The sequence below is a fragment of the Litorilituus sediminis genome (assembly GCF_004295665.1).
Classification (GTDB): domain Bacteria; phylum Pseudomonadota; class Gammaproteobacteria; order Enterobacterales; family Alteromonadaceae; genus Colwellia; species Colwellia sediminis.
Genome location: NZ_CP034759.1, coordinates 1,326,446 through 1,441,788, shown reverse-complemented (window position 1 = coordinate 1,441,788; position 115,343 = coordinate 1,326,446). Strand labels below are relative to the sequence as shown.

Here is a 115,343-nt window from a genome sequence, read left to right as displayed (position 1 = left end):
CGAAAAACTGTGTTGAGCAGGTCAATAAAACCGGGGAGTCGTTGTCACGCATTACAGCTGAAATATCTGAGCTAGCCAATATTAATATTCAAATTGCAACCGCAGTAGAGCAGCAATCGGTTGTTGCTGAACAAGTGAATCAGAATATTGTCTCAATTAGCGATATGTCGGCTGAAAGCGAGGAACATGGCAAACATGCCGTGGAGCTTAGTCACAGTTTACTGGATAGGTTAAATCAGCAGCATAGCCTAGTTGAGCAGTTTAAAGGTAATTAATAGCACTCATGCTATAAAAAAATCAGCGCCTTAATGGTTTACCCCGTTAAGGCGTTTTTCTTTTATCTAGTTATGTTTATTCGAGTAAGCGTTCGACAATTAACTTAAGTAGGTATGTTTCACGTTCAATGGACATACCCTTTTTTTCGCTTGTTGCTATGGTTTCTTCATTGTGTTTAATGGCTTTGTGAATATTTATCCACATTGGCTTCATGCCATTATCTAATTCATGTAACTCAAATTGCGGCTGGTCTAGCTCTTCGTCAATAGTACAGGTATAGCAGTATGACAGCATGTGCACTATATCGTATCCTGGTTTGTACCAAGGCCTGAACTCTTCATATAGGCCAAAGGCTTTTATGTTCTGTATATTGCGAGCTCCGGTTTCTTCTTTTAGCTCTCTTACTAGGCCATCAATATGACTTTCACCGTCATCAATGCCACCACCGGGCAAGCTATAGTCGTGATAACGCTTGGTATAAAGGAGTAAGATATCATCGCCATTAAGCACTATAGCCCGACTGGCTTTGCGGGTAAAACTCGGTGCTGATTGATCCAAAATATCGGCATGTAAACTTGATTTTAATAACTGCATAGACAAGGATTATTACAGAGAAGATTGTTAGGTTTATAAGTTTAACATTGCTTATTGAGGCAAGTCGCTGTTTTATTCGATTATGTTTAATACTGTGAGTAAAGTGAGCTAAATTGACAGCTGGTCTGACAAATAATTTACTTTTTTTAAATAATAATTCATAAATAAAATATCTTTTCAAACTAGTGATTTAGCCAGATTTATGATGTTTTTTTAACAAAATATTAATAATAGTAAAGCCGTACTTTACTTATTTTTATTGGATATATCGTATACCATTTGTTATCTTTTAGATAATGATAGTAACAACTTTTAGCATAAAACGTGTTACTTTTAGCGAGAAAAGAGGGAATTTTTACGCTCTTAATGATTAATCTAGCAATGAGCAACATTATTGCGTTATTGCTACTTTTTTAGGTGTTTTATGAGTATAAAAAATTCGGTAACCTCTAAGCTTGTCGTGGCAACATCGGTTGGCATATTTATGGTGTTATTCCTTACCGCCATATTCACAGTTCGCTTTGTTAGCGAGCAAACTTCACAGCAACTAGCGAAAGAAATTGAAGGCTCACTTCGCCTTAATGCCGCAGGTATTGAAAACTACTTTGCTGAGCATATGACCCGTGCTGATACCATTTTTAGAAATACAGCGTTAATTAAATGGTTTGAGCAGCATAAAGATCGTGGTCAAAACCTAGATACCGACAGCTTTAAAGAAGTTCAAGCGGTATTACAACGTGAAGTAGACTTACGGGAAGATATTACCTCAGTGTTTTTTGGCTCAGCCTTTACCGGTGAGTATTTTGATCATGATGGTGTTTCTGTCCTTGAAGGTTATAACGTGCTTGAACGCCCGTGGTGGAATGAAGTCAAGGACAGCCAAAAATGGAATGTTAGCCGCGTTATTTTTGAACCCAAGTATGATGCTTTTTACTTATCGATAAACTTTCCCATTAATAACTTTAATAATCAGTTTATTGGTGTTGGTGGCTCAGATATTTACTTACACTCAATTGATGCCATTGTCTCAAAAATAAAGCACGAGGGGCAGGGGCAAGCATTCTTAATTGATAATAATAGCGACATGATAGTGTTTCCAGAAGAAAAGCTGGCGCATGTTAACGTTGCCAAAAGAGAAACCACTAACATTAAGCTGGATGAGTTAGATAAACAAGCATCGCACGATGGCTTTGCCCACCTAGCGCAGCAAATGAATCAGAATGAGTCGGGTCATAGTCGAGTAACTTGGCAAGATAAGCAATATTATGTGCAATTTAAGGCGGTGGCTTTACCTGAACTACAGCTTTCTTGGAAGTTGGCTATTATGGTGCCAGTTTCTTTTGTTGATGAGCCTGTTAATACCGCCATTACTTATTCAGCTTTGATCATTTTTGGCATATTACTGGTTAGTTTATTAGTGCTTTATTTAACTACGGCAAAATTACTCAATCCGTTATACCAAGTTAAATCGGCCTTAGTTGAAATATCAGGTGGAGCTGGTGACTTATCGCAACGTATTCCGGTAAAAAGCCAAGATGAAATTGGTCAATTGTCGATGGCTTTTAATGATTTTGTCAGTCAAATTCAAAAAATAGTTCGTAAGGTACAAGAAACCAGTGAATCGCTAAAAGATACCACAGCGCAAGTTGCTAACGTAAGTGAAGTGACGGTGGAAAAAACCAGTTCTTCGCAACATGAAGTACACAGAGCAACAGATACTGTCGCTCAAATGGCGGAAACGGCACATGTGATTAAAGAGCAGATTATCAGTGCTTCTGAATCGGCGCAAACGGCAAGTGAAACCTCTAAAAAGGGTCAAGGGGTGTTAAGTAATGCGATGTCTGGTTTAAGTAGCTTAAATAATAACTTTGATACTGCGGTACATACTATTGAAGAGCTAAGAGAAAGTAGCCACTCTATTGGTGAAGTAATGGATGTTATTCGCAATATTGCCGAACAAACTAACTTGTTAGCTTTAAATGCGGCAATTGAGTCGGCAAGGGCGGGAGAGCATGGTCGAGGCTTTGCTGTTGTTGCGGATGAAGTTCGACAACTTGCTAAGCGTACGCAAGAGTCAACGCAAAGTATTCAAGACAATATTACTGATTTACAAGCGAAAGCCAAAGCCGCTGAAGACAGCATGCAGCTTACTCGAGGCCAAGTAAATCAGTATATGGATGACACCAATGTTGTCCATGAGCAACTGTCAGAAATCACAGAGGTGGTTAATGAAAATCAGCAAAACATGAAAGAGATTGTTGATATTACCCAAGAGCAAGATAATGTATCGCAAACCATTAAAAATGTGATGCAACATGTTGATGATATTGGCGATCAAACCAGCTTGGAAGCACAAAGGCTAATGACTATATGTGGTGAGTTAGAAGAGAAAACTAACCGCTTACAAGAGCTAGTAGAGCGTTTTAAGATTTAACTTTTGAAGAGATTTTTACTGTGAGTCGTTGGCCTAGTATCTTTTAAGTTAGGGTCAATACTCACAGGGTCAGCACTATTGTGGTGTGCTTTTATTTGACCTGGCAAGTTCAATAACGGCCACTTTCCCGTTAGCGCCGGCTGCCAAAAACTGATGGTTATCACTGGTTAAGGTAAAAAAGCCCCAAGGGCTGTTAAATTGCTTGGCATCACTGGCTATTTTTTGCCAAGAATTACCATGATCGTTAGATATATCGATACCAGTTTTGCCTAAACTAATGCAGGTATTCTGTTGGCAAGACATTGCGGTTCTTAAGCCATTGTTACTGCCAGCAATGCTTTGTATTTCACCTTGATGTAATTTAACCATATTGGTGTAGTGAGCGCTGCGCTGTAAATAATCGCCACCTATAACAAAAACCTGCTGTCGCGAATTTAACGCTAGCGCATAGCCGCCCGCTGTTTTGCTTTCTTGATATAAAGGTATTGCTTGACGCTGCCAAGTTTCGCCAAAATCGTTACTAAAATAAAGTGAGGCCGATAAACCGCCGGTAGTAAACCAAGCCTGACCATTTGTTCCGACAATTATGGTATTGCCACTGGCAGCAAAGCCAACTTCATTTGCTTTTATCGTCGGTAATTTATGCTGAGCTATGCGTCGCCATGTTTTGCCGCCATCAATGGTTTTTTTGATCACAAAGTAGCCATCAATAGGGTCGGCCATTAATAAGCCTGTAGTATCATCCCAAAAGGCAATAGAATTAAAAAAGCCTTGCGGGTGTTGGTTTTGATAAAGCAGTTGCCAGCTCGTGCCGCCATCTTGAGTTTTATATAACACTGACTGCTCGCCACTACCGGCTCCCATAACAATGGCGGTATCTTTATCAAATACTTGGATATCGCGAAAATCTGTACTGATATTGCTTGCAACTGATTTATCTTGCCATGTTTTACCCGCATCTTGGCTGGTAAATACGTGATTGTTTTGCCCGGTTAGCCAAAAGGTATTTTGCTTAATGGCACTGCCACGAAAAGCAACCTTGGCAGGTAACTGATAGTAATGCCATTGTAAGTTTGCTTGAGTTTTATCTGTTGCACAGGCAGTTTGGCAAACAAATAATGTCAGGCAAACTAGCGCCGACGATACTAAAGTGCTTAGCGAAGGTGTCAAAATAAAGCCTCTTGGTCATGAGTAAAAGTAAAGTGTTGATCGGATACTTTATACGTTTTGCAGGATGTTTTCGCAATAAATTTATTTAGCTTAACCTCTGGTTAGCTTAGTTGCTCTTTTAGGTAATCAAGTAATAGTCGCACTTTAGGGGAGAGTTGTCGGTTATACGGATGAATTGCCCAGACCACTTCATCGGGCTCTTGGTAGTTATCTAAGATAGAGATGAGCTGAGCAGATTCAAGATAGTCGATCACGTAGTAATCGGGTAGTTGTACTATGCCAAGCCCTTTTAAAGCAGCATCAACTAAGGCTTTGCCATTGTTATACCTGAGTGAGCCATTGATCCGCATGGTCACTTCTTTACCATTTTGATGAAAGCGCCAGTAATCACGACTTGCTAATAAACAGTTATGTTGCCTTAGTTCATTTAAGCTATGCGGTGTACCATAAGTTTGTAAATATTGTGCTGAGGCGCATAGGAATACTTTGCGCTGGGTGAGTTTTGTTGCCATTAAGCTGGAGTCTTTAAGCTTACCTATGCGAATGGCAAGATCAAAGCCTTCATCTACCAAATTTAGCCTTTGATTACTTAAATGTGCGTCAATGCTTATCTCAGGGTAACTTAGCGCAAAATCATTAATGAGCGGCAGAATTTTTTGTTCGCCATAGGTGACAGGAGCGGTGAGCTTTATTTTACCTTGTGGCTTTTTTTGTAAGTCAGCCAGAGCATTTTCGGCATCTTTTAGGTTATCAAGCACTTGGCGACAGTGTTGAAAAAAAATATCGCCTTCATAAGTTAACGATACCTTACGAGTAGTGCGATAAAAAAGTTTTACATTGAGCCTTTGCTCTAGCTCATTCACTTGCCTGCTTACTTGCGCTGTTGAAATAGCCAAGGCTTTGGCGGCCAGAGTAAAGCTGGCATGCTCTGCTACCGCAACAAACTCACTAATACCTTGCCAGTCCATATTATTACCTATATGTAAAAGTAAATTGTTAAATAACTATATTATCACTTGTGTGTAAATAAATATAATGTACAGCATAGTTTGTTTAGTTAGTTATGAGAGCTGGGTTTACATCCAAGCGCTTTGTTTTGAACTAAGCTTATAAATATTTTTGTTGAACCTGATGTTGGGTTCGCTAATGAAAGGAAAAAATAATGTCAGAGCAATTTATAAAATCTAAAGCGGCAGTGGCTTGGCAAGCTGGTCAGCCACTTTCAATTGAAGAAGTGGATGTTATGCTGCCCAAAAAAGGGGAAGTATTAGTTAAAATCGTTGCTTCTGGTGTCTGTCATACCGATGCCTTCACACTATCTGGTGAAGATCCAGAAGGCATTTTCCCGTGTATTTTAGGTCACGAGGGGGGCGGTATAGTTGAGCAAGTAGGCGAAGGAGTGACCAGTGTTAGCGTTGGCGATCACGTTATTCCACTGTATACGCCTGAGTGCGGTGAATGTAAGTTCTGTTTATCGGGTAAAACCAACTTATGTCAGAAAATACGTGAAACGCAAGGTAAAGGCCTAATGCCTGATGGCACAACACGTTTTTATAAAGATGGTGAGCCAATTTATCATTACATGGGCTGCTCAACTTTTTCTGAATACACAGTTTTACCTGAAATTTCACTAGCTAAAGTAAGTAAAGATGCACCACTTGAAGAAGTGTGTTTGCTAGGTTGTGGGGTAACCACAGGTATGGGCGCGGTGATGAATACGGCAAAAGTTGAAGAAGGGGCAAGTGTTGCTATTTTTGGCTTAGGCGGTATTGGTTTATCCGCTGTGATTGGCGCGACTATGGCAAAAGCTTCTAGAATTATTGTCATTGATATTAATGAGTCAAAGTTTGAGCTGGCTAAAAAACTTGGGGCAACTGATTGCATTAACCCGAAAGATTATGACAAGCCAATTCAAGACGTGATTGTTGAATTAACTGACGGCGGTGTTGACTATTCATTTGAATGTATCGGTAATGTTGATGTAATGCGCTCAGCACTTGAGTGTTGCCATAAGGGTTGGGGCGAGTCAGTTATTATTGGTGTAGCCGGCGCAGGCCAAGAAATATCAACCAGACCTTTTCAGTTAGTAACGGGTAGAGTATGGCGTGGCACTGCCTTTGGCGGCGTTAAAGGGCGTTCAGAGCTACCAGATTATGTTCAGCGTTATTTAGATGGTGAGTTTCGTTTAGATGACTTTATTACCCACACTATGGCACTTAGTGGTGTTAATGAAGCGTTTGACCTAATGCATGAAGGTAAGAGTATTCGTAGCGTTATCCACTTTGATAAATAACCATGGATTTGCCACCTTTTACAAGGTGGCTAAAGGGCATAATGATGTTAGAAAATATTAGTGTAAATAAAAGCTTTGCTGGCTGGCATAAACAATATAGCCATGCATCTAAAGTATTAAACTGTACTATGCGCTTTGCTATTTATTTGCCGCCTCTGGCAAGTGAGCAAAATAAAGTGCCGGTACTTTACTGGTTATCAGGTCTTACTTGTACTGATGAGAACTTTATGCAAAAAGCTGGCGCGCAAAAGTTGGCCTCTGAGTTGGGTATAGCCATTGTTTGTCCAGATACAAGCCCTCGTGGTCAAGAGGTTGCTGATGATGATGGTTATGACTTAGGCCAAGGGGCAGGCTTTTACGTTAATGCCACACAAGCGCCGTGGCAAATACATTATCAAATGTATGACTATGTCGTAAAAGAGTTACCTGAATTAATTCAAGCTAACTTTCCTGTCAGTGAGCTAAAAAGTATTTCAGGTCACTCTATGGGCGGGCATGGCGCGTTAATGATAGCGTTAAAGAATCCTAGTGCTTATCAGTCTGTATCGGCATTTAGTCCGATCAGCAATCCGATAAATTGTCCTTGGGGCAAGAAAGCCTTTACGGCCTATTTAGGGGAAGATAAAAGCCTTTGGCAGCACTATGATACTTGTGAGCTGATGAAAAAAGCGCAAAGCTTTATGCCTGCACTTATCGAGCAAGGAGCAGATGATCAGTTTTTAACTGAGCAGCTTAAGATAGAAGCATTACAGGCTGTAGTTGATGCCAAGGACTTTGATGTCGAGATTAACTACCAAGCAGGCTATGATCACAGCTACTACTTTATTGCCAGCTTTATTGACAAGCACTTAGACTTTCATGCCAAGCATTTAACTTGAGAATAAGTAATTTACTAAAAGGCTGTCTTTGTCTGGTGAACGGCTCATTCTTGTCTATAATTTTTAGATGTCTCTTTTAATCAAAAGGATTTGGGCTGATGAAAATACTTGTAGTAGATGATATGTTGTCAATGCGTGGAGTTATGCTGCATATGTTAGCTAGCCTAGGTTATAGAGATGCCGATGAAGCCGATAACGGTTTAGTCGCATTAAAAATGCTTAGAGATAAGCATTATGATTTACTTATCACTGATTTACATATGCCTAATCTTGATGGCAAGCAATTACTGACTAAGATTAGACAAGATGAAAAGTTAAAGCACCTACCTGTTTTGATGGCCTCATGTGAAGATGATAGAAAAATAGTAATGTCGCTTATTGCTGAGCAGGTAAGCGGCTTTATGGTAAAACCTTTCAATATTGAGACGCTAAAGAAGCAACTGTTTTTACTCGCTAAAGCTAAACAATCATTAGCTAGCTAACGAGCTAGTTTCTACTCACTGCTATTTTGAAATTGTCTTTTTTTCAGGGCTTTACGGATATTGGCTAAATCATTCTTTAACCATAAGGTTAGGTTATCGGCGGTCATAGGTTTGGCAAAGTAATAGCCTTGCACGAGATCACCTCCTAGCTCTGAAACCAATTTAAAGTCGTCATAATTTTCTACGCCCTCGGCAACGGTTGTTAAGCCAATATCTTTGGCTAAATTAACCGTGCTTTTTAAAATGGTAAGCTGCTGTGGGCGAGTGGCAACGTTATCAACTAAAATCCTATCGAGCTTCAGCTCTGTTGCTGGTACGCGAGATAATTGCTGAGCATTGGCAAACCCAGTGCCATAGTCATCAATGGCTAGTTTAAAGCCTTTTAACCTAAGTTTTGCTAAGGTTTCAATAGCGGTTGATAGTTCTCCACAGATAGCATGTTCAGTCACTTCTAAGACAATATCTTTTGGATCAATGTTGTAATGGTTTACTTGCTTGGCGATATTGTTGGCAAGATCGCTATCAGCGAGAGAAAGCGGAGAAAGATTAAAGGCTAAGTGAAAATTAACACCGTGTTCTCGCCAAGCAACTTTTTGCTTTAGTGCGATATCAAATAGATAGTGAGTCAGCTCTGAAATGATATTGAATTCTTCTGCTGCTGTTATAAATTCAACAGGAGAGACAAAGCCTAATTTTGGGTGAGTCCATCTTGCTAGTGCTTCAACACCTTTTAACAGTAAGCCCTTACAGGTTAACTTGGGTTGATAATATAAAGTAATTTGCTGCTCATTTATTCCTGAAACTAAATCATCTTTACATAATCGGTTATAGAGCGCTTTACTTTCTTTTTGGCTGACCTGTGAAGAAAGCCTTTTAAGGCTTGCTTTGAGATCTACTTCTTTTATTGGTTTTTGAAAGGTTCCAAGTACTTGTAAGCCATCTGACTCTGCCATAGTGCCAATACTTGAAATAAGCGAAGGATCTTTAGAGCTTAATATAATGACAGCATTGACGAGCTTTTCTTTAGCAATTTTTCTTGCAAGCTCAACACCGTCCATAACCGGCATCTCAAGATCAATGAAAACTAAATCAAAATGTTCCTGAGTTAGCTTCTCGACGGCATCTTCACCATTTATGGCGCCAGTTACTTGCGATAAGCCTTGTGCTTTACACATGTTCATGACATGGCTACGTTGCACATTGCTATCATCAACGACTAAGATCTTTAAAGATTCCATACAGTATTCCGTATTACACTACTTAAAATTTATTTTATTAATGCTGCAATTTCACTTAGGTCTACTATGTTATCAGCAGCCCCTAGTTTGATTGCTTCTTTGGGCATGCCAAAAACTACACTGGAGCTTTCGTTTTGCGCCAAGGTTTTACTACCCGCTTTTTTCATGGCTAATAGCCCTTGAGCACCATCATTGCCCATACCTGTCATTATTACGCCAATAGCATTTTGATTAGCGTGTTTGGCGACAGAGTAAAATAGAACATCTACCGATGGCCGATGCCTATTTACCGTTGGTCCTTCAGATACTACCGCTATATATTGCGCACCAGAGCGCTTAATTTGCAAGTGCTTTCCTCCAGGAGCGATTAAAGCCCTGCCTGGTATAATTCGATCGCCAGAGCTTGCTTCTAAAACCTCTAATTCACATATAGAGTTTAGCCTATCCGCAAACGCTTTAGTAAATTTCTCCGGCATGTGCTGAACAATGGCTAAACCCGGACAGGTTCTAGGTAAGGCGGTAAGTACTTTTTCAAGCGCAATAGTGCCGCCAGTAGAGCAGCCAATGGCAATGACACGATCTGTGGTGTGCGATATTTCAGTCAAGTCTATAAGCTCACTTGCCTTAATTTTTTGCTCAATAGCTAGTGTTTGCTCAGAAGATCTTGCTAATGGCATATTAACGACTTTAGCTGCTGCTCTAACGACCGATTTAATGTCATTGCCGGCCTCTTCTAGAAAACCTTTTAACCCTATTTGTGGCTTAGTGATAATATCAAAAGCGCCTGCTGCTAATGCGTTAAGTGATAATTGTGCCCCTTTTTCGGCTAACGATGAGCATATGATAATGGGGGTGGGGCGTTCTTGCATTATACGTTTAAGAAAGGTTATACCGTCCATTCGAGGCATTTCAATATCGAGAATGATGACGTCAGGCCATTGTTTTTGCATTTTGCTGTAGGCAAAAACGGGATCATTGGCTACCTCGTAGACAGTCATATCATCAGAGGAGTTGATGATTTGAGTCAGTACTTGTCTAACAACGGCCGAATCATCGACAACCATAACATTAATGGTCATGATGATGGCCTTGCTGATATTGTTGTAAGCATACGTTACCTGTGCTTAAGTCAAAAAAAAGAGAGCGAGATTGTTTGCCTAAAATATCTTGCTGAGTAAAGTTTAAATTATGCTGTTTAGCCCAATGTTTCGCGTAGGCAACATTGTTTTCTCCAACGGTGGGAGAAGTATTGCTGGCATACATGTTTGCACCACCGAACAGGCGTAATTCATACTCATGGACAGGGGCATGGTCAGACATTTTCATATATAAAAAGTGTAGCGCATCTTCTCCGTAGCGATAATTCGTTGTTTTTGTATCAGTTGTTTTGTGTTTGTTGGCAATAAGGAAATGACATAAGCCGCCAAATTTATTTGGATGCCAGATAGTAATGGCAACGCAAGAGCCTAAAATAGTCTTAACCTGCAGCGCTTTATCAGAAAAGATCACCTCACCAGGCGATAGTAAAATCGTACTACTGTGAGTTTTTGCCAGTATGTTTTTGCTCATAGACACCTAGCTTGTAGTCGATAGATGGCAGGCTGAATTAACTCAAATTTATGCTCTAGCCCGTGTAAGGTTTCTGAGTGACTGATAAATAAGTAGCCATTGACTGACAGACGTTTGCTTATGGCGTTTATAATGGCTTGTCTGGTTTCGTCCTCAAAGTAAATCATAACATTGCGAATAAAAATAACGTCAAATTGTCCCAGGCCTTCCATGGGGTCGAGCAGGTTAAAGCAGAAAAAGTTAATACGTTGTCGCAAGGCAGGTTTAACTCGAATGTAACCTTGGTATTCATCAATGCCTTTACAACAAAAAGACTCTTTATAATGTTGTGGTAATAATTTTGCTCGCTCGTTTTGATAAATGCCTTTTTTAGCATGGTTTATCACCGATTTATTGACATCAGAAGCACACAAAGACCAAGGGGCTTGGTAGTGCTGACTAAGTAACATGGCAATACTATAGGCTTCTTCGCCAGTTGAGCTGGCGGCACTCCACACTTTGAACGCTTTATTTGGGTTAAGTTGTGGCAGGATATGCTTTTCTAAAAAATCAAAATGCTGTGGCTCTCTGAAAAAAAAGGTTTCATTGGTGGTAATAAGCTCTAGTGCTAATTCAAGCTCAGCACTGTTTTCTGGCGAATTGATGTAACGGTAATAATGACTAAAACTTGCTATATTGGTTTTGGCAAGGCGCTTGGCTAGTCTATGCCCTAGCATAAGCCTTTTTTGTTTGCTCAGATAAATACCTAGCTTTTTTTGTACCAAGCGCTGAAATAAGATAAATACTTCTTCGCTTGGCATGGCTTGAAAACTTTCTGAGACAATATTTCCTGACATATTTTTCGCCATAGTTACCTAATTAAAGTCAACAAACTTATCGTCATCACTATCTCTGCCAGCACCATTGGGCGTGCGCTGAATATTCTGCGCCGTTTCTTGGCTGTTACTGTTTTGCACTTCGTTGCGATTACTCATCCTAGTAGCAGCGCTATTGGGCTCAGAAGCTGTTACGGTATCAAATTGAAAGTAATTAACAGACTCTTGTAATTGAACTGCTTGAAAATTCATTTCTTCTGAGGTGGCACTTAGCTCTTCTGATGCAGCAGCATTGTGCTGCATCGTTTGGTTAACTTGAGCTATCGCTTCATTTATTTGGTGCACCCCAGTAGCTTGCTCTGAAGAGGCGGCCGCGATTTCTTGTACTAAATCGGCAGTTTTGTTAATTGATGGCACCATTTCTTGTAGTGAGCGGCCGGCCTTATCAGCTCGTTTGACACTGTCTTTTGCTAATTCGCCAATTTCTTGGGCGGCAACTTGACTGCGCTCTGCTAGTTTTCTTACTTCTGAGGCAACCACAGCAAAGCCTTTGCCGTGATCGCCTGCTCTACCAGCTTCAATCGCAGCGTTAAGCGCTAGCAGATTGGTTTGATAGGCAATATCATCAATGACGCCAATTTTTTCGGCTATTTTTTGCATGGCATCTACGGTTTCTGATACCGCAATGCCGCCTAAGGTAGCTTCTTTTGCAGCTTGTTGCGCCATACCGTCAGTAATACCAGCATTTTCATTGTTTTGGGAGATTGAAGCTGACATTTGCTCCATAGACGCGGATGTTTCTTCAACACTGGCTGCTTGCACTGAGGCGCCTTTGGCTATGGTTTGCGCGGTAGAGTTGACTTGTGTTGAAGCTGAGGCTAGCGCTTGGGATGAGGCTCTGACTTCTTGAATAATTGCTGCTAACTGATTCTTCATATTGCTAATACTAAATAAAAGTGAGCGCTTATCATTTGCTGCTAAATTAATATCTATACTGAGATTACCATTAGCGACTTGATTACAAACCTGTGCGGCATAACGAGGATCACCACCGAGGGTTTTAAATAGATCGTTAAATATGAATATCATTAGGGCGAGAATAATAACGCCTTGAATAACTGAAAAACTAATCAGCGTCGTTTTATTTTTAACGTATTCTATCTGCATCGTTTGACGAGCGTTTATAAGAATTTGCTTAAAGGCTTCTTCGGCGTGAAGCGCGAGTGCTGTCATCGCTTTGCTCGCAGGACGGTCGATACCGCTGACATTTTTATCGACCATTTTGCCTGTTAATTGATTATTGGCGTCAAAGTTGGCAATGGCACTGAGATAGCTTTTTCTTAGGGCTTGATGCAAGTCTTTTACTTGTTTGAGCTCATCAGTATTATGATTGAGTTGTTGAGATTGTTTGATAGCGCTTGATAGTAGTTGCTGTACTGTATCGGAAGATTGTTTAAAGCGGTTTAAGTACTTTTCAAACTGCTTGGCATCATTACCGCGAATAAGGACATTCTTCCATTCTTGTACTTGTATTTTAAAGTGAACATGGGCATTACTGACATCGGTTAAGATGTTTACATTTTGCTCAACTAGCTGGAAATTGTTGTTGGTATTTCGGTGAAAGTTAGATAATTCATTAAGAGACTCAAGGCTTAATAATATCAGTGCCAAGGTGACCAGCAGCCCTAGAAATAAAACCTTTGCTTTTAAGCTTATTTTATCAAGCATTATCCTTTCCTCGTTAGATGTATTTAGAAAATCAAGTTATTGTGCATCATTTTGTTCTAGCTCAGCTTCAACTAAGTGAGCTAACTCTATTGGCGATAGCGTTTTTTCTGCATCGAGTAAGACAATGAAGTCTTCAGCGCTTTTGGCTATACCTAAAATAAATTCTGAGCGTATTTTCGCGCCAAAAGCCGGTGCGTCTTCGATATCGCTTGCAGGAAGTTCAATCACTTCATTAACGGAATCAGCAAGCAGACCTAATATGCAATGTTGTTCAAAGGAGTGTAACTCGACAACAATGACACAAGTGCGTTTATGAATGGTGATAGGCTCTCTGCCAAGGCGAACACTTAAGTCGATAACGGGAACAACTTCGCCACGAAGGTTAATTACGCCACAGAGAAATTGCGGCATTAACGGCACTTGGGTAATACCTGCATACTCAATTATCTCGCGAGTTTGGTGTAACTCCATACCAAAGTGCTCATCAGCTATTGTGAAGGTGAGAAACTGCCGGATAACTTCCTTTGAGTGCTCAGTTAAACCTTGTTCGTTATCTTGTGTCATTAGCTTACCTTAGTAGTTTTTACTCATGTTATTTTGCCCATCACGCTTTATGGCTAACTCAATTAGTTGTGGCACATCTAAAATAAATGCGATTTCACCATTACCGAGCAAGCTTGAACCGCCAATGCCTTTAAGTGAATGAAAAATAGGGCCTAATGGTTTTACTACGGTTTGTATTTCGCCGTTTAGTTTTTCAACGGCAATACCTGCGATGTCATTGCCAAATTGCACTATCACTAATTCAGTTCTTATTTTTTTATCTGCTTGCTGTCCGTTACTGATAGTTTTTGTTGGTTTGAGATTAAATATTTCACTGATATTTAAGTAAGGGATCATTTCACCACGCAGGTTAATGCAATGTTTACTATCAATGTCTTGGTGAGAAGTTAAGTCAATGCACTCTATGATGGTTGCTTGAGGGATAATAAAATGGGTATGGTGTGACTCAACATGAAAGCCATCAATAATGGCTAAGGTCAGTGGTAAGCGAATAATAAATTGCGTGCCCAGCCCTTGATTAGATTGAATTTCAATATTGCCCTGCAAGGCTTCAACATTACGTTTAACCACATCCATGCCAACCCCTCTGCCAGAAAGGTTAGTGATTTGTTGTGCTGTGGAAAACCCAGGATGAAAGATTAAATGAAATAGCTCTTGATCTGAAAGTTTGCCATCTGATGCTACTATGCCTTTTGCTATCGCTTTTTCTAATACCTTGTCTTTGTTAATGCCTTTACCATCGTCACTGATGGAAATAACCACATGGCCGGCATCGTGATAAGCGGATAAGGTTAATTGGCCTTTGGTAGTTTTGTTGGTTGCAGCGCGTTCTTCAATTGATTCTAGGCCGTGATCCATAGCATTTCGCACTATGTGGGTAAGTGGATCGGCTAGTTTTTCCACCATGACACGATCTAATTCAGTTTCTGAGCCTGTAATGGTTAGTTCTATATTTTTATTTAACTCTTGTGCTGTGTCGCGCACTAAGCGTTTAAAGCGCTGGAATGTTGCGCCAATAGGGATCATACGTAGTTTTAGCGCAGCATCTCTGATTTGCTCAGTGAAATCTTCAAAGTCATCAACGGCTTCAATAAGCGGTGAACTTTTGGTTTTGCCTGCAAGTAAGTCAATTCGTTGCTGGTTAATAACCAGCTCACCAATTAAATTAATCAGATGATCAAGGCGATTAGAGTCAATGCGAATTTGTTTTCCGGCATTTGCATTTGTCTGAGTTTGTTTTTGCTTTGTTAACGCGGCAGCAATTACTTTCTCTGGCACGAGATTGTTTTGGCTAAGTACTTCGCCAAGCTTACTACTTGGCGCATTGTTTGAACTTATGTCCTGGTTAGTTTGTTGCTGCTCATTTAAAGCCTGTTCTAAAGAGTGTCGGGTTAACGAGCCGCATTTGACTAGAATATCACCTAGTTGTTGGTTTTCTTCCGGTAGCGAGTCAATTAAAGCAAGGTAATCATCAATTTTTGCATCGGGTGGCAATATGGTGATGTCAGAGTCGTCCTTAACAAACATAAAGGTGTTTTCAATGGCTTCTAGGTCAGCATTTGATTGCAAGGCGATTTCATAAGCAAAATATAAGGTTTCACTATCGAAGTCTTCTGCATTAGGAAAGTTCTCTGTAATAGTTTCTATGTGTTTGATTTCACCTAATGTTTCTAGAAACTTAATAAAAGATAATGGATCCATACCATTTCTTAGACAATCCTCAGAAAGTCTTAATGAAATGTGCCAACAGTTATTATCGTTTGAGCTCTCTTGTATGCTTTGACTTGTTTCATCTTGCTCTGAAGTTTGCTCTGTGGGTAATTCGCTGGTGTTGGTATCAGTCCAAGGCGCTAGTTTTGTGATTAACTCTTGGCTTTGCGCCTGTAATTCTGGGTTTTGCTGAAAGTCATCAAGGCTAGTGTTGACTAAGGTTTTTATATGATCTTGACAGAGAAATAGCACATTGAGCAGGTCATTATCAAAAACAATATTATTGTCTCTAGCCTTATCTAAAATGTTTTCAACAACATGGGTAAAATTAACAATATGCTCTAGTGCAAAAATGCCTGCTGAGCCTTTTATGGTATGCGCTGAACGAAAAATGTCATTTAATAACTCTGGCGATGGTTCAGCTTCTTCTATTTGCAGCAGAATATTTTCCATCGCTTCGAGATGTTCGTGCGCTTCAATATAAAAGGTTTCAATGGCTGCATCTAAGCTCATTTCGCCTCCTCAAGCGGAGTTGGATCAAAATAACGTTCTAATTGAAAGGTTTTACTGTACTGAGCTAAGGCTGAGCTGATGGAGTCTATTTGATAGGGGCTTTGTTGTTGTTTTGCCGCTTTAATTAACATGATGAGTATTTGCACCCCAGCAGTATCAATGTCGGATAATTTAGCGAGTTTTAAGGTTAATGATTGTTGTATTTTTAGTGGCTTTATATGTTGTTGGTAAAACTCCATTGCACAGTAAATATCAAGTTCACCCGCTATGGTGACTTCAGTCACTTTATTTCGTTTTTGCACTACTTTACAGCTTGCCATATATCACCTTAACCCCAAGCTAAGTTAGCATTTGTACGGCTTGTAGCATTTGCTCGGGCTTAAAGGGTTTAACCATCCAAGCTTTTGCGCCAACGGCTTTACCTTGCTGTTTCATATCGTCGGAGGCTTCTGTAGTTAGCATGATAATGGGTGTGAATTTATAATTAGGCATTTGCTTTATTGCTTTAACCATATCGATACCGCCCATATTGGGCATATTTACGTCTGAAACAATTAAATGCACTTTAGTGCCATCGAGTTTACTTAAGCCATCTTTACCATCGACCGCCTCGATGACTTGATAGCCAGCGCCTTTTAGCGTGATAGCGACAACTTGCCTAATGCTGGCGGAATCGTCGACAATTAATATTGTTTTACTCATGAATTAGCATCCATTGATTCAAGTTAGAAAAAAGTAATGTCATTATCGGTTTTAGCTTTTGCATTTTCATCACCCTCGTGACGAGCAACTTGCTCTAGGGTGGTATATGTTTGTTTTATATTATCTAGCCACTGCTGAGTATCAATTGGTGCGATGTTTTCACCTTGTATTGATGCTTGATAACTCGCTTGATAGCTGGGTGCTAATTTATTGATATCATCACTAATATGCCCCAATATTTGGCTGACTCTGTCTTGAAACTGTAGTGACACTAAAATATCGTCGATGGCTAATTGTACTGCGGCGTTTTCTTGTTCTAGTTGATTTGCCCCTTCAATAATTTTTTCGCCAGAGTCTGAATAGTGCGCAACCACTTGTTTGATGGTGTCTTCTGCTGAAGCAATCAAGGCGCTGTCTTGCTCGGTAAACTCTTGCGTTTTAGTTAAGGTGCTTTGTAAGCTGGCGTTAACTTGCTCAATGGTTTGCGTAATGCGAGCGCCTGTTTCACCCGAGCGACTTGATAAGGTTCTCACTTCATCAGCGACTACGGCAAAGCCTCGGCCTGCTTCACCTGCTCGTGCTGCTTCAATAGCCGCATTGAGTGCTAATAAATTGGTTTGTGACGCTATGCCTGCCACTTCATCACCCATTTGCGACAATTCTTCAGCAATGCTAGAAAGCTTGTTAATTTCAGATAATATTTGATCTCGACCTTGCATGGCATTGTGTAGCGACTGAATAATTTGATTGAGTTCTCGCTCTGATTCAGAAATCACTTGGGTTAAGCCGGTATTGCCACTCATATCACCTGAGGTTTCTTTCGATGTTTGTATGGCTAGGGCGAGCTGTTCTTTTATTTGGGCAAAGTCATTGGCGAGTTGATTGACGTTTTCGTTACCTTGACTGCGAGCAAGCTCTGTTTGTCCGGCCCACACGGCAAAGACTTGATGAGCAAGATTTAAGTACTCTTGAATCACTGCTTGGTTATCTGATGGCTTAAGCTGGTGTACCTGTTGGTTTTGCTCTTGATAAAGGTGTTGTAATTGTTGATTAAAGTGGTAGCACGCATAGCCTGACATGAGAAAAATAAGGCCAATGCTTGAGGTGATGGCAAGATTATTAGCGTTATCAAAAAGCGCGATTACTGCTGAGGTAATTAACGCGCTAAAGCTGACAACAAGGTGTTTTCTTGTTTTTACAAGCATTGTCATTCTCGTATTTTTGTTATCAATGATAGGTATGAGGTGTGAGAAACAGCTCTATTTGAGCGTAGACAATGAATTGAAATTAAACAAGAATAGCGGAGTATTTCTCTTTAAAAAATACAAAGCCAATGCGTAATTGCATTGGCTTTTGTATAGAGAGTTGGGTGTTGGTTAAAACTTATAGTCTAAGGTAACGCTGTAACCTCTTTCTGCGCCTGGGTATTCTTTTGCTTGTTGGTAATTTTTATCTGTGACGTTTGTGATTTTAGCTAAGATAAAAATATTGTCGTTTAAGCGGTAATTTACCCCTAAATCAAGCAAGGTATAGGCCTTTAACGCTTTTGTTTGGGCACTAGGTTTGTCATAGCGACTGCCTTGGTGATTGATATCAAAGGTAAAGTCAAGTTGTCCAAGCGTATAAACAAAGTTGTAGTTGGCAGAGAAGTGTGGACGTCTTGCTAACTGTTTACCTGACTTTTTATCTTCAGCATCTATATGACTCAGGGTGAGTCGATTACTGGTATTAAAAATATCCGCAGTAAATGTTGCTTCTGCGCCAAGAATTTCTGCTTGATCAACATTTGTCGGCTGCCACGGGCTGTATGGATCATCTGGATCAATTGGCGCCCATTCAATCAGGTTATCAATATTGCTTTGATAGATAGCGATTTCAGCAGAAAATACATCGTGCTGGTAACGAGTAAGCAACTCAGTGGTGTCTGAGGTTTCTGCAACAAGATTCGGGTTACCTTGCCACGGGTAGTATAAATCGTTAAAGCTAGGGGCTTTAAATGCGCTACCATGACTTAAAGAAAATAGCAGCTGGTCATTTACTGTATAGCCTGCCGCCAATTGGTAGGTTATTTCGCTGTCAATGTCACCGACTTTGTCATAGCGTACAGAGCCTTCTAATTTCAGGTTATCGATACCGTGACGAGCCGTTGCAAAAAATGCACTGGCATTGCGTTCATCTTCATCGTAGTTATTCGTACTATCAATTGATTCATTGTACCACTCTGCGCCTAATGTCAGTTCAGACGATTGTGCCAAGGGTAGCTGTGCTAATGCGCTAATTTGATTTCTGTCAGTAGTAAATAAGATATCAGGGGCGATAATGCCGTTGTCATCGTTGTATTTGCTGTAGTTATCTTCTCTGCTGTCTTGCGATGTGCTTAGGCCAAGTTGTAAGTAAACTTGATTTAGCTGAACATGATTACGCAATAACAAATGATAGTTCTCATAGTCAACTTCATCACCGCTATATTGAGTGTTAGCATCAATTTCTGTGCTACCTTGATCAAACTGACCATTGAGCTCCAACTCATAGACTTCACCAAAGTTACTGCTACCGTTTAATGCGATAGATTGTCTATCATAGCCATCATCATCAGGTTGATTGACGGCATAAATATTCCCGACATCAGGTACGATAACATCATAGCCATCAGACTGCTCAACCAGAGCACTGACAGTGTAACTATGCTGCTCATTGCCAAAGCCAAATGCACCATAACCTTGGTATAAACTATTGTTTCCTGCTTTAAAGCCAAGTTGACCTTCACCTGCGCTAAGTTCTCGGGTAAAAATTTGTACTACGCCGCCTACGGCATCAGAGCCCCACAGCGCTGCGCGTGGACCACGGATCACTTCAACACGCTCAACTAGTTGCACTGGGATATCAGCAATACTTTTTACCCCTAAGGTGGCAGAGCCAACACGCACGCCATTGACTAAAACCAGTATATGATCTGAGTTAGTACCGCGAACAAAGACTGACGATTGATGTGCGGAAGTGCCTTGTGTAGTCACGTTGATACCGGCAACACGTGTTAATAAATCACTCACAGAAAGCGGTTGAATTTGTTCAATATTATCGCGAGTAAAAATATCAACGGCGGCAAGTGTGTCAAACTTTTCTTGAACACTTCTATTGGCCGTAACTAGGATGGTTTCATCCGCTTTTTTAATATTGGTCGAATTTTTAACTGGCGCGGATAAGGCAACAGCAGGGTAAAGTAAGCTTGCAACTTGCAAGGCAATAACAGTTTTTTTCATGGTTTCCTCAACTATAAGCACCCACCGTACTTACAATGAATCTATTATTTTAGGCCGGTCTCCGGACTTAAGTCATTCCTTCTTGAATCACTCACACCGTTGCGGGGGCAGTATTGGCTTACCAATTTCCCGTTTCACCTAATTATTAAAATATAATTAGACACCTAAAAAAGTTAATAAATGCTAAAGGTGGTTATACCAATTGATTTCACTTGGTATTAGTTCCTTTGGCGGTTTTTGGCAAAGTGATACGAATACTATCAATCTCTGCACATAATTCTTTTAATGCCGTTAAACTACGTGTCGTCATACGGTGTAGCGCATCGGCATTTGGCTGTAGTATGCGCTTATTTTTAACCGCGGGAATAACTGGCCAGTCTTGCCAATTAAATCCTTCTCGCTCCGTTTGATTCACGGATAATGGTTGAATAATTAGTTGCACTGACATAGCAAGCACTTGCTCAACGCTGATTTGTGGATATGGCGTTGCGACTTGTTCAAATGGATTATAAGCCGCGCAAGTGGTTAAAAACTCTTGCGGCCAGCTGTTTTTGGCAACAGTCGTTAGCGGTCTAGACCATAACTCATAAAAGGTCGTTATTTTTTCTTTGCCTTTATAAGTGCTTTCTATGTGTGCTAATTGTTGTTCAAAGGCTTTTGCAACTTGCTCACCTTGCTGTTCATTGCCAGTCACTTTGCCAAAATAGCGTAGCTCTTTTGCTATATCGTTAAAGGTGTTTGGTTGTGAATAAATAATGGTAAAACCAAGTTGCGCTAATCGCTGTAAATCATCACTCGGGTTACCACTTTTCCAAGCGATGATAATATCTGGCTGTAGTTCGATAACGCGTTCAATTTGTAAGCGTACATAATTGCCAATACGTGGAATTTTTTTGGCAGCTTCTGGGTAATCAGCATGCTCAGTTGTACCGATTATTTGTTCGCCAGCACCGACATCATAGAGCATTTCTACGATATGTGGTGCTAATGCAAGTATGCTCGGTTTAGTGCTTGATTGCTCACTAGCATGACTGAATGTGCTCGCTAGGAGCAACACGGCATAGGCGAAAAGGTGCTTGGCTTTAATCATGTTACCAGTCAATTCCTTGTTGAGCTTTAATGCCGCTGTCAAAGGCGTGCTTCACTGATTGTACTTCACTTACTGTGTCAGCCAAATCAATAATGGCGCGATGACAGCCGCGACCGGTAATGATGACATGTTGATTTTTAGGGCGGCTGTTAAGGGCTGTTATCACTTCGTCTAAATCTAGGTACTTGTAAGCTATCATATAAGTAATTTCATCAAGCAAAACCACATCAATATTATTATCTTGCAGCATTAGTAAGCACTGCTGCCAAACCTTTTGCGCAGCTTTGGTATCTTTTTCTTTATCTTGGGTTTCCCAAGTAAAGCCTGTTGCCATGACGGAAAATTTAACGCCAGCATTTTCAAGCAGACTGCGTTCACCGCATGCCCAATTACCTTTGATAAATTGTGCTACTGCAGCATTTAAACCATGACCAACCGCGCGGGCAACTGTGCCAAAACCTGAAGTGGTTTTGCCTTTACCGTTACCTGTGATCACGATAAGAATTCCACGCTCTTCTTGGGCGTTATCTATACGTTTATCGACATTCTCTTTTACTTGCTGCATCCTCTTTTGATGCCCTTGTTTTTTTTGCTCTGTCATAGTATTTCGCTTTATTAAAAGTATTAAATTATTGGCTTATTCGGCTTTTATACATAATAAAAAGGAAGAACAAGCTACCTAGTGCTGAGGTGATTATTCCGATTGGGATTTCTGCGTGCATTAAGCTAGAGCGCGCGACCACGTCTACCCAAATTAAAAAACTGCCACCAATTAAGGCACTGCCAAAAATGAGTTTTAATGTAGTGACGCCCACTACTTGCCTGACAATATGTGGGATCATTAAACCGACAAAGCCTATACCGCCACAATAGGCGACAATAGTGGCGGTGAGTGCGGCGCATAATGCCAGCATAAGTAATCTTAATTTATCAACATTTACCCCTAAACTTGTTGCACTGTCATCACCTAACAGTAGTGCATCAATTTGTCGGTGTAATGCGAAAATAGCGATAAGTGAGGCAAGTAAAATGGCTGCAATTACGTAGAAATTATTCATTTCGACTCTCGCTAAGCTACCCATTAACCAGAAAATGACGCGGTTGGTTGCGAAGGGCTCGCCAAAATACAAAATAAACTGTGTTAGTGCCGCAAGCATAAAGGATACAGCAACACCTGCTAGCAGCATTTGCTCCATGCTTTGCAGTACTTTAGCAATAAACATAACTATGATGACTGATAATAACGCACCAAGAAATGCCGCTAAAGGTAGGGCTATCGTCATTTCGTTAGCTAAGGAGATACTAGCAACGGTAGCACCTAAACCAGCACCTGAGACAATACCAAAAAGATAAGGATCAGCGAGTGGGTTACGTGTGGTGTTTTGCAATATAGCTCCGGCTACTGCTAGGCCCATACCTGCTACTAATGCCACTAAAACACGCGGAATACGCACTTGCCAAATGACTGTATGGCTAATCGCGTTATTGCATTGAGAAAATAAGCAATGCATAAGCTCTGAAGTGCTAATATTTGCCGGGCCAAAGGTGATTGAAGCGGCTAGCGAAAACACTGTTAGGGCAATAAGGGCAATAAAAGTGAGTTTAAGCTTAGTCATTGCTATGATTCCTTAAGGCGTTACTTTCACTCACTTTAGGTAGGTAAAAAGAGACTCGTGTTGCCTGAGTGACTGGGTCTATATCTTGTTGGCAAGGTAAACCAAATACCTCAGGTATCACACTTTGACTGAGCATATTTTCAGGTGTGTTATCAGCCACTAGTTTACCTTGATTAAGTAGCAATAAGCGCTGACAGTATTGGCTGGCAAGATTTAAATCATGCACTGTCATAATCACGGTAATGGGCAGCTGAGATACTAGCTGTAGTATTTGATGTTGATAGTAAACATCAAGGTGATTGGTTGGTTCATCCAAAATAAGGATATCACTTGATTGCACCAGCGCTCTGGCAATAAGTACCCGTTGCTGCTCGCCACCGGAAAGCTCATGATAAGCGCTATGCAGTTTATACCTTAAACCTACTTTATTAAGCGCTAATTCAATTTGGTGAAAATCATGGTCAGTATCGAAAGAGAATAACTTTTTATAGGGTAAAAGCCCCATTTTCATGATCTCTAGTACAGATAAAGCAAAGCTTGCCTCATTATTTTGCATGACCATAGCAAAATGTTGTGCTAGTTCTTTTGCTTTGTATTGGGTAATTTTTTTATTTTTTAGATGAATACTGCCACTGACACCTGAGCGAAAATGTGACTTTAACTGTTGGGTAATACACTTAAGTAAGCTTGTTTTTCCTGAGCCATTTGGCCCAATAATGCCCAGCACTTCGCCTTTGCTGACATTAAAACTAATGTTTTGCAAAATAGGCTTGCCAGCAGCGTGCCAGCTTAAGTTTTGAACGTTAAGCAAAGTTGACATGTAATTCTCTCGTGTATTCCCGCACGGTTAAGTATGGAGCGATTTACTAGCTAGCTATCTGACTTTGTGCCTTAGATGAGGCCCTTCACAGTTGCGGGTACAGTGGTGGAATTTCGCCACCTTCGTTAGCATAGTAACTCATTTAATTTGCGCTAAGTTTACCTAGGTCATACTGATTTATCAAGTTTTAGATGTTTAGATGGCTATTTGTTGCTGAGTTTTCTGTTTGAATGCTGCAAATGATAATGATTTTTAATTGTATGTATATGATTTAGTTACATTTTATCGGAAAATAAATTAGAGCTTTGGCTTTTTATCAACTAAGCTTTTACTCGGTGATATTACATTTATTTAATTTTGAGGTGTGTGATGAAAGGTAGCGATAAAGTAATTGCCAGTTTAAATGGCTTACTTCATAACGAGTTAGCGGCTGTAGATCAGTATTTTATTCATTCGCGGATGTATGATGATTGGGGCTTACATGAGCTATACGAAAGACTTAATCATGAAATGGAAGAAGAAATTACTCATGCTGATGCGCTGATCAAGCGTATTTTATTTCTTGAAGGCACGCCAAACATGAAAGATCGCCGCGATCTTATTATTGGCGATGATGTACCTTCAATGTTAGCGAATGATTTAGTGCTGGAAATGGAAGTAGTTGCAGCATTAAAAGCAAGTATTGCTTTGTGTGAGCAGGAAGGGGATTATCAAACCCGAGAAATGTTAGAAACCTTGCTTGAAGATACCGAAGAAGATCATGTTTATTGGCTTGAGAAGCAATTAGGTTTAATTAATATGATTGGCTTAGCAAATTATTTACAAACTAAAATGGGCAAAGAAGCAAGTTAGGAGGATTTATGAAAGGCAGTAAAAAAGTTATCGCTTTACTAAATAAGGCGCTTGGCAATGAGCTGGTCGCTATAAACCAATATTTTCTTCATGCTCGTATGTACAGGAATTGGGGATTAGAAGAATTAGATGAAGCTGACTATAAAGTTTCTATTAAGAAAATGAAGACGGCAGATGACTTAATTAATCGCATTCTATTTTTAGAAGGCTTACCAAATTTACAAGATTTAGGTCGATTAAAAATTGGTGAGAATACTGTTGAAATGATGCAAGCCAATATGGATTTAGAGTATCAATCAAGAGCGGTACTGCAAGAGCTTATTGCTTGTTGTGAAGCTGAACAAGACTACATAAGTCGAGAATGCGCAGAAAAATTACTTGAAAAGGTTGAAGAACAAATTGATTGGATTGAAAGCCAGCAATATTTAATTAATCATGCTGGCATCGAAAATTATTTAGAATCTATGATGAGTTAAGAATTGAATGTAGAGGCAGTAGTATTAATTAAGCGACTGCTGCTTCTGCTTCAGAAATTTGCATTAATCTGCTATTAAGTACTTTTTTAGTACATTGGCAGCATTTACCACATTGTGAGCCTACGTTTAGCTCTTGAGAAAGTTTTTTCATTGAATGAGCGCCAGCATCAATGGCTGATTCTATTTCACTGTCGGTGACACCATGACATAAACAAACGTACATACTATTCTCTAACGGGTAATCATATAACTTCGAATGTACGTATAGTAAACGTAATGATAATAATTATCAACAAGATTATTGCTGTTAATTTGATCTGGTCGGTATTTTATTATCTTTATAATGATTTAGTTCTTAAAACATGAATTATTTTTGATGGCTAGCTGGGCTGTTACTTAAAAATAATTCTATGGCACAATCGCACATTTCATTTAAATGGCTGGCATCGGCGTAGATACCATCTATTACAAGTTGCGCTAAACCATGTAATGTAGCCCAGGTAACTTGCGCTAGCCTTAGTGCTGATTGTGACTTTGGCATTAAGGCTTTTTCTTGCAGTGTTTTGACTATATTTACTTGATATTGAAAACTTGGGTAAGCAGTGTTTTTTAACTCGTTAGAGCTATTGTTATTTTTCCATAAGGTATTACCAAACATCAGCTGGTAAATCGCTGGATTTTGATAGGCGAATTGTACATAGTTATGGACAAATTCTTGGTACATTTCTTTTACAGAAAGTGCAGGATTATTAAATGTTTGCTCTGCTTGTTGTTGCCATTGCATAAACCCTTGGGCGGCAATGGCGCTAAGTAAATCATTTTTATCTTTAAAGTGATGATAAGCCGCAGTTCTTGATACACCAACGCGCTCAGCTAGTTTTCTTAAAGAGAGGGAGTCTATGCCTGACTCTTGTAACATCAGCGTCGCACTGGTAATTAAACTCGTTCTTAAATCGCCATGGTGATATTGCTTGTTAGGACTTTTCATTGATGTATATGGCAACCCTTAAAGCGTTTTTCTGTGCGGTAAAGCGACATTAGAAAAAATAATACCCGCGACAAGCGACATAAAAATCAAAAACGTTTGTGAGCCTAAATCGGCAACATCGAGCATTTGCTGGCCTGATACTAGGCTGTTCAAGCCGATATAAACTTTACTACCAGGTACGAGTACAACCAGACCAAGTAAGCGCACTATACTCGAAGGTAAGTTCATTATTCGAGAGAATAAATTACTATATAAGCCAAGAGCAAAAGCGCCAACAAAAGCGCCTAATGCGATACCTAAGTAGTTACTTGCCCAAACACTGGCACCAAAGGCGATATAGCCGGAAATAATTCCCCATGGCGCATCTTTAAGGCGGGCTCTAAAAAGAATAACTAAGCTGATGGATAATATGGTGACGGCTACCCATGAAGTCCATGTCGGCATAGCTTCAGGTGGAACAAAGCTGACCTCTCCCCACATTAATTTACCGAGCGCCATACCTAAGACACCACCAAAATACAGCTTAAATAGCACCATGACGCTATCCATTATTCGCGCGGTTCCTGACATTAAGTGACGAGCAGCTAATTCAGAAAGACCCACCGTTAAGGACAAGCCAGGAATAAACACTATGATGGTAGATAGTATTACCATCGGGATGTTAATACTTGGATCTATTAAAGAAATAGCTGAGGCTAGTAAAGATGCTGTTAATGCTGATAGCGGCTCAAGTAATTCTGTAACACGTCTTGAACGCTCAGCCCAAGCAACAAACATAAAGGTAACAAAGCCAAGCAAAGTTGCCCAAAAAACGTCATTCCAACTGGTGTGCATTAACATAGCAAAAGCACCACTTGAGGCGCCAAAGGCTAAGAAAGTTAAAAACACGCCATAGGGTGGTGGCTTTTTATTCACCTCTTTTAAACGTTCTATCGCTTCTTCTAAGGTGCGCTCGCCATTGATTAATTCATCAACAAGTTCATCAATACGGGCGAGTGAGCCTAAATCTATCTCGCCGGGGGTAACACGAACTAGGTGATTGTACTGCTGATCATCTTCATCGTCAGATAGAATAAAGGTTAAAGCGGTTGGCGTAATAATAAAAGATGCGCGTATATCAAGAAACTTCGCGATAGAAAGTAAATTATCTTCTAATCGGTATGCCGTTGAACCTAGTTTGTGCAGTGCTTTTCCCAAGCGAATAATAAATTTACGTTTTTGATAAAAATTATCTGTTTGAGGCATGTTAAATATTGGCGATAGCGGTTACTAAGGCTAATGTTAATAGATTTTGATAATTAAGTGAATTTTCTTCAAAAAATAACTGCTTGCTAATGTGTCCTTAAATATAGACTTAAGATATGCAAATTTGATTTAACTAATGCATTAGCAACTCACTTACTATATTGTTTTAGCAAAGCTAACTGTTTTGTTTAGGAATATTATATGGCGTTATTAGCTATTTTGGCTGGCGTGTTCGTTGCTGTTTTTATCATGGTGTTTTTAGGAGAGCGTTTTGGTAAGCCGATGACGGCTAAACAACAAGCAAGTTACAGTAAAATTGCGGTGGTGTTAGTGTTTGTTATTTTTATCACTGCCATCATAAAAGGTATGCTGTAGTAGTATTATCAGCAATAAAAATGATTTATCACACGATAACTTAACTAAAAATAACTTAACCAAAAGATAACTAAAGAGTGAATATGTATCAGTTACCTCAGGTAGATTTAAAAAATAAGGTGTCAGCACAAGAGTGGCAGGTGAGAGTTGATTTAGCCGCTTGTTATCGATTATTACAAATGCATGGTTGGGATGACCTAATTCATACCCATATTTCAGCACGTATTCCTGGTACTGAGCACATACTTATTAATGCATTTGGTTTAGCGTTTGAAGAAATAACCGCGTCAAATCTCGTTAAAATTGATATTGATGGCAATATTATTGACCCAGATTGCCCGTTTGAGATAAACCCAGCTGGCTTTACTATTCACAGTGCTGTGCATGAAGCAAGGCATGAAGATATGTGCGCACTGCATGTGCACACCAATGAGACCATAGCCGTTGCCAGTACACAAGAAGGCTTATTGCGTTTAAGTCAATACTCAATGTTTGCATTAGCGTCGATGAGTTACCATGATTATGAAGGCTTAGCGGTTAACGCAGATGAAAAACTGCGCCTACAAAATGACTTGGGTAATGCCAATTTTATGTTGCTGAGAAATCATGGCGCATTAACTATGGGCAAAACCATAGGTGATGCTTTTATGCATATGTATGACTTAACTCGTGCGTGCCAGGTGCAATTACAAGTGATGGCAACAGGTATGGATCCTGTTTATGCTCCGCAAAGTATTATTGATGGTATTAAGGCGCAAGCCGCTATCGTTCACAGTGGTGAAACCGGCGGACAAAAAGCTTGGCCAGCTATGGTTCGTCGCGTATTTCGAAATGATCCAACCTTTGCCCAATAATGTACCTATTTTACTAGTTTCAGAGAGAAAAAATGAAAGTAACTCATGTAGAAATTTTTGATATTCATTGCCCAGAGCGTCCACCGTGGAACCCTGTTTTTGTTCGTGTGTACACCGATGAGGGCATTACTGGGGTTGGTGAAGCTGGCTTAGCTTATGACTGGGGACACAGCGCAGCCGCGGCAATGATTAAAGAAATCAGTGAAGCGGTATTGATTGGCTTTAACCCGTTTAATACTGAGCTGCTTTGGTCACGTATGCTACGAGAAAGTTTTTGGGGCTTAGGTGGCGGCCCTGTGCTATATGCCGCGATGAGTGCTATTGATACAGCGCTTTGGGATATTAAAGCAAAAGCATTAGGTGTGCCTGTTTATCAATTACTTGGCGGTAAAGTTAACGACAAATTAAGAACCTATGCCAGTCAGCTTCAGTTTGATTGGGATAAGGAGTGCAAAAAGCTGATTGAGCCGCAAGAATATGCTGAAGCTGCGCTAAAAGCGGTCGCTGAAGGGTATGACGCGGTGAAAGTTGATCCGATTGTTTATAACAAAGATGGTAGCTCATCCTTTGATCGAACTAAATTGTTTACCAAGCCACAAATGCGCCTATTTGGCGATAGATTAAGAGCTATTCGTGATGCGGTTGGTGAAGATGTCGATATTATTTTTGAATCGCACTCATTGATGGGCGCCGCTTCTGCTATTCAAATGGGTAAGGTTATCGAAGAAGTTGGCTGCATGATGTATGAAGAGCCGGTTAATTACTTAAACTCTGCGGTACATAAGAAAGTTTCTGATAACGTTAATGTACCTATTGCTGGCGGTGAACGCCTTTATCATCGCTGGGATGTTCGTCCTTATTTTGAATCGCAAAGCATTGACGTATTGCAGCCTGATGTTGGTTTATGTGGCGGCTTTACTGAAGCTAAAAAGGTGTGTGATTACGCTGATGTGTATGATATTCGGGTACAAGCGCATGTTTGTGGTGGCCCTGTGGCGACAGCTGCTTCATTACATTTAGAAACAGCGATTCCAAACTTTTTAATTCATGAGCATCACACTTATGCGATTAAGTCGTGGAATAGAGAGTTATGTATTCAAGATCCTCAACCTGTGAATGGCTTTTTTGAAGTAACAGAAGTGCCAGGCTTAGGCATTGAGCTAAATGATGAAGTCGTTAAAAAGTCACCTTTCGTAGTGGTTAAATAGCCCGCTAATTATTTTCCGTTATTGCTATTTGATAATTAGAAAGCGCATTGTCATAAGATAATGCGCTTTTTTCATTTATCGATAAAGCTTGTATTGCTTTAGAGCCGATGAGTTCTTGCCAGTAACTTTGATAGCTTTGCTGACTAAATAAACACAAAGGAAAATTACTCGCTAACATAACACGCTTTGTTGTAAACGCTTCTAGACAAGTATTGAGGCATTGCTCCACCCAATGAGATGAATAGTTACGATTAATCATTTCCCAGCCTGAGCACTTAATCGCGATATTAGGCAAGCAGGCTAACTGGGTTAGATTTTTATGCCAGTGTTGCCAAGCAGAGCTTTTGCTATTTAGCGCAGGAAAGCCCATATGGTTAATAATAAACAAGGTATCTACTTGCTTACTTATTAATTGAAAAAGTAGCTCACAAGCTGGTGTGTCGGCAATATTTAGCTGGCTTTCAAAAATGAGCTTATTCTGGCGACTGTAATTGTTTAATTGAGTAAAGTTAGCTTGTGCTAAGTCATTTTTAAGTATCGATAGCGCTTGCTCATCTAGAATATGACGAACACCAATAAAGCTCGATTGCGTGCTTAATTTTTCTAATGATTGCGCAAACTCGACTTGGCTATCAAGCAAGTTAATGCCTGCAATGCTGCGAAATGCTAATTGACAGCTTGATTCAAGATAACTTAATTCTCGCCAAGGCTTTTCGTTATCAAAGCCTGCTTCAATGTGAACAAAACCTTGCAACGATAAATCCTGACTTAGGGTTATATCTGTTTCGTCAAAACTGCGATTAATTTTGTCTTTATCAGGCCAAAACGGCGGGTTTTCATCTTTTAGCCAATGATATTTACCCTGGCTTAAAGCAAACAGGTGCAGATGTGGGTCGATAATCTTCATAATAAAAACTCGGTTATTGCGCTGTATAACCGCCATCAATAACTTGCAAACTACCGGTAATAAAGCGTGCTTTGTCTGATGCTAAGAAAAGTACCAATTCAGCGACTTCTTCTGGCTGCCCCAAACGATTCAGTGGTTGTAGCTTTTCTTCTTCACTATGAACTTGAGCTTTGTCGGCGCCTGATTTAGCACAGTAAGCGTCAATGGCTTTATGATAAAGCGGAGTTTCAATTGTACCTGGGCATACGGCATTGGCGGTGATATTAAAACTGGCGTAATCAAGGGCTGTGGTTTTTGCCATGGAAGCCAAGGCCGCTTTACTTAGGTTGTAAGCAAAAGAGTTTTGTTTGCCTATAATGGCTTGATCTGACGACATAAGTATTATTGCACCTTTGTTCTGGGCTTTCATACTTGGTAATACGGCCTTAACTGCAGCGTATGCACCTTTTACGTTGATATTAAAAACTTTATCAAAATCAGCTTCGCTAGTATCTTCAATTGTTGCCGAGAAGTGAATGCCTGCGTTTGAAACCAGTACATCAATAGGACCTTGTTTGGCAATCGTATTAATAACTTGGCTAACTTGTTGAGTATCAGTGATATCACATGAGCAAAATTTACCAACATCAGAAGGCGATATATCTAAGTTGTATACTTGATAGCCTTGTTGCACAAATAATGTCGCTACGCTTAAGCCGATGCCTGAGCTACCGCCAGTGATCACACATACTTTTGTCATAAGTTTTAATTTTTATCATTTTGTCATAGGTTATGCTCGTTATCATACCTAGGTGACAGCGTAACTTCCATTTACTTTACAAGAGTATTTGCGTGTATAATGGCGGTAATTTAATAATTGAGGTTTTTTCATGAAAGTATGTGGTGTTGAATTAAAAGGCAATGATGCAATTATTTGTATTATGTCGCGTGAAAATGGTTTGTATGATATTCCTCGTACACGAGTACAAAAAATATCGCTAGCGGATGCGGCGGATGCTGAGCAAGTGAGAAAGTTTCAATTTACTTTTGCTAAATTGATGGAAGATTACCAAGTGACACATGTTGTGATTAAGGGCAGAGCGCTGAAAGGAAAATTTGCAGGTGGCCCTGTGAGTTTTAAGCTTGAAGCGGCAATTCAATTAATTCCTAACTTGGCAGTTGAAATTTTATCAGCAAGCTTTATTAAAAAAGAGCTAAACCGTACGGAAATTGATATCGACTTTCGTGATACTGGCTTAAAACAATATCAAGAGCAGGCATTTAATAGTGTCTTTGCTTATTTAGAAAGTTTGCACTAACTCCATAAGTATTCATGCTGGTTTGCTAACTATTCATTTCTTTTTTCTTTTATTGAGCTTGAGAGTCTATTTTTCTTAAGCTCTTTACTGTTTTATCCATCCTTTATCTTGTTAGCTACTCGTTAACAAAATCGTTTCAATTATGAAAATTTGACTGTATTCAAACCTACATTTATGCGTTCTGCATGGTTTTTGTTGTAATTTTAAATTTTGTATCTTTTTGATTTTATTTGAATTAATTGTTTTTGCAACATTATATTTACACTGTGCCATATGCATTGATGTAAAAAATCTGTAAAAAAGCTGTTTATTACTTGTTTTGTCATGGCTTTTTGGTATAGGCTGAATGCTTGGTTAATATCATTAAAATAATAAGACAGATGTAAGTCTGCATAAATATTGAAGTTATAACTATAAAGAGGAATCTCCATGAAAATGAAAAGAACAATGGTTGCCAATTTTGTTGGTGCAGCCCTGTCTGTTACAGCACTAGGAAGTGTCGCTGCCAACTTTAATCAAGCATACGGTTTAGATGCTCCAGCAAAAGTAAAAATGCCTGTTAATACTTTTGCTAAAAAGCAAAATCAACAGCCAACCATTAATGGGATGAGAAATCAATATGATGCTCAATTAGGTACAAATACTTTTCAGTGGGCTAGTAAAGGGACATCTGCACCCAATGTAAGGGCGCTTTCTGTACAGCATCAAAATGAATACGCTGCCGACTATTACATGAAACAGTTAACGGGTCTTAAAGATGCTGATACAAGTCTGGCTAAGCCTGTACTTGCTCAAATTCACGATTTAGGTCGTGGTGCTAAAATTGCTAAATATAAGCAAGAAATAGCAGGCGTTGAAGTATTTAACCGTGAATACAATATTATGATGGATCGCAACTTTAATTTAGTTGCTTCTTCTGGTTACTTTGTAAATAGTCATGTTGCTAAGTCAGCCGCGAGTTCATTAAAAAACGCTCAAGCTGAATTTGGTAGCTCTATTACCTCAATTAATGCTGTATTTGCTGATATGGGCGGTGATAGCAACTCAGTTACTTTAACAGCAAAGTCTGACATTAAAGGCGATAAATACGAAAGATTTTCGGTAACTAATACAGCTAAAGATAAAATCATTCTTGGCGAACCTCGTGCGAAAAAAGTATTTTTTGAACACAAAAATAAGTTAGTTTCTGCGCACTATGTAGAAGTTGAAACTGGTGATATTGATAGTCGCGACTCTGAAATGTACGGTTATGTTGTTTCAGCAGCAACGGGTGAAGTTTTATTTAAGAAGAATTTATCAAGTCATGCTGCAGACTTTAGCTACCGTGTTTATGCCGAAGAAAATGGTAAACCTTGGGATGGTCCTCACGGTAACGTTATGCCAGCACCAGCTGGCAGTGATCCAGCAGCTTTCTTAACGGCTGATTACATGGATGCACCTATGGTATCTCTTGCCCATGGCCCAATTAGTACAATGGATCCTTGGTTGGCAGATGATGCAACAATGACTAAAGGTAACAATGTGACCGCCTATGTTGATGCAATCGCTCCACAAGGTTTTACTAATGGCGACTATATGGCTGAAATCACCAGTGCCAATACCTTTGATTATAAATATAACGAAGATGAAGCGGAATATTCACTGAATAACCGTAAAGCCGCAATTGTTAACTTATTCTACTTAGCCAACTATTTACATGATGATTATTATGATCATGGTTTTGATGAAGCAGCTGGTAACGCGCAAGAGTTAAACTATGATCGTGGTGGTGTCGAAGGTGATGCACTAAATGTTGAAGTACAAGATAACTCAGGCTTTAATAATGCTAATATGTCAACGCCTGCAGATGGTGGCTCACCACGTATGCAAATGTACCTGTGGGAAACTACGCAAGCGGTTAATGGTGTTGATTATGGCGTGACAGTATCATCACATGCAGAGCTTGGCTCTTTAGCGCATGTAGGTTTTGCTGGATTTGGACCTGCTGTTTTCGACATTACTGGGACTTTGGTGCGATTAGATGATGGTACTGAGACTGTAAATGATGGCTGTGAGCCGGCAATCAACGGCGCAGATATCGCTGGTAAGATCGCGGTTATTGATCGTGGTTCATGTGCTTTCGTTGATAAAGTGATGCATGCCCAAGAAGTGGGTGCCATTGGTGTGATCATTGCCAATAACAAAGATGGTGATGATGTCATTACTATGGGAGGTGAGAACCCTGATATTACCATTCCAAGTATGATGGTTTCTCAAAATGCTGGTGCAGATATCTATGCTTTACTTGATGCTGATGAAACAGTATCTGTGAAGTTGTTTAAAAACGATTTATCTCGTGTATTTAAAGATAGTTCATGGGATAACGCAATTGTTGCTCACGAATGGGGTCACTATATTAGTAACCGTTTAGTAGGTAATGGTGCTGGTTTAAGTAGCGTACAAGCCCGTTCAATGGGTGAAGGTTTCGGTGACTTCCATGCATTATTACTTGCTTCTGATGAAGCTGATAATCAAGTTGCAGGCAATGAGAACTACGCAGGTGGCTACGGCGCGATTACTTATGTATCTAGCTTTGTAAATGGTATTCGTCCATACCCTTACTCAACAGATATGGAAATTAACCCGTCAACATTTGAAGACATCGGCTTATACCCTGAAGAGGTACATGCGCCAGGTTCAATTTGGGGTAACATGTTATGGGAATCATTTGTAGCAATGGCAAATGATGAACGTCATACTTTTGCAGAAGCTAAGAGCTTAATGAAAGATTACTTAGTAGCTGGCTATAAGATGATGCCAATGGCACCAACGTTCACCGAAGGTCGTGATGCTATTTTAGCAGCAGCTTATGCAAATGATCCTGAAGATTACAAGTTAATGTTAGCAGCATTTGCTAAGCGTGGTATGGGCTTAGGTGCTGAATCTCCAGCTCGTAATGCTGTGGATCATGCAGGTGCTATCGAATCTTATAAAACTGAGCTAGATACCTATGCTGTAACTAGTCATATGCTTGATACAAATTATGAAGGTTTAACTTCTGGTTACTGTACAAACGATAATATTTTAGATAAAGGTGAAACGGGTACTGTTAGCTTTAGTGTGAAAAATGCTGGTAGCTCAGCACTTACTGGCTTAACTGGTACTGTAGTTGTTGAAAGTGGCCACGATGTGACTTTTGCTAACGAAGGTAAAGTGACAATTGGTGATGTAGCTATGTTTGATACTGCTACGAGTGCGCCAATTGAGTTTACTTTAAATGAATCAGGCACTGGTGATCAGTTAGTACTTAAGTTTGTACCAGATCTTGAAGATGGCATGGTTGCAGAAGAGTACATGCTAGCTACAGTAACTAATATTGACTTTGAAGAGCGTGAATTAGTTGGTACTTCGCAAACTGATGACTTTAACTCATATTCTCGTCTGAACGACTATGCCGAAAACATTATCATTGGCGGCGATATGGCTAAAGGTACATGGGGCTTAGATCAATGGGATGCTACTGATGGTATGATTGCAGCAACAGGTAACAGCTTCACCTCAGATGTTGCTTATCAAACGCGTCCTATGTCTGTTGGCTATGACGGTGAATATACCATTAGTTTCTGGCACTTATATAACATTGAAAGTGGTTATGACGGCGCTGTAGTAGAAGTACGTGTTAATGGTGGTGACTGGGCTGACGTAACCGAAATGGGTGGTCAATTCCTAGGCGATGGCTATACAGAGACAGGTCTAGAGGAGACAGAAGCGGCTATTGCTGATCGTGCTATGTTCTCTGGTGTTAACTATGGCTGGGAAACTATCAACTTTGGTGAGTCATTAAATGGTAACCAAGTAGAGTTCCGTTTCCGTATTGCCACAGATTCAGCGTATGTACCTGAGCCAGTATTTGGTTTTGCTTCAGGTTGGTACATTGATGATATGACATTTACCAATATTCAAACCAGTATTTTATCAGATGTTATTGCTGGTGATAGCGTCGCTTGTGATAACCGTTTACCATATGTTGATGTCGCGGTAAGTGAACAAACTGTTACTGAAGGTAGTAGTGTTACTTTATCTGTAGAAGCATCAGATCCAAACGGTGATGAATTAACCTATACTTGGGCTGAAACATCAACAAGTGGTGTGGCTTTAACTGGTTCAGATACTGCTGAATTAAGCTTTACAGCGCCGCAAGTATCTGCAGCGACAACATTGGAGTTTAGTGTTACTGTTTCTGATGGTACTGATTCTGTAGTGAAAACTGCTACGGTAACAGTAAATGATGTACCAGCTCCAGTAGAACCTGCCAAGAAATCTTCTGGTGGTTCAACAGGTTGGTTAGCATTATTGTTATTACCATTGGCTGCACTTCGCCGCCGTAAGTAATACATTAAGCTTATGTAATGTAAAAGCCAGCTAATTTAGCTGGCTTTTTAATTTTTTATTTGGTGAATTATGGAGAATGTATGTTTGGGCTTTTATCTACATATAAAGCGCTTCAGTACGCATTAGCGCTTAGCTTAGTTACTTCGTTAATTGCTTGTATGCCAACGGAAAAGGCTAGCAGCACAGTTGAAGCTAATAAGGAACAAGCACAAGATAGTAAGGATAATAAAGAGTCACAAGAAATACCTGATGTTGTCGTAAGAGATAGCGCGATGAAAGCTAATAAGGTGGCAAAGCCTATTGTTGGCAAGAAAACAATCTCATTTAATGGTGAAAAGTTTGAGTATAACGGTGGCTTAGTAACGAAAGGAACTAAGCTGTTTAATTTTTTAATGGCGGAACATGGCATGGTCAAAGGTAGTTTTGTTGTTGTCACTAAAGCCAATACCAAGTTAAATACTCTGCCTGTGGAGTTAAAAGCTAAGGCAAAGCTCGCTAAAGATACCTATAGAATAATTCCTCTAAAGGGAGGTAATCTACAAGCTACTTATAAACAGCTTAAAGCAAATAAGCAGTTGTTACAGGTAGAATTAGAAATAGATTATAGCCCTAAACCTACAGTGGCAGAGTTTTAAAAGATTAGTAGCTAGCATTAAATGCACTTGCTTAAAGCAAGGCCAGAGCATGAAAAAGGAGCAATTTAGTGCTCCTTTTTTAATGTAAAGGCTTTTAAAATTATCGATAACATGCTTTAATCAAACAAGCGTTTGAAATTAGACCTCATACCAGTCAAGGGTGGTGTACTCGCAACTGGTAACTTTTTGGAGAAAGAACTCATGCCAGAATATAAAGCACCGATCAGAGATGTAAAGTTTGTCATGCAAGAATTACTTGATTGTGACAGCCATTATCAAAAGTTAGGCTATGAAGATGCAAGTTTGGATATGGTTGATGCCATAGTATCAGAGGCAGCAAAGTTTACTGAGCAGGTAATTGCGCCAATAAACCAAATTGGTGATGAGCAAGGTTGTACTTGGCATGATGGTGAAGTGACAACACCTGATGGTTTTAAAGAAGCTTATCAGCAGTTTGTTGAAGGTGGCTGGCCAACGCTAGCGCAAAAAGTCGACTTTGGTGGTCAAGGCCTTCCTCATTCATTAAATACCGCAATTACTGAGTTTTTCTCTAGTGCTAACCACAGTTTTGCCATGTATCCTGGATTAAGTCATGGCGCGTTAGCTACTTTGGAAGCGCACGGTACTGAAAAGCAGCAACAAATGTTTATGCCTAAGCTAGTTGAAGGTCAGTGGACAGGTACTATGTGTTTAACTGAGCCACACTGTGGTACTGATTTAGGTATGTTGCGCACCAAAGCTGAGCTTAATGAAGATGGTAGTTATTCCTTAACGGGTACTAAGATTTTCATCTCTGCTGGTGAGCATGATTTATCAGATAATATCGTTCATATTGTGATTGCTCGCATTCCGGGTTCGCCTGAAGGTAGTAAAGGTATTTCATTGTTTATAGTGCCTAAATTTAATGTTACTGATGATGGTGAGAAGGCTGAACGCAATGCGGTATCTTGTGGCTCAATTGAGCACAAGATGGGTATAAATGCTAATGCAACTTGTGTTATTAATTTTGATGGTGCTAAAGGTTACCTAATTGGTGAGATTAATCGCGGATTAAATTGTATGTTTACCTTTATGAATGCCGCGCGTTTAGGGGTTGCTACCGAAGGTGTTGCAGCAGCTGAAGCTTCTTTTCAAGGAGCATTAGCCTATGCACAAGATCGTTTGCAAATGCGCTCGCTTTCAGGCGTTAAAAATCCTGATGGTCCAGCAGATCCAATTATTGTTCATCCTGATGTTCGTCGCATGTTATTAACACAAAAATCAATTGCTGAAGGTGGTAGAGCGCTTGTTGCTTACCTTGCACAGCTGGTTGATATAGTTCATGCCAGTGATGATGCAGAAGAAAAGGCAAAAACAGAAACTAAACTTGCGCTATTAACGCCTATTGCTAAAGCGTTTTTAACTGAGCTTGGTTTAGAATGTACTAGCCATGGCGTACAGGTATTTGGTGGTCATGGCTTCATTAAAGAGTGGGGTATGGAGCAATTAATGCGAGATACCAAAATTAGTTGCCTTTATGAAGGTACAACAGGCATCCAGGCACTCGATTTATTAGCACGTAAGATCTTAGGTTCTAAAGGCGAGATTCTGAAACCGTTTGGTAGTGAAGTGACTAAATTCTGTTTAGAAAATGCTGAAAATGATGCTATGCAGGAGTTTATTCAACCTATTATGAGCTTTGGTGGTGACTGGCAAAAAATGACACAAACCATAGGGGCTAAAGCGATGCAAAACCCTGATGAAATTGGCGCCGCCTCAGTTGACTATCTAATGTACTCTGGTTACTTAACCTTAGCTTATTTTTGGGCGAGAATGGCTAAAGTAGCGCAAGATAAGTTAGCGCAAGGTAATGATGATAAAGCATTTTATCAGGCAAAAATTAAAACAGCGCGCTTTTATTTTCAGCGTATTTTACCAAGAGCCAGTGGGCATGCAGCTTGTGTTGAAAATGGCGCTGAAGCGATGATGTCGCTTGATGCTGAAGAGTTTTCATTTTAAATAAAGGCGTTACAGTTTAAAGATAAGGCTATGCCCTAATGTTAAACAGGATCGCTTGAGCTAGTTAAGCTTGTATGCAAAATCCGTAATCAAGTAATTGATTACGGATTTTTTATGAATATAGAACAAGGATTGCATAAAATATCTAAAGCAAGCATTTATATTAAGTGAAATAATGATTTGAACAGTTTAGAGCTGTGTCAGGGTGATGAGAATAAAGCAATGCTAACTAAAGCACTTGAATGGACTTATGAAATAGATGAGCGCAAGCAATACAAATATAAACTTTATAGCTTATATTAGTTAATTAACGCTTAGCAGCTTGTAAAATATCATCCGCTGTTTTTGCTGCAATCATGATTGTTGGTGCGTTGGTATTACCGCTGATTAACGTCGGCATGATTGAGGCATCGATAACACGTAGGTTTTGTAAACCATGGACTTTTAGCTGGGCATCAACAACAGCCATATCATCATTGCCCATTTTACAGGTGCCAACGGGATGGTATATGGTATTAGCCTTTTCTTTAAGAAACGCTAAAATTTCATCATCTTCTTTGATGTTACTTCCGGGGAATATTTCAATTTTGTTATGTTTGCCAAGAGGAGATTGCCTAAGAATATTTCTGGCTATTTTTACTGCAGAAATCATTGTTTTTTGATCGTCTACTTCACTGAGCATATTTAAGTGAATTTTTGGCTCACTACTTGGGCTGTTATCATATAGTGTGACAGAGCCTCTGCTTTTTGGCCTTAACAAGCACACATGCAAAGAAACACCGTAATTTAATAGCATAGCGTGATTTCTGCCATGATTGTCCATAGCTGCCGGAATAAAGTGAAGTTGGAGATCTGGTCGGCAGAGCTCAGACGTTGATTTAATAAAGCCGCCTGAATCAGCGACCACTGAGCTAAGTATGCCTTTTCTTTTTTTATTGCCACCAAATAAATTAGGAAAATAGTCTTTACAACTTTTTAAAAAGTGCCAAGCAGCTTTAGGTCGATAAGCAAGTAACTTACTATTATCGTGCTTTGTTACTACGAGTGCATCGACATGGTCTTGCAAGTTTTTGCCAACGCCGCAAAGTTCGTGTATCAGTGGGATATTGTGTTTAGCAAGTTCGGTTTTATCACCAATGCCTGATAGCATGAGTAGTTGCGGAGAATTAAATGCGCCAGCACTTAAGATGACTTCTTTAGCCGCTTTGAGCTCATGTAACCTGCCATTTTTACTGTAACTAATGCCTGTCGCGACTTTATTGGTTATCAGGATTTTATTTACTTGTGCCTGAGTGATTACCGTTAAATTTTTGCGGGATAAATTTGGGGTTAAGAATGCTTTTGCTGCGCTACAACGTTTGCCATTTTTTTGCGTTACTTGATAATAGCCTATGCCTTCTTGTTGCTCACCATTAAAATCGTCATTCAGTTGATAGCCGGCCTTGTGGGCGGCTGCAATAAAGTCGTTATGAATATCAGACTTGGCTGAACTGTCAGCAACATTGAGCGGGCCATGAGTTCCATGATAAGCAGACTCGCCACGCTCTTGATGTTGGCTTTCTTTAAAATAAGGGAGCACATCATCAAAAGCCCAACCTTGATTGCCAAGCGCTGCCCAGTGATCGTAGTCTTGTTTTTGACCCCTAACATAGAGCATAGCGTTAATTGCGCTACTACCACCTAGGGTTTTTCCACGAGGGTTAAATATTTTTCGGTTATTTTGGCTTGTTTCTGGGGCTGAATTAAATTGCCAGTTAAGTACCTTATTTCTCATTAACTCAACAACACCTAGCGGTACATGTATGCTCCAGTGGTTATCTTTTTTGCCCGCTTCAATTAAACAGACTTGATATTTTCCACAAGCAGAGAGTTTATCTGCTAGCACGCAACCTGCGGAGCCTGCACCAACAATGATATAGTCAAATTGAGCCATAATGAGTTTTTATTATATTATAAGGTCTGACCACTATGAGGTAAGTGGTCAGGATTTTCAATAGCCTAGTGAGTAAATGTGGTTATTATTTGCTGTCAAATTGCACAATAAGACTATGTAGCACAGTCAATTCGTGTAATAAGTTCTCACTTAAATGTTTGGCTTCATGGCCGTGGCTAACCCCTCGATTGGCAATCGTTTGAATGCTATTAGCATTGCTACTTACTTGCTGCGCGACAACGGATTGCTCTTCTACTGAGCTGGCAATTTGATGATTAAGTGAAGCGATATTATCCACTTCAGTGTTGATATTTCCCAAACTTGCACCTGTATTCTCGGCAAAATTAATGCAATTTGTCACTAGGTTTACACCTTCATCGATAGCCGCTACCGCTTGACTCGATTCTTGGTTGAGTAGGTTTAAGGTAGTTTTTATTTCTTCAGTTGATTGCTGTGTTCTTAAGGCAAGCGCTCGAACTTCTTCGGCAACAACAGCAAAACCTCTACCTTGCTCGCCAGCACGCGCTGCCTCAATTGCAGCATTAAGTGCTAATAAATTGGTTTGATCGGCAATTGAGCTTATTTCATCTGATATGGTGGCAATAGCATGTCTACCGTCAGCTAGTTTATTGATAACACTTTCAACGCTACCAAGCTGTATAGAGAGGGTTTTGATTGCACTCATGGTTTCATCAACGGCGGCAACACCTTGCTCGCTGATTTCTCTCCCCTGATTAGAGGCTTGTGCAGCGCCAGTTACTGATGAGGCGACTTCTTGTATTGCTATGGTCATTTGCTCCATTGCTGTAGCAACATGTTCAATTTCAATGTTTTGCTCGGCCAACATAGTGGCAACATGATTGCCATTGTTTGCTGTTTCTTGAGCAATATCATTAACATTGCCGCTTAGATCTTTTACTCGACCTATGATGGCATTTAATTCCGCTTTTCTCATATCTAGGGCAAGATCAATGTGGCCGATTTTATCAATAGTGCCGCTATACAAGTAGCTCATTAATGAATTATCAAAAACTTGTTCGGCTTTATTGAGAAGTTTTTTATAGTGTTTGCGCCAATAAAAAAATAGTGCGCTACAAAGTGAGCTGAGTGTTAACAAAGGTAGGCTAACATAGTGTGGTGTTTCGGTGTACAAGCTCGCAATGATTATAAATAGGGTTATGAATATGAGTAAATTTTGTATATAGCGCGTGATATCGACATTGGTGAGTTTTTGCCAAAATGGAACTTGCTGAGAGTTAATTTGTTGGTAGCTTTTTTCAGCTCGATTAACTACCTCTCTGTTAGGTTTAGTTCGTATTGACTGGTATTCAAATATATTGCCTTGTCCATCTTTTATTGGGGTTACATAAGCGTTTACCCAGTAATGGTCGCCATTTTTGCAGTGATTTTTTACCGGCCCCATCCAAGATTTACCTTGTTTAATAGTTTGCCATAAGTTTTCAAAAGCAGCTTTAGGCATATCAGTATGCCTAACAATATTGTGGCCGTGACCTAGAAGTTCGTCTTTGCTAAAGCCTGCAATTTGACAAAAGTCATCATTAGCATAAGTTACACGACCTTTAAGGTCTGTGGTTGACAGTAAAATAGAGTTATCTGAAAAGGTTCTTTCAATATGAGTTTCGGGAGATCTTTTAGCCATAGTAAAGTCTATCTTTTTACAAGGTTAGTTTGAAATAAACTATGCTCACTTCCCTATGGCACCGCTGATGTATGCTTAATACCAATTTGATTAAATATTTAGTCACTTAGAGTTACAAGAATAGCATTAGAACAAGCAAGATTTATGAAGATATAGTCGTTCTACATCAAATAAATATTGTGCAGTTATCATGTTATTCTTGAACTCCCAAAGGGCGAGTTTAAAAGGCTTATACCCAGCGTTGCTAATTTTAACAAGGGAATAACCATTCTTTGCAATTAGCGCCTTGCTTATAAGCCTTTTAATTCTCGCTAAATGATCAAATACTTAATTAACTTGGTATAACTTATGTTTTTATCGCTGCTACATCCTGAGTGGCGAAAAATAAAAGAGAATATTAAAGTACTGTTACAGGGTTACATTTGCGTAACAGTATTTATGCGGCGAGTATGAATTATCGCCAAAGGAAGTTGGTTGATATAAATCAAATTTTTCTGGTTTGTTTATATTTTGTGCTAAAGAAAAGTTGGCATTTTGTAAAAAAAACGCTACTCATTGAAAAGTAGCGTTTTCGATCGCGTCTAGGTAGTTATAAACTTAAAGTCCTAAAACTTGCTTACCTTGAGTAAAAACAATATCTACAGGGATATTGGCCGTTTCTAGTCGAGCTAAGTCGTTTGCTAAGGTTGCGCTCACAATACCTGTGGTCGCAACAAGTTCGTCAACACCTTGGTAATCACCTGTACCTTGTAGTGTTAAGATTAACTCAGATAATGAGTCAATAGCGGCTGACATTTTAGCCATGTCGACACTATAAAGCCCTTGCTCGTTGCGGCTAAAAGCACCTTTTTCCTTAAAGTAATTAAAGCGAACCATGTTAGCTTTACCATGTGCAGAGCTTGCGCCAAAGCGAACCGAGCGGAAAATACCAGCCATAAAGGTTGTGTAGTAATCTTCAAGTTGGCCTTCAGTAATCACACCTTTTTCTAAAAGTTGGCGGATCATATATAAACCTAAAATATCAGCTTTGCCTTCTTCGAGTGCTGAAGCATGCTCTTTTAAAGCTTGACGGACAGTGCCTTTATTATTAATGGTATTTTTAATGCCAAGCCCGTGTGCTACTTCATGGAACATGGTATTAGCAAAGAAACCAGTAAAGGTTACGTGTTTACGTTGCTCAGGCACTATTAATGTTTCTGCAATCGGAGTCATAATGGCATCAAACTTGGCTTGCATGGCATTTTTTAGCTGTAATCTACGTGTGCCTTTTTTAAGTTGCACTTCTTCATCGTTTGGTAGGTTGATGGCGATAGTTTTACTACCCGCATTTGAGTGGCCGGCGTAGTAGATAACATCATAAGCATTTAGATCTGCATCTGAGCCTGGTACTTCTGATTTGTATTTTTTAGCGACAGGCAATTCTTTTTGTAACTCAGGTAGGTAAGCGGCATATTTCGCCAGCTTTTCACTCCACACTAAGTCTTTAACTAGTACATATGACTCAAAAGCTGTGCGGTAACCGTATAATTGATCTTCATAATTCTCGATTGGGCCGATAACAACATCAATTGGGTTGTTTTTCATATCCATCCAAGCAAAGTCTGATGCTTGGTAGTTATCCGTGCGTAATGCTTGAGCACGCATTACTAAGTAATTGGCAAACTCTTTATCTTCAGCGTATTGCGATGCTTCTTCTAAAATAGCAGCGGCTCGGGTTAATTGCTCGTTGTATTTTTCTGAATAAGCAACTGTGGTTAGCTTGCCGACACTGTCACGAGTTACGATGGAATATAAGCCGGTTTTATCTGCTATTTCTGCTTGCTCAAATTCTGCTTTACTCATGTCTTGTGGATAAAATTGTGCGCCTAAACTTTTGGCTTTGGCATCACTCATGAAGATTTTGTCACCATCAAGGCGATCCCAAGGACCATAGTTCATTTCGACAAATTGGCGTACTTTTTCATCTTTAATGCTGGCAAGGTAACTATTTTTGTCTTGAGAAAAAGCTTGTAGCCAAAATAAATCGTCCATGATTTTAGATGCGTCTATAAGCATAGCTAACATGGTTTTTTGTTTATCACTCAAATGGCTTAAATCGGCATTTAAGGTCACTTCTTTATATATATCTAATCTCTTTTCAAAACCGGGAAGTAATTGTGGTGAACTGCTTGTTGCTTGAGCACTTGAGTTGTTGGCCTTATTACTGGTTTCACTGCAACCAGATAAAGCAATACTGGCAATTAAGATAGCACTGGCAATTTTGCTAAGGTTTTTTCTATTTTGATTTTTATTTGAATGTAGCATGACATGTCTCTGTTAGTTAGGTGGCTAGAGACTATGGGATTTTTGCTTAGAGCGCAATACTCGCTTGGAGAAAACAATGGCACTGAATATGGCGCATAAAAAAACCAGCTAGTTAGCTGGTTTTTAAATATCTTTAATAAAAACGAAGATTAAAGCGCTTTGATAGCAGCGTTTAAACGGCTCTTACTACGAGCAGCTTTGTTTTTATGGATAAGACCCTTGCTTGCGTAACGGTCTAAAATTGGTGTTGCAGCTGCAAATTCTTTTGTTGCAACTTCTTTGTCACCGGCTTCAATAGCTGCGATTACTTTTTTGATTAAAGTGCGCATCATTGAGCGACGGCTTGCGTTATGTTGACGGCGCTTTTCAGATTGTACTGCGCGCTTCTTAGCTTGCTTTGAGTTAGCCAAGGTGAACTCCTAAAAAATATAGTTGTATAGCTTAAATTTAAGGCGACGAAATATGCCTTTTTTTTAGCTGTTTGTCAAACGTTTTAATTGCTTTAACGAAAAAAAGCCATTAAATAGAAATTTGTTATGTGATGTTGTGAACAGGACTAAGTATACATTGTTTAAATAGGTAAAATCATTACATAATAGTATTTTATTTGTCTTTTTCAGGTTAAGGATTAATTTTTGAGTAAAAAGTTAATTAAGTCAGGCATTATTGTCAGTGCGATGACATTGATTTCTCGTGTGCTTGGTTTAGTCAGGGATGTGGTTATTGCCAATGTTATGGGCGCGGGCTTTATGGCCGATGTATTTTTATTTGCGAATAAAATACCCAATTTTTTGCGCCGACTTTTTGCTGAAGGCGCCTTTGCTCAAGCCTTTGTTCCGGTATTAAGTGAGTATCATACGAAAGATGAAAGCGTGAATGAGCATCAGTTAGCAGAAACTAGAAGGCTAATCGCGCAAGTTTCGGGCACGCTTGGTGTGATAGTCACCTTAGTGACCTTGTTCGGTATGATAGCCTCACCCGTTTTTGTTATGTTATTTGGCTTTGGCTGGTTTGTTGATTGGTTAAATGATGGTTCTGCAGCGCAGAAGTTTGATTTAGCCGCTAATTTATTAAAAATTACCTTTCCTTATTTATGGTTTATCAGTTTTGCTGCCTTATCAGGCGCAGTGCTAAATACCTTAGGACGATTTGCTGTTGCCGCATTTACGCCAGTTTTACTTAATATTGCCATTATATTAATGGCAATTTATGGTGCTGATTTTACGCAAAGCCCGGCTCATGCGCTCGCTTGGGGGGTATTTTTAGGGGGCCTGGTTCAGTTTATTTTTCAATTACCGTTTCTTTATCGAGCAGGTGTTTTAGTTAAGCCTACTTGGGCTTGGCATAGCAAGGGTGTTACTAAAGTACGTAAATTGATCGTTCCAGCCTTGTTTGGTGTTTCTGTAACGCAAATCAACTTGTTATTAGATACCTTAATTGCTAGCTTTTTAGTTACTGGCTCAATTAGCTGGCTTTATTATGCCGATAGGTTGTTGGAATTTCCTTTAGGGTTATTCGGTATTGGTATTGCTACGGTAGTTCTGCCGAGTTTATCTAAGCTGCATGCCAAGCAAAGCCTACATGAATTTAGTGCTACGCTTGATTGGGGAATTCGCGTTATTAGTTTATTTGGTTGGCCTGCACTGGCTGGTTTAATGGTTTTAGCACAGCCAATTATCATGGTGTTATTTATGCGCGGAGAGTTTAGTGAGCAAGATGTTCTACAAGTTTCTTTTGCCCTATTTGCTTATTTATCCGGCTTATTAAGTTTTATGTTTATCAAAGTGTTAGCACCGGGTTTTTACGCTAGGCAAGATACAAAAACGCCAGTAAAAATTGGCATTAAGGCTATGGTGGCTAATATGGCATTTAATTTAATGCTAGCGCCGTTTTTAGGTTATGTCGGTTTGGCGTTGGCGACAACTTTATCTGCGACATTAAATGCTTTTTTGTTGTATCGAGCGTTAAAGGCGGACGAGGTATTTCAGCTATCAACGGCAACTAAGATATTTATTGCTAAACTAGTGCTCTCGGCTGCTGTTATGGCGTTAGTAGTGTACCTAACATCTCCAGTATTTTCTGATTGGTTAGCCATGGGCTTTTTCAAGCAAATACAACAATTAGTATTATGTATCACTTTAGGTTGTATCAGCTATTTCCTTATGATTTTCGTGCTTGGTATTAGAATGAAAGATTTTAAGGTTGAAAAAGCAGAAAATATTCCAGAAATATCGTCATAGAACTACTGATTATTAGCGCGCACTGGTATATAATTCGGCGATTTAATTTATCATGCTTGTTCGACGCCTTATTTAGGATCTAGTAATTTAATGCAGTTAGTTCGCGGTATACACAATATTCGTGCTAAAGATCATGGTTGTGTACTTACAATAGGTAACTTTGATGGTGTTCATTTAGGGCATCAGCGAGTGATTCAGGCTCTGGTTAATAAAGCGCGCACCTTAAATTGTGTGCCAGCAGTCTTGGTATTTGAGCCGCAACCGCAAGAGCTTTTTTCTCCTGATACTGCGCCAGCAAGGCTGTGTCGACTGCGTGATAAATACGGTTTATTAGAAAAGCTTGGTGTAGAGCGTTTAATTTGTGTGAACTTTACCCGAAAATTTGCTAACCAAAGTGCTGAACAGTTTATTGAGCACTTGTTAGTTGAGAAACTGGGTATAAAGCACTTAATTGTTGGTGATGATTTTCATTTTGGTAAAAATCGCACCGGCAATTTTGCCATGTTATCTGAGGCGGGCAAGGTCTTTAACTTTGGTGTGACTGATACGGCAAGTTATAAACTGTCAGATTGTCGAATCAGTAGCACAGAAATACGTAAAGCGCTTGAGCAGGATAACTTGTCTGAAGCTACCAGCATGCTTGGCCGAGAATACTCTATTGTTGGTAAGGTTTTTCATGGTGACAAACGAGGCAGGCAGTTAGGTTTTCCGACGGCGAATGTTTTATTAAAGCGCCGTGTTTCACCGCTAAGTGGTGTTTTTGCCGTTAAAGTGAATACTAGCTTAGGGCAATTTTCAGGTGTGGCTAATATTGGTGCCAGACCAACTGTTGCCGGTTTACGTCAACAGCTTGAAGTACATATTTTTGATTTTGATGCTGAGCTTTATGGGCAATGCATTGAAGTAATTATTAAGAAAAAAATACGCAATATTATGAAGTTTGATACCTTAGCAGCATTAACAGAGCAAATCGCTGCTGATAGTGAGCAAGCTAAATTAATATTGAAGTAATAAAATAACGATAAGTTTTAAAAATATACCGATAAGGTATTCAATTTGATTGTAACCATAGGCTTGCAATCCAACATTAACGGATAATGATTTAAATGAGTGATTACAAACATACCCTCAATTTACCAGCAACTTCGTTTGCCATGAAAGGTAATATGGCAAACCGTGAACCTAACATGCTCAAAGATTGGGCTAGTAAAGATCTTTACGGCAAAATTCGTGCTGCAAAGAAAGGGAAAAAGTCATTTATTTTGCATGATGGCCCTCCATATGCGAACGGTAATATTCATTTAGGTCATGCGGTTAATAAAATTTTAAAAGATATTATTGTTAAATCGAAAACACTGTCTGATTTCAATGCCCCTTATGTACCAGGTTGGGATTGTCATGGTTTACCAATTGAGCTTATGGTTGAGAAAAAGGTGGGTAAACCAGGCCATAAAGTTTCAGCTGCGGAATTTCGTCAAAAATGTCGTGACTATGCTATCAAGCAAGTAGACGGTCAGCGTGAAGACTTTAAACGTTTAGGTATTTTTGCTGATTGGGAAAAGCCTTATTTAACCATGGATTTTGATACTGAAGCTAATATTATCCGAGCTTTAGGCAAAATCGCTGAAAATGGTCACTTACAGCAAGGCTTTAAACCTGTGCATTGGTGTACAGATTGTGGTAGTGCTTTAGCTGAAGCTGAAGTGGAATATAAAGACAAACAATCGCCTGCCATCGACGTTAAGTTTGTTGCTGATGATGCTGTAGCAAGTAAGTTCTCACACCCAGAAAATCATCAAGGTGAAGGCGAAATTGGTTTAGTTATTTGGACAACAACGCCGTGGACATTACCTGCAAACCGCGCTATTTCAGTACACCCTGAGGTTGAGTACACTTTAGTTCAATGTGAGGGTGAGCAAGGTAAGCAACGCTTAATACTTGCTTCTGATTTAGTTAGCAGTTGTATGGATAGATTCGGTATTGATAAATACCATGCACTTGGCTTTTGTAAAGGTGCCGATCTTGAGTTAGTGCAAGCACAGCATCCATTTTATGACTTTACCGTACCGGTTATTTTAGGTGAGCATGTTACTACAGATTCAGGTACTGGTTGCGTGCATACCGCGCCAGGTCATGGTGTCGACGATTTTGTTGTTGGTAAAGAATATGATTTAGAAGTTGCTAACCCTGTTGGCGCTAATGGTGTTTACTTAGAAGATACGCCATTATTTGCAGGTCAACATGTCTTTAAAGCCAATACTAGTGTTGTTGAAGTTTTAAAAGAAAGAGGTGCCTTGATTCATCATCATGCCTTTGAACATTCATATCCACATTGCTGGCGCCATAAAACACCGATTATTTTCCGCGCTACGCCGCAGTGGTTCGTTAGCATGGATAAGAAAGACTTACGTGCTGACTCATTAAAAGAAATTGAAAAAACGCAATGGATTCCAGATTGGGGGCAAAGCCGCATTGAGTCTATGGTGGAAGGGCGTCCTGATTGGTGTATTTCACGCCAACGTACCTGGGGTGTACCCATTGCATTATTTATTCATAAAGATACAGGCGCACTTCACCCTCGCAGCATTGAGCTGATTGAAGAAGTCGCAAAACGTGTTGAACAGTCGGGTATTCAAGCGTGGTTTGATTTAGAAGCAAGTGAATTAATTGGTGATGATGCCAAAGAGTTTATCAAAGTACCTGATACCTTAGATGTGTGGTTTGATTCTGGTACAACTCATTACTCTGTAGTAAACGCGAGAGAAGAGTTTGACGGAATTGCTGATTTATACCTTGAAGGCTCAGATCAACATCGTGGTTGGTTTATGTCGTCAATGATGTCATCTGTTGCTATGACAGGTAAGGCACCATATAAGCAAGTGCTTACTCATGGTTTCACTGTTGATGTAAATGGTCATAAGATGTCTAAATCGTTAGGTAATGTGGTCACACCATCACAAATTACCAATAATTTAGGTGCGGATATTTTACGTTTATGGACTGCATCAGTTAACTATACGCAAGAAATTACTGTGTCAGATGAGATATTTAAGCGTCAAGCTGATGCTTATCGTCGTATCCGTAATACTTCACGTTTCTTATTATCTAACTTAAACGGTTTTGAGCCAGCACAACACTCAGTTGCATTAGATGACATGGTGGCACTTGATCGTTGGGTAGTTGATAAAGCTGCTCGTCTACAAGAAGAAATTGTTCAAGCATACGATGAGTATGAATTCCATGTGGTTGTGCATAAGCTAATGAACTTCTGTACAACAGAGTTAGGTGGTTTCTACTTAGATATCATCAAGGACAGACAGTATACAGCGAAAAGTGACAGTAATGCGCGTCGCTCTTGTCAAACGGCTATGTATTTAATTGCCGAAGCGATGACACGCTGGATGGCGCCTATTTTATCTTTTACTGCTCAGGAAATTTGGCAGGCGTTACCAGCTCCAGCAGGAGAGGCAAGAGAAGAGTTTGTCTTTACTGGTGTATGGTTTGATGGCTTAGCGAAAATTTCTGATGATGTAGCCCTTGATAACGATTATTGGAATCAGCTGTTATTGGTGCGTGGTGAAGTTAACCGTGCATTAGAGCTAGCGCGTAAAGACAAAGTTGTAGGCAAAGCATTAGAAGCGGAAGTCACACTTTATTGTAATGCTAAGCTTGCTGATGACTTAGCTAAGTTAGAAGATGAATTACGCTTTGTTTTGATCACTTCTAAAGCAACAATTCAGGTGCTTGACTCAGTTGAAAGTGCTCCAGAAGGTGCTATGGCTACGGATATTGACGGCTTAGCTGTTAAAGTTACTGCGGCTTCAGGTGAAAAGTGTGAGCGTTGCTGGCATGTAACTGAAGATATTGGTGACAATGAAACTTATAAAGATCTATGTGGCCGTTGTGTAACCAATGTTGAAGGCGATGGTGAAGAGCGCAAGTTCGCCTAATCTTTCTTAAGTCGCTTTACTTTGTTTGTAGGGCGACTTGTTTAACTTATAGGCGAGAAAATAACCTTGAGTAAATTCATTTCTGATAGTGCAATGCGCTGGTGGTGGTTAACACTGGTGTGCTTGCTTGTTGATCAAATAACAAAACATTGGGTTGCTGGTAGTTTTGATTTATATGAATCAATTAATGTGCTGCCATTTTTTAATTTAACCTATGTTCATAACCCCGGAGCCGCATTTAGCTTTCTAGCTGATCAAGGTGGTTGGCAACGCTGGTTTTTTACTGTTATTGCCACAGTCGCTAGCATTATATTTATTGTTTGGATGTGTAAAACGCCAAAGCAGCAAACCTTGCTTGGTTTAGCATTAGCCTTGATGTTAAGTGGGGCTTTAGGTAATTTGATTGATCGTGCTTTATTTGGCTATGTAATCGATTTTCTAGACTTTCATTGGGCGGGTTATCATTTCCCTGCCTTTAATATTGCAGACTCTATGATATTTATTGGTGCTGCGTTGATGATTTTAGACTCTTTTCGTGAAGAAGCACGTAAAGGTAAAGAGACAAAGGTAAGTGAATAATGACTGATAATAAATTAGTTGAAAATGATTCTAGCATATTAGTGCATATTACCATGAAGCTTAGTGATGGCTCTGCAGCTGATAGCACTAAAGTTAATAACAAACCTGCTAAAATTGTTATAGGTGATAACAGTATTTCTAAAGCATTTGAAGCAAACTTATTAGGTATGGCAGCGGGTGAGTCAAAAGAGTTTACCTTAGAAGCGGTCGATGCCTTTGGTGAGTCAAATCCTGATAATATCCATTATATGGATAAAGATAAGTTTACAGCAGAAGTTCCTGCAGAAGTTGGCAATATTATAACTTTTAGCCAACCAGGCGGTGAGCTGCCAGGTATCATTACTGAAGTATCAGGCCACTCAGTTACCGTTGATTTTAATCACCCGTTGGCTGGCCAAGCAGTTACTTTTGTCATCGACATTGTTGAAATTTTATAGTTTAGTTAAGCAAACTTATTTAGGTAGTGGTATTTTATTATGGAAATTATTTTAGCGAATCCAAGAGGCTTTTGTGCTGGTGTAGATAGAGCTATTAGTATTGTTGATCGTGCATTAGATCTTTTTGGTGCTCCCATTTATGTTCGCCATGAAGTTGTCCATAATAAGTTTGTTGTTGATGGGCTAAAAGAGCGTGGTGCGGTGTTTGTTGATGAACTTGATGAAGTACCAGATGATAGCACTGTAATTTTTAGTGCTCACGGTGTCTCGAAAGCTGTTCGTCAAGAGGCAAAAAACAGAGACTTAAAAGTGTTTGATGCAACCTGTCCTTTGGTGACTAAAGTACATATGGAAGTGTCGCGCGTTAGTCGCAAAAATATAGAATGTATTTTAATCGGTCATGCAGGCCACCCTGAAGTTGAAGGCACTATGGGGCAGTATGATAGTGACTCGGCAGGTATTTACTTAGTTGAATCGACTAAAGATGTTGAAAATTTAGTGGTTAAAAACCCTGAAAAATTATACTTTTGCAGCCAAACAACGTTATCAGTTGATGATACTTCCGAAGTTATTGATGCCTTGAGAGCCAAATTCCCGTTAATAGAAGGGCCGCGTAAAGATGATATTTGTTATGCCACACAAAATCGTCAAGATGCAGTGCGCTCTATTATTGAACATGTTGATTTATTGCTTGTTGTCGGGGCAAAAAATAGTTCAAACTCAAACCGCCTAAGGGAAGTCGCGACAAAAATGGGAGTCACTGCTTACTTAATTGATACTGCGGATGATATTGAAACCCAGTGGTTAGAGAATGTTGCTAAAGTTGGTGTAACAGCGGGCGCTTCAGCCCCAGCTATCTTATTTAAGCAAGTAGTTGAAGCACTAAAAACTTATGGTGGTCATGAGGTTATAGAACACCCAGGCAGAGAAGAAAGTATTGTATTTGCAGTACCGGCTGAATTGCGCTAGTCTTAAATAAGCTTTAAATTTAATCAAAGTGGTAAGTGCTAGGTTTATCACTTTTTTGTAGAGTACAGTTTTCGGTTTCAAAGTTACTTTGAAAAATAACTTTATCGTGGGTAGTAGCTGTACATTAGTTTGATATTTTGGTTGGCAACTGAGTACTACCCATTAGATATGGAAGCAGTATGTGCGCAAAAAGCGCAAATTACCATGGTTTAGGTAAAGTGGGGGATAGGTAAGTGGTCACTTCAATTTTATGTTCTAAAACGTTGTTCAAGCAAAGTTATACTGTATATAGTTATTCCTTTTTTGATTTATTTCTCTCGATTTTTAAACCAATCTCCTTCAGTCTTGCTCAAAATATTACTTGTAAATTAACTGAGCTTATAAATGTTCGCTTGGGGGCTTGCTATGCCTAATACTATATATTCTAAAAATAAAAATGCTGGTATGACATTTATTGAGGTGCTGATTGCCTTGGTTATTATTGTTACTGGTATCCTAGGAGCCGTAGGTATGCAGGCTATGGCTAAGCAAGCAAGCTTTGATGCTATGCAAAGATCATTAGCCTCGAGTTTAGCTGAGGATATTCTCTCTAGAATGCGAGCAAACTCTCCCGCAGCACTAGCAAATTATGCGGATAACGGGGTAGTTTATGGACAAGGAAATTACCTTGAGCCAAATCAGCGATGTAACAATAGCGGTGTTGACTGTACTGTAAATGAAATAAGAATTAATGATCAGTTTGAGTGGGACTTAGCGCTGATGGGCGGTAATGTACTTAGTGCCAATAATGATAGAGTTGGTGGTTTAATTAATGCAACTGGCTGTATAACAGTAGTAGGTAGTAATGTTACAGTGGTTGTAAGTTGGGAAGGCAGAGCTGAGACTATTGATGCAACAAAGGATGCAAACTGTGGTCCAGCTGCTCAAGGAAAACGTCGGCAGGTGTTAGTTCAGGCGTTTATTATTTAAATAGTGTCATTAAAAGTAAAAATAGAAGCAAAATGCATAGAGTTACGTTGAAACAGTTATCTAGAAAGCAGCAGGGTTTCACCATTGTTGAAATTTTTATTGCGTTAAGCATCGGCTTAGTATTGCTCGCAGGAGTTGTATCTATTTTTGCTGGTATTAGATCTACAAGTAGTAAAACTTCAAACTATGGTGAAATGCAAGAAAACGGACGTTTTGCCATTAGTGTTTTAACTGAAGATCTGCAAAGAGCAAGCTATTGGGGAGATGATTTTAAAAGTGTATTTGACCAGAGTACTATAAATCCAGTGCCTGCGGCTCCGGGGAACGAATGTAATGGGGGGGGAATAAATAATGGTACTTTCCCTGGCGGTGTTGGACCATTTAGAGCGCTCTGGGGAGAAACGGTTGATGTTGCCAACCCCATGGGATGTTTTAATGATGCTAAGTTAGGCTCTGATTTAATACAGATCAAGCGAGTGGTTGCCAATGAATTGGTTGATAATTTAGGAAACCCAATAGTTAATGCTCCAGCAGGAAATTTTTATTTGGTTGCAAACGAAGGTCAAGGGGTTATCTTTCCTCCTGGTGCTGTGCCAGTAATTAATAATGCCCGAGTATGGCAATACCAGCACCATGTATATTATGTCCGAGAAGAGGATCAGGGAGGCAATCCAGTACCTGTTTTGATGCAAGGACAACTTACTAACCAAATGTCTTTTGCTCCTATTATTGATGGGATTGAAATGATTCGCTTTATGTATGGGATTGATACGACAATTGATCCTAATTTGCCTGGTTATGGTGACATTGACATGTATGTATCTGCTGATGGCGTTAATGGGGGCAATGGCATGACAGAGGCAATATGGAATGGCGCAGGGGGAAGAAGAATTTTGGCAGTAAAAATTTTTGTTTTAGCTAGAAGTACAAGACCTGATATTACTTATAGAAATACCAACACCTATCAATTAGGAGATTTGCCGATAACCTTTAATGACAACTTTAGGCGCTTGCTCTTTACCTCGACGGTTATTTTAACTAATACAGGTACTGATGTATGGCCATGATGAATAGGAGTCGATAATGAAACATGTAATTAAAGTTGACAAGCAAAAAGGGGCAGTGTTACTTGTATCGCTAGTTTTTTTAGTTGCATTAACAGCTGTCACCTCGGCTTTGATGCAAAATAGTACGGTTGATATGAAAATGTCTGGTGCTAGTGAAGTTAAGTCTGTTGCTAATCAGGCAGCTGTAAGTGCGGTTGATGAAGTGATCTTTAATCAAGTCAGTCCAGGCCAAGTTAATCTATTTGCTCTGAGTGTTAAAGGAAATAATTATCCGATAGGCTTTCAAGCTGGAGATCAGAACCTGCTGCTACCAGGAACGAATACAGGAGCAACAGCAAATATAACTGTGTCAAATAATCGCTATCAACTTGATTTGTCTTGTCCGCATAAAAAAAATGGTTCTGACAATGACACCTTTGAGTGTAATAAATTGCGTGTTCAAGTGGATAGACCTTATGGTCGAGAAAATAATAGTAATATTCAAGTGAACTCAATTATTACTCAGGAATTGATTAAGACTCAGTAGTGATTTTATTTAAGGTTTTATTAGGGAAGATGATTAGTTAATTGAAAATTAGCTTTGGGGTTAAATATGAAAAAGTTTGTAGCCAAGAATATAATAATGGCGATATGTACAGGAGTTAGTCTTTTGTTATCTCCATTAGTGTTGTCAGATGATACTGATCTATATTTAAGTGATACAGTTCAAAATGTAAGGCAGAATCCTAAGGTACTGATAATATTTGACAACTCAGGTAGTATGGGGCGAAATCCTATTGATGTTAAGGAGTTTTATGATCCAAATAAAACTTATGGGCCTGTACAAGGCTTAACCTCATTTAATGATAAGTTTATTTATTTTACTAAGGGCGGTGTTGATGGTGTAGGTGTACCAGTACCAGATAGCCCTAGTGAAGCTCGCAGGTTTTTAGATGCAATTAATGGATGTGATGTTGCCCGCCAAAGTCTTGAAACATATGGCTTTTATACAGGGCATATTAGAGAGTATTCTTTTAGAGGCAATACAGGTCGCTGGAATGAAATACCAGATAATAATGGCGCAAATATAGAAATCATTGACTGTGAAGATGACGTATTAGCTCCCACCCCTGTTAACGCTAAATGGAAAAATAATCAAGGTGCGGAAGTTACCGTACCTTCAGGCTATCCAGTTGATGGAGAAGGCACCAGGCAATCACCAATTTATCATACCAATAATGTAGCAGACTCTAATGTTACATGGAGTGGTTCCCTAGTTACCTTGTATACTGACAATTATTTACGTTGGTGGCATGGTGATAATATTCCGGAAGTATCAAAGACCCCGATGGAAATATTCCAAGAAGAAATTTCAAATTATATTCGTAGTGTTCCTAACGTAGATTTTGGTTTACAAATATTTAACTATAATGATGATCGCAGAAATAATGGTGGCCGAGTCATTCAAGGAATTCAGCCTACAACAGCCACTTCAAAGGCATCATTGTTGAATTTGATTAATAATGAAATTTTCCCGGAAACATGGACACCATTGTGTGAGACTATGTATGAGGCCTCACGTTATTTTGCAGGAAAGAATGTTGACTTTGGTAATGATAGGGATGTAAACCCTAAGCGAGATAGAAGTATCGAGTCAGGTAATAAATACATTTCCCCGTACAATAGATGTTTTGACGATACCATTAATATTTTCTTAATTACTGATGGTGAACCAACCTGGGATATTGATGCCGATGCTAAGATACGAGCACTCCCAGCAGGTAATGCAGATATGTCTAATTTTGTTGTTAGTGCACCTAATACATGGGACCGAGGTAATAGCATGTTGCCAGCAATGGCGAGCTGGATGTATGAAAACGACATTAATACTGATTTAGATAATAAGCAGAATGTTAGAACTTTCACGATAGCCTTTGGTGAAGAGGCTCAAGCTTCTGCAGCTGCGTTACTAGAAGAAACCGCAAGACGAGGAGGTGGTGAATACCTTTATGCGGGTAACAGTGGTGATCTAACAAGAGCGTTGAATGAGTTCACAGGCAGCTTAACAACAGGTGGTAGTTCTCTAACTTCTGCGTCAGTAGCAGCCAACACAGTAGATAGAACACAGACTTTAGATAATGTCTATTATGGTATGTTTCAGCCTGATATAGGTCCGAGATGGCATGGGAATTTAAAGAAATATAAAGTAGTTGGTGGTGAACTTAAGGGAAAAAATGGTGAGTTGGCGACAGATCTTGATACAGAACAGTTTTCTCAAAATGTTTCTAGCTATTGGTCAAGTGGTGTTGATGGTGACAAAGTCGCAGAAGGTGGTGTTGTTGAAATGTTTACCACTATCACTCCATCTCAACGCAAGATATATAGTGATTTAGGTGTTGGCTCGGGGAGTTTGCTTCAAGTTACTGAGGCTGACTTTAGAACTAAGGCTATTTCAGGCTATGGCAATCGAGCTGATCTAGTGAATGCTTTAGGTGTAGTAGATGATGATGCGGCGATAGATGAGGTTTTACATTGGCACATGGGGGTTGATGTTGACGATGAGGACAAGGATGGCTTTATAGATGATATGCGCCCTAGTGTTTTTGGTGATCCTCTACACTCTAAGCCTGTTGTAATTAATTATGGTAACGATAATATCTATATTGCAGTTGGCACCAACCAAGGTGCTTTGCATATGTTTAAGGACAACAACCCTAATTCGGCTAGTTCTTATGTTTCTGAATCATGGGCGTTTTTACCGAAAGAGTTATTTTCAAATATTAAAGGTTTAAAGGATAACTTTTCAAACGCTGATAAGATGTACGGAGTAGATGGATTAATTACATTTTATATTAATGATATAAACGGTGATGGTGATGTCGATGTTAATGATGGTGAAACGGCTTGGTTGTTCTTTGGTTTACGACGAGGTGGAGACTCTTACTACGCATTAGATATAACAAACCCAGAAAGTCCAAGTAAAATGTGGAAGTTATCTGGTGGAGCATCTCCATTTGAAGAGCTAGGCCAATCTTGGTCGCAACCTAAAGTTGTCTTTTCAATGTTGAACGTATCAGGTGATACAGCAAAGCCTACACTCTTATTCGGTGGAGGCTACGATATAAGTAAAGATAATACAGGCGTAGGAACTGCTGATAATTCTGGTCGAGCGGTTTATATGGTAGATGCTGAGTCAGGTAATTTTCTTTGGAGTTTAGCACCTTCAGGTACAACGACATTTACTGGAACTGACAGCATACCATCGACTATTGGTACATTAGATAGTGATGCTGATGGTTTAATAGATCGACTGTATTTTGGTGATACTGGTGGTAATGTTTGGCGCGTCGATATGCCTGGCGCAGATACTAATAAATTTACTGTTTTTAAATTGGCTAGTCTAGGTGATGAACTTTCAAATGCTCAAGATAGGCGTTTCTTTTACCGACCTACAATAGTTAGAACGATTATTACCGAAACAATTGATACAGGATTAGTTGATTTAAATAATGACGCAATTATTGTGAAGCAAGAAACCCCTTACGATGCAATATTGATTGGCAGTGGTGATAGGAGTGATCCTGTAGGTCAAGATACACTAGATAAATATTTTATGATCAAAGACGTAAATATTGCTACGCAAACCTTTGATGGAAATACCGTTCCTATTCCTGCAACAATTACTATTAATGATTTATATGACTATACCGATGGTCCATTTGATGGTCTTACGGGCCAAGCGTTTGATGATAAAGCATTGGAAGTAAGTTTAAAGCAAGGTTGGTACTTCAGCTTTGAGCAAAGCGGTGAAAAAAGCTCTGCTGCCGGTAGGGTAATTAAAAATGTTGCTTATTTTAATTCTTATACGCCGCCAGAGCCAAATCCTAATTTATGTTATGTAGGTGGTAAGGCATGGCTATATGCGATTGATTTAGCGTTAGGCATCAAAAAATTCAATTGGTCAAATTCAAATAGTGATCCTGAATTAGTTAGAGGCGATAAAATACGCTATATAGGAAGTCAATTTGCGGATACGCCAACGGTTATATCAGTTCCTTCTCAGCCAGGAGAGCTACCTAAGGTTAAGGTTATTGCTAATTACTTTGTACATGAGCCTGACTTGTCAGTTCAAACCGGTAGGAGTTCCATGGTAACTACGGAACAAGTCAATTAACAATAGAGTGCTCGCTTAATATGGTAGGTAATAGAATGAGTAATGATATGTTTATGGTGCGAAAAGTGACGAAAAGTATAACAGGTTTTACATTGGTAGAGGTGATGATTGTAGTTGCGATTATTTCTATTCTTGCAACAATTGCCTATCCTTCTTATGTAGATCATGTAATACGCTCTAATAGGGCTGAAGCTTTGATTGAGTTAACTCGAGTAGCGAATCTACAAGAGCAGTTTTTTGTAGATAATAACCGCTACACTGATGACTTAAATGAGCTAGGTCTTGGTGGAGTTGCTTATGAAACACAAAGTGCTAACTATAGTATAGCGTCTGTTATAGCTAACAATGCCACACAGTTTACATTGACAGCAACAGCACAGCATAGACAAACTCAGGATACTGGTTGCACGGCTATTACATTGACACATACGGGACAAAAAGACCCATTACAGGCAAGTTGTTGGGAGAGGTAATATGAACACTTATTTTAGAGTTATTTTGTTAACTGCAGTAACGATGCTGGCTCTTTCAGTAAGCACAGAGACTTTAGGTGCGAAGAAAGAAAAAAAACGAGCTCATGCAAAGTGCCATGTTGCTTTATCGGATGGCACTGAAACAGTTGTATTTTGGTTCATTCCGAAACAGAAAATTGCTAGCTATGCACCTAAAATTGAGGGTAAAAAGATAGCTAAAGCCAAAGGAAAAGTCAGTATATACAAGGCTTTTGAGTGTGTGGCTGATTCTGATGAGTTTTCTAGCGCAAGAGCTCAGTTGATTGATAGTAAAACGCCTAGATAAATATTATTCAGTTCACTTTTGCTTTATTTAGGACTAGTTAAGTTTTATAAAAAAACTCCCTCAACTCTGTGAGGGAGGAATTTTTCTATAGAATTTAGATACAAACGATATTTGCACCTTGCCTGTCTTGATCTTTGCCATCACCATTATTGTCACTACTTAAAAATGTTCTTCCTGATAAGGAAATGATAACGGCTCGGGAAAATTTTTCATTAGCATGTGGGCAAAAGCTAAATGTTCCAGCATTATTGGCGGTAAGCTGGCCGCTGGCATTATAGGTAACTCTATCAAATGCAAACTGCAGCTTATCTGTTGCATTTATTGGAGATATTTCTTTAATGACTTGGTTCTGAGATATTATGCCAATCACACCTGACCAGTCGGCTGCACCGGTACAATCAGTTCTATTTACGTTAATAGGACAAACACTGACGTTTAGCCCTGTATTTATGGCAGTGTTTCTTGCTGTTAATAGCATACGCTGTAATTCTGATACCTTATTATCAACTTTTAATTTAACAATAAACTCACCTAAACTGGGTAAGGCGATGGTTGTTAATATCGCTAGCACAGCGATACTGATCATGACTTCAATTAAGCTAAACCCTTGTTTATTTCTTAATGGGTTGCTATACAGTTGTTTTTGGTTAGTAAAAGAGGAAACAATCCATCGCATTTGAACACCTAAATAAATCTACAGCTTTATTTATTTATAGCACTTTATAAGCCTTCAATCTAGTGAATATGTTCTCGCCTTAGTTACATGTTATTTCGTTATTACTTCTTGTTTCCTCGATTCCATCGTTATCAATATCGCTACTTGTATAGAGCCGACCAGAGCGTGCAATTACAATAGCACGAGAAAATTGCTCAAATCCTTTAGGGCAATACCTAAATGTACCGTTTGAAAGTCCTGATAAATGGCCGTCTGGGTGATAACTTACTCGTGTTCTATACCTGCCATACACTAGTTTGTCGGAGGTTTTTATTGCTGCTTTTGAAATTAATATCCGCTCACCATCAGCTTCATCTAATATTAAGTTATTATTCAAATCAGCAAAAACGCTGAGCTCATTTTGCCATAAAGTTGTGCATTCATTATTAGCGTTAAGGGGACATAATGTCACTATGTTTCCTGAGTTTATAGCATGATTTCTTGCCTTTAATAACGCGCGGTGTAAATTAGATATTTCGTTATCAACTCTTAGTTTGACAATGAAAGGTTGTAGATTAGGTATCGCGATAAAGGATAATACCGAAATGATAGCGACGCTAACTAATAGTTCAATTAGCGTCATACCTATCGAAGACTTAGTTTGAGGTAAAAGCTTTCCTTGCTTAGTGGTCATATTCATAAAAATTCCATTTTTATATATTTGTGGTCTTTTTATGTATAGACAATAAATCCGTATACAGTCAACAATATGTAAAATCTAGTTTTCGTATAATGTTGGAATAGCCTTTCTTTTGTGCTGAGTTTTTTGATAAATATTGATAATATGCTCTGATACTTTCTGACTCACTTCTTTTCCTTCTAAAAAGTCATCAAGTTGATCGTAACTGATACCTAATGCATCTTCATCAGTTTTTCCTGGATCTAGATCTTCTAAATCTGCCGTAGGAGCTTTGCTGACAAGAATTTCTGGAGCCCCGAGGTTTTTAGCGATAGCTCTGACTTGTCGCTTTGATAAACCAAAAAGGGGAGCTAAATCACAGGCGCCATCACCCCATTTTGTAAAGAAGCCTGTTATATTTTCTGCGCTATGATCGGTACCAATAACAAGACCACCTAGTATTCCGGCAATATGGTATTGTGAAATCATCCTCATACGTGCTTTAACATTGCCCTTTGAAAAGTCAACTTGTCCATCGCTTGGCTTAGGCAAATTTTGTTTAGCTATAGCTTGTAGCACTTCATTGTGAATTCCATCAACGCCAGCTAAAACATTGGTGGTCAGACAGTGACTTGGCTGAATAAAACTTACGGCTTGTTGTGCATCGTCTTCATCTGATTGTGTATCATAGGGTAAACGTACTGCGATAAATTGATATGTGTTGCTATTTTCTTCTTTATTCAGCTCGTTAACAGCCAGTTGAGCTAAGCGACCACAGGTGGAAGAGTCTACACCACCGCTAATGCCAAGAATTAAATTTTTTAAGCCTGAGGCTTTTAATTGTTTTTTAATAAAGTTAACACGACGTTTTATTTCAAATTCAACATCAATTGAAGGTAAAACTTTCATTTCAGAGATAATGTCTTGTTTGCTAATTGACTTGGCAGTTGTCATTAAAGTTTCCTAATTTGTGCTAGTAATAGACAAGTTGCTCTAGTTTAGCAAAATTAAAGCCTTAAATGATATTGATATATTGAGTTAAACGCGCTGTAATATTGTTAATTCAAATTAAGTAAGTTGACAGCAATGAAAAAAATTGAAGCAATTATTAAGCCTTTTAAAATGGATGATGTTAGAGAAGCGTTAGGCGAGATTGGTGTGACAGGGATGACAGTGTCCGAAGTTAAGGGCTTTGGTAGGCAGAAGGGTCATACTGAGTTATACCGAGGTGCTGAATATATGGTAGATTTCTTACCAAAAGTGAAATTGGAAATTGTTATTGCAACTGAAGATGTTGAGCGCTGTATTGATACAATTATTGAAACTGCTCAAACAGGTAAAATAGGTGATGGTAAAATTTTTGTCACTGATGTTGAGCGCGTCATTAGAATTCGTACAGGGGAAGAGGATCAAGCCGCTATTTAATATAAGCGAATTACTTTATATATGAGTTTTAAGTTAAGCTGGCATTTTTTATGTCAGCTTTTTTTACATCTTTAGAGAGCTGAATGTTTTGCCAAACACTAGGCTGTTGAAATTCAATTAATAAATACCTTAGGTATGAAATATGCACGCAATTGTTCAAGTATCATAGTACTCGTTCAGTACGCATTTGTGATAGTCACAAGGGAGGTATTATGAAAATATTGCTTAAACTTATTGTTTTTTTTGTTGCCATTATTAGTAGCCCATTTGCTAATGCTACAACTATGTGTGCGACATCAGATGTTAACTTAACGGATGTTCAACTAGTACCTGAAGTACAGGTCGACCCGTTTCCTAACCCACCAACAACCAGTATTCCACCAACAGAAGCGAGTGCTTGTGTTGGCTTATTAAGTGGTAATGATAAGCCATCACCATCTGGTCATAATATTGGCGAGTATGGGGATGGGCTACTTAATGGCGCAGCACAAACTGGTGGTAATCCTGATGGCTCGCTTAATCCTTATAACACCTTGTTTGATCCATTTTATAATGAAGCAGATCCATTAAATCCGTTAGCAATGGATGGCTCTGAAGGTTATAACCCTAACCTAGCGTTTATCTCTCCTTCAGATTTACAAGATTTTGATGGGCTAGATGATGGTAATGATTATAAAACTGATCCAGGCTGGGTTTATTTAGGTAAAGATGAAGGCGGAGGTTTTAGTTACTCAACCGCAGGTAGCGGCTTACCAGGAGAAACTTTAGTAAGCTCAGTGGTTGATATTAACTTTTCTTGCGCGGTAGGCTCTATTGGCGGTAGTTGTACTGCAGGTACTTGGTCTATTATGCCTGATTATGATATTGCCAGTCAGTTATTTGATTTGTTTGGGGAAGGTGTTTTTGATCATTTAGCTTTAGTATTTAAGACAGGTAATGTTTGTGAAAGAGAACCAGGAGAAAGAGGAAAACCTGATTGTGAGAGAGGTTCAAACTTTGCTATCTATGACTTTAACTTTAATACATTACTGGGTGGAGGCTTAGATTTATCATCACCTTATAATTTGGGAGGAACGTTTGATTTAGGTTCTACCTTTGATGGAAAAGGTATATCTCATATATCAGTCTGGGCTAGGGATCCTGAATTTTCTGATATTACTAGGATATCTGAGCCAAGAAGTATGTTATTGATGTTATTTGCTTTGGTATTGTTAGCTGCTCGCTACAAAGTAAAGCATGCAATCTTTTAGTGTGTATTGCTAAAATATGTAAAATTTTCTGACACAATAAAAAAGCTGGCTTTAGAGTAGCCAGCTTTTTCCATTCTTTATGTCCCGTCCTGAAATGTGTTTACACTTTGACAACGAGAGAAAACATTAAATAGTTATATTAATTAACCAGTTTATTGTTTGGGTAGTTTGCTGCTAAAACCTGCAATGCATTTTTCTTTAAATCATCTAGCTCTAATTTTTCGTAACATTCAATCATCATTACCAGTGCTTGCTCAACTTCTGGGCTTGGCGAAAAGTACTCGACAACATAACGACCACGATTAGCAGCTGAAGCATATGCTTCACGTTTATAATAAAACTTTGCAACGGCAAGTTCATATTTGGCTAAGCGCGATCTAATTTCTAGCATGCGTTTACGCGCGTCAGCAGCATATTTACTGTTTGGGTATTCCGTTACAATACGTTTTAAATCTTTAAATGCGCTACGCGATGCTTCAGGATCTCGATCAGTTCTATCGATACCAGCAAGATCTTGAAAGAGGTTTTCTTCTGTTGAGATATTAATTAATGCGCGCATATAGTAAACATAGTCAACATTAGAGTTGTTCGGGTTTAACCGTAAGAATCTGTCTGCTAAGGCAATACCTTGAGCAGCGTCACCACTTTTGTAGTAAGCGTAAATTAAGTCTAATTGTACTTGGTGAGAAATAGGGCCAAATGGAAAGCGAGAGTCAATAGCACTTAAAATTTGGATAGCCTTTTGGTATAGACCGCTATCAAGTGCTGCTCTAGCATCAACAAATAGAGCCTGTGCAGATTTATCTGGTACAACTTCTTCTTCTTTTTCTATAGAAGAACACCCTGATATTGCTAACACAAGAAGGGTTAAAATAATTTTTATTGTCAATTTATCCATGAATTTTGCTATCACTAATTTGTTTTCGTTAAAATTAATATCAAACCCGTGAGTAAAGGGGTAAAATATCTGCATGCATTCTAACCTAGCAACCTTGCCTTGCACAGTGAAAAAACAATTTGATGTATTTATCGTTTGTTTTTAAGTGTATCTATGGCGTTTACTCAGGTTAAAATTACGACTAAAGGTAGTAAAAGAGAATTCAATGGCTGAAATTATTCAACATAAAGATAGTGTTCCTGAGTCATGTTTAGGTAAACGCTTAGACCAAACATTGGCACAAATGTTTCCTGATTATTCACGATCTCGGTTAAAAGATTGGATATTAGCTGGCAGTGTTACTGTCAATGGTGAAGTTCAAACACGTGCTAGAGAGAAAATGTACGGCGGAGAAATCATAGCCATTAATGCCGAAGTTGAAGCTGAAGTTAGGTTTGAGCCACAAGATATACCACTTAATATTGTTTATGAAGATGATGATATTTTGGTTATTAATAAGCCCGCAGATTTAGTTGTTCACCCTGGGGCTGGAAATCCTGATGGTACCGTATTAAATGCTTTGTTAAACCATTGTCCAGAACTGGAAGTCGTCCCTAGAGCAGGTATCGTACATCGTCTAGATAAGGACACTACAGGTTTGATGGTTGTAGCTAAAACTATTGCCGCACAAACTAACTTGGTTGATGCATTGCAACGTAGAGAAATTACCCGTGAATATGAAGCCGTGGCTAATGGTATTATGACTGCTGGTGGTGTAGTTGATGAGCCAATTGGTCGTCATGCTACTAAAAGAACCCACATGGCGGTTACTTTTTCTGGTCGTCCTTCTGTTACTCATTACCGTGTTATGGAAAAGTATAGGCTTCATACAAGGTTACGTTTAAGACTGGAAACGGGAAGGACACATCAAATCCGAGTACATATGGCTCATATTTCTCATCCACTCGTGGGAGACCCTGTTTATGGTGGTAGACCAAGGCCACCTAAAAATGCTACACCCGAGCTTTTAGCTATGTTGCGCAGTTTTAAGCGCCAAGCATTGCACGCTGCAATGTTATCTCTATACCACCCAATTACAGGAGAGTTAATGACATGGCATGCAGACCTTCCAGAAGATTTTGTTGAACTTGTGCAATTACTACAAGAAGACAATAAATTAAATGCCCAACAAGAGTATTAACCAAGGTAATCATCAAACGTCCTGCTCAGCCATTGAGCAGGCGATTTTTCCTGCCAATAATATATTAGCAATACAAACAACGCGAATATCTCCTTCAGATACCCTAAATAAAGATAATGATTTTCAGTCGTTTAATCTTGCTTTACATGTAAATGATAATGCTGATGATGTTATCAAAAATAGGGAAATATTAGCTCGCTATATTGCCAAAGAAACGTCGGCTATTCGATTAGATATTCAATGGTTAGAGCAAGTTCACGGTAACTCTGTTGTCGAAGTAAATGAGTTTTCTTCTTCGCCATTGGTTGCTGATGCAAGCATTACTAAGCAAAAACATCTAGCACTGGCAATTATGACCGCAGATTGCTTACCAATTTTACTTGCCCATAAAGAAGGGCTTGAAGTTGCCGCGATACATGGTGGCTGGCGACCTTTAGCAGGTAATATTATTGCTAATACTATTACCGCCATGTCTTCACCTGTAACTGAGATAGTTGCTTGGCTAGGGCCCTGTATTGGCGAAAAAGTATTTGAAGTGGGGCAGGACGTTTACGATGAATTTGTCCAACAAGCAGAGGTTTTTCAACAAGCATTTACTGTTATTGGTAATAATAAATACTTAGCAAGTTTACATCAAATTGCCAAGCTGCAATTACAAGCACTGGGTGTTCATTCTATAGAAAGCTTACATGAATGTACTTTCTCCATGCCTCAAAAATATTACTCTTATAGAAAACAAGCCATTACAGGGCGTATGGCTACGGTTATTTGTCGAATCTAATCTTATTTTTACTCTATTTATCTCCATAACAATATTGAAAAATAAAAATTTATCCTCATAACAGTATCATGAGCTAGGAGGATATATTATGCGTTTAGATCGTTTTACCCAATCTTTTCAAGAGTCCATAGCTGATGCGCAGTCATTAGCTTTAGGGCGAGATCACCAATTTATCGAACCACTTCATTTAATGATGGCGCTATTAAATCAAAACGCCAATACCATTATTCCATTGTTAAAAAGTGCGGGTATAGATATTCGTACTTTACGCACTAAAACTGATGAGGCATTACAGTCTTTGGCTCAAGTGCAAGGTTCGGGCGGAGACGTACAACTATCTGCGGCAACTGGTCGCTTATTTAACTTATGTGATAAACATGCACAAAAGATGGGAGATAAATTTATCTCATCGGAAATGTTTATTTTAGCGGCGATTGAAGATAAAGGGGCTTTAGGGAAAATTCTCACAGAGTTAGGCGCTAATGAGCAAAGAATAAAGGCAGCTATTGAACACATTCGTGGCGGACAAAAGGTTGAAGAGCAAAATGCTGAAGATGTTCGTCAAGCCTTGCAGAAATATACCATTGACCTAACAGAAAGAGCTGAGCAGGGAAAATTAGACCCTGTTATTGGACGAGATGATGAGATACGTAGAACGTTACAAGTATTGCAGCGCCGTACTAAAAATAATCCCGTATTGATTGGTCAACCAGGTGTAGGTAAAACGGCCATAGTGGAAGGGCTTGCACAACGTATTGTTGACCATGAAGTTCCAGAAGGGTTAAAAAATAAACGTGTACTTTCTTTGGATATGGGGGCTTTAGTTGCCGGTGCTAAGTATCGAGGAGAGTTTGAAGAGAGGTTAAAAGCTGTCTTAAACGAACTTGCTCATGAAGAAGGGCAGGTAATTCTCTTTATTGATGAATTACACACTATGGTGGGTGCAGGAAAAACAGATGGTGCTATGGATGCGGGTAATATGCTAAAACCTGCCTTAGCGCGTGGTGACTTGCACTGTGTAGGAGCAACAACACTCGATGAATACAGGCAGTACATCGAAAAAGATGCTGCTTTGGAGCGTCGTTTCCAAAAAGTATTAGTAGATGAGCCAAGCGTAGAAGATACCATCGCTATTTTACGTGGTTTAAAAGAACGTTATGAATTACATCACTCGGTGAATATAACCGATCCTGCTATCGTTGCTGCTGCGAGTTTATCTCACCGCTATATTAGTGATAGGCAATTGCCTGATAAGGCAATTGATTTGATTGATGAAGCAGCATCGAGCATACGCTTGCAGATGGACTCTAAACCTGAAGACCTAGATAGATTAGAGCGTAAGCTTATTCAATTAAAGCTAGAGCAAAAAGCAGTTGAAAAAGAATCTGATGAAGCATCAATCAAACGTTTAGCACTTATTTCAGAACAAATTCGTCAAAACCAACAGAAATATGATGAACTTGATGAAATTTGGACAACAGAAAAAGCGGCACTTTACGGTACTCAAGCCATTAAAGAAGAGCTGGAACAAGCGAGAATTGAATTAGAATCCGCTAGAAGAACCGGTGATCTAAATCGCATGTCTGAGTTGCAATATGGCAAGTTACCTGAGCTTGAAAAACAACTAGATTTGGCGAGCCAAGCAGAAATGCAAGAAATGAGTTTGCTTGCTAACAAGGTCACTGATGTTGAGATTGCTGATGTATTAAGTCGAGCAACAGGAATACCTGTATCGAAAATGCTGGAGCAAGAACGTGACAAGCTATTGCAAATGGAAACACAATTACATGAGAAAGTGATTGGTCAAGATGAAGCTGTATCATCGGTAGCGAATGCTATCAGACGTTCTCGAGCTGGTCTTGCTGACCCAAATCAGCCTATAGGTTCGTTTTTGTTTTTAGGGCCAACAGGGGTGGGTAAAACGGAATTAACCAAAGCGCTTGCCTATTTCTTATTTGATAGTGAAGACTCTTTGATCCGAATTGATATGTCTGAGTTTATGGAGAAGCATTCGGTTGCGCGTTTGGTTGGTGCTCCCCCAGGATATGTGGGCTATGAAGAAGGTGGTTATTTAACTGAAGCCGTAAGGCGTAAACCTTATTCTGTCATTCTCTTAGATGAAGTGGAAAAAGCGCACCCTGATGTGTTTAATATTCTATTGCAAGTACTAGATGATGGCCGCCTTACCGATGGCCAAGGTCGTACTGTAGACTTTAAAAATACTGTAATTATTATGACGTCTAATATTGGCTCAGATATTATTCAAGAGTTTGCTGGTGATGAAAATTATCAACAAATTAAAGCGCAAGTAATGAACGAACTAGGTCATCACTTTAAACCTGAGTTTATCAACCGCGTTGATGAATCTGTGGTATTCCATCCGTTAATTGCTGAGCAAATAGAGCGCATAGCTGGTATTCAAATTCAAGCACTAGCAGATAGATTAACTGAGCAAGAGCTGAGTCTTAAAGTTCACCCTGAGGCATTATCTATGATTGCAGCCGCTGGTTTTGACCCTATTTTTGGCGCAAGACCATTAAAAAGAGCGATTCAACAAGAGATAGAAAACCCATTAGCGCAAAAATTACTGGCTAATGAGTTTGAAAAAGGCAAAACAATTGAGGTATCTGTTGAAGCGGGGGAATTAGTTTTTAGCTAACTTTTGCTTTATCTAAACTATTTCATTTAAACAATAGTGCCCAATGAGTTCGTATTGGGCACTTTGATAACACACATGTGAGAACGTCTAGTTCTATTCCTCTCTACAATACAATCCCATATGTTTTTTACTTAACGCTAGTTGCTCTTGTTTTTCTTGGTCGGATAAAACTCGATTAGTGGTTGTGCCATCGCTATTTTCTTCCGTTATGAGTACTTCATTAAATGAGCTTAACATCTTTATATTATCTTTAGCGGCTTGGCAATTTCGCTTAAAGGTTTCTTCATTGGCAACTAGCTGCTCTTTTTCTTCTGCCAATACTTTTTCAGCGGCATCCCTTTCTTTTAGAGCTTGGCGCTCTTTTTTCGAAAGCGCCTTGAAGGATGAGACAGTGGTTAGTTGTGTATAATTATCATCTTTGGGTAAATTCTGACTAAAGTGGACGACATTATTTTTATCAACCCAGCGATATATAGCAATATCCTTTGCTGCTACAGGGGGGCTATAAAGATTTCCTACTATTGCAATAGAAATTGCTAGCAGGCAGTAGGTAAACTCCTTAGGTAAATGCTTAACCTTAGTATTCATAATAAACCCTTAGTAACACTTCAAAAATAGTGTTCTACATCATAGTAAGTTGTAGAACACAATCACTGTAAATTCAATTAATGTACGCTATCAAATATAACGCTTGATGACAAATGACTGTTATTTCGAAGCTAATTACTCATTCCAACTAGGCTATTTTAATTATAGATGGCTGATAAGAGTAATATAGAGTTATAGATATATAGTTAGATTGTTTACTTGAGTGGTGTTCTTGAAAACGTACGTGACAACTCAGTAAAGAAATAGCGGCTTTTTAATTTGCATAATTGATATTTTGTACGATAGTTATTTATTACCCTTTTTTGTTTGATTAAATATTTATTTGTTAAATTGGTTAAAGCAATTACCCATTAGTTTTATATTTAGCGAATAACCTTTATTTGAATCGCTTTGCTTTCTAGTTAAGAGCTTTTTTGTCAGTGTTTGCCTTATAAATTGGCTTTTTTGCTGTTTAATTATACAAATGAATGTTGTTTTAAAATTAATTGCAAATAAGGGTTGACCTAAGAAGAAAAGTGTCTAAAATGCGCATCCACTTCTCAGGGAGACTTAAGAAGTTAGTTTTGACAAGTTAACTCAATCAAATATGAAAGATTAGCTTGAGATAACGTTAAAAATTAATTTGAAATAAGTTAAAAAAAACGTTGACATCAAAACTAGGAAGCGTACAATGCGCATCCGCTTCGGGGCAAAGCTTACGGAGCATCAGATATAAACGAATGCGATTTATATCTTCTCGCAGAGATTCTTTAACAATTAGTTATCATGCAATTTGTGTGGGCACTCACATTGATGTTGATTTTATAAAAGTCCATTGGACGTAAAACAACTTAATGATGAATGACACACAAAACTATTCTTACTATTTAATAGTAATGCAAGTTTTATATGTACAGAATTCATTGAGTCGCATCTTATGATGCACAAACGATTTTTTAATTGAAGAGTTTGATCATGGCTCAGATTGAACGCTGGCGGCAGGCTTAACACATGCAAGTCGAGCGGAAACGAGAAGTACTTGTACTTCGGCGTCGAGCGGCGGACGGGTGAGTAATGCTTGGGAATATGCCTTTAGGTGGGGGACAACAGTTGGAAACGACTGCTAATACCGCATAATGTCTACGGACCAAAGGGGGGGCTCTTCGGACCTCTTGCCTAAAGATTAGCCCAAGTGAGATTAGCTAGTTGGTGAGGTAATGGCTCACCAAGGCGACGATCTCTAGCTGGTTTGAGAGGATGATCAGCCACACTGGGACTGAGACACGGCCCAGACTCCTACGGGAGGCAGCAGTGGGGAATATTGCACAATGGGGGAAACCCTGATGCAGCCATGCCGCGTGTGTGAAGAAGGCCCTAGGGTTGTAAAGCACTTTCAGTAGGGAGGAAAGGGTGTTGATTAATACTCAACATCTGTGACGTTACCTACAGAAGAAGCACCGGCTAACTTCGTGCCAGCAGCCGCGGTAATACGAGGGGTGCAAGCGTTAATCGGAATTACTGGGCGTAAAGCGTGCGTAGGCGGTTTGTTAAGCAAGATGTGAAAGCCCAGGGCTCAACCTTGGAACTGCATTTTGAACTGGCAAACTAGAGTACTGTAGAGGGTGGTGGAATTTCCAGTGTAGCGGTGAAATGCGTAGAGATTGGAAGGAACATCAGTGGCGAAGGCGGCCACCTGGACAGATACTGACGCTGAGGCACGAAAGCGTGGGGAGCAAACAGGATTAGATACCCTGGTAGTCCACGCCGTAAACGATGTCAACTAGCCGTCTGTTGCCTTGAGCAGTGGGTGGCGTAGCTAACGCGCTAAGTTGACCGCCTGGGGAGTACGGCCGCAAGGTTAAAACTCAAATGAATTGACGGGGGCCCGCACAAGCGGTGGAGCATGTGGTTTAATTCGATGCAACGCGAAGAACCTTACCATCCCTTGACATCCTGCGAATTTTCTAGAGATAGAATTGTGCCTTCGGGAACGCAGTGACAGGTGCTGCATGGCTGTCGTCAGCTCGTGTTGTGAAATGTTGGGTTAAGTCCCGCAACGAGCGCAACCCCTATCCTTATTTGCCAGCGCGTAGTGGCGGGAACTCTAAGGAGACTGCCGGTGATAAACCGGAGGAAGGTGGGGACGACGTCAAGTCATCATGGCCCTTACGGGATGGGCTACACACGTGCTACAATGGCGTATACAGAGGGCAGCAATACCGCGAGGTGGAGCGAATCCCACAAAGTACGTCGTAGTCCGGATTGGAGTCTGCAACTCGACTCCATGAAGTCGGAATCGCTAGTAATCGTGGATCAGAATGCCACGGTGAATACGTTCCCGGGCCTTGTACACACCGCCCGTCACACCATGGGAGTGGGATGCAAAAGAAGTGGCTAGTTTAACCTTCGGGAGGACGGTCACCACTTTGTGTTTCATGACTGGGGTGAAGTCGTAACAAGGTAACCCTAGGGGAACCTGGGGTTGGATCACCTCCTTATCTTGAAGTAAAACAATGCTTTGTTGAGTGTTCACACAAATTACATGATAACGAAATTAAAAGAGTACACCTGCCTTAGGTGACAAGATGGGGCTATAGCTCAGCTGGGAGAGCGCCTGCCTTGCACGCAGGAGGTCAGCAGTTCGATCCTGCTTAGCTCCACCATCATTACTCTTGACTAAAGAAAGAAGCCAAACTTAAGCGGTTCAATGAACAATTTAAGTTTGGTTTTTACTCTCCGCAAGGAGGGGAATCACGAATTAGCCGAATGTGTGCTAGTTTGACGCTCTTTAACAATCTGGAAAGCTGATATAAATACCCGGTGTTTATATGGTGTGCGAAGTGTCGCGCTTCAATCACATAAGTATAAATACCAACAATAGCTAAATGATGTATTCCTTAATCATTTAGACCAATAGTTGAAAGACTATTAACTCTTATTCAAGTAACTCATCACTTTAACGAAAGTTAAGTGAAAGTGCGTGAAAATGTCAGACTTTACAATTGCCTTGGTTTAGTCACCAAGGTCTACTAAGACTACTTAGGGTTGTATGGTTAAGTGACTAAGCGTATGTGGTGGATGCCTTGGCAGTTAGAGGCGATGAAAGACGTGTTAATCTGCGATAAGCCTAGGTAAGGTGATAAAAACCGTTATAACCTAGGATTTCTGAATGGGGAAACCCACTGTCATAAGACAGTATCTTTATGTGAATACATAGCATAAAGAGGCAAACCGGGAGAACTGAAACATCTAAGTACCCCGAGGAAAAGAAATCAACCGAGATTTCCTTAGTAGCGGCGAGCGAACGGGAATTAGCCCTTAAGCGGTTTGTAAGTTAGTAGAATGTTCTGGAAAGGACAACGATACAGGGTGATAGTCCCGTATACGACAACAAACTTACCGTGAAATCGAGTAGGACGGAGCACGTGAAACTTTGTCTGAACATGGGGGACCATCCTCCAAGGCTAAATACTCCTAACTGACCGATAGTGAACCAGTACCGTGAGGGAAAGGCGAAAAGAACCCCTGTGAGGGGAGTGAAATAGAACCTGAAACCGCATACGTACAAGCAGTGGGAGCCCCTCGAGGGTGACTGCGTACCTTTTGTATAATGGGTCAGCGACTTATATTCTGTAGCAAGGTTAACCGATTAGGGGAGCCGTAGCGAAAGCGAGTGTTAACTGCGCGTTTAGTTGCAGGGTATAGACCCGAAACCCGGCGATCTACCCATGGGCAGGTTGAAGGTTGAGTAACATCAACTGGAGGACCGAACACACGTATGTTGAAAAATGCGGTGATGACTTGTGGGTCGGAGTGAAAGGCTAATCAAGCCGGGAGATAGCTGGTTCTCCCCGAAATCTATTTAGGTAGAGCCTCGGACGAACACCACTGGGGGTAGAGCACTGTTAAGGCTAGGGGTCATCCCGACTTACCAACCCTTTGCAAACTCCGAATACCAGTGAGTGATATCCGGGAGACACACGGTGGGTGCTAACGTCCATCGTGAAGAGGGAAACAACCCAGACCGCCAGCTAAGGTCCCAAAGTCATAGTTAAGTGGGAAACGATGTGGAAAGGCATAGACAGCTAGGAGGTTGGCTTAGAAGCAGCCATCCTTTAAAGAAAGCGTAATAGCTCACTAGTCGAGTCGGTCTGCGCGGAAGATGTAACGGGGCTAAACTATGCACCGAAGCTGCGGATTCAACATTTATGTTGAGTGGTAGGGGAGCGTTCTGTAAGCCGTTGAAGGTGAATCGAGAGGTTTGCTGGAGGTATCAGAAGTGCGAATGCTGACATGAGTAACGATAATGGGGGTGAAAAACCCCCACGCCGAAAGACCAAGGTTTCCTGTCCCATGTTAATCAGGGCAGGGTAAGTCGGCCCCTAAGGCGAGGCGGAAACGCGTAGTCGATGGGAAACAGATTAATATTTCTGTACTTCTATATATTGCGAAGGAGGGACGGAGAAGGCTAAACAAGCATGGCGTTGGTTGTCCATGTGAAAGTACGTAGGTTGGAATCTTAGGCAAATCCGGGATTCTAAGACTGAGATACGAGACGATGCTCTACGGAGCAGAAGTTGTTGATGCCATACTTCCAGGAAAAGCTTCTAAGCGTCAGATATATAGGAACCGTACCCCAAACCGACACAGGTGGTTAGGTAGAGAATACTAAGGCGCTTGAGAGAACTCGGGTGAAGGAACTAGGCAAAATAGTACCGTAACTTCGGGAGAAGGTACGCCGACTATGGTGATGGGACTTGCTCCCTAAGCTGAAGTCGGTCGAAGTAACCAGGTGGCTGGAACTGTTTATTAAAAACACAGCACTGTGCAAAATCGAAAGATGACGTATACGGTGTGACGCCTGCCCGGTGCCGGAAGGTTAATTGATTGGGTTAGCTCTGCGAAGCTCATGATCGAAGCCCCGGTAAACGGCGGCCGTAACTATAACGGTCCTAAGGTAGCGAAATTCCTTGTCGGGTAAGTTCCGACCTGCACGAATGGCGTAATCATGGCCACACTGTCTCCACCCGAGACTCAGTGAAATTGAAATTGCGGTTAAGATGCCGTATACCCGCGGCTAGACGGAAAGACCCCGTGAACCTTTACTATAGCTTGACAGTGAACATTGCTCCTACATGTGTAGGATAGGTGGGAGGCTTTGAAACCATGTCGCCAGATATGGTGGAGCCATCCTTGAAATACCACCCTTGTATGCGTGATGTTCTAACCTAGGCCCGTAATCCGGGTTGGGGACACTGTCTGGTGGGTAGTTTGACTGGGGCGGTCTCCTCCCAAAGAGTAACGGAGGAGCACGAAGGTTGGCTAAGTACGGTCGGACATCGTACGGTTAGTGCAATGGCATAAGCCAGCTTAACTGCGAGACAGACACGTCGAGCAGGTACGAAAGTAGGTCATAGTGATCCGGTGGTTCTGTATGGAAGGGCCATCGCTCAACGGATAAAAGGTACTCCGGGGATAACAGGCTGATACCGCCCAAGAGTTCATATCGACGGCGGTGTTTGGCACCTCGATGTCGGCTCATCACATCCTGGGGCTGAAGTCGGTCCCAAGGGTATGGCTGTTCGCCATTTAAAGTGGTACGCGAGCTGGGTTTAGAACGTCGTGAGACAGTTCGGTCCCTATCTGCCGTGGGCGTTTGAGAATTGAAGAGGGCTGCTCCTAGTACGAGAGGACCGGAGTGGACGAACCTCTGGTGTTCGGGTTGTCATGCCAATGGCATTGCCCGGTAGCTACGTTCGGAACTGATAACCGCTGAAAGCATCTAAGCGGGAAGCAGGCTTTAAGATGAGTTCTCACTGGGACTTTAAGTCCCCTAAAGGGTCGTTGGAGACTACGACGTTGATAGGTCAGGTGTGTAAGGGTTGTGAGGCCTTGAGCTAACTGATACTAATTGCCCGTGAGGCTTAACCATACAACGCCTAAGTGGTTTTGTGTATGAAGCTGATGAACATCACGCACTAAGTTACAAGAGTTAAGATTTATATTAAGTTTTCGAGATTGTCCTTTTTTGCTTAGCGACAATAGCATTGTAGAACCACCTGATCCCATTCCGAACTCAGAAGTGAAATGCAATAGCGCCGATGGTAGTGTGGGAGTTCCCATGTGAGAGTAGGACATTGCTAAGCACCTATTTAAGAAAAGCCCGATACGAAAGTGTCGGGCTTTTTGCTTTTCTGCGTCCGGTAATTTAACAAGCTACTAAGCTTAGTTAATTATCGCTGATTAAGCTGCTCCTAGCTTTTATAGCAGATAGCGAGCCACTCATACCATTCGCCATACCTAAGAAAAGCAGAAGTGCAATGCAGTAGTGCCGAAGTTGATAGTGTGTGGGTGTTGTCTCTTTATGTGCGAGTAGGACATCGCTAAGCGTCTAATTAAAGAGAGCCCGATATGAAAGTGTTGGGCCTTTTGCTTTTTTTCGCTTGTGGATTTAACAAGCGACTAAGACTAGTTAAGTATAGCCGATTTAGATGCTCCTAGCTTTAATCGCAGATAGCGAGCCACTCATCCCACTCGCCATACCTAAGAAAAGCAGAAGTGAAATACGATAGCGCCGAAGTTGATAGCGTGTGGGTGTTGTCTCTTTATGTGCGAGTAAGACATTGCTAAGCATCGCTGTTATTAATGTGAATAGTTACCTGATTATGACATTAACATTGCTCATTTGCATGAGTTCTGCACTGTTTTGATAGCTTAATATACTTAATGCTTTATTTATCGTTAGCGGGATAGTGTGGTTTTTATAGTGCATGGTTGCTTGCCAGTTTTATCAATAAGGTGATTACGTAAGGTTAAAGTAATAGCTCAATGCTTAAATATTGCTTAAAAGTTGTATTGTTTTTATACCATCTGGTCAGAAAATAGCTTGAGAATTAAGGGGAGAATTTACAATAAATCATGCTTTGTAATGCCTTTTTGTTGGTAAGTTACTGAGTACGCTATGAAAATTAATTAGTAATACTTTATTACAACTGGCAATATACAGTATACAATTTGTTTGTTAGTATTATCTTGTTACTGATATGTAATTCACTCCCTGTTTATAGATCAGTAGTAGTACTTTGTGGTTAGAGCTGATCTGTCAATCGTTCCTCACAAGTATTTCCGTCCGGAGCAGTGGCACTGCTCCGGCATTCTCTTAGCCTTTCGTTATACTGAAAGCTCTGGTAACTTTTTATCTCAATATCAGGTATCTCGCCAGTGATGCTATCTAGCCTACAAATGAATAAAACTTAGCTGTGCTAATCGGAAAGTCATTATTTGACAGCATAGCTTTAAAAATTTATTTAAAGCGAATAACTTTCCCTTGAAATCTTTTTCCGTGTCCCCACATAGTTTCTATCGAGAAATTCGAATATTTTATTTAATGATTTTTGATAGGAGATGTTTCAGATGTCTGAAGCTAAGCAAGTAGAAACTCACGGTTTTCAAACCGAAGTAAAACAACTACTACAACTAATGATTCACTCACTTTATTCAAATAAAGAAATTTTCCTACGTGAGTTAGTTTCTAATGCCGCTGATGCTGCCGATAAGTTACGTTTTAAAGCGTTATCAGATAATGATTTATACGAGAACGATGGCGATTTACGTGTACGCGTAAGTTGTGATAAAGAAAATAGAACTGTGACTATTTCTGATAATGGTATCGGTATGAATCACGATGATGTAGTTGAACATTTAGGTACCATTGCTAAGTCTGGTACTGCTGAATTTTTCTCTCAACTATCAGGTGATCAAGCAGCTGACTCACAATTAATCGGTCAATTCGGTGTTGGCTTCTACTCAGCTTTTATTGTTGCAGATAAAGTTACGGTACGTACGCGAAAAGCAGGTGATGCTGCCAGTGAAGGTGTTGAGTGGGTAAGTGAAGGTGAAGGCGAGTTCACTACGGCCAAAATTGAAAAGGCGAACCGCGGTACCGATATTATCTTGCACTTGCGCGAAGATGAGTCTGAGTTTGCCGACGACTGGCGCTTAAAGTCAATCGTAACTAAGTACTCTGATCATATTTCTGTATCTGTTGAAATGTTAACACCAGAAGTACCAGCAGTAGAAGCGGTTGCTGAAGTAAAAGATGATGAAGGTAATGTGACAACACCTGCAGTAGAAGCACAAGATGCGATACCAGCGAAGTGGGAAGCGGTTAACAAAGCTACGGCACTGTGGACACGTGAAAAAGCAGATGTGAGTGACGATGAGTATAAAGAGTTTTATAAGCATGTTTCACATGATTTTGCTGATCCGCTATTGTGGGAGCACAACAAAGTAGAAGGTAAGACTGAATATACGTCTTTGTTATATGTGCCATCAAAAGCACCATTTGATATGTATAACCGAGAAAAACAGCACGGCTTAAAGCTTTATGTTCAACGTGTTTTCATTATGGACGATGCTGAACAATTTATGCCAACCTACCTACGTTTTGTGAAAGGTTTACTTGATTCAAATGACTTGCCATTAAACGTTTCTCGCGAGATCCTACAAGATAATAAGGTAACTCAAGCTATTCGTAAGGGGTGTACTAAGCGTGTTCTTAAAATGCTTGAAAAGCTTGGCAAGAAAGATGCGGAAAAATACCAAGGTTTCTGGGATGAGTTTGGCCAAGTATTAAAAGAAGGCCCGGCAGAAGACTTTGCTAATAAAGAGCAGGTTGCAGGTTTATTACGTTTCGCGTCTACTCATGAAGATAGCTCAGTTCAAAATGTGTCACTAGCATCATATATTGAACGTATGAAAGAAGGCCAAGAGAAGATTTATTATGTGGTAGCTGATAGCTTTGAAGCGGCTAAAAATAGTCCTCACTTGGAAGTATTCCGTAAGAAGGGCATTGAAGTGTTATTAATGTCTGATCGCATTGACGAGTGGTTAGTGAGCCATTTAACTGAATTTGATGGTAAGCAATTACAGTCAGTAACTCGTGGTGGCCTTGATCTAGGTGACATGGATGATGCTGAAAGTAAAGAAGCACAAGAAAAGCTGGAACAAGAGTTTGATTCAGTGGTGAAACGCATTAAAGAAACTTTAGCTGGTAAAGCCAAGGATGTGAAGCTTTCACAGCGTTTAACAGACTCTCCGGCGTGTATTGTTGCTGATGAGCATGATATGAGCAGCCAGATGGCTAAGTTAATGGCATCAGTAGGCCAGGAAGTACCTGAAACATTACCTATTTTTGAAATTAATGGTGAGCATGCACTGGTTAAGCATGTAGCTGATGAGCAAGATGACGAGCAGTTTAAGCAATGGGTTGAAGTATTGTTTGAACAAGCCATGTTAGCAGAACGTGGCAGTTTAAAAGATCCTGCTAGCTTTGTGACGCGTTTGAATAAGCTTATGTTAAGTTTGACTAAGTAGTCAGTTTTAAGTGTTCACTAATATAGTGTTAATACTTTAGTCGGAAAAAGGGGGTTTTAGCCCCCTTTTTTTTCGTTTGAAGCCCTTTGGCTCTTGTGTGGCTACGGCCTTGCTTGTATAGTGTCAGCCGCAAAAAGAAATATTACATTAGTGTGATCAATTAATAATATTAATGTAATAATTTTTATTTCAATTTAACTTTTTAACCATCAATTTAAGGTTACATATTATGCGTATTGTTTTATTAGGTGCTCCAGGCGCTGGTAAAGGCACACAAGCACAGTTTTTAATGGAAAAATTTGGTATTCCACAAATTTCTACTGGAGACATGCTACGTGCTGCAATACAAGCGGGAACAGAGCTTGGTAAGCAAGCCAAAGCCGTTATGGATGCGGGTCAATTAGTATCAGATGAATTGATCATCGGCCTAGTAAAAGAGCGTATTGCTCAAGATGATTGTCAAGCAGGTTTCTTACTTGACGGTTTCCCTCGTACTATTCCTCAAGCTGATGCAATGAAAGAGAATGGTATTACTGTTGATCATGTGCTTGAGTTTGATGTACCTGATGAAGTTATTGTTGAGCGTATGGCTGGACGAAGAGTGCATTCAGGCTCAGGTCGTGTTTATCATCTTGTATATAATCCGCCAAAAGTTGAAGGTAAGGATGATGTTACTGGTGAAGACTTATCAATTCGCCCTGATGATGAAGAAGCGACAGTGCGTAAGCGCTTAGCTATTTATCATGAGCAAACTAAGCCATTAGTCGATTTTTACCAAGCAGAAGCTAAGGCTGGCTCTTGTAACTATTTGACCATAGATGGTACTCAGGCTGTTGAGCAAGTGAGCGCGCTACTTTCTGAAAAACTTGCTTAGTTATGAGCTCAAGTTGACATAAAAAAACTCGCTAAGGCGAGTCAGATTACTGACAAACCCCGTCATTCTGTTCGGGGTTTGTCTTTTATGAGCAGCCGTAGGCTGCGATCTCGATATTTTTCTAGCCACGTCTTTTCTATTTTATTTGGTTTTTCTGGACTTGTTTGGGGCTTATCTTCCCTATTTGGCGTGTTAATGTCTCGAATTGAGCTTTTAAAGGGCTATCCTTTTTAGATTGCCATTATTTGGGGAATATTTGATAGCGTCATTGCTATCTTCTTCATATTTTGTGCTGCCGCAGCCATATATGCTTGCATTTGAACATTATGCTTACCTCGGTATCTTGCATACCTGTGACCATGGTGTTGCTTTGCATCAGCAAAACTTCTTTCAACGGTTTCGCATCGTCGTTTGTAAAGGTATTTACCAAGGCTTGTTAAGCGAAATTCATTAGCCCGATCTTGACTCGCAGCCATTACGTGGCGTGTTATCACTTTCTTATGACTTTTACTCTTAGTGCAATCTTTTAATTGAGGGCAATTAACGCATACCTTGGGGTCAGAATGATATTCTCGGTAACCCTCTCGACTGGTGGTCGAGTAGATTAACGTTTGCTCTTGCGGGCAGGTATACGTATCTGCTTTCTCGTCGTATTTGAAGTGCTTTTTCTTAATGGCATTCTTCGTTCGTGAAGGACGACGGTAACCAAACACCCCTTGGATGTTACGTTGTTCCAGATTAAAACAGACGGGCGCTGTGAAGTAGCCTGCATCAATACCAACAAATTCAGGGGATAGTGCAAAGCGATTTTCAATGGCATCAAGGCGAGCAATGTATGGTTGAGAATCGTGGACATTACCTGGCGTAATATGCGTATCTACAATAATGTTATAGTCGTTATCTACGGTTCTGTGGTCTAGGTAGAAAAAACCTTTTGGCTTTTCATCTCGGTGCATATAACCGCTATCACTATCGGTTTTACTTACCTTATTCCGCTTTATCTCACAATAGCCTTTATCCTTGAGTGGCTTTTTTCCAGCCGCTTTACGGTCTGCCTCCACAGCTTTGTTGATTTGCTTAATATAGGCACTGGTTGAGACGGGTTTGAGCTTGTTGGTGAACTTTCGTTTATTGGCGTTTGCTTTTAAGTGTGTGCTGTCGGTGAATAAGGCTTTGCCCCCAACTAGACCATGTTTAATGGCTTGTTGGACGATGTGATTAAATATACGTTCAAATACATCTGTGCCATTGAAACGACGAATACGATTTTGACTAAGTGTTGAGGCATCGATAACTTTCTCGGTAAGCCCCATGCGGAGAAACCATCGATACGCGACATTTACTTCGATGTCTTTGATGATTTGGCGCTCACTTTTAATACCAAATAAGTACCCAAGTAGCATAATTTTAAATAGCTGGACTGGCTCCACCGGAGGACGACCATTATCAGTGCAATATAAGTCTTTGACTTCATCTCGAATAAACTCAAAGTCAATATACTTATCGAGTTTACGAACTAGATGGTTGGCTGGAACTAACTGGTCTAGCGTGACCATTTCGAGTTCATGTTGTTGCGGGGAAGGTTCTCTTAACATGGTTAATTTTTGTAATTTTCCATGTTTTTATTAGATCAAAGTCCTAGACTACTGTCTAGGACTTTGTCATCAGTCTGACTCGCTAAGGCGAGTTTTTTTATGTCTGTGCTTTTTGATTGAATTTTTGTCTTTTGACGTTTATTTTTCGCAATCTTTTATCATAGCTATGTGCGGAATGTTATCTTCTAAATACATAGGTGAAACTTGTTTAAAGCCGTGCTGTTGATAATAGTTTGCTAAATGCTCTTGCGCAGATATTTTGATACTTTCTTTTGGATAATGTTGTTGGCAAAGTTCTAATGCCTGCTGCAATAGCTGATGACCTAGCCCAGAGCCTCTAGCTGAGGCTTTAGTGACTACTCTACCAATACTGATATAGTCAGCATAGCTTTGACCTTTTGCTAAAATTCGCGCATAGGCTATCAGTTCATCACTTTGATAACCTAATAAGTGAATAGTTTGAGTATGTCTATCTAATTCATTGCTATCACTATCGAGATCTGGGTAAGGACAGTTTTGTTCAACAACAAACACGTCTACCCTCAACTTTAATAAATCATAAAGCTGTGTCGTTGTTAGTTGCTCAAATGATAATGATTGCCAAGATAGTTTTGTCATACCTTAATTAAGCAACTTCTTCGATTAATTGCGATAAACTGCCATGATATTTTTTTCTATCTAGATAACTACACATTTCAGCCTTGTAATCATCAATACAAAGATCAGGGAACTCAATAGATAAAATTTTCGTCAATGCATTTTCTTCTAGAAAAAGCAGGTAGCCTAATGGCAAATATTTAGGGTTAAAGTTACATTGGTACACGGTAGCTCTCACTTGGCTGGCCGAGTAAAAGTTGTGATTACCATAGCGCTCTTGTAATTTAGGTAAGAGCTTCTTTCCGTATTTCTTTATTGCAGCATGCTTTAGCATGTCCACTCCTTTGCTATTGTTTTAAATTGGTACTTAATCAATTTGCTACTACACAGTTATTCGAACTAGCTGTTCGCATAAGTGAACCGCTAATTATAGATAACAATAGCGTTTGTTCAATACAATTTTATTAAGCTTTAATTACTTGTAGAATTTATACACTACCTATTGATAATGGTTATATCTCTTTCATCAATGAAAAAACCTGCTTGTTGATAGGCTTTTTTTATCGCACCTTTTTGTCTTAGCTTAGATATACCTTCATTCATTGCTTTAATAGCTTCAGCGCCTTTAGGGTGAGCTTTACTGATAACAAAGTGGCGAGAATCATTAAGTACAACGGCAATGTTTTTAACAGGTACTAAATGGACAACGTCCATAGTAAAGCTTTTATCTGGAGTGGAATTAAACGCCATCAGTAAGAAGTCGACCCACTGGATATTAACCATTCTTGCCATTGATAGCCAGGAGTCTTCTCTTACTAGCTCTTTTAGGGGCAAAGATTGCAGTGTTTGCCAGTCAGTTCGCCATAACGGGGTTGATACTGCACTTAATTGCTTAAGGTCTTGCAAATTTTTAACCGAAAGCACTTTAGTATTTTTAGGGCTAGTATAAATGCCTGCAACATATTCACCATTGCGAATGACAGCTTGAGAAATAAAAACCTTATCTGCTAAGGGGAGTGCATCGTTAAGCCAATAAGAATCAAAGCTGATCAGCAGGCGGCCATTTTGCAGCATTTTGGTATTGCGAAAATTTACTTTGCCTGAGGCATAACTAAATTTATGCTCAAAGCCACCAAGTCTTAGTGCTTGCTGAGCTAAAATCATATCAACAACATCTCGGCGAATATTTTTCCCGGAAAAGTTAGTGATTTGCAGGACATCTCTACCATCAATAAACTGTAAATAGTCTTCGTATACATCATCGCGAATATATATCAAGATAGTGTCTTGGCGAGCAAGCGCCGTAACTAATGTACTTTGAACAAGTAACAATAAGATGAAAATGATAGGGGGTGATAGTCTTAGTGTTTTGCGCTTAACTTGCATCTAAATATGAACGACCTCAAAGTAAACATTGTCCATAAAAAAAGCATCCTTATTAAGTTATAACAAGGATAACTTGTTATCACAAGGATGCTTTACTCACGCTTGATTGAGCAGAGGTTATACCAATTTGATTAAATATTTAGTCACTTAGAGTTACAAGAATAGCATTAGAACAAGCAAGATTTATGAAGATATAGTCGTTCTACATCAAATAAATATTGTGCAGTTATCATGTTATTCTTGAACTCCCAAAGGGCGAGTTTAAAAGGCTTATAACCAGCGTTGCTAATTTTAACAAGGGAATAACCATTCTTTGCAATTAGCGCCTTGCTTATAAGCCTTTTAATTCTCGCTAAATGATCAAATACTTAATTAACTTGGTATTAATTACTTTTGGTGGCGTTGTTGTAAAACAGCCATTACTTCGCTTAACTCGATGTTTTTGTCTTGCAGTAACACTAAGGTGTGATAGAAGAGATCAGCGCATTCGCCAAGCAAATCTTGCTTTGTTTCTGCAACGGCAGCTAAGGCTACTTCTACGCCTTCTTCTCCCACTTTTTGCGCTATTTTAGTAGTGCCACGAGAAAAGAGCTGGGCGGTATAGCTATCTTCTGGCGCATCACTTTTTCTACTGGCGATGACTTGTTCAAGCTCACTTAAGAAGTTTTGCTGACTTAACTTTTGCTCAGGAAAACAAGATTCTGTGCCCAAGTGGCAAGTTGGCCCAATGGGCTGACAAGCAATAAGTAAACTATCTTTGTCACAATCGGTAAGTACCTGCTTTACATTTAAAAAATTGCCTGAGGTCTCACCCTTAATCCAAAGGTCTTGCTTTGAACGACTGTAAAAGGTCGCTTTACCAGACGTTAATGTAGCCATTAGTGAGTCTTGACTCATAAAACCTTGCATTAAAATGGCGCCCGTTCCTGCATGCTGAATAATGGCAGGTATGAGATTATCCATTTTTTGCCAAGCTAATTCATTGATATTGTCTTGAGTTACTAACATGGTCTTACCTCAATATTGTTGAGCTTTAATTGCGCTTTTAAATCGCTAATTGCTATAACGCCTTTGTGGAATACACTGGCAGCAAGCGCACCATCTACATCGGCTTGTTGATAAACTTGGCTAAAGTGTTCAATTTCACCAGCCCCGCCAGAGGCAATAAGTGGTACATTACACACCTCTCGTGCTTGTTTAAGCTGGCTAATATCGTAACCCTTGCGCACACCATCTTGGTTCATGCAATTCAGTACAATTTCTCCGGCACCTAAACTAACGACTTTTTTTATCCAGTCAAAAGTTGTCCAACTTGTTTGCTGAGTACGTTTTTCATCACCTGTAAATTGGTAGACTTGATATTCGCCTTGGCCATTATTGGCATCTTTATTAAAAAAGCTATCAATGCCAACAACAACACATTGCTGACCAAAATGATCTGCTAAACGAGAAATAAGGCTTGGGTCGGCAAGTGCAGGAGAGTTAATACTGATTTTGTCGGCACCCATCATCAATATCTCTTTAGCATCCGCTTCACTTTTAATACCACCAGCTACGCAAAAGGGGATGTCAATTACTTGCGCAATACGACTAACCCAGCTTTTATCTACAACACGGCCATCGCTGCTTGCGGTAATATCGTAAAAAACTAACTCGTCTGCACCAGCTTCGGCGTACTTTTGCGCTAATGGCACTATATCACCAATGATTTCGTGATTTCTAAACTGAACGCCTTTAACAACTTTTCCGTCACGTACGTCTAAACAAGGAATTATACGTTTGGCCAACATGCGATTGCCTCCTCAAGGGTGAATTTACCTTCAAGTAATGAGCGACCTAAAATGACGCCAGTTACGCCGGTAGGAATGAGTGCTTTAATATCAGCTAAGCTACCAATGCCGCCAGATGCTTGCCATTGTATTTGAGGGTACTTTTCGCATAACTCTGTGTATAGCTGTACATTGCTACCTGAAAGCGTACCGTCTTTAGAAATGTCAGTACATAGAATGTGTTTGATGCCTGCATTGATATATTGCTCCATCAAGTCTTCTAAGTTAACGCCACTGTCTTTAATCCAGCCGTGGGTCGGTAGTGTTTTATTACCTTGCTCATCAATTTTAATGTCTAAAGCAAGGACAATTTTATCGCCGCCATAGGTTTTAAGCCAAGCTTGTACTAACTCTGGTTGCTTAATGGCTAAAGAGCCAATGACTACGCGATCCGCACCTAGCTCAAGTAATTGCTGAACATCTTGCTCATTGCGAATACCGCCGCCCACTTGAATGGTCATACTGTCGTGATTAACGACGGTTTTTAACGTAGCCAATTGACGTTTAGTACTGTCTTTAGCGCCATCAAGATCCACAAAGTGCATAACCTTAGCGCCAGCCTTTGCATAAGCTTGTTGTCGCTCTTGCACTGTGTATTGATAATTAGTTTTCTGGTTGTAATCACCTTGATATAAGCGAACTACTTCACCGTTAATTAAATCTATTGCGGGTATCATCATTAGCTTACAAGCTCCTGTGGTGATAAAGCTAAAAAGTTTTTAATTATTGTGCTGCCTACGGCTGCTGAACGTTCTGGGTGAAATTGACAGCCAATAAAATTGTCTTTGGCTATGGCGGCAGAAAATTCGCTACCATATGCACAGCTGGCTATCGTGTATTCACTGACAGGCGCGGCAAAACTATGGACAAAATAGACATAGTCTCCTGAGCTAATGCCTTTAAAAATAGGGTGCTCGCCCACTAATGTTAAAGTGTTCCAGCCCATGTGCGGTAACCTGTTTCCTTTTGATTGCAGCGGAGCCACTTTGGTTGGAATAAGGTTTAAGCAGGGAACTGACTGTTCAGAAGCATCTTTTCCTTCCGTTGAAGATTGATTTCCTTCAGTTGAGGGCTGAGTTCCTTCGGTTGAGGACTCCGTCATTAACTGCATGCCTAAACAAAAGCCAAGTACTGGCTGTGTTAATTGCTGTAGCGTCTTTACTAAGCCTTTATCGACAATGTTTTTCATGGCGTGTTTAGCGCTGCCAACACCGGGGAAAATGACTTTGTCAGCAGCTTTGATTAGCTCAATATCATCCGTTACCTTGATTTGGTAGCCAAGGCGTTCAACGGCAAACTTGACGGATGATAAATTGGCGCAGCCAGTGTCAACAATAACAAAGTTTGTCTCTTTTAATGAATTTGATTGCTCAGTGATCATTATAATGTACCCTTCGAGCTTGGTAGCTCGTCACCTTCTACTTTGATTGCTTGGCCTAGTGCACGACCGAATACTTTAAACAAGCTTTCAACCTGGTGGTGGCAGTTACCTTTAGAAGTTGATAAGTGCAAAGTGATCAGCATTGAGTCAGCAAGTGATCTGAAAAAGTGCGAAACCATTTGTGTTGACATAGTACCAACATTATCTGCGGTAAAGTCAGCACTAAACTCAAGCCAAGGTCGACCCGATAAATCAATAGCACACTCTGCTTTGCATTCATCCATAGGTAAGACAAAACCAAAGCGACCAATACCGCGTTTATCGCCAAGTGCTTGTTTTAACGCTTGTCCAAGCGCTAAAGCGGTGTCTTCAACACTGTGGTGATCATCAATGTGGTAATCACCTGTCACTTGACATTGCAAGCTAAAACCGCCGTGAGTGGCAATTTGATCTAGCATGTGATCAAAAAAGCCTAAGCCGGTGTCAATGTGGTTAGCACCTGACTCGTCGAGGTTAACGGTAACTTTAATATCAGTCTCTTTTGTTGTTCTGACAACCCTTGCTATACGTGGTTTTTCAAGTTCGGCAATAATTTGAGCGCTAATTTGCTGCCAGTTAAGCGAGTCACGATTATATTTAATACCTGTAATTGCCATATTGTTGGCTAATTGAACATCGGTATCTCGATCACCAATCACGTAAGAGTTAGCAAAATCAACACGACCTTGTTGTAGGTAATCACTTACCATGCCTAATTTAGGCTTACGGCAGTTGCAGTTATCTTCATCAAAGTGCGGGCAGAGCAATACATCTTGGAATATGATTCCTTGACTAGAGAACAAAGCCATCATTTTGTTATGCGGTAAGTCAAAGTCTTCCTGTGGGAAGCTTGAAGTTCCTAAACCGTCTTGATTGGACACCATGACCAACTTAAAACCTTTTGCTTGAAGTTTTAGTAGCTCAGGAATAACGTTAGGCTCAAATACCAATTTTTCTAAGCTATCTAGTTGTTTGTCAATAGGTGGCTCTTCTACTAAAGTGCCATCTCGGTCGATAAATAATATTTTTTCTGGTTTGTTACTCATAACGTGCTCAATATTGTCTATTACTGCGTTGATAATATTTGTTGTAATTTAGCGATTTCTTGCTCGCTGCCAATGCTAATACGCAAGCAGTGCTCAAGTTGAAGTTGCTTAGATTGATCTCTAATTAAAATGTCATTTTCAAGCAAAAGCTCAAAGATACGTGTTTTCTCGTTGGCACTGCTACAACGAAAAAGTACAAAGTTTGCATTGCTGGCGAAAACTTGCTGACACCAAGCTTGAGATGCTAACCAAGCCGCTAAGCTTTCTTTAATTGAGTTAGTTTCTTGTACTCGGCTGCGCATCATAGTTAATTCATTGGTTAGTGCCTTACTTGCTATTTCGGCCACCGGCGCTGAAATTGGGTAAGGAGCAATAACTTTACTTAATAGGGTAATAACATCAGGATTTGCCAAGGTAAATCCACAACGAAGGCCAGCTAAAGCAAAAGCTTTTGATAGCGTTCTTAAAACGATAACATTATCGTACTGTTTAATTAATTTAGCGCATGAGTAATCGGGGCAAAACTCAATATAGGCTTCATCAATAACCACCATAGCAGTGCCTTTAAATAGCTCAATTGCAGCGAGTATTTGCGCTTGTGGTAGTAAGTTACCTGTTGGATTGCCAGGTGAGCATAAAAATACCACCTTTGCTTTAGCAACTTGTTGCTTTAAGCCATCAAGGTCTAAGGTTAAATCATCAGCCTTTAATGGTACTGTAATTACGCCTGCGCCGTGGTTTTCGGCGCTAATAGCGTACATGCCATAGGTTGGCGGACAAATAATAATATTGTCTTGATATGCCTGACAAAAACTTCTAATGATAAGTTCAATGCCTTCATCAGCACCGCGTGTTGCCAGTAAGCTATCTTGGCTGATATCGGCATAATTTGCATAAGCACAAATTAAACTCTCCGGTTGAAAATCAGGGTAACGATTTATATTGCTGGCGTTAAGCTGATAATTACCTGTACCCGGTGCTTCGTTGGCATTGAGCCAAACTTTGTCGGTTTGTGCGTCTGCGCTGGCAAATAAACGCCTAGCAGATTGATAAGGCACCATATCTAACAATTCTTCGCGTGCTAATTGCTCTGCGGTTGTTAAGTTTGAGTTTGCCATTAGCATGCCCCTTCTTCTAGGCGAATGGTGACGGCTCGTTGGTGTGCGTCTAAGCCTTCAGCATCTGTTAACTCGATTATACACTCAGCTAAACTTGCTAAGCCTTGCTTAGTGAGCTTTTGCACTGTGTAGCGTCTTGAAAAGTCTGCAAGCGATAAACTGCCGATAACTTTAGAGTAGCCATAGGTTGGTAATACGTGGTTAGTACCACTGGCATAGTCTCCGGCAGATTCAGGTGTATAAGCACCAACAAAAATTGAGCCAGCGTTGCGAAGGCTAGATAATAGCTGCTCGGCATTCTCAGTTTGTATGATTAAGTGCTCTGGACCATAAGCATTGGATACTTGCGCAGCTTGCGCCAAATCGTTAGTAAGTATTAAGCGAGATTGCTTTAATGCTTGTAAAGCGATATCTTTTCTTGATAACAAGGCGACTTGTTTGGTTAATTCGTCAGCAACGTTTTGAATTAATGCTTCACTGTCTGTTAATAAAATTACTTGGCTGTCACTGCCGTGCTCTGCTTGTGAGAGTAAATCAGCCGCAATAAAAGCAGCGTTAGCTTTGCTATCACCAATAATTAATAATTCTGAAGGACCGGCTGGCATATCAATGGCAAAACCGGCAACTTGTTGTGATAGTTGTTTTTTCGCTTCGGTGACATATCGATTACCTGGGCCAAACACTTTATTTACTGGCTTAATGGTTTCAGTGCCATAAGCTAGTGCAGCCACTGCTTGCGCACCACCAACGGTATAGATTTCTTCAATGCCGCATAAATCAGCGGCAACAAGGATTTCGTTCGCTAATTGACCCGTTTTATCAGGAGGGCAAACAAGTACGGCACGATTACAGCCAGCTAACTGTGCAGGCACGCCAAGCATGAGTACGGTTGACGGTAAGGGCGCAGAGCCAGCAGGAATATATAAACCAACACTTTCAATGGGCTCTGTTTTTAGAATGCAGTTAACACCTGGGCGAGTTTCTACAGCTATGTCACTGGCCTTTTGTGCGCTGTGAAAGGTTTTTATTTGCTGGTAAGCGGTATTTATTGCTTCGATGCGCTTTGGCGTTAGTGCTTGTTTTGCTTGTTCAACCTGAGCTTTAGACACTGCTAGGTTTGTTAAAGTAATACCATCAAACTGCTCGGTAAGCTTAATTAACGCTTTATCACCTTGCTTTTGTACTTGCGCTAAAATATTGGCAACTTGCGTTGATAACAAGGCATTATCAGCAATGGCTGGACGCGCAAGGGCGTCAGATTTTTGCTGCGAAGATAGTGTTTGCCAATCAATTATTTGCGTGTTCATGTTTTTTTCCTGTAAATCTACTACTTGAGCTATTAAGGTAAAGTGGCTGAACCACTCTACCTTCATCGTTATTAGCCCATCATTTTTTCAATTGGCATAACTAAAATTGAATCACAGCCGAGTGCCTTTAATTCTTCCATGGTTTCCCAGAAGAAGGTTTCAGTGGCAACTACGTGTACGGCAACAAGATCTTCTCGACCTGCTAAAGGTAAAATGGTTGGCGTTTCTTTACCTGGCATTAATGCACTAACTTGGGTGATTTTCTCTTTTGGTGCGTGTAGCATGATGTACTTACTTTCGTTTGCTTTCATTACACCTTGAATACGCGGCAATAAGGTATCTAAAATCTTTTGTTTACTAGGCTCTAACACGGCAGGGTTTTGAATCAGTGATGCTTGTGACTTAAATATCACTTCAACTTCTTTTAAACCATTTGCTTCTAAGGTTGCGCCAGTTGAAACTAAATCACAAATACCGTCAGATAAACCCACTCTTGGTGCTACTTCAACTGAGCCCTTTAGTAAACAAAAGTCAACATTGATACCATTTTCTCTGGCATAACGGTTTAATAGCTGAGGGTAAGTTGTCGCAAAGCGTAAACCGTTTAGGCTTTTAATACCTTGATAATTAAACTCTTCAGGCATAGCAATTGATAGGCGACAACCACCAAAGTTTAAGCCTGTTGTGCGAACGTAATCATATTTTTGATCGATTAATTGGCGCTCTAACGCGGCTTCTTCTAAGGTGTTATCGCCAACAATACCTAAGTCACATACGCCATCCATTACCAGTCCAGGTATGTCACTGCTACGTACTCGCATAATATCAATAGGCATATTACTGACATGAGCGAGTAAACGGCGATCACTTACGTTGAGCTTTAAGCCGCAACGTTTTAGTAGCTTTTGAGTGTCTTCACTTAGGCGACCAGACTTTTGCATGGCAATGCGTAAACGTGGCTCTGTAGTCATAATGTTATTTCCTAATGTTTTAAAATCTTTAATGTTTAAATGTTAAATTCTTTCTGCCTAAGGCATGTATATACAATTTCTTGGCCGTTAAAATGCGAAAAACCCCCGAGAGAGTGCAGACTCTTTCGGGGGTTTATAAACGTGTTTTACTGGTGTCTAAATCCACTGAAAGGCCCACAGCCCATCAGTGATAAACCTGAATGGGCTAATCGCTATGGTGATGGTGATGTCGGCTATTCAGGTTAAAAGTCATTAGTAGGTAAACCTCAGTATTTTATAAGTTGTTTCTCTGTATACTCATCAGTGGATGATAAAATGTATACCTTTTCTATATAGGCATTACATTACTGATTAATTTCTTTAGCTGCAAGTAATAACTAAAATTTTTTTATCACTATTGGTTATATAGAGCAAAGCTGCAGTTATATTTATGTTAGGTTAAAGTTTGTTCAATTATAGTCGATACTATAAGTAGTAATGTTTAAATGAGCGCTTTAGATAGCTACTTTTGGAAATACTTATGGATATATTTACGACCCAATTAGCACGTGTTGTACAAATCCCAATAAAACCTGCGAATTTAAAGGTTAAGGCTTTATTGAAGGAGTCTGGTGCAGGTAAGCTTAAGGAAGATTTAGACCATCTAGAGAATCACGACTACTATTTTGAAATGAGTGAAGAGGCTAGTCAGCATCAGCAGGAAGAGCAGGCTGATAATCAAGAAAAGGCTAATAGTCAAGAAAAGGCTGAATCAAATGCTAACAAGCAAACCGTACTAAGTGATGATGAAAAAATAGAAGCTGCACGCTCAGCGTTAAAGGCTAAGCACTTAGATTTATACGCTTAATACTATTTCTCTGAATTCCAATCTGGTTCGTCTCAAATTTTGCTAAGATAATAACTTAAGTGTTACTCTTCTTTAGATAAAAGAGAGTCAAAAAGTCATACCATACACCATTGTTATTACCATGATAGCGATCATGCAATGTTAATAAGCTTTTATGACTATAATCTAGGTCATTTATTAGAAGGGCGAGTATGAAATTAATCGTAATACAACTTGCTTTTTTCTTTGTATTTCATAGTGAGGCTAAGCTTACAGAGCAAGCTATGCTTGATGAGCTAGCTAAAGCTGAAGATTATTTACAGGTTAAGCCTTCGGTTTCGACAGCTATTTTAACGAAGCATTTAGATAAAGTCTCAGTGTTAGATAGGCAAACACAGTTACGTTGGTTGCAAAATTTGCTAAGAGCATCGGTGAGCTTAAATGACTTAACTCAGATTGAGTCAACAGCCGCGCTAATGCTTAGTTACCCTGAGTTAAAAGAGGCCAATGACAAGCTTATTACGCTATTAAGTAGTGTTGGTATTATGATGCGGCGCTTAGGTGATATTGAGCGCTCAGTTGATGTCTTTGATTGTGCCTTGCAACAGCCCATTGATAATTATAAGCAATTACTCAGTTTGAAAGTCAGTAAAGGGATAAGTTTGCGCCATTTAGGTAAAACTAGTGAAGCGAAGCAAATATATCAAAGTGCCTTAGTTGTTGCTTTGCAGCAACAAAATGAAATCTATCAAAGCATTATTTATAATGCCTTGGGGCTGTTAGCCCTAGAGCAAGGCAACTACAGCTTAGCTAAAAAAAACTTTATTGAAGGCATGCACCTTTCACAAAAAATATCAAGACGTTCAGGACAGCTGATTACAGGGTTAAACCTCTTATTGCTGGCCATTGTTCAAGATGATGAGATGCTTTATCTTCGGTTATATTCTCCTATTAGCTCGTTAACTCATGGCAGCAAAAATAATGATAGGCATATTTATTTATTGCTACTTGAACATGCTTATCAAGTGATGCAAGGCAAGCAGCTGACGGATAAAGAGCTGAGCGCATTGGCGAAGGAATTTGCCAAGATCAAAGATACAAGTCTCTATAACCTACTTTTAAGGCATTTAGCTAAGCCACTCAATATAAGCGTTGAGCCTAAACAAAATGTACAAGTGCAGTATAAAGGTGAGCTGCTAAAGTACGCCGACTTTTGTCAAATATAGCGGAGCTAATTGCTTTATACAGAAAGTTTGTGTTTAGAAGGTGTTTGCTGTGCTTGGTTAACTAGAGTGCTTTGCGTATAATCTTTTTCCTTTTATATGATTAGTACAGTTGTTATTTAATGAATTTGGTTCAGCAAGCTTTTTCACATCAGGGCGCGTTAGCAAAAGCTATTGATGGCTTTTCTCCAAGACAAGCGCAAACTGATATGGCAGTAAAAGTATCTGATGCTATTGCTCAGCAAGAGTCCTTAATAGTTGAGGCCGGTACTGGTACAGGAAAAACGTTTGCTTATCTTATTCCGGCGTTTTTAAACATAGCCGGCGGAGAAAGTTCTGCAGAAAATCCCAAAAAAATTATTGTTTCAACCGGGACTAAAAACCTGCAAGAGCAACTATTTCATAAAGATATTCCACTGATAAAAAAAGCCTTAGCAAGTAATGCGCAAATTGCCTTATTAAAGGGGCGAGCAAATTATTTATGCCTCTACAGATTAGAGCAATATCAGCACTCGCGTGGTCAGCTTGATGCACAAATGTTAAATGACTTAGTGAAAGTAAAGTCATGGGCTAATAATACTCAGGCAGGTGATATTGGCGAGCTGGTTAATGTCGCTGAAGATTCTGCTATTTTTCCTTATGTGACTAGCACGCTAGATAATTGTTTGGCGCGAGAGTGTCCAAATTACGAAGCATGCTATTTGGTCAAGGCAAGACAAAAAGCCATTGATGCTGATCTCATTGTGGTTAATCACCATTTATTTTTTGCTGATATGGCATTAAAAGATACCGGCTTTGGCGAGTTAATCCCTAAAGCGCAAGTGATGATATTTGATGAAGCCCATCAAATTGGGGATATTGCTAGTGAGTATTTTGGCGAGTCATTTTCAACGCGGCAAATGTCTGACTTATGCACTGATGTATTGCAAATTCACCGTAGTAGTTTAACTGATGTTAAGCAGTTAGGACTTGCGGCTGAAAAGCTGCAAAAACGCTGTCAGGAATTTCGATTGCTTTTTAATTTTGATCCTGAGCGGGGGAATTGGCGAGAAAAATGTCAGCAATCACGCTTTTCATTAAAATTTAAAGCGCTGCAAACCGATATTGATTTTCTTTATCAAGTTATCAAGTTATGTGTATCAAGAAATGAAGCCATAGATAATTGCTTTGATCGCGTGGTAAAGCTGCTCGCGCAATACGAGGTTATGAAAGACGTTGACGCTTTTGGTATGAGCTTTTGGTATGAAACCACACCAAGGCATGTGGTATTACATAAAACCCCATTAACTGTGGCTGATAAGTTTAGCGCTTTTGTTAAGGAGTCTGGTGCTGGTTGGATTTTTACTTCCGCTACGCTCGCTGTAGATAACAGTTTTTCGCATTTTATTAAGCAGTTTGGTTTAAGTGGTGCCAAGCAGCTAATGTTAGAAAGTCCTTTTGATTATCAAGCTCAGTCGCAATTGATTGTGCCTCGTTATTTACCACAAGCAAATGAGCAAGGTAGGGCGCAAAGTTTAGCTGAACTTGCTGTGCCTTTAATTCAAGCGAGTCATGGTGCATGCTTTATGCTGTTTACTAGTTACAGGGTTATGAATGAAGTTGCTGAGTTATTAGCAGATATGGTTGATAATCCTTTACTAGTGCAAGGTCAAATGGCTAAGCGAGTGCTACTTGAGCAGTTTATTGACTCTGATGATGCCGTTTTATTAGCAACCGCGAGCTTTTGGGAAGGGGTCGATGTAAGGGGCGATAAGCTTACTTGCGTTATCATTGATAAGTTGCCATTTGCCTCGCCTGATGATCCTTTACTGCAAGCGCGCTGTGAAGATGCTCGCAGACAAGGTGGCGACCCATTTGCACAAATTCAATTACCACAAGCAGTCATTGCCTTAAAACAAGGGGTAGGGCGACTGATTCGTGATGTTAATGATCGCGGTATTTTGGTAATATGCGACGACAGGCTCGTTAGTAGGCCTTATGGACAAACCTTTTTAAAAAGTTTACCTGCCATGAAGCGCAGTAGAGATGTACATAAGGCTGAGCAATTTTTACAGAGTTTAAGAGATTAATAACTAAGGTAGTAAGTGTGAATTATTTGGCATTAGATGCTTCAACAGAAGCTTGTTCGGTTGCATTGCAGGTTGGTGATAAGGTCTATAGTCGTTATGACTTGTGTCCGCAATCGCATAGTTTACAACTTTTACCTATGGTTGATAGCTTATTAAATGAAGCTAATATTAAGCTTACTGATCTCGACGGGCTGATCTTTGGCCGTGGTCCGGGCAGTTTTACTGGCGTAAGAATTGGTGTTGGTGTTGCGCAAGGTTTAGCCTTTGCTGCCGACTTGCCGGTTGTTGGTATCTCTAGCTTACAAGCCATGGCACAAATAGCATTTGAAAAGCATCAGCAAACTAAGGTATTAGCGGCAATTGATGCGCGAATGTCTGAGGTTTACAATGGCTATTTCGAGCTAGATGAGCACAATATAATGCAAGCTAAGTGCTCTGAAGCGGTAACGCCGCCTGAACTATTGGCGCAGCATTTAACCGATGCAGGTATTAGCACTAACCCTAGTTATGCCGTTGGTACTGGTTGGGATGCATACAAAGCGCATTTATCAAAATTAAAAGTAAATGAAGGCAGCCCTCAAGTGTTATTTCCAACAGCAGAGGCGATGTTAATCATTGGCAAAGTGGCGTTAGAAAATGGTGAGGGGGTTAGTGCTGAGCATGCACAGCCTAGTTATGTCAGAGATACTGTGTCGTGGAAAAAACTTCCTGGCAGAGAGTAATACTGATGACGTTTTAGTTAAAGCTAAGTATCAGCGCTTGTCAGTATACAAATAATTTTGTTAGATTAAACTCATGCAAATTCAAAACTTAGCTGTAAATTACCCTCGTGATAATCAACTTACCTCTGGTAAGCGTGCAGTTGCACCCGAAGAAAGTATCACTATAGGCAAAGTTAATGAAGAAGCAAAGTCTAGCCGCAATACAGTTGAACAAGCTGAACGTGTCAATCAACCTCAAGATACAGTTAATTTTGATGAAAAAACGCTAGCCGAATTAGAGCGCTCTACGCAATTGTTCGCAGTGAATAATAGTGAATTGAATTATCAGAATTCGAATCAATTAGCAAAAGAACAAATCACTCGAAACAATCAAACCGCTATTTCTAGCTATCAGTTGGTTGGAAATTTAGCGCAACGTGAGTCGGTGCAAAGCATGATGGGCGTTGATTTATTTGCCTAAGCTACTTGCCTAAACAAATAGGCAACAGCCTTCTGCAATAGTGGGTTAGTATCATTTATGTCAGACAATTCTCAACATTTCGAAAAACAAAGCTTTTGGCAGTCGTACCGATTTTACTTTTTACTGGTACTGGCAATCTTTATTCGGCAAATTCCAATCGTATCGATCCCTTTTAATTGGCTGGAAAGTTATTTCCATGAAATTAGTCATGGCTTAGCCGCTTTATTAACTGGTGGCAATATTGTAAAAATTGAGTTGTTTACTAATGGCGCCGGTCTGTGTACCACTCGTGGTGGTATAACATTTGTTATTAGCTTTTTTGGTTATGCCGGCGCTACGCTTTGGGGATGGGGGATTTATCGTTTAGCCAGCGCCCATCAAAAAGTGGCTCAAGCTTTTAGCTATTTCATTTTACTTGTGTTGGTAAGTTCAGTTATTTTTTGGGTGAGAGACTTATTAACGGCCTTTATTTTAGCTGTGCTTATCGTTATGTTCTTGTTAACACTTAAGTTAAGAAAGTTAGTGTATTTACAGCTTATATTACAATTTATTGGCGTTATTATTTTACTTAATAGTTTGTTTAGTCCAACTTATTTGCTTGATGGGCGCAGTTTAGGCGATGGTGCAGCGCTAGCTGGCATGACTTTCATTCCTGAAATTATCTGGGTTTTAATCTGGTGCGTATTAGCACTGCTGGCGTGCTTTTCATTGGCTAAGCGAAGATAACTTTTATGATTGAACAAAACATTTCACCTGATTTTGAACCCGTTAGCTATTGTATTCAGGGAAAAACCATTCATGGCTTAGCACTAGGCAAGGAGTCATCACCTGTGGTGCTTTGCTTGCATGGCTGGCTTGATAATGCCGCCAGTTTTTTGCCAATGCTTGGTGCAATAAAAAAGAATGATCCTGACTGTTTAGGTAAGCGCTTTATTGCCTTAGATTGGCCAGGCCATGGCTTGTCAGATCATCGTAGCCAAGATGCTCATTATCATTTTTTTGATTATGTTTATGACTTGCTACAAGTTATTGAACATAACGCTTGGCAGTCTGTAGATATTATCGGGCACTCAATGGGGGCTATGATAGCGAATGCTTTTAGCGCAGCCTTTCCTGAAAAAATTAACTCACTAATACTTATCGATGCCTTAGGCTTTATTACTGCAAAAGAAGAAGATACTAGTCAGCAATTACGAGCTGGGCTGTTAAGTCGAATTAAAGCGAATCAAAGCCGAGCTAAGCAAAATGTAGCACGAACTTTTAGCAAAGAAACGGCAATTAAAGCACGCATGCAAGTATCTGATTTGGCATATCATAATGCGCAGCTTATTGTTGAGCGTTCACTAAAACAAGCCAGTGAGCAATCGGCTAATCATTTTAGTTGGCGCTCTGATGCCAGAGTAAGAACTTTATCTCCTTATCGAATGACATTGTCGCAAGCAAAGCACTTACTTGTTGATGTGGTTTGTCCAGTATTATTGTTACATGGAGACAAGGGCATGGATTCAGTAAATAGCGCGCTGCAAGAGTTTTCATCCTTGATTAAGCACTTTACTGAAGTGGAATTATCAGGTGGTCACCATGTTCATATGGAGCAAGCAAGTGGTGTTGTATCTGAGCTTATTGACTTTTGGCAGCTTAAGGATAGCAACAAAAAATAATTATGCACTTAGTTAAAAATTTAATTTAAACGCCTGTTTAAATTTGCTGGTACAATGAGTGAAAATTTGATAAAACACCTAATATTAACAAAAGCGCCTATAAAAATTATTGAAGAAAAATGAACAAGGTGCCATAACTAGTTTAAAACTAGTGTATTAAATTTACTTAGAGGAAAGTTATTGTGGAAAAAATCTGGTTAGAGAAAAGTTACCCTGAAGATGTGCCATTTGAAATTAACCCAGATAAGTACCCATCCTTAGTTGCTATGTTTAATAAGTATACTAGCCTGTATGCTGACAAAGATGCTTTTATTAACATGGGCGTAGCAATTACCTATAAAGAATTAGATACACAAGCTAAAGCCTTTGCAGCTTATCTGCAACAAGACTTAGGGCTAGTAAAAGGCGATAAATTTGCCATCATGGTGCCTAATACCTTGCAATACCCCATCGCCTTATTTGGTGCGTTATTAGCAGGTTTAACCGTCGTTAATGTTAATCCACTTTATACCGCTAGAGAATTAGAGCATCAGTTAAAAGACTCTGGCTCAAAAGCCATGTTAATTATTGAAAACTTTGCACAAACGCTAGAAAAGGTTGTTGATAACACGCCAGTTGAGCACGTTATTATGACCTCTCTGGGTGATCGTTTAGGCTTAGTAAAAGGCGCAGTCGTTAATTGCGTGGTTAAATACGTTAAAAAAATGGTACCAGCTTTTAACTTACCTGATGCAGTACGATTTAATGCCGTTTTAGCTCGTGGCATGAATTTAGAGTATACACCTGTCGAGTTATGTGGTGATGATTTAGCTTTCTTACAATATACGGGGGGTACCACAGGGGTATCAAAAGGTGCCATGCTAACCCACAGAAATATGGTGGCAAATTTAGAGCAAGCCAAAGCGGCGATTAAGCCACTGTTAGTGGAAGGTGAAGAAGTTATTGTTACAGCTCTTCCGCTTTATCATATCTTTGCGCTTACAGCGAATTGCTTAACCTTCGTCACTTTAGGTGGTACTAACCTACTTATTACTAACCCGCGTGATATGCCAGGTTTTGTGAAAGAGTTAAAAAAGTATCCATTTACAGCAATTACCGGCGTTAATACCTTATTTAATGGTTTATTAAATACCCCAGGTTTTAGTGATTTAGACTTTAGCACTTTAAAAATGTCACTCGGTGGTGGTATGGCGGTGCAGCGCCCTGTTGCTGAGCGCTGGCAACAAGTCACAGGCACCCGTTTATTAGAAGGTTATGGCTTAACAGAGTGTGCACCTATGGTGACATTAAGCCCGCATAATCAAAAAGCTTATGATGGTACCATTGGTATTCCAGCCTCTTCTACCGACATTAAAATTATGGATGAAGAGGGTAATGAGCTGCCACAAGGTGAGGCCGGTGAAATGTGGGTAAAAGGCCCACAAGTGATGAAAGGTTATTATAATCGCCCTGAAGCAACCGATGAAATTTTAAAAGATGGCTGGTTAGCAACAGGTGATATTGCCATGATGGATGAACGCGGCTGTTTTAGTATTGTTGATCGCAAAAAAGATATGATCATTGTTTCTGGCTTTAATGTTTTCCCGAATGAAATTGAAGAAGTGGTTATGATGCATGATGGCGTACTTGAGGCTGCTGCTATAGGCGTACCACATGAAGCAAGTGGTGAAATTGTTAAGATTTTTGTGGTTGCTAAAAATGGTGCCCTTGATGAAGAAACGTTAATTAATCATTGCCGTGAAAACTTAACTAACTATAAAGTGCCGAAATTAGTTGAGTTTAGAGAAGAGTTACCAAAAACTAATGTTGGTAAGATATTAAGGCGTGAGTTAAGGTAGAAATTTTAACTATTTTAAAACGTCTTCTAATTGTACAATTTAATAACAATTTTAATCTGTTGTGAATTAAGCGCTAATTGGTAGTTAACCTGTTAGCGCTTTTTTATTGTTTTAGATCAAGTAAGCGCAGTTAGTAATTATTCTGAAGAGAATTAGTTGTAATAATAACAATATGTTACTGGTTAACCACTCTTGGTGGTGTATTTAATTTTAAACTTATATGAATTAGCTGGTCTTCTAATTAAATGTGTTAGTTACTACTCGTTGTTGGCTATATTTTGAACTCTTCTCTATGCCTGCAAGTATTAAGTTTTGTGTTTTTATTGAGCAATGATTGGCTGAAATAATAACTATTGTTGGCTTTTTATGCATTTTTCTGATTTTTTAATGTTTTATGTCAGTCTTTTTCTATTAAGGTGTTGACATCAGCTTGCGTAGCTATTAAATTTTGTCTGCATTGTAACTATAGAGCTATGTTTATACCTTTTAGTTGTCATAGTAATTTAACAGCGCCTGATTGTTGTAAATTTTGTGATTTATTAATAAATGGAAAAGGCATGCCAATTATTTCTTTTTTGACAAGTTGTTAAATTTAGATAACTGGGCCGAAATAATTCCTATAGCTAAATGGTTAAATGAAGAATAATAAGTACAATGAACAAAGTTTTAATTTAATGAAACGCGTTTGATAAGTTACATCTTAATTTGTATTTATTTAGATGTAATAAAATAAAATGGAGTAAACTAAGAATGAAAAAATTTAATTTAGCTGCCCTACCTCTTGCTGTTGCTGGTGTGCTTGCATCAACTTCTGCATTTGCTGGTACAGAAGCTTGTTTTGAAGTGTACACCGGTACCGATAATGCAGTAGCGCAAGCTTTTGGTGTTACTTATGATCTAGCTGCTTGTGGCGCAAGAACCGGTGATAATATTGGTACTGTAGCCGCACCTGTTATTGCAGGTCCTGCTGACGACGTTATTTTAGCAAAAAATGATGTTGTTTCTATTGCTTATGAATTGACGGGTGTTGACCCTGTTTCAGGCGAAAAAGTATTTGATTTAAGCTATGATGATATTGATGCGACTGGTGCTGTAACTGGTAAAGACCAAGTTATTGTTTATATCCCTACTACGGATATCCCAGGTGGTACCTTAATTGAAATGAAACTTTCTGGTTCAGGTGCTGAATTTTCTGGTAATGGTAACCAAATTCACTTAGTTAAAGATAGCAATGGTGCTACTGTTGGTGATGCGTTTGAAGCCGTTGCTTCTTCAGATGGTACGTTAGATGGTACCGACACTGTTACTTTTATTACAAAAGCTGGTGTTACTATTGGTGCAGGTACTCGTTTAGTATTTTCTCGTAACTCAACCGGTGCTGATATGACTGAGTTCTTACCAGTTGGTATTAAACTTGGTAATGCAGCTTGTACAACGGCTTCAAGTTCTTCTTCTGTTACTTTATCTGTAACCCGTGCTAAAACAGATGGTGGTACAGGTTATGAAATCGAAGGTGCTAAAACAAAGACTGCTCAACTTATTAGTGAAATTGCACCACAGTTCTACGCACTACAAGATGGCTCTACAGCTGAAGCACAAGTGAATGCTGAAAGTACTGATTCATCTGGTGCTGCAGTTGTTGCTCGTACTCAGTTTGTATACAATCCAGTCTTGGCTAATCAACTTGTTGTTAAAAAACAAGAAGTTGCTTACAAAACTGCATTTTATGACCGTGGTAGACAAGGCCCTGTAGCTGGTTTAATCGTTGATGAAACATTAGACCAATTCATTACTTTAGGTGCAGATGACCATTTAAAAACTAAATTTGTTGCTAGCTCAGCGCCAGGTTCAGAAGTGGAAATGGCTCTTTATAATGACCAAGTCACTGCTAATGGTACTCATGTAACTCAAGAAGAAGTTGAAGATTCTGTTACGTGGGGTGAGTTTGGTTTAAGTGAACTAGCTGCAACTACATACGAAACTGAAGCAATTGATGTGTTTACGCCTGTAGTAGGTGTGGGTGCTGCGGCAGAAACTAACCCTGCAGCAGTTGGTACAGCTTTAGAAGGTGCTAACTACAATGAAATGTGGTATGTGCTAACTAATGAGCGTAGTGCAAACACTGGTGATGAGATCATGAACTTCAACTATGTAGTTGACACTCATTACACGTTAGATTTTGACGATCCAAACTTATTAGATCACTGTGCACAAGAGAAGAAAACTCATGAAATCGGTGTTAACGGTGCGGTGCTTAAAGTACCTTACACTACTACGGCATCAGGTAACTTTGTACGTATTACTAACGAGCACGATGAATCTGCTGAAGTAACTTTCGACATGTTTGGTGAGTCTTTAGACGGTACAGTTGAAAAACGTAAAGTAACTGCTGTTGCTTTAGGTACAGTTCCAGCTCAATCTTCAGTTGTTTACTTCATGAATGATGTACTGGAAGCAGCAGAAGCTGCTGGTTACTTAGGTGCTGACGGTGGTTACGCTGAAGGTGACCTAGGTTCTAACTTCAAGTCTGCTGATAACCGTCACACTGTAACATTCACTGTAACTGCTCCTCGTGATTCAGTACACGGTGTTGCAGTACAAAAAGTTATCGGTTCAGTTGCTGACCGCGTAATGCCAGTACTTGACCAAAACGCTTGGTCTCAGTAATTATTAGTTTTATAACTAAATTTACTTAGAGTACGTTAAAACCCTCGCTTTGCGGGGGTTTTTTTTATCTATTGATTACACATTACAATATAATTAAACGGGAAGTTCAGAGTGAAAAAATTATTAATTGCCACACTTGCACTGTTAACGAGTGCCTGTCAAACCACGAGCACTGATAGCCAGGCACAAATTGAAGCGTTACAAAAAGAAGTTGAACAATTAAAACATGTACAAACACTAGTTGCACAGAAGGTAGGATTAGGTAGTTTGGTACGCCCTGATGAGATATCTATTGAAAAAGGTCATAGAGTAGGAAGTGACGATGCCGAGGTAGTTCTTTTGGAATTTACCGATTTACATTGTCCATTTTGTAAAAAGTTTCACCAAGAAATTTGGCCTGAACTGAAGAAAAACTATGTAGAAACGGGTAAGGTGCTTTTTGTTGGTCGTGAATTTCCATTAGCTAGTTTACACCCAAGAGCAGCTTATGCGGCAGTGACATTACGCTGTGGTGCTAAACAAGATAAGTATACCGAAACTAAAGATTTTCTTTTTGAGAAAGGGCAAGGTTTAGCGAAATCTGATTTAGAGAAAATTGTTACTGATTTTGCTTTAGATGAAGCTAGCTTTAATGCTTGTTTAAAAGATCCTAAGGTACATAATAGCATTTCAGCTTCGTTGCTTGATGCTAAGAAGTTAGGCTTAGCTTCAACGCCAACTTTCATTATTGGCAAACGCAGTGGTAATAGTATTACTGACTATGAGATTGTTAATGGTGCCGGCTCAGTTGAGAAATTTTCAACGATTTTTGACAAGCTATTAGCCAAGTAATTAGCAATAGTTGTAGATATAATAAGTTACATAAGCGCTATTTTTTTTAGCGCTTAATTTGGTTAGAATGATCAGCAATTATTAGGTTGTTGGTACGCTCATTTGAATAAAGCAGTGCTGGTATTTATTAGTATGTTTTTAAGGTTACTATGAAGCAGTTAAAATTAAAGAATAAAGCTAATCATAACAATAAAGGTTTTACCTTAGTGGAACTGTTAATTGTTATGGTAATTTTAGGGTTATTATCGGCTATTGTTGCTCCTCGGATGTTTAGCAAGGTCTCCTCAGCAAAAGTTGGTACAGCAAAAGCGCAAATGCAAGTATTAGCAACGGCGCTAGATTCATATCGGTTAGATATTGGTTATTATCCAGAAACCTTAGCTGAATTGGTTTCTTCTAATGAGGAATCATGGGATGGTCCTTATTTTCCTAAAGCAATCCCACAAGACCCTTGGAAGCATGACTATCAGTACAGTAGAGTGACTGATGAAAATACTGGTGAAGGTTTTTCGTTAAAAAGTTTAGGGCGTGATAAGAAGCCAGGTGGTGAGGGCGAAGACGCTGATGTGGAATACTAAAGTTGAGCAGTACATCTGTCAGCAAGCGTTGATTGATGAGCAACGCTTAGCAGAAGCTAAAAATTTCCAGACTAGTTCTGGTCACCACTTGGAACAAATTCTAGCACACTCTGGTTGGATAGATGAAGAGCAATTATGCCAGTTATATTGTGACATATTAGGCTTGCCTCGCTGGCAACATAATTTTAATTTAACTATGTCACAGCTCTCTGAACTTAAAGAAGTCAACTTTACATTCTTAGCTAAATATCAAATGATTCCGGTTAACTTTGAAGACCATAAGTTAACCGTTGCGCTATGTTCGCCACATTATACCGAAGCGGTAGATTACACTCGCTTTATTGCTTTTGATATAGCGTTTGTTTGTATCACTGATAAAGAGTTTGAGCTCTATCAGGAACAATATAAAGCTATGCTACCCGACGCTCATCATAGCGATATTAGCGGTGATAATGTCGAAATGCTTAAAGAGCTTGCACTAGGTGCTCCAACAGTGAATTTAGTGAATAACTTAATTAACAAGGGAATAAAGCTTGGAGCCTCAGACCTGCATATTGAACCCATCAATGGCAGATTTAGAGCAAGGTATCGCATTGATGGCATTTTGAAAGAAGCTGATCCTATACCGCAAAGTCTACAATTAGCAGTCATTTCTCGTATAAAAATCTTATCAAATATGGATATTGCCGAAAAACGCCGCCCTCAAGATGGAAAAATTGAAATGCGTGCAGGCAGTACAGATCTGGATATTCGCTGTTCTTCTTTACCTTTAGGTCAAGGAGAAAGCATGGTAATGCGATTCTTAATTAAAAACGCCGTGAAGTTTGATTTGCAAAAGCTTGGCTATGCTGAAGATTTAATTGAAAAAGTGAATAATGATTTGAAGCGCACTTCAGGTGTTATTTTAATGACGGGGCCGACGGGTTCAGGTAAAACCACCTCGTTGTATTCTTTTTTAAATCAAATTAATACGCCTGATATCAAAATAATTACCCTTGAAGATCCTATTGAATACCAATTGCCGGGTATAAACCAAGTACAAGTCAATTCAGATATAGGTTTTGACTTTTCAGCAGGTCTTCGAAGTATTGTACGACAAGATCCAGACGTAATTATGGTTGGTGAAATCAGGGATAATGAAACCGCTAAAATTGCACTGCAATCAGCATTAACGGGTCACTTAGTGTTTAGTACCGTTCATACCAATGATGCGCCTTCTGCCTATACACGTTTAATGGAGTTAGGTATTGAAGAGTATTTACTCAATGCAGGTCTTGTGTCTATTATGGCACAACGCTTGGCAAGAACTTTATGTTCTGAGTGCAAACAACCGATAGAAGAAGAACACTTAATTGAGCAATATGAGCTGGTAGATTTGGCAAAGCGTAATGATATAGATGATATTCAACTCTACTCTGCTGTTGGTTGTGCCCATTGTGAACATTCAGGCTATGTTGGCAGGGTAGCATTTTTAGAATATTTACCTTGTGATCGGCAGGTGAAGCGTTTAGCGAAAGATGAGAAGTTACTTGATAATTTATATAACCTGATGAAAGAGAATAATTTACGTTCACTTAAAGAAGATGGCTTTTTAAAGGCTATACAAGGAATTACTTCTATTGATGAAGTGCTTAGGGTGGCAGGTTGAGTCAGTTATATCGTTATAAGGCTTATGATCGCTCGGGTAAGCATGAACATGGTGAGATCAGTGCAGTTAATAAAGCCGATGCGGAAACACAATTAACGCAGAAAAATCTTTTGGTTATTAAGGTAACTGAAATAAAGGAAAGTGCTGGCTCATCTAGGGTATCTTTGGCTGATATTGAGCAATCAACCGAGCAGTTAGCTATTTTGCTCAATAATGGATTGAAGGTTGATAAAGCGTTAGAAATTTTATCTCGTACTAATAGTAAAAGTGGCATGGGGCTTATTTGGCGAGGTGTATTAGAGGATATTAAAAAAGGAAAATCACTCAGTGAAGCGATTGAGGTTCGACACGAGGTGTTTTCGTCTCTTTATTGTGAAATGGTGAAAATAGGTGAGAGTACCGGTAATTTACCGACTGTTTTTACTCGATTAAGTGAGAATTTACGTTTTCAAATTGGTTTACGCAGCAAAGTGTTGCAAGCGATTAGTTATCCTTTCTTTATTCTTTTAGTTTGTGTGAGCGCAATTTGGGCGATATTTAATTTTGTTGTGCCTAGTATGTCTAGTATGTTTGAGTCGATGGAGGAAGTGCCTTCTTATACTCAGTTTTTATTAGATGTAAGCCATAATGTACAAAACTATCAAATACACGCCATTGTTATTATTATTTTCTTAGTATCGCTTGCTGTTTTTTTGTTTAAGCAACATAAAACGCGCCAGCAATTTATTAAATTTGTTGTTAGATTGCCCTTAATCAAAGGTATAACCAATAAGGCTGATAGAATTCGATTTGCTACTGCTTTGCAGCTGACATTAGAAAGTGGCGTGAACTTATCTTCAGCATTAAGGTTGGCAGGCGAAACCGTTATTGATATAGAGCTGAAAAGCCAGTTAACCAAGATAGCTAGTCAAGTATCATCTGGAAGTCAATTAAGTGATAGTTTAAAACCCGTTAAATTATTTGATGATGTTGCGCTATCTCTTGTTGCTGTCGGGGAGGAAAGTGGCACATTAGCTAATTCATTTCGGGAAATTGCCGCTCGTGCTAGGCAAAGCTTTGAATCCTGGTTAATGAAGTTTACCGCATTGCTTGAGCCTTTACTTATATTGATTATGGGTGGTGTTGTTGGCTCTGTTGTTATTATCATGCTGTTAAGTATTGTTTCTATCAATGATGTATCGTTCTAGCAAAGGCTTTACTTTAGTTGAGCTACTCATTGTGCTGGTATTGATAGGCTTAAGTTCAGCGATTGTTTTACCGTCAATGTGGCAGCAATTTGATCAGGTCAGATATCGTTCTGAAATAGCTAAGGTAAAATCTATGGTTAATTACTGTCGCCACTTTAGCTTCTACCAAAGCCAAGCTCTGATTGTTAGTTTCCATGAGAACCAGCTAAATGTTACAAGAAAAGCGGATGGTGAAATTCTAAGAACTATTCAGTTTGATACATTCACTTTTGCTCCGCGTATAGTGCACTTTGAAAAACGGGGCAACATTACGAAATTGACATTAGCACTTATTAAAAATAAACAAGAGATGCAAGTTGAACTTCACGTATAAGCAAAAAGGTATGACGCTTATTGAAGTGCTCATTGCTGGTATTATTTTATTTATCTCAATTAGCGCAATTAGTCTTGTCGCTAGAACTAAGATACTTAATCAACAAAAATTGATGAGAGCTACTGAGACCTCTTACCTTGCTGAGTATTCGGCAGATATTGTTAAATATCATTTGATGTATACACAAATAAGAGATGGGGAAATAAAAATAGCGAACCGTAGCTATCAGTGGCAAGCTAGTGTGGATAAGTCTGCTCGTCCCAGAAGAGTATTAGATGAGTCAGAGGGAGCTCATAATCAGGATTTATTATTGCTCTATAGGGTGACTATAGGTAGTGCAGATACTAAAGATATAGTTTTAGAGTATTCTGAGTTAATTTGGGAAATGCCTTAATGAAAAGTAAAGGTTACACTCTGATTGAAGTCCTTGTTTCTATGGTTATCTTTAGTGTTTTGATGACATTAGCAGTATCTTCATATCGCTACTTTTTTAATGAAACTGGAGGCAAAGGAAAAGCTGATTATGATTTATCTTTACTGACAAAAAGGAAGGTTATCAATAGTTCAATAAAGGGACTGAAGCCATATTATTATTCTGGTGTAGCAAGGAAAAATGAATTGTTTTTTAAAGGAAATGAAAGCGCTTTTTCATTTGTTACTAGTAACCCTAGCTACCTTAAAGAGCCTATGGTAATAGCTAACTTCTTTATACAGGAGTCTGGCAAGGTCTTAGCGTATTGTGAACTACCTTTAGGGAGTGTTAGTTTATCAAACTATAGATTTAAGGTGTCTAGTTGTCAGGATTATCAAGTGTATATGAATGCTGAAAATATAAGGTTTTCCTACTTTACATGGAAAGATGTACTTGAGCTTGATAACTATTATTCTGAATTGTTAAATATAGCGATAAAGCCTACGCCATTGTGGCGCGAGCAATATGATAGTGCTAAAACCATTATTTTGCCTCTATATATCAAAGTAATGATAGAAGGAGGTGAAGCTTTATTACCACCAGAGCTATTATTTGAAATCCCTCAAGAGCTACCTCATTCTAAGGCGGATAAAAATGCGCTGTAAGATAAAGCAAATGCAAGGCGCTGCTTTATTATTGGTTATTATGATAACTGCTATTATGTCAATTATTATGACGTTGATGCTACATCAAAGTAAATTGGATAGTAAGTTAGCGTCTATTGTGAAGCAAAGAAGTAAGGCTGAGCTTAAGTTACGAAGTACTCAAGCAGAGTTTATTTATCATTTTATGACAACGCCTTTAAGCTTTGTTGGCCCTAATTATAGTGCTCCTGGTTATGCCTTTGATACAATTGTTGATAGTTTTGATGGTCAAAAAGCAATATTTAATAGAGTGACAGTATCAGTGCAAGATGTAACTGGTCTAGTATCACTATTACCCTTGGATGAAAAATCACTTAATGCATTACTTGTGGCACAGGGGTTTGATAATGATAGCTTGCTAGCCTTTTATGATCGCTTTAATGATTGGCAAGATTTAGATTCACTAACAAGATTGTCAGGAAAAGAATTAGGTGATTACCAAGAATACCCCTATTTTCCTTCAAATATTGTCATTCAATCGGTAGAAGAAATGGCCTATCTTTTAGATAATGAGGTGTATACTAGTATACGACCATTTCTAGTACTGTATGGTAGTGGTTATATGAATAGACATTTTACCCCCGAAGCCTTATACTCGGCCGCGGGCATAGAGAGCAATAGTAATAATAAAGAATACATATCATCTTTAAATTCCTCTGAAAGTGAGGTTGATTTTCCATCAGGCCGTTATCTGGTTAGGTTGTCATATTCTGATAATGGTGTTTTTTTAAGTAAACAATTTCACTTGCTAAGAGGATTAGGAACTTTACAGCCTTTTTTCATCACTAATGAACAATTATTTTAATAAATTATTTAGTATAAATAACTACTTTTCAATTAGTCATCACTTCACTGAAGAAAATGGCTTCGTTGCTATTGATAAGAGCAAGCATAAAAAATTCGCAAATATTTGTCTTGTCAACAGAAGTTGTTATTGGCATGCCAAGAAAGATTACAGCAATATTAACTTAATTGAACTCCCTAAGCTTATTAAAGCAGAAATTAAACAAATAGCGCCATTTGAGGGTGATATATTCTGGCAAATTGAGCGTTTAACCATACAAGGTGCTATTGTTCATTATTATGTCATTCCTAATCAAATAATCGATAGTATTCGCCCCAAATGCCAGTTTATATTTCCAGAGAGCAATGGCAGTAACAGTTTGCTTTTATCATTAAATGAAGGCGTGTCAAGTGAGAGCGTAATCTCAGCGGAGCAGCTTGGCATGAAGAATATTTTTTCTTTATGCGGCCTTTTTATCAAGAAAGCTAGAGATGAAAAGGTAATTGTTCAAAAACTCACTAACAAGATGCTGTTTTTATTAGCAAGCATAAGTATAGTTTCCTTTGTTTTATTGTCATCTGTGTATTTATCCCTTTATCAAAGCTATTACCAAGATGCAACCTTGGCGAATAAGTCTGCGGTGGAAAATGCGCTTAAAGTTCAGCGTGAAGTGAAGGCTAGGTATCAATCAAAAAAAGATTTTGATGAGTTTATTGCTGATAACCCTAATGTGTTATCTCTTTTTAGCTCACTTGATTTAAGTGGTTATACATATGAAATTAATAAGGTTCATTTGCACCCCAAGGGTGTAAAAATAACGGGGACAACGAGTCAATCGGCGACGGATATTTTGGCACGTTTAATACAGGAATCAGTAGTTAAAGAGGCAAAGTTTTCAAGGCCTGTATCCAAAAATAGAGCTGGGGATGAAGTTTTTGTTATTGAGGTGATCTTTTCGTGAATCAGTTCACTTGGAATTTAAAGTCAGTGGGTTTACTTGCTATCGTTGTTCTTTTATGTGCCGAATATATAGTATTTCCTTGGTTTGATTGGGTTAGTGATACCCAGACTAGTATCATATCTGCACAAGAAAAACTAGAAAAGCAGGAGAGATTAATAGCTAAAGCGAAAGTACTAGAAGAGCAAAGAGAAGCTTTAACTTCTGGCTTTAGTGAACAAATTAAAGATTATGTCATAGTTAAGAAGAATCAAGATTCGGCAGTGGTTTGGCTTCAGGAGTTAGATAGCCACTTAGCCAATTATGACTTTGTGGTAAATAATAAGTCACCTCGTAGAGAAGTTGAAATCAATAGTGAATTTGCCGTGTTTGTAGGTAAGGTCAACATCAGGGGTAAATATAGCCAAGTGCTACATTTTTTGGACAAGCTTGAGAATGAATCTGTAGGGAATAGAGTAAGGCAGCTTAGATTAACTAGAAATCCCGCAACGAAAGGAAAAGTCGTGGCTGATATAGAATTTGTTAAGGTTTTTAAGCGCTCATGAGAAATATAGTTGCCTATTGTGCTTTGGTATTACTTTTACTTTGGATTTTTTTTAGCATTGTTTTTATTCCAACGTCAAAGGTAAGCATAGAAAAGCCAGATGAAGTTGTTACTCAAGTTGGCAGTAGTGATACACCTAAAGATGTTGATATAAGAAAGCTTTCTCTGTTGCTTGGTGTTGACTACGAAGAAGAAACACTCGACGAAGAGGTTGAAATTAGTAAAGAAGTTGACATTTCACTTGAAGTTGTAGTTATTTATACCTCTAAAGACCAGCAAAAAGTAAGGTTAAATAAGTTAGTCAATGAAAAAAAAGAGGAAGTTGATATGCAGTTAGGTGATAGCATCTATAAATATCGTTTAACTGAAATTAACCCGAGTTTTATTGTATTTGATAATGGCGAAGAAGAAATAACATTAAAGGTGTTTGAGTCAATTATTATTTCTGTATTAGATTCACCAAAGGAAAAAACTGAGTAATCATGAAATTCTGTTATAAAAATAAAATATTTATTGCTTTGTTTGCTGTTTCTCTTACCAGCTGCTCGTTAACTGAAAACGATACAGATAAACAGCATGCCAGTAAAGGATTGAGAAATACTCAAGTTGAGGTGAAGCCATCCATATTGCGTGATAACGTTAGTGTTGATGAGTCTAAAATGCAAGGCGATGAGGAAAGTGAGAAAGAAGTAGTTGGGGAGTATACTGTTTCAGAAATTCCTGATTTAGGTGGTATTAACAAGGTTTTGGATAAGGCAAAACAAGATTTAAATTTGGAAGGTGCGCCAATCACTTTTGTGGCTGATCAGCTCAGTATTCGTGAATTTTCACATAAGGTGTTTAATGAGCTTTTAAATATCAATTATGTATTAGCGCCTGAATTAGCCGCATCTAAAATTAAATTAACATTAAATATTGCAACACCAATAGAGAGAGTGGCGTTTTATACCTCAGTATTAGAGACATTAAATCAAAATAATGTATTGTCATACAGAAAAGGCAATATTTTATATCTAGCAAAATCTAGTAAAACGAACGAAAAGAATAATATTGCTATAGGTATTGGCAGAGAAGAAGCTGATGTGCCTGATATCTCAGGCGAAATCACTCATATAGTACCGTACACATATAGCGAAAGTCGTAATATTACCAGTATAATGAAGAAGTTATCTACGGCACAGGTAACTGTTAATTCTAACCAAAAAATTATTTTACTTGAAGGTGAACGAGACGAAATTTTACGGGCTTTGAAGATAATTCATATGCTAGATGTACCAAGAGCCTATGGTAGAAAAATACGCTTGTTTGAATTTGCTCATATAACCCCTGAAGAAGCGATTGAACAAATCACCGACTTGTTGGAGGAAGATGGATTTGAAGTCAGTAGCAATGGTGATATTTCATTTGTACCTATGCCTAGAATTAATTCTTTTGTAGCCTATTCTGCTAGTGAAGCCGTAGTTGAACGTATTAATTATTGGGCAAGAAAGCTAGATGTGCCTTTGGCGGGAGATCAAAACCAGTATTTTGTTTATAAGCCTAAATATGCTAAAGCGGAAGAGATGCAAAAGTCCTTGCGGGATTTATTGCGTGGGAATAGAGCTTCGTCAGCAAGCAAGTCTGAACAGAGTAATACCCCCGCAGATACACAGAATAGGCAATCTGCCTCTGGAATGCAGGGGCAAGTTCAATTTAGTTTAGATAAGCAACAAAATGCCTTAATTTTTAATACAACACCAATTGAGTATAAGAAAATCTTAACTTTGCTAGAAAAAATTGATGTATTACCTGGGCAAGTGATTTTAGACGTTACTATTTTAGAGGTCACGTTAAAAGATGATATGAAATCTGGTGTTGATTGGTTATATGATAACTCAAAGACTAAGCCAAATATCGCAAAAATTGATTTTTTAAGCTCTGGTTCTATCGGCGCCGTGTTTAGCTCAGGGGATTGGCAAGCTAATTTAAATTGGAGTGACGAGCAAGATGATGCTCGAGTGATATCGAGACCTTATTTGATTGTTCGAGACGGCGAGTCCGCATCAATTTCATCTGGTGATCAAATTCCTATTATTACTCAAGTTGTTGAAGACACAGGTAATACGGGTTCGGTATCAAACTCGGTACAATACAGGTCAACGGGTGTTAATGTTTCTTTAACTCCAACGATTAACTCAAATGGCGTAATCTCATTATCTGTATCTATGTCTGTCAGTAGTAGTAAGGCAAGTACAAATACTCAAGTTGAAACGCCTACTATTACTAATCGTTCGATTTCAACAGAGATTATTGCTAGAAATGGCCAAACAGTTGCGCTAGGTGGCTTAATTCAAGAGAATAAAAATGAAATTGAGAATGGTGTGCCTGTTTTAGGTACATTACCAATAGTTGGGAATTTATTTTCAAGTAAGACTGATACCTTTGCTCGAACAGAGCTGGTTATGTTAATCACGACTAAAATAGTGAGAGATTCTATACAAGTTGATGAATTTAGTGAAGCGATGGCTGAGCTATATAGTGCCCCAATCGTAATTAAATAATCCCAAGTTACTATTCGCTTATTAAAATAGGCGGGTACGAAAACTCTGTCTATAGATTACAAGGATGTATGCTATAGCAATAACAATATTGCAACCTTATATTGCTTGATATTTAGAAGCAAATTTACGGTGTTTAAACGACGAGAAAACAGACTGTTTTGCTTTTATCAATACACAAGCTCCTTAAAAATAAGCTCATTCAAAATATAATGATAGTCAGTGGCGGAACTGCGGGGGCGCAAATTTTGTCTTTGCTTGCGTCTCCTATTATTACAAGGTTATATACGCCTGAAGCTATTGGTATTCTGGGTAGTTTTTTAGCCATCCTTGCAATTTTACTTCCACTCGCTTCGCTGAGCTTTCCTATTGCAATTGTACTTCCTAAAAAAAATAGTAACGCCATAAAAGTGGCTAATAATTCTTTAAGAATAGCATTAATATTTGCGTTAATAGTCTTTGTAATTATTTTGCTTTTTCAAGAAAATGTTACTGGCTTGTTGGGGTTAGATGATATAGGTACAGGCTTTATTGCGCTAGCTTTACCTTTAGCAGTATTAGCAAGTACTTTGTTAGCTATTTGCACACAATGGGTTATCAGGCACAAGCTATTTAAAATAAATGCTAAGGCAATAGTGGCTCAATCACTGCTATTGAACCTGACTAAAATAGCTGTAGGGATGTTTGCTCCTTTTGGCAAGTCTTTAATTATTTTGACAATCTTTGCGACATTATTTCAGGGATTATTTTTACTGTTATCGGTGAACTTGAAAAAAGTTAAAAACCATTTTTTACCGTTAAATGCATCATTTGATATGCAGCAGGTTAGGAGGCACAAAGAGTTTCCTCTATTTAGAAGTCCACAGGGACTCCTTGTAAACTTAAATCAAAATATTCCGGTATTATTACTAGCAAGTTTATTCGGCGCTACTTCAGTAGGTTTTTATGCTTTGTGCAGAACAGTATTGCAATTACCTGTTACATTGATTGCTAAATCTGTGAATGATGTAATTTACCCTCAAGTAAATCAAGCATTTAATAATAGAAGGCCTATTAGTCCTTTAATTGTAAAAGGAACCATGTGGTTAGCGTTGATCGGCGTTATTCCTCTGCTGATTTTTATCTTGTTTGGCCCAGAGCTTTTTACTCTGGTGTTTGGTGATGGCTGGCGGTTAGCTGGTGCGTTATCACAATGGCTTAGTGTTTGGTTTTATTTTAATTTTATTAATCGTCCTTGTGTTGCAGCTATCCCAGTGTTAAGGCTAGAGAGATTTTTATTGCTTAATAGTCTATTGAATTTTGTTTTATCAAGTTTGGGGTTTTATATAGGTTACAGCCTATTTTCCGATGATGTTTACGCTGTTGCTATCTACAGTTTATTTGGCATAATCCCTCAACTCATTATCATCTCATTTGTTATCTATTCTGCTAAACAGCATGATAGGCAACTTGTAGATAATTAAAAGCGAAAATGGAGAGTACTTTGAAGAAGATTGTGCTATATGGCGCGTTTGATCGATACAATTATGGCGATAATATTATGCCTATTTTGTTTCAAATGTTTGTTGAGAAGTATGCTAAGCACATCTTGGAGGAGTTTGAGTTTGAGTTTGCCGCTATTAGTCAGTCAAATTTAAGTCATTATCTTTGTAAAGAAACAAAAAGTATAA

General features: G+C 39.3%; 100 protein-coding genes, 1 tRNA gene, 3 rRNA genes and 2 riboswitches (2 of these 106 running past the window's edge). Of the genes, 60 read left to right on the top strand and 44 right to left on the bottom strand.

Translation table 11 applies throughout. The annotated features are described in order from the left end of the window. On the top strand, nucleotides 1-275 hold the 3' portion of the coding sequence (locus EMK97_RS06470) for a methyl-accepting chemotaxis protein (protein ID WP_130600518.1). 1,276 nt of this gene lie to the left of the window's left edge; the window shows 275 of its 1,551 coding nt (coding positions 1,277-1,551); its start codon lies beyond the left edge, outside the window; its stop codon occupies nucleotides 273-275. 76 nt (nucleotides 276-351) lie between these two features. Here EMK97_RS06470 and EMK97_RS06465 read toward each other — a convergent pair whose 3' ends face one another. Further along, nucleotides 352-870 carry an NUDIX hydrolase gene (locus EMK97_RS06465; RefSeq protein ID WP_130600516.1) on the bottom strand — a complete coding sequence of 173 codons (519 nt, stop codon included), beginning with the start codon at nucleotides 868-870 and terminating at the stop codon, nucleotides 352-354. A 424-nt stretch (nucleotides 871-1,294) separates the two neighbouring features. Here EMK97_RS06465 and EMK97_RS06460 point away from each other — a divergent pair, with 424 nt between their 5' ends. Further along, a complete protein-coding gene (locus EMK97_RS06460) occupies nucleotides 1,295-3,304 on the top strand; it encodes a methyl-accepting chemotaxis protein (RefSeq protein WP_130600514.1) in 2,010 nt (669 codons plus the stop codon). Nucleotides 3,305-3,379: 75 nt separating this feature from the next. On the opposite strand, the gene EMK97_RS06455 is transcribed toward EMK97_RS06460, so the two are convergent. Beyond that, nucleotides 3,380-4,474, bottom strand: a complete 1,095-nt coding sequence (locus tag EMK97_RS06455; protein ID WP_130600512.1) for a WD40/YVTN/BNR-like repeat-containing protein — start codon at nucleotides 4,472-4,474, stop codon at nucleotides 3,380-3,382. 101 nt (nucleotides 4,475-4,575) lie between these two features. Beyond that, the gene (locus EMK97_RS06450; RefSeq protein ID WP_130600510.1) at nucleotides 4,576-5,442 is read right to left on the bottom strand and encodes a LysR substrate-binding domain-containing protein; all 867 of its coding nucleotides are present in this window, start codon (nucleotides 5,440-5,442) and stop codon (nucleotides 4,576-4,578) included. A gap of 194 nt (nucleotides 5,443-5,636) precedes the next feature. On the opposite strand from EMK97_RS06450, the gene EMK97_RS06445 reads away from it, so the two are divergent. The 3 genes from EMK97_RS06445 to EMK97_RS06435 all read left to right on the top strand — a co-directional run bounded on the left by EMK97_RS06445 (nucleotide 5,637) and on the right by EMK97_RS06435 (nucleotide 8,127). Beyond that, a complete protein-coding gene (locus EMK97_RS06445) occupies nucleotides 5,637-6,767 on the top strand; it encodes an S-(hydroxymethyl)glutathione dehydrogenase/class III alcohol dehydrogenase (RefSeq protein ID WP_130600508.1) in 1,131 nt (376 codons plus the stop codon). Between the two features lie 41 nt (nucleotides 6,768-6,808). After that, nucleotides 6,809-7,645 (top strand): S-formylglutathione hydrolase, encoded by an 837-nt coding sequence (fghA, locus tag EMK97_RS06440; protein WP_130600506.1) that lies wholly within the window; start codon nucleotides 6,809-6,811, stop codon nucleotides 7,643-7,645. Nucleotides 7,646-7,743: 98 nt separating this feature from the next. Beyond that, a complete protein-coding gene (locus tag EMK97_RS06435) occupies nucleotides 7,744-8,127 on the top strand; it encodes a response regulator (RefSeq protein WP_130600504.1) in 384 nt (127 codons plus the stop codon). Between the two features lie 11 nt (nucleotides 8,128-8,138). Here EMK97_RS06435 and EMK97_RS06430 read toward each other — a convergent pair whose 3' ends face one another. The 15 genes from EMK97_RS06430 to EMK97_RS06360 all read right to left on the bottom strand — a co-directional run bounded on the left by EMK97_RS06430 (nucleotide 8,139) and on the right by EMK97_RS06360 (nucleotide 23,752). After that, nucleotides 8,139-9,365 carry an EAL domain-containing response regulator gene (locus EMK97_RS06430; RefSeq protein ID WP_130600502.1) on the bottom strand — a complete coding sequence of 409 codons (1,227 nt, stop codon included), beginning with the start codon at nucleotides 9,363-9,365 and terminating at the stop codon, nucleotides 8,139-8,141. 29 nt (nucleotides 9,366-9,394) lie between these two features. Next, nucleotides 9,395-10,444, bottom strand: a complete 1,050-nt coding sequence (locus EMK97_RS06425; RefSeq protein WP_130600500.1) for a protein-glutamate methylesterase/protein-glutamine glutaminase — start codon at nucleotides 10,442-10,444, stop codon at nucleotides 9,395-9,397. Next, the gene (locus EMK97_RS06420) at nucleotides 10,434-10,934 is read right to left on the bottom strand and encodes a chemotaxis protein CheD (RefSeq protein ID WP_130600498.1); all 501 of its coding nucleotides are present in this window, start codon (nucleotides 10,932-10,934) and stop codon (nucleotides 10,434-10,436) included. The genes EMK97_RS06425 and EMK97_RS06420 overlap by 11 nt, the downstream gene beginning before the upstream one ends. Beyond that, nucleotides 10,931-11,782, bottom strand: a complete 852-nt coding sequence (locus tag EMK97_RS06415; RefSeq protein ID WP_211342276.1) for a CheR family methyltransferase — start codon at nucleotides 11,780-11,782, stop codon at nucleotides 10,931-10,933. The genes EMK97_RS06420 and EMK97_RS06415 overlap by 4 nt, the downstream gene beginning before the upstream one ends. Before the next feature lie 6 nt (nucleotides 11,783-11,788). Further along, a complete protein-coding gene (locus EMK97_RS06410) occupies nucleotides 11,789-13,477 on the bottom strand; it encodes a methyl-accepting chemotaxis protein (protein WP_211342275.1) in 1,689 nt (562 codons plus the stop codon). A gap of 36 nt (nucleotides 13,478-13,513) precedes the next feature. After that, nucleotides 13,514-14,041, bottom strand: coding sequence for a chemotaxis protein CheW (locus tag EMK97_RS06405; protein WP_130600496.1), 528 nt, complete (start codon nucleotides 14,039-14,041; stop codon nucleotides 13,514-13,516). A 9-nt stretch (nucleotides 14,042-14,050) separates the two neighbouring features. Further along, complete coding sequence (locus tag EMK97_RS06400; protein ID WP_130600494.1) at nucleotides 14,051-16,264, bottom strand: chemotaxis protein CheA; 2,214 nt, start codon at nucleotides 16,262-16,264, stop codon at nucleotides 14,051-14,053. Further along, nucleotides 16,261-16,584 (bottom strand): STAS domain-containing protein, encoded by a 324-nt coding sequence (locus EMK97_RS06395; RefSeq protein WP_130600492.1) that lies wholly within the window; start codon nucleotides 16,582-16,584, stop codon nucleotides 16,261-16,263. Before EMK97_RS06395 ends, EMK97_RS06400 begins: the two co-directional genes overlap by 4 nt. Before the next feature lie 19 nt (nucleotides 16,585-16,603). Next, nucleotides 16,604-16,966, bottom strand: coding sequence for a response regulator (locus EMK97_RS06390; RefSeq protein ID WP_130600490.1), 363 nt, complete (start codon nucleotides 16,964-16,966; stop codon nucleotides 16,604-16,606). A gap of 23 nt (nucleotides 16,967-16,989) precedes the next feature. After that, complete coding sequence (locus EMK97_RS06385; protein WP_211342274.1) at nucleotides 16,990-18,171, bottom strand: methyl-accepting chemotaxis protein; 1,182 nt, start codon at nucleotides 18,169-18,171, stop codon at nucleotides 16,990-16,992. A 171-nt stretch (nucleotides 18,172-18,342) separates the two neighbouring features. Then, a complete protein-coding gene (locus EMK97_RS06380; protein WP_130600486.1) occupies nucleotides 18,343-20,226 on the bottom strand; it encodes a TonB-dependent receptor domain-containing protein in 1,884 nt (627 codons plus the stop codon). 35 nt (nucleotides 20,227-20,261) lie between these two features. Next, a riboswitch (cobalamin riboswitch) is annotated at nucleotides 20,262-20,409 on the bottom strand. A gap of 25 nt (nucleotides 20,410-20,434) precedes the next feature. Then, the gene (locus tag EMK97_RS06375; RefSeq protein WP_130600484.1) at nucleotides 20,435-21,316 is read right to left on the bottom strand and encodes a cobalamin-binding protein; all 882 of its coding nucleotides are present in this window, start codon (nucleotides 21,314-21,316) and stop codon (nucleotides 20,435-20,437) included. A 1-nt stretch (nucleotide 21,317) separates the two neighbouring features. Then, entirely contained in the window at nucleotides 21,318-21,917 is a 600-nt protein-coding gene (gene cobO / locus EMK97_RS06370) for a cob(I)yrinic acid a,c-diamide adenosyltransferase (protein ID WP_130600482.1), read from the bottom strand. A gap of 28 nt (nucleotides 21,918-21,945) precedes the next feature. Further along, a complete protein-coding gene (locus tag EMK97_RS06365) occupies nucleotides 21,946-22,932 on the bottom strand; it encodes a FecCD family ABC transporter permease (RefSeq protein ID WP_130600480.1) in 987 nt (328 codons plus the stop codon). Further along, nucleotides 22,925-23,752 carry an ABC transporter ATP-binding protein gene (locus EMK97_RS06360; RefSeq protein WP_130600478.1) on the bottom strand — a complete coding sequence of 276 codons (828 nt, stop codon included), beginning with the start codon at nucleotides 23,750-23,752 and terminating at the stop codon, nucleotides 22,925-22,927. Before EMK97_RS06360 ends, EMK97_RS06365 begins: the two co-directional genes overlap by 8 nt. 43 nt (nucleotides 23,753-23,795) lie before the next feature. Then, nucleotides 23,796-23,889: riboswitch (adenosylcobalamin-variant (AdoCbl-variant) riboswitch) on the bottom strand. A gap of 232 nt (nucleotides 23,890-24,121) precedes the next feature. Between EMK97_RS06360 and bfr (EMK97_RS06355) the strand changes: the two genes are divergently transcribed. Beyond that, nucleotides 24,122-24,604, top strand: a complete 483-nt coding sequence (gene bfr, locus EMK97_RS06355) for a bacterioferritin (RefSeq protein ID WP_130600476.1) — start codon at nucleotides 24,122-24,124, stop codon at nucleotides 24,602-24,604. An 8-nt stretch (nucleotides 24,605-24,612) separates the two neighbouring features. Beyond that, complete coding sequence (gene bfr, locus EMK97_RS06350; protein ID WP_130600474.1) at nucleotides 24,613-25,080, top strand: bacterioferritin; 468 nt, start codon at nucleotides 24,613-24,615, stop codon at nucleotides 25,078-25,080. Between the two features lie 28 nt (nucleotides 25,081-25,108). Here bfr (EMK97_RS06350) and EMK97_RS06345 read toward each other — a convergent pair whose 3' ends face one another. From EMK97_RS06345 to EMK97_RS06335, 3 genes are all read right to left on the bottom strand, one after another. Next, nucleotides 25,109-25,303, bottom strand: a complete 195-nt coding sequence (locus EMK97_RS06345) for a (2Fe-2S)-binding protein (protein ID WP_130600472.1) — start codon at nucleotides 25,301-25,303, stop codon at nucleotides 25,109-25,111. 144 nt (nucleotides 25,304-25,447) lie between these two features. Further along, nucleotides 25,448-26,068 carry a TetR/AcrR family transcriptional regulator gene (locus tag EMK97_RS06340; protein ID WP_130600470.1) on the bottom strand — a complete coding sequence of 207 codons (621 nt, stop codon included), beginning with the start codon at nucleotides 26,066-26,068 and terminating at the stop codon, nucleotides 25,448-25,450. An 18-nt stretch (nucleotides 26,069-26,086) separates the two neighbouring features. Then, a complete protein-coding gene (locus EMK97_RS06335) occupies nucleotides 26,087-27,313 on the bottom strand; it encodes a threonine/serine exporter family protein (protein ID WP_130600468.1) in 1,227 nt (408 codons plus the stop codon). Nucleotides 27,314-27,514: 201 nt separating this feature from the next. Between EMK97_RS06335 and EMK97_RS19030 the strand changes: the two genes are divergently transcribed. The 3 genes from EMK97_RS19030 to EMK97_RS06325 all read left to right on the top strand — a co-directional run bounded on the left by EMK97_RS19030 (nucleotide 27,515) and on the right by EMK97_RS06325 (nucleotide 29,750). Then, a complete protein-coding gene (locus tag EMK97_RS19030) occupies nucleotides 27,515-27,688 on the top strand; it encodes a hypothetical protein (protein ID WP_170176728.1) in 174 nt (57 codons plus the stop codon). Between the two features lie 83 nt (nucleotides 27,689-27,771). Further along, nucleotides 27,772-28,542 (top strand): class II aldolase/adducin family protein, encoded by a 771-nt coding sequence (locus tag EMK97_RS06330; RefSeq protein WP_130600466.1) that lies wholly within the window; start codon nucleotides 27,772-27,774, stop codon nucleotides 28,540-28,542. A 32-nt stretch (nucleotides 28,543-28,574) separates the two neighbouring features. After that, complete coding sequence (locus EMK97_RS06325) at nucleotides 28,575-29,750, top strand: mandelate racemase/muconate lactonizing enzyme family protein (RefSeq protein WP_130600464.1); 1,176 nt, start codon at nucleotides 28,575-28,577, stop codon at nucleotides 29,748-29,750. Between the two features lie 4 nt (nucleotides 29,751-29,754). On the opposite strand, the gene EMK97_RS06320 is transcribed toward EMK97_RS06325, so the two are convergent. Next, on the bottom strand, nucleotides 29,755-30,657 hold the full coding sequence (locus tag EMK97_RS06320) for an amidohydrolase family protein (protein ID WP_130600462.1): 903 nt from the start codon (nucleotides 30,655-30,657) through the stop codon (nucleotides 29,755-29,757). Between the two features lie 13 nt (nucleotides 30,658-30,670). Then, nucleotides 30,671-31,396: an SDR family NAD(P)-dependent oxidoreductase gene (locus EMK97_RS06315; protein ID WP_130600460.1), complete on the bottom strand. Its 726-nt coding sequence runs from the start codon at nucleotides 31,394-31,396 to the stop codon at nucleotides 30,671-30,673. Nucleotides 31,397-31,526: 130 nt separating this feature from the next. Between EMK97_RS06315 and EMK97_RS06310 the strand changes: the two genes are divergently transcribed. From EMK97_RS06310 to EMK97_RS06295, 4 genes are all read left to right on the top strand, one after another. Continuing rightward, nucleotides 31,527-31,955 carry a DUF3010 family protein gene (locus EMK97_RS06310; RefSeq protein WP_130600458.1) on the top strand — a complete coding sequence of 143 codons (429 nt, stop codon included), beginning with the start codon at nucleotides 31,527-31,529 and terminating at the stop codon, nucleotides 31,953-31,955. A gap of 429 nt (nucleotides 31,956-32,384) precedes the next feature. Further along, nucleotides 32,385-36,326, top strand: coding sequence for a rhombosortase-dependent M36 family metallopeptidase (locus tag EMK97_RS06305; protein WP_130600456.1), 3,942 nt, complete (start codon nucleotides 32,385-32,387; stop codon nucleotides 36,324-36,326). Nucleotides 36,327-36,406: 80 nt separating this feature from the next. Further along, nucleotides 36,407-36,961 (top strand): hypothetical protein, encoded by a 555-nt coding sequence (locus EMK97_RS06300; RefSeq protein ID WP_130600454.1) that lies wholly within the window; start codon nucleotides 36,407-36,409, stop codon nucleotides 36,959-36,961. A gap of 201 nt (nucleotides 36,962-37,162) precedes the next feature. Further along, on the top strand, nucleotides 37,163-38,959 hold the full coding sequence (locus tag EMK97_RS06295) for an acyl-CoA dehydrogenase C-terminal domain-containing protein (protein ID WP_130600452.1): 1,797 nt from the start codon (nucleotides 37,163-37,165) through the stop codon (nucleotides 38,957-38,959). 307 nt (nucleotides 38,960-39,266) lie between these two features. Here EMK97_RS06295 and EMK97_RS06290 read toward each other — a convergent pair whose 3' ends face one another. The 4 genes from EMK97_RS06290 to rpsT all read right to left on the bottom strand — a co-directional run bounded on the left by EMK97_RS06290 (nucleotide 39,267) and on the right by rpsT (nucleotide 45,266). Next, on the bottom strand, nucleotides 39,267-40,892 hold the full coding sequence (locus EMK97_RS06290; protein WP_130600450.1) for a GMC family oxidoreductase: 1,626 nt from the start codon (nucleotides 40,890-40,892) through the stop codon (nucleotides 39,267-39,269). A gap of 85 nt (nucleotides 40,893-40,977) precedes the next feature. Then, complete coding sequence (locus tag EMK97_RS06285) at nucleotides 40,978-42,552, bottom strand: methyl-accepting chemotaxis protein (protein ID WP_130600448.1); 1,575 nt, start codon at nucleotides 42,550-42,552, stop codon at nucleotides 40,978-40,980. A gap of 597 nt (nucleotides 42,553-43,149) precedes the next feature. Then, a complete protein-coding gene (locus tag EMK97_RS06280) occupies nucleotides 43,150-44,856 on the bottom strand; it encodes a dipeptidyl-peptidase 3 family protein (protein ID WP_130600446.1) in 1,707 nt (568 codons plus the stop codon). A gap of 149 nt (nucleotides 44,857-45,005) precedes the next feature. Then, entirely contained in the window at nucleotides 45,006-45,266 is a 261-nt protein-coding gene (gene rpsT / locus EMK97_RS06275) for a 30S ribosomal protein S20 (protein WP_130600444.1), read from the bottom strand. A 225-nt stretch (nucleotides 45,267-45,491) separates the two neighbouring features. Here rpsT and murJ point away from each other — a divergent pair, with 225 nt between their 5' ends. From murJ to EMK97_RS06215, 12 genes are all read left to right on the top strand, one after another. Continuing rightward, nucleotides 45,492-47,096: a murein biosynthesis integral membrane protein MurJ gene (gene murJ / locus EMK97_RS06270; RefSeq protein ID WP_130600442.1), complete on the top strand. Its 1,605-nt coding sequence runs from the start codon at nucleotides 45,492-45,494 to the stop codon at nucleotides 47,094-47,096. Between the two features lie 90 nt (nucleotides 47,097-47,186). Continuing rightward, nucleotides 47,187-48,107, top strand: coding sequence for a bifunctional riboflavin kinase/FAD synthetase (gene ribF, locus EMK97_RS06265; RefSeq protein ID WP_130600440.1), 921 nt, complete (start codon nucleotides 47,187-47,189; stop codon nucleotides 48,105-48,107). A 95-nt stretch (nucleotides 48,108-48,202) separates the two neighbouring features. Then, the gene (gene ileS / locus EMK97_RS06260; protein WP_130600438.1) at nucleotides 48,203-51,046 is read left to right on the top strand and encodes an isoleucine--tRNA ligase; all 2,844 of its coding nucleotides are present in this window, start codon (nucleotides 48,203-48,205) and stop codon (nucleotides 51,044-51,046) included. A 93-nt stretch (nucleotides 51,047-51,139) separates the two neighbouring features. Next, nucleotides 51,140-51,625 carry a signal peptidase II gene (gene lspA, locus EMK97_RS06255; RefSeq protein WP_130604397.1) on the top strand — a complete coding sequence of 162 codons (486 nt, stop codon included), beginning with the start codon at nucleotides 51,140-51,142 and terminating at the stop codon, nucleotides 51,623-51,625. After that, on the top strand, nucleotides 51,625-52,062 hold the full coding sequence (gene fkpB / locus EMK97_RS06250) for an FKBP-type peptidyl-prolyl cis-trans isomerase (protein ID WP_130600436.1): 438 nt from the start codon (nucleotides 51,625-51,627) through the stop codon (nucleotides 52,060-52,062). Before lspA ends, fkpB begins: the two co-directional genes overlap by 1 nt. Nucleotides 52,063-52,101: 39 nt before the next feature. Next, nucleotides 52,102-53,031: a 4-hydroxy-3-methylbut-2-enyl diphosphate reductase gene (ispH, locus tag EMK97_RS06245; RefSeq protein ID WP_130600434.1), complete on the top strand. Its 930-nt coding sequence runs from the start codon at nucleotides 52,102-52,104 to the stop codon at nucleotides 53,029-53,031. A 405-nt stretch (nucleotides 53,032-53,436) separates the two neighbouring features. Beyond that, nucleotides 53,437-54,000, top strand: a complete 564-nt coding sequence (pilV, locus tag EMK97_RS06240; RefSeq protein WP_170176727.1) for a type IV pilus modification protein PilV — start codon at nucleotides 53,437-53,439, stop codon at nucleotides 53,998-54,000. Nucleotides 54,001-54,047: 47 nt separating this feature from the next. Continuing rightward, the gene (locus EMK97_RS06235; RefSeq protein ID WP_246028896.1) at nucleotides 54,048-55,067 is read left to right on the top strand and encodes a PilW family protein; all 1,020 of its coding nucleotides are present in this window, start codon (nucleotides 54,048-54,050) and stop codon (nucleotides 55,065-55,067) included. Between the two features lie 16 nt (nucleotides 55,068-55,083). Continuing rightward, nucleotides 55,084-55,593, top strand: a complete 510-nt coding sequence (locus EMK97_RS06230; protein ID WP_130600429.1) for a PilX N-terminal domain-containing pilus assembly protein — start codon at nucleotides 55,084-55,086, stop codon at nucleotides 55,591-55,593. A 66-nt stretch (nucleotides 55,594-55,659) separates the two neighbouring features. After that, nucleotides 55,660-59,220 (top strand): pilus assembly protein, encoded by a 3,561-nt coding sequence (locus EMK97_RS06225; RefSeq protein WP_130600427.1) that lies wholly within the window; start codon nucleotides 55,660-55,662, stop codon nucleotides 59,218-59,220. Between the two features lie 35 nt (nucleotides 59,221-59,255). After that, entirely contained in the window at nucleotides 59,256-59,693 is a 438-nt protein-coding gene (locus EMK97_RS19345) for a type IV pilin protein (RefSeq protein ID WP_281274962.1), read from the top strand. A gap of 1 nt (nucleotide 59,694) precedes the next feature. Beyond that, nucleotides 59,695-60,018 carry a TapY2 family type IVa secretion system protein gene (locus EMK97_RS06215; protein WP_130600425.1) on the top strand — a complete coding sequence of 108 codons (324 nt, stop codon included), beginning with the start codon at nucleotides 59,695-59,697 and terminating at the stop codon, nucleotides 60,016-60,018. 94 nt (nucleotides 60,019-60,112) lie between these two features. Here the strand turns inward: EMK97_RS06215 and EMK97_RS06210 are convergent, their stop codons facing one another. The 3 genes from EMK97_RS06210 to nadE all read right to left on the bottom strand — a co-directional run bounded on the left by EMK97_RS06210 (nucleotide 60,113) and on the right by nadE (nucleotide 62,306). Beyond that, nucleotides 60,113-60,694 (bottom strand): GspH/FimT family pseudopilin, encoded by a 582-nt coding sequence (locus EMK97_RS06210; protein ID WP_130600423.1) that lies wholly within the window; start codon nucleotides 60,692-60,694, stop codon nucleotides 60,113-60,115. Between the two features lie 79 nt (nucleotides 60,695-60,773). After that, nucleotides 60,774-61,373 (bottom strand): GspH/FimT family pseudopilin, encoded by a 600-nt coding sequence (locus EMK97_RS06205; protein WP_130600421.1) that lies wholly within the window; start codon nucleotides 61,371-61,373, stop codon nucleotides 60,774-60,776. 78 nt (nucleotides 61,374-61,451) lie between these two features. Then, on the bottom strand, nucleotides 61,452-62,306 hold the full coding sequence (gene nadE / locus EMK97_RS06200) for an ammonia-dependent NAD(+) synthetase (protein WP_130600419.1): 855 nt from the start codon (nucleotides 62,304-62,306) through the stop codon (nucleotides 61,452-61,454). A gap of 132 nt (nucleotides 62,307-62,438) precedes the next feature. Between nadE and glnB the strand changes: the two genes are divergently transcribed. Beyond that, nucleotides 62,439-62,777 (top strand): nitrogen regulatory protein P-II, encoded by a 339-nt coding sequence (gene glnB, locus EMK97_RS06195; protein ID WP_130600417.1) that lies wholly within the window; start codon nucleotides 62,439-62,441, stop codon nucleotides 62,775-62,777. A gap of 212 nt (nucleotides 62,778-62,989) precedes the next feature. Continuing rightward, nucleotides 62,990-64,027, top strand: coding sequence for a hypothetical protein (locus EMK97_RS06190; protein ID WP_130600415.1), 1,038 nt, complete (start codon nucleotides 62,990-62,992; stop codon nucleotides 64,025-64,027). Nucleotides 64,028-64,166: 139 nt separating this feature from the next. Here the strand turns inward: EMK97_RS06190 and EMK97_RS06185 are convergent, their stop codons facing one another. Continuing rightward, complete coding sequence (locus EMK97_RS06185; RefSeq protein WP_130600413.1) at nucleotides 64,167-64,925, bottom strand: outer membrane protein assembly factor BamD; 759 nt, start codon at nucleotides 64,923-64,925, stop codon at nucleotides 64,167-64,169. A gap of 205 nt (nucleotides 64,926-65,130) precedes the next feature. Here EMK97_RS06185 and rluD point away from each other — a divergent pair, with 205 nt between their 5' ends. From rluD to clpB, 3 genes are all read left to right on the top strand, one after another. Beyond that, a complete protein-coding gene (gene rluD, locus EMK97_RS06180) occupies nucleotides 65,131-66,105 on the top strand; it encodes a 23S rRNA pseudouridine(1911/1915/1917) synthase RluD (RefSeq protein ID WP_130600406.1) in 975 nt (324 codons plus the stop codon). Then, complete coding sequence (gene pgeF / locus EMK97_RS06175) at nucleotides 66,086-66,886, top strand: peptidoglycan editing factor PgeF (RefSeq protein WP_130600404.1); 801 nt, start codon at nucleotides 66,086-66,088, stop codon at nucleotides 66,884-66,886. Before rluD ends, pgeF begins: the two co-directional genes overlap by 20 nt. Nucleotides 66,887-66,974: 88 nt before the next feature. Continuing rightward, nucleotides 66,975-69,545, top strand: coding sequence for an ATP-dependent chaperone ClpB (gene clpB, locus EMK97_RS06170; protein ID WP_130600402.1), 2,571 nt, complete (start codon nucleotides 66,975-66,977; stop codon nucleotides 69,543-69,545). A gap of 93 nt (nucleotides 69,546-69,638) precedes the next feature. Here clpB and EMK97_RS06165 read toward each other — a convergent pair whose 3' ends face one another. After that, nucleotides 69,639-70,133, bottom strand: a complete 495-nt coding sequence (locus EMK97_RS06165) for a DUF4124 domain-containing protein (protein ID WP_130600400.1) — start codon at nucleotides 70,131-70,133, stop codon at nucleotides 69,639-69,641. A gap of 957 nt (nucleotides 70,134-71,090) precedes the next feature. Here EMK97_RS06165 and EMK97_RS06160 point away from each other — a divergent pair. The 6 genes from EMK97_RS06160 to adk all read left to right on the top strand — a co-directional run bounded on the left by EMK97_RS06160 (nucleotide 71,091) and on the right by adk (nucleotide 80,382). Next, a 16S ribosomal RNA gene (locus EMK97_RS06160) occupies nucleotides 71,091-72,631 on the top strand. Nucleotides 72,632-72,720: 89 nt separating this feature from the next. Continuing rightward, nucleotides 72,721-72,796: transfer RNA gene (locus EMK97_RS06155), tRNA-Ala, on the top strand. Nucleotides 72,797-73,184: 388 nt separating this feature from the next. Next, nucleotides 73,185-76,065: ribosomal RNA gene (locus tag EMK97_RS06150) — 23S ribosomal RNA — on the top strand. 99 nt (nucleotides 76,066-76,164) lie between these two features. Continuing rightward, nucleotides 76,165-76,279, top strand: a 5S ribosomal RNA gene (gene rrf / locus EMK97_RS06145). Together the 16S, 23S and 5S rRNA genes with 1 tRNA gene alongside form the textbook arrangement of a ribosomal RNA operon. A 1,267-nt stretch (nucleotides 76,280-77,546) precedes the next feature. Then, the gene (htpG, locus tag EMK97_RS06140) at nucleotides 77,547-79,508 is read left to right on the top strand and encodes a molecular chaperone HtpG (RefSeq protein WP_130600398.1); all 1,962 of its coding nucleotides are present in this window, start codon (nucleotides 77,547-77,549) and stop codon (nucleotides 79,506-79,508) included. A gap of 229 nt (nucleotides 79,509-79,737) precedes the next feature. Next, the gene (gene adk / locus EMK97_RS06135) at nucleotides 79,738-80,382 is read left to right on the top strand and encodes an adenylate kinase (protein ID WP_130600396.1); all 645 of its coding nucleotides are present in this window, start codon (nucleotides 79,738-79,740) and stop codon (nucleotides 80,380-80,382) included. A gap of 230 nt (nucleotides 80,383-80,612) precedes the next feature. On the opposite strand, the gene EMK97_RS06130 is transcribed toward adk, so the two are convergent. The 12 genes from EMK97_RS06130 to hisG all read right to left on the bottom strand — a co-directional run bounded on the left by EMK97_RS06130 (nucleotide 80,613) and on the right by hisG (nucleotide 91,651). Beyond that, nucleotides 80,613-81,977: an IS1182 family transposase gene (locus EMK97_RS06130; protein WP_130598330.1), complete on the bottom strand. Its 1,365-nt coding sequence runs from the start codon at nucleotides 81,975-81,977 to the stop codon at nucleotides 80,613-80,615. 138 nt (nucleotides 81,978-82,115) lie between these two features. Beyond that, nucleotides 82,116-82,595 (bottom strand): GNAT family N-acetyltransferase, encoded by a 480-nt coding sequence (locus tag EMK97_RS06125; RefSeq protein WP_130600394.1) that lies wholly within the window; start codon nucleotides 82,593-82,595, stop codon nucleotides 82,116-82,118. A gap of 7 nt (nucleotides 82,596-82,602) precedes the next feature. Beyond that, nucleotides 82,603-82,908 (bottom strand): DUF6559 family protein, encoded by a 306-nt coding sequence (locus tag EMK97_RS06120; RefSeq protein ID WP_130600392.1) that lies wholly within the window; start codon nucleotides 82,906-82,908, stop codon nucleotides 82,603-82,605. Nucleotides 82,909-83,069: 161 nt separating this feature from the next. Next, nucleotides 83,070-83,960, bottom strand: a complete 891-nt coding sequence (locus EMK97_RS06115) for a hypothetical protein (RefSeq protein WP_246028895.1) — start codon at nucleotides 83,958-83,960, stop codon at nucleotides 83,070-83,072. Nucleotides 83,961-84,347: 387 nt separating this feature from the next. After that, the gene (gene hisIE / locus EMK97_RS06110) at nucleotides 84,348-84,968 is read right to left on the bottom strand and encodes a bifunctional phosphoribosyl-AMP cyclohydrolase/phosphoribosyl-ATP diphosphatase HisIE (protein WP_130600390.1); all 621 of its coding nucleotides are present in this window, start codon (nucleotides 84,966-84,968) and stop codon (nucleotides 84,348-84,350) included. Next, on the bottom strand, nucleotides 84,962-85,750 hold the full coding sequence (hisF, locus tag EMK97_RS06105) for an imidazole glycerol phosphate synthase subunit HisF (RefSeq protein ID WP_130600388.1): 789 nt from the start codon (nucleotides 85,748-85,750) through the stop codon (nucleotides 84,962-84,964). Before hisF ends, hisIE begins: the two co-directional genes overlap by 7 nt. Then, on the bottom strand, nucleotides 85,732-86,469 hold the full coding sequence (hisA, locus tag EMK97_RS06100) for a 1-(5-phosphoribosyl)-5-[(5-phosphoribosylamino)methylideneamino]imidazole-4-carboxamide isomerase (protein WP_130600386.1): 738 nt from the start codon (nucleotides 86,467-86,469) through the stop codon (nucleotides 85,732-85,734). The genes hisF and hisA overlap by 19 nt, the downstream gene beginning before the upstream one ends. Continuing rightward, nucleotides 86,469-87,170, bottom strand: coding sequence for an imidazole glycerol phosphate synthase subunit HisH (gene hisH, locus EMK97_RS06095; RefSeq protein ID WP_130600384.1), 702 nt, complete (start codon nucleotides 87,168-87,170; stop codon nucleotides 86,469-86,471). The genes hisA and hisH overlap by 1 nt, the downstream gene beginning before the upstream one ends. Further along, entirely contained in the window at nucleotides 87,170-88,255 is a 1,086-nt protein-coding gene (gene hisB / locus EMK97_RS06090) for a bifunctional histidinol-phosphatase/imidazoleglycerol-phosphate dehydratase HisB (RefSeq protein WP_130600382.1), read from the bottom strand. Before hisB ends, hisH begins: the two co-directional genes overlap by 1 nt. 20 nt (nucleotides 88,256-88,275) lie before the next feature. Continuing rightward, the gene (gene hisC, locus EMK97_RS06085) at nucleotides 88,276-89,373 is read right to left on the bottom strand and encodes a histidinol-phosphate transaminase (protein ID WP_130600380.1); all 1,098 of its coding nucleotides are present in this window, start codon (nucleotides 89,371-89,373) and stop codon (nucleotides 88,276-88,278) included. Further along, nucleotides 89,373-90,680, bottom strand: a complete 1,308-nt coding sequence (gene hisD / locus EMK97_RS06080; protein WP_130600378.1) for a histidinol dehydrogenase — start codon at nucleotides 90,678-90,680, stop codon at nucleotides 89,373-89,375. The genes hisC and hisD overlap by 1 nt, the downstream gene beginning before the upstream one ends. Before the next feature lie 71 nt (nucleotides 90,681-90,751). Next, nucleotides 90,752-91,651 carry an ATP phosphoribosyltransferase gene (hisG, locus tag EMK97_RS06075; protein ID WP_145963105.1) on the bottom strand — a complete coding sequence of 300 codons (900 nt, stop codon included), beginning with the start codon at nucleotides 91,649-91,651 and terminating at the stop codon, nucleotides 90,752-90,754. Between the two features lie 520 nt (nucleotides 91,652-92,171). On the opposite strand from hisG, the gene EMK97_RS06070 reads away from it, so the two are divergent. The 23 genes from EMK97_RS06070 to EMK97_RS05960 form a co-directional block, all read left to right on the top strand. Next, nucleotides 92,172-92,498, top strand: a complete 327-nt coding sequence (locus tag EMK97_RS06070; protein WP_130600374.1) for a hypothetical protein — start codon at nucleotides 92,172-92,174, stop codon at nucleotides 92,496-92,498. Between the two features lie 191 nt (nucleotides 92,499-92,689). Continuing rightward, a complete protein-coding gene (locus tag EMK97_RS06065; RefSeq protein ID WP_130600372.1) occupies nucleotides 92,690-93,703 on the top strand; it encodes a hypothetical protein in 1,014 nt (337 codons plus the stop codon). A 119-nt stretch (nucleotides 93,704-93,822) separates the two neighbouring features. Continuing rightward, nucleotides 93,823-95,769, top strand: coding sequence for a DNA repair helicase YoaA (gene yoaA, locus EMK97_RS06060; RefSeq protein ID WP_130600370.1), 1,947 nt, complete (start codon nucleotides 93,823-93,825; stop codon nucleotides 95,767-95,769). A 17-nt stretch (nucleotides 95,770-95,786) separates the two neighbouring features. Then, a complete protein-coding gene (gene tsaB, locus EMK97_RS06055) occupies nucleotides 95,787-96,491 on the top strand; it encodes a tRNA (adenosine(37)-N6)-threonylcarbamoyltransferase complex dimerization subunit type 1 TsaB (protein WP_130600368.1) in 705 nt (234 codons plus the stop codon). Between the two features lie 73 nt (nucleotides 96,492-96,564). After that, the gene (locus EMK97_RS06050; protein ID WP_130600366.1) at nucleotides 96,565-96,951 is read left to right on the top strand and encodes a hypothetical protein; all 387 of its coding nucleotides are present in this window, start codon (nucleotides 96,565-96,567) and stop codon (nucleotides 96,949-96,951) included. A gap of 57 nt (nucleotides 96,952-97,008) precedes the next feature. After that, complete coding sequence (locus tag EMK97_RS06045) at nucleotides 97,009-97,677, top strand: M50 family metallopeptidase (RefSeq protein WP_130600364.1); 669 nt, start codon at nucleotides 97,009-97,011, stop codon at nucleotides 97,675-97,677. Nucleotides 97,678-97,682: 5 nt separating this feature from the next. Further along, nucleotides 97,683-98,612 carry an alpha/beta fold hydrolase gene (locus EMK97_RS06040; protein WP_130600362.1) on the top strand — a complete coding sequence of 310 codons (930 nt, stop codon included), beginning with the start codon at nucleotides 97,683-97,685 and terminating at the stop codon, nucleotides 98,610-98,612. A gap of 182 nt (nucleotides 98,613-98,794) precedes the next feature. Further along, entirely contained in the window at nucleotides 98,795-100,450 is a 1,656-nt protein-coding gene (fadD, locus tag EMK97_RS06035) for a long-chain-fatty-acid--CoA ligase FadD (protein WP_130600360.1), read from the top strand. Between the two features lie 750 nt (nucleotides 100,451-101,200). Beyond that, complete coding sequence (locus EMK97_RS06030; protein ID WP_130600358.1) at nucleotides 101,201-103,117, top strand: hypothetical protein; 1,917 nt, start codon at nucleotides 101,201-101,203, stop codon at nucleotides 103,115-103,117. Between the two features lie 111 nt (nucleotides 103,118-103,228). Further along, a complete protein-coding gene (locus EMK97_RS06025) occupies nucleotides 103,229-103,948 on the top strand; it encodes a DsbA family protein (protein ID WP_130600356.1) in 720 nt (239 codons plus the stop codon). A 149-nt stretch (nucleotides 103,949-104,097) separates the two neighbouring features. Beyond that, the gene (gspG, locus tag EMK97_RS06020; protein WP_130600354.1) at nucleotides 104,098-104,526 is read left to right on the top strand and encodes a type II secretion system major pseudopilin GspG; all 429 of its coding nucleotides are present in this window, start codon (nucleotides 104,098-104,100) and stop codon (nucleotides 104,524-104,526) included. Beyond that, a complete protein-coding gene (locus EMK97_RS06015) occupies nucleotides 104,513-106,174 on the top strand; it encodes a GspE/PulE family protein (RefSeq protein ID WP_130600352.1) in 1,662 nt (553 codons plus the stop codon). Before gspG ends, EMK97_RS06015 begins: the two co-directional genes overlap by 14 nt. Continuing rightward, on the top strand, nucleotides 106,171-107,361 hold the full coding sequence (locus EMK97_RS06010) for a type II secretion system F family protein (protein ID WP_130600350.1): 1,191 nt from the start codon (nucleotides 106,171-106,173) through the stop codon (nucleotides 107,359-107,361). The genes EMK97_RS06015 and EMK97_RS06010 overlap by 4 nt, the downstream gene beginning before the upstream one ends. Then, on the top strand, nucleotides 107,345-107,734 hold the full coding sequence (locus EMK97_RS06005; RefSeq protein ID WP_130600348.1) for a prepilin-type N-terminal cleavage/methylation domain-containing protein: 390 nt from the start codon (nucleotides 107,345-107,347) through the stop codon (nucleotides 107,732-107,734). The genes EMK97_RS06010 and EMK97_RS06005 overlap by 17 nt, the downstream gene beginning before the upstream one ends. A gap of 10 nt (nucleotides 107,735-107,744) precedes the next feature. After that, nucleotides 107,745-108,128, top strand: a complete 384-nt coding sequence (locus EMK97_RS06000; protein WP_130600346.1) for a hypothetical protein — start codon at nucleotides 107,745-107,747, stop codon at nucleotides 108,126-108,128. After that, nucleotides 108,128-108,811, top strand: coding sequence for a prepilin-type N-terminal cleavage/methylation domain-containing protein (locus EMK97_RS05995; RefSeq protein WP_130600344.1), 684 nt, complete (start codon nucleotides 108,128-108,130; stop codon nucleotides 108,809-108,811). The genes EMK97_RS06000 and EMK97_RS05995 overlap by 1 nt, the downstream gene beginning before the upstream one ends. Further along, nucleotides 108,801-109,655, top strand: a complete 855-nt coding sequence (locus EMK97_RS05990) for a type II secretion system protein GspK (protein ID WP_130600342.1) — start codon at nucleotides 108,801-108,803, stop codon at nucleotides 109,653-109,655. The genes EMK97_RS05995 and EMK97_RS05990 overlap by 11 nt, the downstream gene beginning before the upstream one ends. After that, on the top strand, nucleotides 109,639-110,595 hold the full coding sequence (locus EMK97_RS05985) for a hypothetical protein (protein ID WP_130600340.1): 957 nt from the start codon (nucleotides 109,639-109,641) through the stop codon (nucleotides 110,593-110,595). Before EMK97_RS05990 ends, EMK97_RS05985 begins: the two co-directional genes overlap by 17 nt. Then, a complete protein-coding gene (locus tag EMK97_RS05980) occupies nucleotides 110,592-111,137 on the top strand; it encodes a hypothetical protein (protein ID WP_130600338.1) in 546 nt (181 codons plus the stop codon). Before EMK97_RS05985 ends, EMK97_RS05980 begins: the two co-directional genes overlap by 4 nt. Beyond that, nucleotides 111,134-111,616, top strand: a complete 483-nt coding sequence (locus EMK97_RS05975; RefSeq protein WP_130600336.1) for a hypothetical protein — start codon at nucleotides 111,134-111,136, stop codon at nucleotides 111,614-111,616. Before EMK97_RS05980 ends, EMK97_RS05975 begins: the two co-directional genes overlap by 4 nt. Before the next feature lie 2 nt (nucleotides 111,617-111,618). Next, complete coding sequence (locus tag EMK97_RS05970; protein ID WP_130600334.1) at nucleotides 111,619-113,676, top strand: secretin N-terminal domain-containing protein; 2,058 nt, start codon at nucleotides 111,619-111,621, stop codon at nucleotides 113,674-113,676. A 158-nt stretch (nucleotides 113,677-113,834) separates the two neighbouring features. Further along, entirely contained in the window at nucleotides 113,835-115,136 is a 1,302-nt protein-coding gene (locus EMK97_RS05965) for a lipopolysaccharide biosynthesis protein (protein WP_130600332.1), read from the top strand. A 20-nt stretch (nucleotides 115,137-115,156) separates the two neighbouring features. Then, nucleotides 115,157-115,343, top strand: partial view of a polysaccharide pyruvyl transferase family protein gene (locus EMK97_RS05960; RefSeq protein WP_170176726.1) — the start only. It continues 998 nt past the right edge of the window; only the first 187 of its 1,185 coding nucleotides appear in the window; its start codon is at nucleotides 115,157-115,159; its stop codon lies beyond the right edge, outside the window.

Coding starts and splice junctions, on each gene's coding strand:
- bfr (WP_130600474.1), top strand. CDS start 24,613: ATGAAAGGCAGTAAAAAAGTTATCGCTTTACTAAATAAGGCGCTTGGC.
- nadE (WP_130600419.1), bottom strand. CDS start 62,306: ATGACAACTGCCAAGTCAATTAGCAAACAAGACATTATCTCTGAAATG.
- EMK97_RS06290 (WP_130600450.1), bottom strand. CDS start 40,892: ATGGCTCAATTTGACTATATCATTGTTGGTGCAGGCTCCGCAGGTTGC.
- hisIE (WP_130600390.1), bottom strand. CDS start 84,968: ATGTTAGTAACTCAAGACAATATCAATGAATTAGCTTGGCAAAAAATG.
- EMK97_RS06000 (WP_130600346.1), top strand. CDS start 107,745: ATGACGCTTATTGAAGTGCTCATTGCTGGTATTATTTTATTTATCTCA.
- EMK97_RS06395 (WP_130600492.1), bottom strand. CDS start 16,584: ATGGCAAGCTGTAAAGTAGTGCAAAAACGAAATAAAGTGACTGAAGTC.
- EMK97_RS05970 (WP_130600334.1), top strand. CDS start 111,619: ATGAAATTCTGTTATAAAAATAAAATATTTATTGCTTTGTTTGCTGTT.
- EMK97_RS19030 (WP_170176728.1), top strand. CDS start 27,515: ATGGCGTTATTAGCTATTTTGGCTGGCGTGTTCGTTGCTGTTTTTATC.
- EMK97_RS06225 (WP_130600427.1), top strand. CDS start 55,660: ATGAAAAAGTTTGTAGCCAAGAATATAATAATGGCGATATGTACAGGA.
- gspG (WP_130600354.1), top strand. CDS start 104,098: ATGAAGCAGTTAAAATTAAAGAATAAAGCTAATCATAACAATAAAGGT.
- hisG (WP_145963105.1), bottom strand. CDS start 91,651: ATGACTACAGAGCCACGTTTACGCATTGCCATGCAAAAGTCTGGTCGC.
- ileS (WP_130600438.1), top strand. CDS start 48,203: ATGAGTGATTACAAACATACCCTCAATTTACCAGCAACTTCGTTTGCC.
- EMK97_RS06390 (WP_130600490.1), bottom strand. CDS start 16,966: ATGAGTAAAACAATATTAATTGTCGACGATTCCGCCAGCATTAGGCAA.
- EMK97_RS06405 (WP_130600496.1), bottom strand. CDS start 14,041: ATGACACAAGATAACGAACAAGGTTTAACTGAGCACTCAAAGGAAGTT.
- EMK97_RS06115 (WP_246028895.1), bottom strand. CDS start 83,960: ATGCAAGTTAAGCGCAAAACACTAAGACTATCACCCCCTATCATTTTC.
- EMK97_RS06015 (WP_130600352.1), top strand. CDS start 104,513: ATGTGGAATACTAAAGTTGAGCAGTACATCTGTCAGCAAGCGTTGATT.
- hisC (WP_130600380.1), bottom strand. CDS start 89,373: ATGGCAAACTCAAACTTAACAACCGCAGAGCAATTAGCACGCGAAGAA.
- EMK97_RS06340 (WP_130600470.1), bottom strand. CDS start 26,068: ATGAAAAGTCCTAACAAGCAATATCACCATGGCGATTTAAGAACGAGT.
- EMK97_RS06335 (WP_130600468.1), bottom strand. CDS start 27,313: ATGCCTCAAACAGATAATTTTTATCAAAAACGTAAATTTATTATTCGC.
- hisB (WP_130600382.1), bottom strand. CDS start 88,255: ATGAGTAACAAACCAGAAAAAATATTATTTATCGACCGAGATGGCACT.
- EMK97_RS06385 (WP_211342274.1), bottom strand. CDS start 18,171: ATGCTTGTAAAAACAAGAAAACACCTTGTTGTCAGCTTTAGCGCGTTA.
- EMK97_RS06030 (WP_130600358.1), top strand. CDS start 101,201: ATGAAAAAATTTAATTTAGCTGCCCTACCTCTTGCTGTTGCTGGTGTG.
- yoaA (WP_130600370.1), top strand. CDS start 93,823: ATGAATTTGGTTCAGCAAGCTTTTTCACATCAGGGCGCGTTAGCAAAA.
- EMK97_RS05995 (WP_130600344.1), top strand. CDS start 108,128: ATGAAAAGTAAAGGTTACACTCTGATTGAAGTCCTTGTTTCTATGGTT.
- EMK97_RS06325 (WP_130600464.1), top strand. CDS start 28,575: ATGAAAGTAACTCATGTAGAAATTTTTGATATTCATTGCCCAGAGCGT.
- pgeF (WP_130600404.1), top strand. CDS start 66,086: ATGCCCAACAAGAGTATTAACCAAGGTAATCATCAAACGTCCTGCTCA.
- EMK97_RS06190 (WP_130600415.1), top strand. CDS start 62,990: ATGAAAATATTGCTTAAACTTATTGTTTTTTTTGTTGCCATTATTAGT.
- EMK97_RS06360 (WP_130600478.1), bottom strand. CDS start 23,752: ATGTCAACTTTGCTTAACGTTCAAAACTTAAGCTGGCACGCTGCTGGC.
- EMK97_RS06205 (WP_130600421.1), bottom strand. CDS start 61,373: ATGAATATGACCACTAAGCAAGGAAAGCTTTTACCTCAAACTAAGTCT.
- EMK97_RS06450 (WP_130600510.1), bottom strand. CDS start 5,442: ATGGACTGGCAAGGTATTAGTGAGTTTGTTGCGGTAGCAGAGCATGCC.
- EMK97_RS06185 (WP_130600413.1), bottom strand. CDS start 64,925: ATGGATAAATTGACAATAAAAATTATTTTAACCCTTCTTGTGTTAGCA.
- EMK97_RS06465 (WP_130600516.1), bottom strand. CDS start 870: ATGCAGTTATTAAAATCAAGTTTACATGCCGATATTTTGGATCAATCA.
- EMK97_RS06315 (WP_130600460.1), bottom strand. CDS start 31,396: ATGACAAAAGTATGTGTGATCACTGGCGGTAGCTCAGGCATCGGCTTA.
- fkpB (WP_130600436.1), top strand. CDS start 51,625: ATGACTGATAATAAATTAGTTGAAAATGATTCTAGCATATTAGTGCAT.
- EMK97_RS06050 (WP_130600366.1), top strand. CDS start 96,565: ATGCAAATTCAAAACTTAGCTGTAAATTACCCTCGTGATAATCAACTT.
- hisH (WP_130600384.1), bottom strand. CDS start 87,170: ATGATCACTGAGCAATCAAATTCATTAAAAGAGACAAACTTTGTTATT.
- EMK97_RS06410 (WP_211342275.1), bottom strand. CDS start 13,477: ATGCTTGATAAAATAAGCTTAAAAGCAAAGGTTTTATTTCTAGGGCTG.
- EMK97_RS05985 (WP_130600340.1), top strand. CDS start 109,639: ATGAACAATTATTTTAATAAATTATTTAGTATAAATAACTACTTTTCA.
- EMK97_RS06120 (WP_130600392.1), bottom strand. CDS start 82,908: ATGCTAAAGCATGCTGCAATAAAGAAATACGGAAAGAAGCTCTTACCT.
- cobO (WP_130600482.1), bottom strand. CDS start 21,917: ATGACAGAGCAAAAAAAACAAGGGCATCAAAAGAGGATGCAGCAAGTA.
- EMK97_RS06320 (WP_130600462.1), bottom strand. CDS start 30,657: ATGAAGATTATCGACCCACATCTGCACCTGTTTGCTTTAAGCCAGGGT.
- glnB (WP_130600417.1), top strand. CDS start 62,439: ATGAAAAAAATTGAAGCAATTATTAAGCCTTTTAAAATGGATGATGTT.
- EMK97_RS06420 (WP_130600498.1), bottom strand. CDS start 10,934: ATGAGCAAAAACATACTGGCAAAAACTCACAGTAGTACGATTTTACTA.
- EMK97_RS06435 (WP_130600504.1), top strand. CDS start 7,744: ATGAAAATACTTGTAGTAGATGATATGTTGTCAATGCGTGGAGTTATG.
- EMK97_RS06045 (WP_130600364.1), top strand. CDS start 97,009: ATGTCAGACAATTCTCAACATTTCGAAAAACAAAGCTTTTGGCAGTCG.
- EMK97_RS06040 (WP_130600362.1), top strand. CDS start 97,683: ATGATTGAACAAAACATTTCACCTGATTTTGAACCCGTTAGCTATTGT.
- EMK97_RS06215 (WP_130600425.1), top strand. CDS start 59,695: ATGAACACTTATTTTAGAGTTATTTTGTTAACTGCAGTAACGATGCTG.
- EMK97_RS06415 (WP_211342276.1), bottom strand. CDS start 11,782: ATGGCGAAAAATATGTCAGGAAATATTGTCTCAGAAAGTTTTCAAGCC.
- EMK97_RS05990 (WP_130600342.1), top strand. CDS start 108,801: ATGCGCTGTAAGATAAAGCAAATGCAAGGCGCTGCTTTATTATTGGTT.
- fghA (WP_130600506.1), top strand. CDS start 6,809: ATGATGTTAGAAAATATTAGTGTAAATAAAAGCTTTGCTGGCTGGCAT.
- EMK97_RS06065 (WP_130600372.1), top strand. CDS start 92,690: ATGAAATTAATCGTAATACAACTTGCTTTTTTCTTTGTATTTCATAGT.
- EMK97_RS06330 (WP_130600466.1), top strand. CDS start 27,772: ATGTATCAGTTACCTCAGGTAGATTTAAAAAATAAGGTGTCAGCACAA.
- EMK97_RS06310 (WP_130600458.1), top strand. CDS start 31,527: ATGAAAGTATGTGGTGTTGAATTAAAAGGCAATGATGCAATTATTTGT.
- EMK97_RS06425 (WP_130600500.1), bottom strand. CDS start 10,444: ATGACCATTAATGTTATGGTTGTCGATGATTCGGCCGTTGTTAGACAA.
- EMK97_RS06400 (WP_130600494.1), bottom strand. CDS start 16,264: ATGAGCTTAGATGCAGCCATTGAAACCTTTTATATTGAAGCGCACGAA.
- hisF (WP_130600388.1), bottom strand. CDS start 85,750: ATGTTGGCCAAACGTATAATTCCTTGTTTAGACGTACGTGACGGAAAA.
- EMK97_RS06445 (WP_130600508.1), top strand. CDS start 5,637: ATGTCAGAGCAATTTATAAAATCTAAAGCGGCAGTGGCTTGGCAAGCT.
- EMK97_RS06125 (WP_130600394.1), bottom strand. CDS start 82,595: ATGACAAAACTATCTTGGCAATCATTATCATTTGAGCAACTAACAACG.
- EMK97_RS06380 (WP_130600486.1), bottom strand. CDS start 20,226: ATGAAAAAAACTGTTATTGCCTTGCAAGTTGCAAGCTTACTTTACCCT.
- EMK97_RS06210 (WP_130600423.1), bottom strand. CDS start 60,694: ATGCGATGGATTGTTTCCTCTTTTACTAACCAAAAACAACTGTATAGC.
- lspA (WP_130604397.1), top strand. CDS start 51,140: ATGCGCTGGTGGTGGTTAACACTGGTGTGCTTGCTTGTTGATCAAATA.
- hisD (WP_130600378.1), bottom strand. CDS start 90,680: ATGAACACGCAAATAATTGATTGGCAAACACTATCTTCGCAGCAAAAA.
- EMK97_RS06365 (WP_130600480.1), bottom strand. CDS start 22,932: ATGACTAAGCTTAAACTCACTTTTATTGCCCTTATTGCCCTAACAGTG.
- EMK97_RS06165 (WP_130600400.1), bottom strand. CDS start 70,133: ATGAATACTAAGGTTAAGCATTTACCTAAGGAGTTTACCTACTGCCTG.
- EMK97_RS06130 (WP_130598330.1), bottom strand. CDS start 81,977: ATGTTAAGAGAACCTTCCCCGCAACAACATGAACTCGAAATGGTCACG.
- rluD (WP_130600406.1), top strand. CDS start 65,131: ATGGCTGAAATTATTCAACATAAAGATAGTGTTCCTGAGTCATGTTTA.
- EMK97_RS06280 (WP_130600446.1), bottom strand. CDS start 44,856: ATGCTACATTCAAATAAAAATCAAAATAGAAAAAACCTTAGCAAAATT.
- EMK97_RS06345 (WP_130600472.1), bottom strand. CDS start 25,303: ATGTACGTTTGTTTATGTCATGGTGTCACCGACAGTGAAATAGAATCA.
- ribF (WP_130600440.1), top strand. CDS start 47,187: ATGCAGTTAGTTCGCGGTATACACAATATTCGTGCTAAAGATCATGGT.
- EMK97_RS06305 (WP_130600456.1), top strand. CDS start 32,385: ATGAAAATGAAAAGAACAATGGTTGCCAATTTTGTTGGTGCAGCCCTG.
- EMK97_RS19345 (WP_281274962.1), top strand. CDS start 59,256: ATGAGTAATGATATGTTTATGGTGCGAAAAGTGACGAAAAGTATAACA.
- EMK97_RS06375 (WP_130600484.1), bottom strand. CDS start 21,316: ATGATTAAAGCCAAGCACCTTTTCGCCTATGCCGTGTTGCTCCTAGCG.
- EMK97_RS06230 (WP_130600429.1), top strand. CDS start 55,084: ATGAAACATGTAATTAAAGTTGACAAGCAAAAAGGGGCAGTGTTACTT.
- ispH (WP_130600434.1), top strand. CDS start 52,102: ATGGAAATTATTTTAGCGAATCCAAGAGGCTTTTGTGCTGGTGTAGAT.
- clpB (WP_130600402.1), top strand. CDS start 66,975: ATGCGTTTAGATCGTTTTACCCAATCTTTTCAAGAGTCCATAGCTGAT.
- EMK97_RS06285 (WP_130600448.1), bottom strand. CDS start 42,552: ATGGCTAAAAGATCTCCCGAAACTCATATTGAAAGAACCTTTTCAGAT.
- EMK97_RS06460 (WP_130600514.1), top strand. CDS start 1,295: ATGAGTATAAAAAATTCGGTAACCTCTAAGCTTGTCGTGGCAACATCG.
- hisA (WP_130600386.1), bottom strand. CDS start 86,469: ATGATGATACCCGCAATAGATTTAATTAACGGTGAAGTAGTTCGCTTA.
- EMK97_RS06430 (WP_130600502.1), bottom strand. CDS start 9,365: ATGGAATCTTTAAAGATCTTAGTCGTTGATGATAGCAATGTGCAACGT.
- htpG (WP_130600398.1), top strand. CDS start 77,547: ATGTCTGAAGCTAAGCAAGTAGAAACTCACGGTTTTCAAACCGAAGTA.
- EMK97_RS05975 (WP_130600336.1), top strand. CDS start 111,134: ATGAGAAATATAGTTGCCTATTGTGCTTTGGTATTACTTTTACTTTGG.
- bfr (WP_130600476.1), top strand. CDS start 24,122: ATGAAAGGTAGCGATAAAGTAATTGCCAGTTTAAATGGCTTACTTCAT.
- pilV (WP_170176727.1), top strand. CDS start 53,437: ATGCCTAATACTATATATTCTAAAAATAAAAATGCTGGTATGACATTT.
- EMK97_RS06070 (WP_130600374.1), top strand. CDS start 92,172: ATGGATATATTTACGACCCAATTAGCACGTGTTGTACAAATCCCAATA.
- EMK97_RS06005 (WP_130600348.1), top strand. CDS start 107,345: ATGATGTATCGTTCTAGCAAAGGCTTTACTTTAGTTGAGCTACTCATT.
- EMK97_RS06300 (WP_130600454.1), top strand. CDS start 36,407: ATGTTTGGGCTTTTATCTACATATAAAGCGCTTCAGTACGCATTAGCG.
- adk (WP_130600396.1), top strand. CDS start 79,738: ATGCGTATTGTTTTATTAGGTGCTCCAGGCGCTGGTAAAGGCACACAA.
- EMK97_RS06295 (WP_130600452.1), top strand. CDS start 37,163: ATGCCAGAATATAAAGCACCGATCAGAGATGTAAAGTTTGTCATGCAA.